This is a genomic window from Methylobacterium sp. TK26, from assembly GCF_055361565.1.
Map to the genome: position 1 here is coordinate 3,656,627 of NZ_CM143965.1, position 110,347 is coordinate 3,766,973.

At 70.2% G+C, this 110,347-nt stretch carries 107 protein-coding genes, 1 tRNA gene and 1 pseudogene (2 of these 109 cut by a window edge); 60 read left to right on the plus strand and 49 right to left on the minus strand.

Annotation, left to right across the window (positions count from 1 at the left end):
• Window positions 1–423 carry the 5' end (the start) of a PHA/PHB synthase family protein gene (locus ACXJ1Y_RS17785; protein ID WP_463850153.1) on the minus strand. Its footprint begins 1,314 nt before the window's first position, so only the first 423 of its 1,737 coding nucleotides appear in the window; its start codon is at window positions 421–423; its stop codon lies off the left edge, out of view.
• 256 nt (window positions 424–679) lie between these two features.
• Between ACXJ1Y_RS17785 and ACXJ1Y_RS17790 the strand changes: the two genes are divergently transcribed.
• From ACXJ1Y_RS17790 to ACXJ1Y_RS17805, 4 genes are all read left to right on the plus strand, one after another.
• Window positions 680–1,060, plus strand: a complete 381-nt coding sequence (locus tag ACXJ1Y_RS17790; RefSeq protein WP_463847475.1) for a hypothetical protein — start codon at window positions 680–682, stop codon at window positions 1,058–1,060.
• A 100-nt stretch (window positions 1,061–1,160) separates the two neighbouring features.
• On the plus strand, window positions 1,161–2,378 hold the full coding sequence (locus ACXJ1Y_RS17795) for an LL-diaminopimelate aminotransferase (RefSeq protein ID WP_463847476.1): 1,218 nt from the start codon (window positions 1,161–1,163) through the stop codon (window positions 2,376–2,378).
• 146 nt (window positions 2,379–2,524) lie between these two features.
• Window positions 2,525–2,737 carry a hypothetical protein gene (locus ACXJ1Y_RS17800; protein WP_463847477.1) on the plus strand — a complete coding sequence of 71 codons (213 nt, stop codon included), beginning with the start codon at window positions 2,525–2,527 and terminating at the stop codon, window positions 2,735–2,737.
• Between the two features lie 65 nt (window positions 2,738–2,802).
• Entirely contained in the window at window positions 2,803–3,165 is a 363-nt protein-coding gene (locus ACXJ1Y_RS17805) for a hypothetical protein (protein WP_463847478.1), read from the plus strand.
• Between the two features lie 20 nt (window positions 3,166–3,185).
• Here ACXJ1Y_RS17805 and ACXJ1Y_RS17810 read toward each other — a convergent pair whose 3' ends face one another.
• Window positions 3,186–3,521 carry a DUF3140 domain-containing protein gene (locus ACXJ1Y_RS17810; RefSeq protein WP_463847479.1) on the minus strand — a complete coding sequence of 112 codons (336 nt, stop codon included), beginning with the start codon at window positions 3,519–3,521 and terminating at the stop codon, window positions 3,186–3,188.
• Between the two features lie 84 nt (window positions 3,522–3,605).
• On the minus strand, window positions 3,606–4,703 hold the full coding sequence (gene mtnA, locus ACXJ1Y_RS17815; protein ID WP_463847480.1) for an S-methyl-5-thioribose-1-phosphate isomerase: 1,098 nt from the start codon (window positions 4,701–4,703) through the stop codon (window positions 3,606–3,608).
• A gap of 154 nt (window positions 4,704–4,857) precedes the next feature.
• Between mtnA and ACXJ1Y_RS17820 the strand changes: the two genes are divergently transcribed.
• Both ACXJ1Y_RS17820 and ACXJ1Y_RS17825 read left to right on the plus strand, forming a co-directional pair.
• Window positions 4,858–7,464, plus strand: a complete 2,607-nt coding sequence (locus ACXJ1Y_RS17820) for a DNA translocase FtsK (RefSeq protein ID WP_463847481.1) — start codon at window positions 4,858–4,860, stop codon at window positions 7,462–7,464.
• A 90-nt stretch (window positions 7,465–7,554) separates the two neighbouring features.
• Window positions 7,555–8,037: a hypothetical protein gene (locus ACXJ1Y_RS17825; RefSeq protein WP_463847482.1), complete on the plus strand. Its 483-nt coding sequence runs from the start codon at window positions 7,555–7,557 to the stop codon at window positions 8,035–8,037.
• 6 nt (window positions 8,038–8,043) lie between these two features.
• Here ACXJ1Y_RS17825 and ACXJ1Y_RS17830 read toward each other — a convergent pair whose 3' ends face one another.
• The 4 genes from ACXJ1Y_RS17830 to ACXJ1Y_RS17845 all read right to left on the minus strand — a co-directional run bounded on the left by ACXJ1Y_RS17830 (window position 8,044) and on the right by ACXJ1Y_RS17845 (window position 10,662).
• Window positions 8,044–9,240 (minus strand): pyridoxal phosphate-dependent aminotransferase, encoded by a 1,197-nt coding sequence (locus ACXJ1Y_RS17830; protein WP_463847483.1) that lies wholly within the window; start codon window positions 9,238–9,240, stop codon window positions 8,044–8,046.
• 19 nt (window positions 9,241–9,259) lie between these two features.
• Window positions 9,260–9,760 carry a hypothetical protein gene (locus ACXJ1Y_RS17835; RefSeq protein WP_463847484.1) on the minus strand — a complete coding sequence of 167 codons (501 nt, stop codon included), beginning with the start codon at window positions 9,758–9,760 and terminating at the stop codon, window positions 9,260–9,262.
• A 386-nt stretch (window positions 9,761–10,146) separates the two neighbouring features.
• Window positions 10,147–10,231 (minus strand) — tRNA-Leu (locus ACXJ1Y_RS17840).
• A 128-nt stretch (window positions 10,232–10,359) separates the two neighbouring features.
• On the minus strand, window positions 10,360–10,662 hold the full coding sequence (locus tag ACXJ1Y_RS17845; RefSeq protein ID WP_463850154.1) for a FliM/FliN family flagellar motor switch protein: 303 nt from the start codon (window positions 10,660–10,662) through the stop codon (window positions 10,360–10,362).
• Between the two features lie 68 nt (window positions 10,663–10,730).
• Between ACXJ1Y_RS17845 and lipB the strand changes: the two genes are divergently transcribed.
• From lipB to ACXJ1Y_RS17860, 3 genes are read left to right on the plus strand one after another with little or no spacing between them, the layout of a single operon-like run.
• Window positions 10,731–11,450, plus strand: a complete 720-nt coding sequence (gene lipB / locus ACXJ1Y_RS17850; protein WP_463847485.1) for a lipoyl(octanoyl) transferase LipB — start codon at window positions 10,731–10,733, stop codon at window positions 11,448–11,450.
• Window positions 11,447–11,959: a hypothetical protein gene (locus ACXJ1Y_RS17855; RefSeq protein WP_463847486.1), complete on the plus strand. Its 513-nt coding sequence runs from the start codon at window positions 11,447–11,449 to the stop codon at window positions 11,957–11,959. The genes lipB and ACXJ1Y_RS17855 overlap by 4 nt, the downstream gene beginning before the upstream one ends.
• Window positions 11,956–12,291: a DUF6883 domain-containing protein gene (locus ACXJ1Y_RS17860; protein ID WP_463847487.1), complete on the plus strand. Its 336-nt coding sequence runs from the start codon at window positions 11,956–11,958 to the stop codon at window positions 12,289–12,291. Before ACXJ1Y_RS17855 ends, ACXJ1Y_RS17860 begins: the two co-directional genes overlap by 4 nt.
• Window positions 12,292–12,298: 7 nt before the next feature.
• Here the strand turns inward: ACXJ1Y_RS17860 and ACXJ1Y_RS17865 are convergent, their stop codons facing one another.
• Window positions 12,299–14,404 carry a carbohydrate porin gene (locus ACXJ1Y_RS17865; RefSeq protein ID WP_463850155.1) on the minus strand — a complete coding sequence of 702 codons (2,106 nt, stop codon included), beginning with the start codon at window positions 14,402–14,404 and terminating at the stop codon, window positions 12,299–12,301.
• 354 nt (window positions 14,405–14,758) lie between these two features.
• Here ACXJ1Y_RS17865 and ACXJ1Y_RS17870 point away from each other — a divergent pair, with 354 nt between their 5' ends.
• From ACXJ1Y_RS17870 to ACXJ1Y_RS17885, 4 genes are read left to right on the plus strand one after another with little or no spacing between them, the layout of a single operon-like run.
• Window positions 14,759–15,316: an iron transporter gene (locus ACXJ1Y_RS17870; protein WP_463847488.1), complete on the plus strand. Its 558-nt coding sequence runs from the start codon at window positions 14,759–14,761 to the stop codon at window positions 15,314–15,316.
• Between the two features lie 5 nt (window positions 15,317–15,321).
• Window positions 15,322–15,663 carry a cupredoxin domain-containing protein gene (locus ACXJ1Y_RS17875; protein ID WP_463847489.1) on the plus strand — a complete coding sequence of 114 codons (342 nt, stop codon included), beginning with the start codon at window positions 15,322–15,324 and terminating at the stop codon, window positions 15,661–15,663.
• Window positions 15,660–17,063 carry a 4Fe-4S binding protein gene (locus ACXJ1Y_RS17880; RefSeq protein ID WP_463847490.1) on the plus strand — a complete coding sequence of 468 codons (1,404 nt, stop codon included), beginning with the start codon at window positions 15,660–15,662 and terminating at the stop codon, window positions 17,061–17,063. Before ACXJ1Y_RS17875 ends, ACXJ1Y_RS17880 begins: the two co-directional genes overlap by 4 nt.
• 34 nt (window positions 17,064–17,097) lie before the next feature.
• Window positions 17,098–17,922, plus strand: coding sequence for an FTR1 family iron permease (locus tag ACXJ1Y_RS17885; RefSeq protein WP_463847491.1), 825 nt, complete (start codon window positions 17,098–17,100; stop codon window positions 17,920–17,922).
• 4 nt (window positions 17,923–17,926) lie between these two features.
• Here ACXJ1Y_RS17885 and sseA read toward each other — a convergent pair whose 3' ends face one another.
• Window positions 17,927–18,769, minus strand: a complete 843-nt coding sequence (gene sseA, locus ACXJ1Y_RS17890; protein ID WP_463847492.1) for a 3-mercaptopyruvate sulfurtransferase — start codon at window positions 18,767–18,769, stop codon at window positions 17,927–17,929.
• A 198-nt stretch (window positions 18,770–18,967) separates the two neighbouring features.
• On the opposite strand from sseA, the gene ACXJ1Y_RS17895 reads away from it, so the two are divergent.
• The 3 genes from ACXJ1Y_RS17895 (at window position 18,968) to ACXJ1Y_RS17905 (ending at window position 20,821) form a co-directional block, all read left to right on the plus strand.
• Complete coding sequence (locus tag ACXJ1Y_RS17895) at window positions 18,968–19,354, plus strand: GcrA family cell cycle regulator (protein WP_463847493.1); 387 nt, start codon at window positions 18,968–18,970, stop codon at window positions 19,352–19,354.
• A 61-nt stretch (window positions 19,355–19,415) separates the two neighbouring features.
• A complete protein-coding gene (locus ACXJ1Y_RS17900) occupies window positions 19,416–20,018 on the plus strand; it encodes a nitroreductase family protein (protein WP_463847494.1) in 603 nt (200 codons plus the stop codon).
• A gap of 83 nt (window positions 20,019–20,101) precedes the next feature.
• Window positions 20,102–20,821 carry an SHOCT domain-containing protein gene (locus ACXJ1Y_RS17905; protein WP_463850156.1) on the plus strand — a complete coding sequence of 240 codons (720 nt, stop codon included), beginning with the start codon at window positions 20,102–20,104 and terminating at the stop codon, window positions 20,819–20,821.
• Between the two features lie 6 nt (window positions 20,822–20,827).
• Here the strand turns inward: ACXJ1Y_RS17905 and ACXJ1Y_RS17910 are convergent, their stop codons facing one another.
• Entirely contained in the window at window positions 20,828–21,856 is a 1,029-nt protein-coding gene (locus ACXJ1Y_RS17910; protein ID WP_463847495.1) for a KpsF/GutQ family sugar-phosphate isomerase, read from the minus strand.
• Window positions 21,857–22,000: 144 nt separating this feature from the next.
• Between ACXJ1Y_RS17910 and ACXJ1Y_RS17915 the strand changes: the two genes are divergently transcribed.
• Window positions 22,001–23,434 carry an FAD-linked oxidase C-terminal domain-containing protein gene (locus ACXJ1Y_RS17915; RefSeq protein ID WP_463847496.1) on the plus strand — a complete coding sequence of 478 codons (1,434 nt, stop codon included), beginning with the start codon at window positions 22,001–22,003 and terminating at the stop codon, window positions 23,432–23,434.
• A gap of 79 nt (window positions 23,435–23,513) precedes the next feature.
• Here the strand turns inward: ACXJ1Y_RS17915 and ACXJ1Y_RS17920 are convergent, their stop codons facing one another.
• The 4 genes from ACXJ1Y_RS17920 to ACXJ1Y_RS17935 all read right to left on the minus strand — a co-directional run bounded on the left by ACXJ1Y_RS17920 (window position 23,514) and on the right by ACXJ1Y_RS17935 (window position 27,322).
• Window positions 23,514–24,056 (minus strand): Ros/MucR family transcriptional regulator, encoded by a 543-nt coding sequence (locus ACXJ1Y_RS17920; protein WP_463847497.1) that lies wholly within the window; start codon window positions 24,054–24,056, stop codon window positions 23,514–23,516.
• A gap of 403 nt (window positions 24,057–24,459) precedes the next feature.
• Window positions 24,460–25,599 (minus strand): ABC transporter permease, encoded by a 1,140-nt coding sequence (locus tag ACXJ1Y_RS17925; protein ID WP_463847498.1) that lies wholly within the window; start codon window positions 25,597–25,599, stop codon window positions 24,460–24,462.
• A gap of 43 nt (window positions 25,600–25,642) precedes the next feature.
• Window positions 25,643–26,119 (minus strand): DUF4112 domain-containing protein, encoded by a 477-nt coding sequence (locus tag ACXJ1Y_RS17930; protein ID WP_463847499.1) that lies wholly within the window; start codon window positions 26,117–26,119, stop codon window positions 25,643–25,645.
• Window positions 26,120–26,167: 48 nt separating this feature from the next.
• A complete protein-coding gene (locus tag ACXJ1Y_RS17935) occupies window positions 26,168–27,322 on the minus strand; it encodes an aminotransferase (RefSeq protein WP_463847500.1) in 1,155 nt (384 codons plus the stop codon).
• A 295-nt stretch (window positions 27,323–27,617) separates the two neighbouring features.
• Between ACXJ1Y_RS17935 and ACXJ1Y_RS17940 the strand changes: the two genes are divergently transcribed.
• From ACXJ1Y_RS17940 to zwf, 6 genes are all read left to right on the plus strand, one after another.
• On the plus strand, window positions 27,618–27,782 hold the full coding sequence (locus ACXJ1Y_RS17940) for a hypothetical protein (protein ID WP_463847501.1): 165 nt from the start codon (window positions 27,618–27,620) through the stop codon (window positions 27,780–27,782).
• A gap of 133 nt (window positions 27,783–27,915) precedes the next feature.
• The gene (locus tag ACXJ1Y_RS17945) at window positions 27,916–29,289 is read left to right on the plus strand and encodes an MdtA/MuxA family multidrug efflux RND transporter periplasmic adaptor subunit (protein WP_463847502.1); all 1,374 of its coding nucleotides are present in this window, start codon (window positions 27,916–27,918) and stop codon (window positions 29,287–29,289) included.
• 12 nt (window positions 29,290–29,301) lie between these two features.
• Entirely contained in the window at window positions 29,302–32,424 is a 3,123-nt protein-coding gene (locus ACXJ1Y_RS17950; RefSeq protein ID WP_463847503.1) for an MdtB/MuxB family multidrug efflux RND transporter permease subunit, read from the plus strand.
• A gap of 10 nt (window positions 32,425–32,434) precedes the next feature.
• Window positions 32,435–35,857 carry an efflux RND transporter permease subunit gene (locus ACXJ1Y_RS17955; RefSeq protein ID WP_463847504.1) on the plus strand — a complete coding sequence of 1,141 codons (3,423 nt, stop codon included), beginning with the start codon at window positions 32,435–32,437 and terminating at the stop codon, window positions 35,855–35,857.
• 2 nt (window positions 35,858–35,859) lie between these two features.
• A complete protein-coding gene (locus tag ACXJ1Y_RS17960; RefSeq protein ID WP_463847505.1) occupies window positions 35,860–37,377 on the plus strand; it encodes an efflux transporter outer membrane subunit in 1,518 nt (505 codons plus the stop codon).
• 70 nt (window positions 37,378–37,447) lie between these two features.
• On the plus strand, window positions 37,448–38,971 hold the full coding sequence (gene zwf / locus ACXJ1Y_RS17965; protein WP_463847506.1) for a glucose-6-phosphate dehydrogenase: 1,524 nt from the start codon (window positions 37,448–37,450) through the stop codon (window positions 38,969–38,971).
• Here the strand turns inward: zwf and rnhA are convergent, their stop codons facing one another.
• The 3 genes from rnhA to ispH form a co-directional block, all read right to left on the minus strand.
• Window positions 38,972–39,421 (minus strand): ribonuclease HI, encoded by a 450-nt coding sequence (rnhA, locus tag ACXJ1Y_RS17970; protein ID WP_243959415.1) that lies wholly within the window; start codon window positions 39,419–39,421, stop codon window positions 38,972–38,974.
• Entirely contained in the window at window positions 39,418–40,383 is a 966-nt protein-coding gene (thrB, locus tag ACXJ1Y_RS17975) for a homoserine kinase (protein ID WP_463847507.1), read from the minus strand. Before thrB ends, rnhA begins: the two co-directional genes overlap by 4 nt.
• 204 nt (window positions 40,384–40,587) lie before the next feature.
• A complete protein-coding gene (gene ispH, locus ACXJ1Y_RS17980; RefSeq protein WP_243959410.1) occupies window positions 40,588–41,595 on the minus strand; it encodes a 4-hydroxy-3-methylbut-2-enyl diphosphate reductase in 1,008 nt (335 codons plus the stop codon).
• A 406-nt stretch (window positions 41,596–42,001) separates the two neighbouring features.
• Between ispH and ACXJ1Y_RS17985 the strand changes: the two genes are divergently transcribed.
• The 10 genes from ACXJ1Y_RS17985 (at window position 42,002) to ACXJ1Y_RS18030 (ending at window position 54,902) form a co-directional block, all read left to right on the plus strand.
• Window positions 42,002–43,561 carry a glucosamine inositolphosphorylceramide transferase family protein gene (locus ACXJ1Y_RS17985; protein ID WP_463850157.1) on the plus strand — a complete coding sequence of 520 codons (1,560 nt, stop codon included), beginning with the start codon at window positions 42,002–42,004 and terminating at the stop codon, window positions 43,559–43,561.
• Window positions 43,562–43,649: 88 nt separating this feature from the next.
• Window positions 43,650–45,992: an Orn/Lys/Arg family decarboxylase gene (locus ACXJ1Y_RS17990; RefSeq protein WP_463847508.1), complete on the plus strand. Its 2,343-nt coding sequence runs from the start codon at window positions 43,650–43,652 to the stop codon at window positions 45,990–45,992.
• Window positions 45,992–46,576, plus strand: coding sequence for a GNAT family N-acetyltransferase (locus ACXJ1Y_RS17995; protein WP_463847509.1), 585 nt, complete (start codon window positions 45,992–45,994; stop codon window positions 46,574–46,576). The genes ACXJ1Y_RS17990 and ACXJ1Y_RS17995 overlap by 1 nt, the downstream gene beginning before the upstream one ends.
• Window positions 46,577–46,729: 153 nt before the next feature.
• Entirely contained in the window at window positions 46,730–48,757 is a 2,028-nt protein-coding gene (locus ACXJ1Y_RS18000; RefSeq protein WP_463847510.1) for a monovalent cation:proton antiporter-2 (CPA2) family protein, read from the plus strand.
• Window positions 48,750–50,204: an MATE family efflux transporter gene (locus tag ACXJ1Y_RS18005; protein WP_463847511.1), complete on the plus strand. Its 1,455-nt coding sequence runs from the start codon at window positions 48,750–48,752 to the stop codon at window positions 50,202–50,204. The genes ACXJ1Y_RS18000 and ACXJ1Y_RS18005 overlap by 8 nt, the downstream gene beginning before the upstream one ends.
• Before the next feature lie 43 nt (window positions 50,205–50,247).
• Entirely contained in the window at window positions 50,248–51,030 is a 783-nt protein-coding gene (locus ACXJ1Y_RS18010) for a DUF937 domain-containing protein (RefSeq protein WP_463847512.1), read from the plus strand.
• Between the two features lie 138 nt (window positions 51,031–51,168).
• Window positions 51,169–52,473 (plus strand): serine hydroxymethyltransferase, encoded by a 1,305-nt coding sequence (gene glyA, locus ACXJ1Y_RS18015; RefSeq protein ID WP_463847513.1) that lies wholly within the window; start codon window positions 51,169–51,171, stop codon window positions 52,471–52,473.
• A 183-nt stretch (window positions 52,474–52,656) separates the two neighbouring features.
• Window positions 52,657–53,181: a transcriptional regulator NrdR gene (gene nrdR, locus ACXJ1Y_RS18020; RefSeq protein ID WP_463847514.1), complete on the plus strand. Its 525-nt coding sequence runs from the start codon at window positions 52,657–52,659 to the stop codon at window positions 53,179–53,181.
• Window positions 53,178–54,278 (plus strand): bifunctional diaminohydroxyphosphoribosylaminopyrimidine deaminase/5-amino-6-(5-phosphoribosylamino)uracil reductase RibD, encoded by a 1,101-nt coding sequence (gene ribD, locus ACXJ1Y_RS18025; protein ID WP_463847515.1) that lies wholly within the window; start codon window positions 53,178–53,180, stop codon window positions 54,276–54,278. The genes nrdR and ribD overlap by 4 nt, the downstream gene beginning before the upstream one ends.
• A gap of 3 nt (window positions 54,279–54,281) precedes the next feature.
• On the plus strand, window positions 54,282–54,902 hold the full coding sequence (locus ACXJ1Y_RS18030) for a riboflavin synthase (protein ID WP_463847516.1): 621 nt from the start codon (window positions 54,282–54,284) through the stop codon (window positions 54,900–54,902).
• A 108-nt stretch (window positions 54,903–55,010) separates the two neighbouring features.
• Here ACXJ1Y_RS18030 and ACXJ1Y_RS18035 read toward each other — a convergent pair whose 3' ends face one another.
• Window positions 55,011–55,439 carry a PaaI family thioesterase gene (locus ACXJ1Y_RS18035; RefSeq protein ID WP_463847517.1) on the minus strand — a complete coding sequence of 143 codons (429 nt, stop codon included), beginning with the start codon at window positions 55,437–55,439 and terminating at the stop codon, window positions 55,011–55,013.
• 228 nt (window positions 55,440–55,667) lie between these two features.
• Here ACXJ1Y_RS18035 and ACXJ1Y_RS18040 point away from each other — a divergent pair, with 228 nt between their 5' ends.
• On the plus strand, window positions 55,668–57,398 hold the full coding sequence (locus tag ACXJ1Y_RS18040) for a GGDEF domain-containing protein (protein WP_463847518.1): 1,731 nt from the start codon (window positions 55,668–55,670) through the stop codon (window positions 57,396–57,398).
• Between the two features lie 4 nt (window positions 57,399–57,402).
• On the opposite strand, the gene ACXJ1Y_RS18045 is transcribed toward ACXJ1Y_RS18040, so the two are convergent.
• From ACXJ1Y_RS18045 to ACXJ1Y_RS18095, 11 genes and pseudogenes are all read right to left on the minus strand, one after another.
• Window positions 57,403–58,971, minus strand: coding sequence for a SpoVR family protein (locus ACXJ1Y_RS18045; RefSeq protein ID WP_463850158.1), 1,569 nt, complete (start codon window positions 58,969–58,971; stop codon window positions 57,403–57,405).
• Between the two features lie 55 nt (window positions 58,972–59,026).
• On the minus strand, window positions 59,027–60,322 hold the full coding sequence (locus ACXJ1Y_RS18050) for a YeaH/YhbH family protein (protein WP_463847519.1): 1,296 nt from the start codon (window positions 60,320–60,322) through the stop codon (window positions 59,027–59,029).
• A 97-nt stretch (window positions 60,323–60,419) separates the two neighbouring features.
• Window positions 60,420–62,372: a PrkA family serine protein kinase gene (locus ACXJ1Y_RS18055; protein ID WP_463847520.1), complete on the minus strand. Its 1,953-nt coding sequence runs from the start codon at window positions 62,370–62,372 to the stop codon at window positions 60,420–60,422.
• Window positions 62,373–62,601: 229 nt separating this feature from the next.
• Entirely contained in the window at window positions 62,602–63,072 is a 471-nt protein-coding gene (locus ACXJ1Y_RS18060) for an Ig-like domain-containing protein (protein ID WP_463850159.1), read from the minus strand.
• A gap of 83 nt (window positions 63,073–63,155) precedes the next feature.
• Window positions 63,156–63,575 carry a hypothetical protein gene (locus ACXJ1Y_RS18065; RefSeq protein WP_463847521.1) on the minus strand — a complete coding sequence of 140 codons (420 nt, stop codon included), beginning with the start codon at window positions 63,573–63,575 and terminating at the stop codon, window positions 63,156–63,158.
• A 70-nt stretch (window positions 63,576–63,645) separates the two neighbouring features.
• Window positions 63,646–64,137, minus strand: a complete 492-nt coding sequence (locus ACXJ1Y_RS18070) for a MerR family transcriptional regulator (RefSeq protein ID WP_463847522.1) — start codon at window positions 64,135–64,137, stop codon at window positions 63,646–63,648.
• 83 nt (window positions 64,138–64,220) lie between these two features.
• A pseudogene (locus tag ACXJ1Y_RS18075) lies at window positions 64,221–64,547 on the minus strand (integration host factor subunit alpha); the annotation flags it as partial.
• 140 nt (window positions 64,548–64,687) lie between these two features.
• Window positions 64,688–65,653 (minus strand): beta-ketoacyl-ACP synthase III, encoded by a 966-nt coding sequence (locus tag ACXJ1Y_RS18080; RefSeq protein WP_463847523.1) that lies wholly within the window; start codon window positions 65,651–65,653, stop codon window positions 64,688–64,690.
• 57 nt (window positions 65,654–65,710) lie between these two features.
• Window positions 65,711–66,745, minus strand: a complete 1,035-nt coding sequence (gene plsX, locus ACXJ1Y_RS18085; RefSeq protein WP_342162415.1) for a phosphate acyltransferase PlsX — start codon at window positions 66,743–66,745, stop codon at window positions 65,711–65,713.
• Between the two features lie 120 nt (window positions 66,746–66,865).
• Window positions 66,866–67,384 carry a YceD family protein gene (locus ACXJ1Y_RS18090; RefSeq protein ID WP_463847524.1) on the minus strand — a complete coding sequence of 173 codons (519 nt, stop codon included), beginning with the start codon at window positions 67,382–67,384 and terminating at the stop codon, window positions 66,866–66,868.
• Window positions 67,381–67,944, minus strand: coding sequence for a ubiquinol-cytochrome C chaperone family protein (locus ACXJ1Y_RS18095; protein WP_463847525.1), 564 nt, complete (start codon window positions 67,942–67,944; stop codon window positions 67,381–67,383). The genes ACXJ1Y_RS18090 and ACXJ1Y_RS18095 overlap by 4 nt, the downstream gene beginning before the upstream one ends.
• Window positions 67,945–68,117: 173 nt before the next feature.
• On the opposite strand from ACXJ1Y_RS18095, the gene ACXJ1Y_RS18100 reads away from it, so the two are divergent.
• The gene (locus ACXJ1Y_RS18100) at window positions 68,118–68,615 is read left to right on the plus strand and encodes an outer membrane protein assembly factor BamE (RefSeq protein ID WP_342162418.1); all 498 of its coding nucleotides are present in this window, start codon (window positions 68,118–68,120) and stop codon (window positions 68,613–68,615) included.
• Here ACXJ1Y_RS18100 and ACXJ1Y_RS18105 read toward each other — a convergent pair.
• The 3 genes from ACXJ1Y_RS18105 to ACXJ1Y_RS18115 form a co-directional block, all read right to left on the minus strand.
• Entirely contained in the window at window positions 68,609–69,259 is a 651-nt protein-coding gene (locus ACXJ1Y_RS18105; RefSeq protein WP_463847526.1) for an HAD hydrolase-like protein, read from the minus strand. The genes ACXJ1Y_RS18100 and ACXJ1Y_RS18105 overlap by 7 nt on opposite strands.
• Window positions 69,256–71,166, minus strand: coding sequence for a PAS domain S-box protein (locus ACXJ1Y_RS18110; protein WP_463847527.1), 1,911 nt, complete (start codon window positions 71,164–71,166; stop codon window positions 69,256–69,258). Before ACXJ1Y_RS18110 ends, ACXJ1Y_RS18105 begins: the two co-directional genes overlap by 4 nt.
• 143 nt (window positions 71,167–71,309) lie before the next feature.
• Window positions 71,310–72,401 carry an alkene reductase gene (locus tag ACXJ1Y_RS18115; RefSeq protein WP_463847528.1) on the minus strand — a complete coding sequence of 364 codons (1,092 nt, stop codon included), beginning with the start codon at window positions 72,399–72,401 and terminating at the stop codon, window positions 71,310–71,312.
• 240 nt (window positions 72,402–72,641) lie between these two features.
• On the opposite strand from ACXJ1Y_RS18115, the gene ACXJ1Y_RS18120 reads away from it, so the two are divergent.
• Window positions 72,642–73,289, plus strand: coding sequence for a TetR/AcrR family transcriptional regulator (locus ACXJ1Y_RS18120; RefSeq protein ID WP_463847529.1), 648 nt, complete (start codon window positions 72,642–72,644; stop codon window positions 73,287–73,289).
• On the opposite strand, the gene ACXJ1Y_RS18125 is transcribed toward ACXJ1Y_RS18120, so the two are convergent.
• The 9 genes from ACXJ1Y_RS18125 to ACXJ1Y_RS18165 form a co-directional block, all read right to left on the minus strand.
• Entirely contained in the window at window positions 73,249–75,393 is a 2,145-nt protein-coding gene (locus tag ACXJ1Y_RS18125) for a sodium-translocating pyrophosphatase (RefSeq protein ID WP_463847530.1), read from the minus strand. The genes ACXJ1Y_RS18120 and ACXJ1Y_RS18125 overlap by 41 nt on opposite strands.
• A 246-nt stretch (window positions 75,394–75,639) precedes the next feature.
• Window positions 75,640–76,638: a thiamine-phosphate kinase gene (gene thiL, locus ACXJ1Y_RS18130; protein WP_463850160.1), complete on the minus strand. Its 999-nt coding sequence runs from the start codon at window positions 76,636–76,638 to the stop codon at window positions 75,640–75,642.
• Complete coding sequence (nusB, locus tag ACXJ1Y_RS18135) at window positions 76,635–77,159, minus strand: transcription antitermination factor NusB (RefSeq protein WP_463850161.1); 525 nt, start codon at window positions 77,157–77,159, stop codon at window positions 76,635–76,637. Before nusB ends, thiL begins: the two co-directional genes overlap by 4 nt.
• A gap of 11 nt (window positions 77,160–77,170) precedes the next feature.
• Window positions 77,171–77,653, minus strand: coding sequence for a 6,7-dimethyl-8-ribityllumazine synthase (ribH, locus tag ACXJ1Y_RS18140; protein ID WP_243959354.1), 483 nt, complete (start codon window positions 77,651–77,653; stop codon window positions 77,171–77,173).
• 72 nt (window positions 77,654–77,725) lie between these two features.
• Window positions 77,726–78,292 (minus strand): carboxymuconolactone decarboxylase family protein, encoded by a 567-nt coding sequence (locus ACXJ1Y_RS18145; RefSeq protein ID WP_463847531.1) that lies wholly within the window; start codon window positions 78,290–78,292, stop codon window positions 77,726–77,728.
• Window positions 78,293–78,308: 16 nt separating this feature from the next.
• Complete coding sequence (locus tag ACXJ1Y_RS18150) at window positions 78,309–78,605, minus strand: helix-turn-helix domain-containing protein (RefSeq protein ID WP_463847532.1); 297 nt, start codon at window positions 78,603–78,605, stop codon at window positions 78,309–78,311.
• Window positions 78,602–78,958 (minus strand): type II toxin-antitoxin system RelE/ParE family toxin, encoded by a 357-nt coding sequence (locus ACXJ1Y_RS18155; RefSeq protein WP_463847533.1) that lies wholly within the window; start codon window positions 78,956–78,958, stop codon window positions 78,602–78,604. Before ACXJ1Y_RS18155 ends, ACXJ1Y_RS18150 begins: the two co-directional genes overlap by 4 nt.
• Before the next feature lie 48 nt (window positions 78,959–79,006).
• Complete coding sequence (gene hisS / locus ACXJ1Y_RS18160; RefSeq protein ID WP_463847534.1) at window positions 79,007–80,542, minus strand: histidine--tRNA ligase; 1,536 nt, start codon at window positions 80,540–80,542, stop codon at window positions 79,007–79,009.
• A gap of 94 nt (window positions 80,543–80,636) precedes the next feature.
• Complete coding sequence (locus ACXJ1Y_RS18165; protein ID WP_463847535.1) at window positions 80,637–81,140, minus strand: DUF3429 domain-containing protein; 504 nt, start codon at window positions 81,138–81,140, stop codon at window positions 80,637–80,639.
• A 361-nt stretch (window positions 81,141–81,501) separates the two neighbouring features.
• Between ACXJ1Y_RS18165 and rho the strand changes: the two genes are divergently transcribed.
• From rho to ACXJ1Y_RS18220, 11 genes are all read left to right on the plus strand, one after another.
• A complete protein-coding gene (gene rho, locus ACXJ1Y_RS18170; RefSeq protein WP_342162432.1) occupies window positions 81,502–82,845 on the plus strand; it encodes a transcription termination factor Rho in 1,344 nt (447 codons plus the stop codon).
• Window positions 82,846–82,961: 116 nt separating this feature from the next.
• Window positions 82,962–83,573, plus strand: a complete 612-nt coding sequence (locus tag ACXJ1Y_RS18175; RefSeq protein ID WP_463847536.1) for a PAS domain-containing protein — start codon at window positions 82,962–82,964, stop codon at window positions 83,571–83,573.
• Window positions 83,574–83,732: 159 nt separating this feature from the next.
• Window positions 83,733–84,344, plus strand: coding sequence for a Maf family protein (locus tag ACXJ1Y_RS18180; RefSeq protein WP_463847537.1), 612 nt, complete (start codon window positions 83,733–83,735; stop codon window positions 84,342–84,344).
• Between the two features lie 19 nt (window positions 84,345–84,363).
• Window positions 84,364–85,323, plus strand: a complete 960-nt coding sequence (locus tag ACXJ1Y_RS18185) for a cation diffusion facilitator family transporter (protein WP_463847538.1) — start codon at window positions 84,364–84,366, stop codon at window positions 85,321–85,323.
• Window positions 85,320–86,150, plus strand: coding sequence for a shikimate dehydrogenase (locus ACXJ1Y_RS18190; RefSeq protein WP_463847539.1), 831 nt, complete (start codon window positions 85,320–85,322; stop codon window positions 86,148–86,150). The genes ACXJ1Y_RS18185 and ACXJ1Y_RS18190 overlap by 4 nt, the downstream gene beginning before the upstream one ends.
• Window positions 86,147–86,776 (plus strand): dephospho-CoA kinase, encoded by a 630-nt coding sequence (gene coaE / locus ACXJ1Y_RS18195; RefSeq protein WP_463847540.1) that lies wholly within the window; start codon window positions 86,147–86,149, stop codon window positions 86,774–86,776. The genes ACXJ1Y_RS18190 and coaE overlap by 4 nt, the downstream gene beginning before the upstream one ends.
• Before the next feature lie 31 nt (window positions 86,777–86,807).
• Window positions 86,808–87,527: a DNA polymerase III subunit epsilon gene (gene dnaQ / locus ACXJ1Y_RS18200; RefSeq protein WP_463847541.1), complete on the plus strand. Its 720-nt coding sequence runs from the start codon at window positions 86,808–86,810 to the stop codon at window positions 87,525–87,527.
• A gap of 92 nt (window positions 87,528–87,619) precedes the next feature.
• Window positions 87,620–88,039 carry a CopG family transcriptional regulator gene (locus ACXJ1Y_RS18205; protein WP_463847542.1) on the plus strand — a complete coding sequence of 140 codons (420 nt, stop codon included), beginning with the start codon at window positions 87,620–87,622 and terminating at the stop codon, window positions 88,037–88,039.
• 26 nt (window positions 88,040–88,065) lie between these two features.
• A complete protein-coding gene (locus ACXJ1Y_RS18210) occupies window positions 88,066–89,271 on the plus strand; it encodes an extracellular catalytic domain type 1 short-chain-length polyhydroxyalkanoate depolymerase (protein ID WP_463847543.1) in 1,206 nt (401 codons plus the stop codon).
• Between the two features lie 22 nt (window positions 89,272–89,293).
• Complete coding sequence (locus tag ACXJ1Y_RS18215) at window positions 89,294–90,178, plus strand: TIGR01459 family HAD-type hydrolase (RefSeq protein WP_463847544.1); 885 nt, start codon at window positions 89,294–89,296, stop codon at window positions 90,176–90,178.
• 161 nt (window positions 90,179–90,339) lie between these two features.
• Window positions 90,340–91,953 carry a putative bifunctional diguanylate cyclase/phosphodiesterase gene (locus ACXJ1Y_RS18220; protein WP_463847545.1) on the plus strand — a complete coding sequence of 538 codons (1,614 nt, stop codon included), beginning with the start codon at window positions 90,340–90,342 and terminating at the stop codon, window positions 91,951–91,953.
• A gap of 27 nt (window positions 91,954–91,980) precedes the next feature.
• On the opposite strand, the gene ACXJ1Y_RS18225 is transcribed toward ACXJ1Y_RS18220, so the two are convergent.
• The gene (locus ACXJ1Y_RS18225) at window positions 91,981–92,250 is read right to left on the minus strand and encodes a hypothetical protein (RefSeq protein ID WP_243959322.1); all 270 of its coding nucleotides are present in this window, start codon (window positions 92,248–92,250) and stop codon (window positions 91,981–91,983) included.
• A 262-nt stretch (window positions 92,251–92,512) separates the two neighbouring features.
• On the opposite strand from ACXJ1Y_RS18225, the gene ACXJ1Y_RS18230 reads away from it, so the two are divergent.
• From ACXJ1Y_RS18230 to prfB, 7 genes are all read left to right on the plus strand, one after another.
• Window positions 92,513–92,638, plus strand: a complete 126-nt coding sequence (locus tag ACXJ1Y_RS18230; RefSeq protein ID WP_279598080.1) for a hypothetical protein — start codon at window positions 92,513–92,515, stop codon at window positions 92,636–92,638.
• A gap of 118 nt (window positions 92,639–92,756) precedes the next feature.
• Window positions 92,757–93,365 (plus strand): aminoacyl-tRNA hydrolase, encoded by a 609-nt coding sequence (pth, locus tag ACXJ1Y_RS18235; RefSeq protein ID WP_463847546.1) that lies wholly within the window; start codon window positions 92,757–92,759, stop codon window positions 93,363–93,365.
• Between the two features lie 46 nt (window positions 93,366–93,411).
• Window positions 93,412–93,648 (plus strand): hypothetical protein, encoded by a 237-nt coding sequence (locus tag ACXJ1Y_RS18240; RefSeq protein WP_463847547.1) that lies wholly within the window; start codon window positions 93,412–93,414, stop codon window positions 93,646–93,648.
• On the plus strand, window positions 93,638–94,087 hold the full coding sequence (locus ACXJ1Y_RS18245; RefSeq protein ID WP_463847548.1) for a PIN domain-containing protein: 450 nt from the start codon (window positions 93,638–93,640) through the stop codon (window positions 94,085–94,087). Before ACXJ1Y_RS18240 ends, ACXJ1Y_RS18245 begins: the two co-directional genes overlap by 11 nt.
• A gap of 8 nt (window positions 94,088–94,095) precedes the next feature.
• Window positions 94,096–95,193, plus strand: coding sequence for a redox-regulated ATPase YchF (ychF, locus tag ACXJ1Y_RS18250; protein WP_463847549.1), 1,098 nt, complete (start codon window positions 94,096–94,098; stop codon window positions 95,191–95,193).
• Window positions 95,194–95,210: 17 nt separating this feature from the next.
• Entirely contained in the window at window positions 95,211–96,209 is a 999-nt protein-coding gene (locus ACXJ1Y_RS18255; protein ID WP_463847550.1) for a MaoC family dehydratase, read from the plus strand.
• 81 nt (window positions 96,210–96,290) lie between these two features.
• Window positions 96,291–97,419 (plus strand): peptide chain release factor 2 gene (prfB, locus tag ACXJ1Y_RS18260; RefSeq protein ID WP_463847551.1). Its coding sequence is split into 2 segments (ribosomal slippage): window positions 96,291–96,359 and window positions 96,361–97,419, totalling 1,128 coding nucleotides; the frame shifts between segments, so codons are not numbered across the junction.
• Between the two features lie 34 nt (window positions 97,420–97,453).
• Here the strand turns inward: prfB and ACXJ1Y_RS18265 are convergent.
• Entirely contained in the window at window positions 97,454–98,896 is a 1,443-nt protein-coding gene (locus ACXJ1Y_RS18265; RefSeq protein WP_463847552.1) for a lipopolysaccharide biosynthesis protein, read from the minus strand.
• 89 nt (window positions 98,897–98,985) lie between these two features.
• A complete protein-coding gene (locus tag ACXJ1Y_RS18270; protein WP_463850162.1) occupies window positions 98,986–99,450 on the minus strand; it encodes a GNAT family N-acetyltransferase in 465 nt (154 codons plus the stop codon).
• Between the two features lie 688 nt (window positions 99,451–100,138).
• Between ACXJ1Y_RS18270 and ACXJ1Y_RS18275 the strand changes: the two genes are divergently transcribed.
• From ACXJ1Y_RS18275 to moaB, 3 genes are all read left to right on the plus strand, one after another.
• Entirely contained in the window at window positions 100,139–101,305 is a 1,167-nt protein-coding gene (locus ACXJ1Y_RS18275) for a type III PLP-dependent enzyme (RefSeq protein ID WP_463847553.1), read from the plus strand.
• 88 nt (window positions 101,306–101,393) lie between these two features.
• Entirely contained in the window at window positions 101,394–101,942 is a 549-nt protein-coding gene (locus ACXJ1Y_RS18280) for a GNAT family N-acetyltransferase (RefSeq protein ID WP_463850163.1), read from the plus strand.
• A gap of 55 nt (window positions 101,943–101,997) precedes the next feature.
• On the plus strand, window positions 101,998–102,546 hold the full coding sequence (moaB, locus tag ACXJ1Y_RS18285; protein WP_463847554.1) for a molybdenum cofactor biosynthesis protein B: 549 nt from the start codon (window positions 101,998–102,000) through the stop codon (window positions 102,544–102,546).
• Here the strand turns inward: moaB and ACXJ1Y_RS18290 are convergent.
• Both ACXJ1Y_RS18290 and ACXJ1Y_RS18295 read right to left on the minus strand, forming a co-directional pair.
• On the minus strand, window positions 102,543–103,994 hold the full coding sequence (locus ACXJ1Y_RS18290; protein ID WP_463847555.1) for an amino acid permease: 1,452 nt from the start codon (window positions 103,992–103,994) through the stop codon (window positions 102,543–102,545). The genes moaB and ACXJ1Y_RS18290 overlap by 4 nt on opposite strands.
• Window positions 103,995–104,129: 135 nt before the next feature.
• Window positions 104,130–104,645, minus strand: a complete 516-nt coding sequence (locus ACXJ1Y_RS18295) for a hypothetical protein (protein ID WP_463847556.1) — start codon at window positions 104,643–104,645, stop codon at window positions 104,130–104,132.
• Between the two features lie 135 nt (window positions 104,646–104,780).
• Between ACXJ1Y_RS18295 and ACXJ1Y_RS18300 the strand changes: the two genes are divergently transcribed.
• The gene (locus tag ACXJ1Y_RS18300; RefSeq protein ID WP_463847557.1) at window positions 104,781–105,878 is read left to right on the plus strand and encodes a PA0069 family radical SAM protein; all 1,098 of its coding nucleotides are present in this window, start codon (window positions 104,781–104,783) and stop codon (window positions 105,876–105,878) included.
• Here the strand turns inward: ACXJ1Y_RS18300 and rnhB are convergent.
• Genes rnhB through ACXJ1Y_RS18315 form a run of 3 tightly spaced genes read right to left on the minus strand, consistent with a single transcriptional unit; the run spans window position 105,865 to window position 108,363 of the window.
• Window positions 105,865–106,461, minus strand: coding sequence for a ribonuclease HII (rnhB, locus tag ACXJ1Y_RS18305; RefSeq protein ID WP_463847558.1), 597 nt, complete (start codon window positions 106,459–106,461; stop codon window positions 105,865–105,867). The genes ACXJ1Y_RS18300 and rnhB overlap by 14 nt on opposite strands.
• Before the next feature lie 31 nt (window positions 106,462–106,492).
• The gene (locus ACXJ1Y_RS18310) at window positions 106,493–107,533 is read right to left on the minus strand and encodes a glycosyltransferase family 4 protein (RefSeq protein WP_463847559.1); all 1,041 of its coding nucleotides are present in this window, start codon (window positions 107,531–107,533) and stop codon (window positions 106,493–106,495) included.
• Entirely contained in the window at window positions 107,530–108,363 is an 834-nt protein-coding gene (locus tag ACXJ1Y_RS18315; RefSeq protein ID WP_463847560.1) for a UDP-2,3-diacylglucosamine diphosphatase, read from the minus strand. The genes ACXJ1Y_RS18310 and ACXJ1Y_RS18315 overlap by 4 nt, the downstream gene beginning before the upstream one ends.
• Before the next feature lie 510 nt (window positions 108,364–108,873).
• Between ACXJ1Y_RS18315 and ACXJ1Y_RS18320 the strand changes: the two genes are divergently transcribed.
• Together ACXJ1Y_RS18320 and ACXJ1Y_RS18325 are read left to right on the plus strand one after the other, a co-directional pair.
• Window positions 108,874–110,085: an aminotransferase class V-fold PLP-dependent enzyme gene (locus ACXJ1Y_RS18320; RefSeq protein ID WP_463847561.1), complete on the plus strand. Its 1,212-nt coding sequence runs from the start codon at window positions 108,874–108,876 to the stop codon at window positions 110,083–110,085.
• 105 nt (window positions 110,086–110,190) lie between these two features.
• On the plus strand, window positions 110,191–110,347 hold the beginning of the coding sequence (locus ACXJ1Y_RS18325) for a D-2-hydroxyacid dehydrogenase (RefSeq protein ID WP_463847562.1). 788 nt of this gene lie beyond the right edge of the window; 157 of the gene's 945 nt are visible here — the first part of the coding sequence; the start codon lies at window positions 110,191–110,193; its stop codon lies beyond the right edge, outside the window.

Here is a 110,347-nt window from a genome sequence, read left to right on the forward strand (position 1 = left end):
CCGCAGGTAGAACTGCGCCTTGTGCCGGGTGTGCTCGTCGATGCCCTCGGCATCCTCCACCAGATCCTCCGCCCAGCGGGTGGCGATCAGGTAGCCCTGCTTGATGAAGTCGAAATACGGGTTCTCCGACCAGTCGGGATGCGCGAACCGGGTGTCGCGCGGCTCCGGCGCGGCCACGGGCGGCGCCTGCTGGCCCTGCAGCTTCTGGTAGGTCGAGCCCCAGAGGGTCAGGAAGTCCTGCGACAGGCGCGTCTGCGCCTCGACGGTGCGGTTCGGGTCCGACAGCCAAGATTCCGCGACCTTGCCGAGGGTGCGCACCATCTCGCCGACCTCGGCGGAGGGGCCGCCCGGCGTCTCGGGCTTCAGGTAGCGGGCGGCGCTGCGGCCCAGCGCCTCGACCAGTTGGCCGGCATTGCGCGACATCGCCTCGAAATCGGGCAGGGCGGGAGAGGCCTCCGGGGCTGCCGGAGTGGGCGCGGCTTTCTCCGCCGCCTGCCTGTGCTGCGGGCTCGTCACGGCTTGCCTCCCTGGATCATCGCGGCCCGCCTGTGCCGGCGAGCCTCGTTTCCGACACATTAAGGAGCGAGCCGGACGTTTCGCCACCCCGGCGCGGGTTTCCCCGCGACAACCGACCCATGTTCTCATCGCGCAACCGCTAACCGGCGCGGGAGGATCCTTGATGACGCCCGCCCTGCGACGCTGCGTTGCCCTCGCCTTCCTCGTCACGCCCCTAGGCGCCTGCTCGGGCGACACGGTGCGCACCCTCGCGGCCGATGCCGGCTACGGGCCTCGCAAGGTCGATGCCCCGGACTTCGTGACGAACACCCGCCCGAAGGACACGCCGGATTTCATGGCGGTAGGGGTCGATGCCCCCAAGCGGACGGCACGCGCCAAGAGCGCCGAGAGCCAGAAGGCCCTCGAATCGGAGCTGGAGAACGCCCGCGGCCGCAACGTGGCGCGGGGCCGGGCGGCCGAGAGCGCGGCCAAGGGCGTCGCCAAGGGCATCGCGCCCCCGACCGATCCGGCGGCCCCGAAACCCGCCACGCCCCCGCCGCAGTGACCGATTTTTAAGGGTCGGCGGGCGAGGCCGGCTCTGCTATACGCAGCGGTTCGCGCCCCACAGGGACCTGAACGACACGGGCGCGCCCATGGAAACGCCGATGACCGACTTTCACCGCATCAAGCGACTCCCGCCCTACGTGTTCGAGCAGGTGAACCGGATCAAGGCGGCCGCCCGAGCTAACGGCGCCGACATCATCGATCTCGGCATGGGCAACCCGGACCTCGATGCGCCCCGGCACGTCATCGCCAAGCTGTGCGAGACCGCGGGCCGCCCGCGCACCGACCGCTATTCCGCCTCCAAGGGCATCGCCGGCCTGCGCCGCGCCCAGGCCGGCTATTACGCGCGCCGCTTCGGCGTGAAGCTGAACCCCGACACCCAGGTGGTGGCGACGCTCGGCTCGAAGGAAGGCTTCGCCAACATGGCCCAAGCGATCACCGCCCCGGGCGACGTGGTGCTGGTGCCGAATCCGAGCTACCCGATCCACGCCTTCGGCTTCCTCATGGCCGGCGGCGTGATCCGCTCCGTGCCGGCCGAGCCGACCCCGGCCATGTTCCCGGCGCTCGAACGGGCGATGCAGCACTCGATCCCGAAGCCGGTGGCGTTGGTCGTCTGCTATCCCTCGAACCCGACCGCCTATGTCGCCGGGCTCGATTTCTACCGGGACCTCGTGGCCTTCGCGAAGAAGCACGAGCTGATCCTGCTCTCCGACCTCGCCTATGCCGAGGTCTATTTCGACGGCGAGCCGCCGCCCTCGGTGCTGCAGGTGCCGGGCGCGATGGATTGCACCGTGGAGTTCACCTCCCTGTCGAAGACCTATTCCATGGCCGGCTGGCGCATGGGCTTCGCGGTGGGCAACGAGCGGCTGCTCGCGGCGCTGACGCGGGTGAAGTCCTACCTCGATTACGGCGCCTTCACGCCGATCCAGGTGGCGGCCACCGCCGCCCTGAACGGGCCGGACGATTGCATCCACGAGATGCGCACCATCTACAAGAAGCGCCGCGAGGCCCTGGTCGATTCCTTCGGGAAGGCCGGCTGGAAGATCCCGGCCCCGGCCGCCTCCATGTTCGCCTGGGTGCCGATCCCGGAGCGCTACCGCTCCATGGGCAGCCTCGAATTCTCGAAGCTGCTGCTGGAGAAGTCCGACGTGGCGGTGGCCCCCGGCATCGGCTTCGGCGAGCACGGCGACGATTACGTCCGCATCGCCATGGTCGAGAACGAGCAGCGCATCCGGCAGGCGGCGCGCAACCTGCGCCGGTTCTTCGACGCCGCCGACAAGTCCCTGCACAACGTCGTGCCGATGGCGCAGGCCGTCTGACGGGGCTCCCGCCCCGCTATCGCATGTTGCCGCCGGGCGACACGGCTCGCCAAAGGGTCGTGCAGCCCGGCGGCGGCGCTTGTCAGGCGCCGTCCGGCTGCGCAGGGTCGGCATGGGGGTGTCCCGTCCCGCGTCCCGAGAGCCGCATGCGCCGTCTGTCCACCATCGCCGCCCTGCTGCTCGCCGCCGCCGCCTCGGCCTGCGCGCCCAACCCGATCATCGCGCGCGATCCCGTGCCGGCCCCCGGCCCGACGGATACCTATGCCTGCGATTCGCGCCCGATGCCGCTGAACGCCTTCCGCTCGAATTGCCGCCCGGTGCCGGCGGCGCCGCCGGTGGTTCTCCAGTCGCGCGGCTGAGCCCGCGTTTGTCGGGGCCGGCGGATCTGCTACGGTCCCCGCCCAAGCCAGTGACGGAGCATCGCGTGAGTTCCTCGACCCTGCGCCGTGCGGTGAAAGCCGCTGCCTTCCTCGCTCCGGCCCTCTGCGCCGGGAGCGCCTGGGCCCAGGAAATCCCCGTGCCCGTGCGCCCGCAGGGCTTCGTGTTCACCGCGCCGGATGCGCCGAGCGTCCTCGACGGCACGATCCTCGGCCCGGTCGCCCCGGCGACCCGGCCCGACCTCGCCCAGCCCGCCGTGCCGGTGGCGCAGGTGATGAACGGCGGCGGCTTCGGCCTCACCGGCTTCGACTATTACAACGACCAGTATTCCGAGGGGCGCCTCGGCCAGCGCAAGCGGCCCAAGGAATACGTGATCGCCCCGTCCTGGATCGTGCCGCCGGCCTACTGAGCGCGGGCGCCGGGGCCGCCTTAATCCTTCTGCGGATCGTGGCCCCAGTTCATCAGGGACAGGCGCCACGCGGAATCCGGATCCTTGCGCGCCTCGCCGCCCTGCTTGAGATGGCGGTGGACGTAGCCGACCACCTTCTTCATCGCGGCGTAATCGTCGTCGGTCAGGTCGGCCTTCTTCTTGTCCTTGATCTCAAGGATGCGCCGGCCCATCGCGTGGCCGGTGGATTCACCGCCGCCCTTCTTCTGGCCGACGTCCTTGCTGTCCTCGCTGTCGAGGTGCTTGCGCAGGGCCGCCGGGGTCATGTTGACCGCGTCCTTGAACTCGTCCCAGGTCGCCGCGTGATCGTCCGACATTAGCCTGCCCTGTCCGCTGGAGAATGAAATCCAGCGGGCAACGCCCGACGCCCGGAGCGGTCCCTGCGATGCGCCGCCGCAGGCTCAGGCGGCCTTGCGGCGCTCCGGGTAGAGGCCGAGCAGCCCCTCCGCGCTTGCCTCGCAGACGCCGCGCTCGGTGATGATACCGGTCACGAGCCGGTTCGGCGTCACGTCGAAGGCCGGGTTGGCGACGGGGCTGCCGGGCGAGACCACCTGCACCGTGGCGAAGCCGCCGTCCTCCGTGCGCCCGGTGAGATGCGTGACCTCGCGGGCGTCGCGCTCCTCGATCGGGATCTCGGCGACGCCGTCGCGCAGCGTCCAGTCGATCGTGGAGAAGGGCAGGGCGGCATAGAAGGGCACGTTCGTGTCCCGCGCCGCCAGGGCCTTCAGGTAGGTGCCGATCTTGTTGCACACGTCGCCCTCGGCGGTGGTGCGGTCGGATCCGACGATGCAGAGATCGACCTTGCCGTGCTGCATCAGGTGCCCGCCGGCATTGTCGGCGATCACCGTATGCGGCACCCCGTGGCCGTGAAGCTCGAAGGCGGTGAGCGCCGCGCCCTGGTTGCGGGGGCGCGTCTCGTCCACCAGCACATGCACCGGAATGCCCCGGTCATGGGCGTCGTAGATCGGCGCCAGGGCGGTGCCCCAATCGACGGTGGCGAGCCAGCCCGCGTTGCAATGGGTCAGCACGGTGATCGGCCGGCCCTTGGCTTTATGCAGATCCTCGATCAGCCGGCCGCCATGGGCGCCGATGGCGCGGCAGCTCGCCACATCCTCCTCGGCGATCCGCCCGGCCTCGGCGAAGGCGCGGGCGAAGCGCTCGTGCGGCTCGATCTGGCGCAGGTTGGCGGACACCCGGTCCAGCGCCCAGCGCAGGTTGATGGCGGTGGGGCGGGTGGCGGCGAGGGTGGCGCAGGCCCGCTCGATTCCCTCCAGCGAAGGATCCTCGCGCAGGGCGAGCGCCAGCCCGTAGGCGGCGGTGACGCCGATGAGCGGCGCCCCGCGCACGATCATGGTGCGGATCGCCACCGCCGCGTCGTCCAGGGTGGCGAGGCGCTTTAGCTCGAAGGCGAAGGGCAGGCGCGTCTGGTCGATCACCTGGACGCCGAGGCCGTCCGGGTCGGCGAAGATGGTGCGATAGGGGCGGCCGTCGATCTTCATGCGGGGCATGTGCCACAACGGGACCGGCTTTGCACGCGCCCGAAGACGGGACCCCTGGTTGCGTGTCCGCTCAAGCCTTCCTCAACCTTAGCCGGTCGTTAAGCCCTCTCTGCCAGCGTCTGAAACGAGTCCTTCGTTCTGCGTCCGGTCCCGCATGCGCTCGCTTCGCCGCCCCGCGTCGCCCTACGAGACCTTCGTCGATGGCTTTCGCCCGTTCATGGGCAAGCGCCTGACGGAGCTCGGCGGCCTTGTGCTCTTCACGGCCGCCGTCGCCATGACGGTGGCGCTGGCCACATGGTCGGTGGACGACCCGAGCCTCAACCATGCCACCGAGCACGCGGCCCACAACGTCCTCGGGCAGGTGGGGGCGGTGGTCTCGGACCTCGCCATGCAATTGCTCGGGCTCGGCTCGCTGGCCTTCGTCCTGCCGCCGGCCCTGTGGGGCGTGCGGCTGATGCGGGAGCGCGACCTGCCCGGCGGCGGGGCGCGCATCGCCCTCTGGATCATCGGCTTCTGCGCCGCCAGCGCGGTGGCGAGCGCCCTGCCGCCCACCGCCCGCTGGCCCTTGCCTACCGGCCTCGGCGGCGTCGCCGGCGACGGGCTGCTCCACATGGTCCGCCGCATCCTCGGCAGCATGTTCTCCGGCCTCGCGCCGCTGTCCGGCTTCGGCTTCGCGGCGGTGGCGATCGTCTGCCTCACGGGCGCCTGCCGCTTCGTGCCGGCGGAGGAGGAGAGCCCCGACGAGCCCTATCCCGTCCGCCGCCTGCCCGACCGGAACCGCGACGGCCGCCACGGCGACACCGACGAGCCCGGCCTCGGCCTCGTGGGCATCGGCGCCCTGGCCCAGGGGCTGATGCGCGCCCGCGCCTCCGTGGCACACCGCGTCGAGGGGCTGCGCGCCGGCCGGGGCGACGAGATCGACAGCGCCTCCCCGGTGCTGGCGGCCAAGCGCGCCTTCTCGGATGCCGACGCCCCCTGGGCCGACCATATCCCCGAGGCCGAGCGCGGCGCGGCCAAGCGGCGCGAGCCTGTCTTCGATCCGGCCCCGCGCGCCGAGCCCATCCTCCACGACGAGATGGACGAGGACGAGCCCGAGCCGGTGCCGGCCGCCCCCGTGCCCGCGGCGGCGCCCTCGCGGGTCGCCGCGCCCGTGGCGAGCCCGGCCCCCGCCCGGCGCCCGGCGCCGCAGCGCGCGCCGCACGATTATGAATTGCCGGCTCTCGATCTCCTGGCCGAGGCGCGCGGCCCCTCGCAGGCGAGCCTCGTATCGGCCGATTCGCTCGAACAGAACGCGACCCTGCTGGAAGCCACGCTCGGCGATTTCGGGGTGCGCGGCGACATCCTGGCCGTGCGTCCGGGCCCGGTCGTGACCCTGTACGAGCTGGAGCCGGCGCCCGGCACCAAGTCGAGCCGCGTCATCGCGCTCGCCGACGACATCGCCCGCTCCATGTCGGCGGTCTCGGCCCGCGTGGCCGTGGTCCCCGGCCGCAACGCCATCGGCATCGAGTTGCCGAATGCCCGGCGGGAAATGGTCTTCCTGCGCGAACTCCTCGCCTCGGAAGACTTCGTGGACACCAAGCACAAGCTCGCTTTGTGCCTCGGCAAGAACATCGGCGGCGAGCCGATCATCGCCGACCTCGCCCGGATGCCTCACCTGCTGGTGGCCGGCACCACCGGCTCCGGCAAGTCGGTCGCCATCAACACCATGATCCTGAGCTTGCTCTACCGGCTGAAGCCGGAGGAGTGCCGCCTCATCATGGTCGATCCCAAGATGCTGGAACTGTCGGTCTACGACGGCATCCCGCATCTCCTCTCCCCTGTCGTGACGGACCCGAAGAAGGCGGTCATCGCCCTCAAGTGGGCCGTGCGCGAGATGGAGGAGCGCTACAAGAAGATGGCCAAGATCGCGGTGCGCAACATCGACGGCTACAACGCCCGCGTGGCCGAGGCCGCCGCCCGTGGCGAGGTCCTGACGCGCACCGTCCAGACGGGCTTCGACCGGCAGACCGGCGAGGCAGTCTACGAAGACGAGGAGATGGACCTGTCGGCCCTCCCCTACATCGTCATCGTGGTCGATGAGATGGCCGACCTGATGATGGTGGCGGGCAAGGACATCGAAGGCGCCATCCAGCGCCTCGCGCAGATGGCCCGCGCGGCCGGCATCCACCTGATCATGGCGACGCAGCGTCCGTCGGTCGATGTCATCACCGGCACGATCAAGGCGAACTTCCCGACCCGGATCTCCTTCCAGGTGACGAGCAAGATCGACTCGCGGACCATTCTCGGCGAGATGGGCGCGGAGCAGCTTTTGGGCCAGGGCGACATGCTGTTCATGGCCGGCGGCGGGCGCACGACCCGCGTCCACGGGCCGTTCTGCTCGGACAACGAGGTCGAGAGCGTCGTGGCGCACCTGAAGCGCCAGGGCCGCCCGAGCTACCTCGAAGCCGTCACGGCGGATGACGAGGAGCCGGCTTCCGAGAAGGGCGGCAAGGGCAAGGGCGGGGCGTCCGCCGACCTCGAGATCGACGGCGCGGTGTTCGATGCGGGCGCCTTCGGCGAGAGCGGGGGCGACCTCTACGACCAGGCGGTGCAGGTGGTGCTGCGCGACCAGAAGGCCTCGACCAGCTACATCCAGCGCCGGCTGCAGATCGGCTACAACCGCGCCGCCTCGCTCATGGAGCGCATGGAGATGGAAGGGCTCGTCGGCCCCGCCAACCATGCCGGCAAGCGCGAGATCCTCGTGGAGGGCGCGGCGGTCTGAAGGGCCGGGGCGCGTCGCCTCGGCCTCTTGCAGGGCGCCGCCCTGCACCCGCAAAAGGTCTCATGACCTTTTGAAACCGTGACGGGTCCGATGCGGCAGCTGCTCAAGTTCCTGCACACGATGGGATCCATCGGCCTCATGGGCGCCATGGCGGCGCTGCTCGTGATGTTCTCCGTCGCGCCGCCGCCCTCGCAATTGGCCGGCTATGCGCTGATCCGGGGTGCCATGGGCGCCGTCGCGACCTGGATCTTCCTGCCCTCCCTCGCCCTCGTGCTGATCGCCGGCCTGCTCGCCATGGCGATCCACCCCGTCTACCGGGGCGCGGGCTGGGCGTGGCTGAAGCTCGCCACGGGCGTGCTGATGTTCGAGGGCGGCTTCGTCTACATCCAGGGCCCGATGCAGCGCGAGGCCGGCATGAGCGCGGCGGCGCTCGCCGGAAAGCTCGATCCCATGCTCCTCGGCGCCACCATCGGGCCGGAGCGCAACAGCCTCTGGGTGCTGCTGGCCGTGGCGACCGCCAACGTGGCGCTTGGCATCTGGCGCCCGAAGGTGCTGCGGCTCCCCGTGACCTGACGGGCCTCAGCGCCCGAGCAGGCCGGTGATCCGGCGGACGGTCTCCTGCGCCAGCTCCGGACTGATCGCGTAGCAGAGCCGCACGAAGCCCTCCCCCTCGGGGCCGAAGGCGGTGCCCGGCGCGACGCCGACCTTCGCCTGCTCCAGCAGCCGGAGGGCGAAGGGCAGGCTCGGCTCGTCCTCCACGAGACGGGCCATGAGATAGAAGGCCCCCTCCGGCGGCGCGATGGACGCCCCCGGCAGGCGCGAGAGCCCGTCGATCAGGATGGCGCGGGCCTCGGCGCAGCGCCCCACCATGGTGCGGATGAACCCGTCGCCCTCGTCGAGCGCCATGACGGCCGCGTGCTGCACGAAGGTCGGGATCGAGGTCGTGTTGTATTGGCCGAGCTTGGCGAAGGTCTCGGCGAGTCCTTTCGGGAAGATCAGCCATCCGGCACGCCAGCCGGTCATCGCCCAGTTCTTCGAGAAGGTGTTGGCGACGATCAGCCGGTCGTGCTCCGTGCAGATCTGCAGGAAGGACGGCGCGATCGGCCCGTCATAGGTGAAATGCGCGTAGACCTCGTCCGCGAGGATCCACAATCCCCGCTCCCGGGCGAGGTCGCGCAGGGCCACCATCTCCCCGGCGGGCATGATCCAGCCGGTGGGGTTCGAGGGCGAGTTCACCATGATGACCCGCGTGCGCGGGGTCAGCGCCGCCTCGATGTCCGCGAGCGGCAGGGAGAACCGGCCCTCCGCATCCACCCGGTACGGCACCGACACGGGCACGCCGCCCGTGACCCGCACCGCCTCGCCGAGATTCGGCCACGCGGGGGAGGGGATGATGATCTCGTCGCCGGGCTCCAGCAGGGCCTGGGCGGCCTGCATCACGGCGTTCATGCCCCCCGCCGTCACGGCGAAGCGGTCGGGCGGGATCGCCACGGCCCAATGGCGCGCGTGGTAGGCGCCCAGCGCCTCGCGCAGGCGCGGCAGGCCGAGCGAGGTGGCGTAGCGCGTATGCCCCGCCTGCATCGCCCGGTGGGCGGCCTCCACGATGAAGGGCGGCGTCGGCAAATCGCCTTCGCCGATCCAGAGCTTCACCACGTCGGGATCGTCGCGCCCCCGGTCGGCCACGAGGCCGATCTGGCTCGTGCGGATGCCGCGCACGCGCGGGGACAGGAGACCGGAGACGTCCATCGCCTCCGGCCGAAGGGCCGGACGATCCATCTGTGGCGAATTCCCGGTGCTACCAGCAGGCGCGGGGCAGGCGGGCCTTCCAGCGCTGCCCGGCCGGCAGGGCGGCGCGCGCCGAACGCTCGTCGCGCGGCGACAGGCGCGGGGCGGCGGACAGGGGCTTCGGCGCGGCCACCGGAACGGGGGCGGGCGCGGCGGGCGCCTCGACCACCACCGGGGGGGCCGCCGGCCTCGGCGCGGCGGCGGCGCGGGGCTTCACCCGGCGCACGCGCGGCAGCGGCGCCTCGACGGCGATCTCCACCTCCGGCTCGGCGGGCACCGGCTCGGGGACTTCCATGATGTTCGGGAGGATGCGCCGCTCGGCCGTGGAATGGGCCGGAGCCGGCGTCGTCACGGCCGCCCAGGGATCGAAGAGGGGGCGCGACGCGGACTGGAGGGCCTGCTGCGATTGCGGGGCCGGCTGAACCCGCCTCGGGATCGCGACGGAACCGCCATCACGGGAAGAGCCACGGGATTCGACGATGAACGGACGCCGCACGCGAGGGTGGCGCATGGACAGGATAATCTCGATGAAAGAGGGTCAAGCCGCGCTTTCGCGGCGCGGAGCACCGCTCAAACGTCGTGGTGCCGAGACGAAGAGTGAAGAAGTGCTTTGATAAAATCAAGCCGTCCAACTCTCTCGGTCACACAATAAATCGATCTTCCGCTTTCGCCGCGGCCATACCAGCTATTCACCGTGTGCCAGCGTCTTCCTGCCTGGAGCGGCATGATGATCCGGCCTGCTACACGGCCCGGGACGCGCATGAGCGCACGGGAATGCTGTGCGTGCGAACGCGTGCTTCGATAAAGGAGAGACGATCAGGGAAGGTTCGGTGGCTCTCGGCGCTGTCGCGCGCCGGTCTTCGCCAGATACGAGCACCACTGTTTCGGAAGAACAGTTGGTGCGGCCAAGAGGACTCGAACCTCCACCCCTCGCGGGACTAGCACCTCAAGCTAGCGCGTCTACCAATTCCGCCATGGCCGCATCGGACAGGTGGTAAAGTCTGTCCGGAAACACCGTCGTCCTGCGCCCCGTGGGGCGCCGTTTCGTCCGGCGCGGCAGGCGATAACAGATCGCTTCCGCGCCGACAAGCGAATGTTGCCTGCTTCCCGTCAGCCGGCCATCGGGTCGTCGAGGAACGGGGCCGCCCCGTCGCCGATGGTGACGGTCGGGTCGATGATCGCGGCTTCCTTGCGGATCAGCTCCGTCACCTCCACGGAGATGCGGTCGCCGGTCACGACGATCTGGCCGCGCGCGACGGGATGGTCGTTGGCGAGGATCTCCACCATGTCGGAATCCGAGGCATCGAGGGCGATGACGGCGCCGCGCCCCATGCGCAGCAGCATGTGCAGCGGCATCCGCGCCCGGCCGAGCACGACGGTGAGATCGACCTTGAGGGTCTCGAACACGCCCACGCCCAAACCGACCTTGCCACCGTTCACCCGGAATGATTGTGAGACCATCCCTTCATGATGGTGAAGTCTTGGTAAACGCTGCCCGCCTCGCGGTTTCTCCGACCGCCTTTCTGCCCTCTCCCGGCTCGCCCCCCGTTGCGTGGCGGGTGAGCGAGGGGCTCGTCGGCTACGAGGAGGCGGTCGCCTGGATGGAGGCGCGGGCCGCCGCCATCGCGGCGGGGCGGGCGCCGGAATGCGTCTGGCTGCTGGAACACCCGCCGCTCTACACGGCGGGCACGTCGGCCCGCGCCGAGGATCTCGTCGCGCCGGAGCGCTTCCCCGTCTTCCCGAGCGGGCGGGGCGGGCAATACACCTATCACGGCCCCGGCCAGCGGGTGGCCTACGTGATGCTGGACCTCACCCGCCGCCGCGCCGACCTGCGGGCCTATGTGGCGAGCCTGGAGGCGTGGCTCATCGCGACCCTCGACGCCTTCAACATCCGCGCCGAGCGGCGGGAGGACCGGGTGGGCGTGTGGGTGCGCCGGCCGGAGAAGGGCGCGACCGTCGAGGACAAGATCGCCGCCATCGGCATCCGGGTGCGCCGCTGGGTGAGCTTCCACGGCATCAGCCTGAACGTGGAGCCGGACCTCACCCACTTCGCCGGCATCGTGCCCTGCGGCGTGCGCGAGCACGGCGTGACGAGCCTCGTGGACTTGGGCCATTTGGTGAGCATGGCGGAGGTCGACATGCAGCTCCGCTCGGCCTTCGAGGCGGTGTTCGGGGAGACGGTGGGGGAGGACGCGGTGTGAGACGCGATGCGCCCGCCGCCGGAACGGTTTATAAGGAGTTCGGGTCCGACCTGGGACGGCCGATGCGATCGACACCCTACGCAGATGAAATCGCGCATGCCGATGAAGGCGGCGCCCGCATCGAGCGCCTGAGAATCAAGGCGACCGGTGTCGATGAGATTCGCTTCTCCTTGTGGAAGGACGGTCGCTTTCAGACCCGGCCCCTCGATCTGCCCGAGGAGGAGTTGCTGAAGCTCATGCGCAAGGCCATCGACGGGGGCGTCTTTTCCCAAGGCTTCGTCGGTGGATTGCGCCGGATGCTGCGGGATGCCCGGATCCCCGAACACAGCATGGTCGACCTGTCCGTCAGTCACACCCTGAAGGACGGCAGGGTCCTGCCGCCTGGCGCGAGGGGCGCCGTCGTCTTCGTCCATGGCGGCGGCGAGGCGTACGAGGTCGAGTTCATCGAACCGTTCCATGTCGTGGAGACGGTGCCGGCCTTCCTTCTCACGCGGCGCTCCGACGCGTGAACCCGCCCGTTCCGCCGCGTATCGTTCCGCCGGCCAAGCTCACCGACTACCTGCTCAAGGCGGATCATCCGGCCGGCGGTCCGAAGGCCGCTTTCTTTCGAGCCTTCGGCTTCGGCCTCGACCGCCTCGATGCCATGGCGGACGCGCTGGCGGAGCATCCGGATCGCAACCCGACCGCTGCGGTCGAGGGCAGTCTCTGGGGCGTGAAATACACCGTCCAATGCCGGATCCGAACGCCGGACGGTCGTGATCCCTGCATCCTCACGGTCTGGATCGTGCCGCCGGGCGACGATGTCGCCCGCCTCGTCACGGCCTATCCGAACGAGGACTGAAAGCCCCTCAAAAATCCGCGTGCAGCCGCGAGGCGAAGAAGTGCGCCGGGCCCCGGTCGCGGTTGTAGGCGGGGTTGTCGATGAACTGGTAGTCGAAGGTCAGGGTCACGAACTTCGTGAGGTTCAGGGCGTAATAGGTCTCGATCGCCCGCTCGGTGCCGTAGCGGAGTTGTCCGTCGCCGATCAGCAGGCCGTAATAGCCGTTGGCGAAGGCGGCGCGGTGCGAGGGCGAGAGGCCGTTCATGGCGGCGCCGAGGCCCACCGTGTCGTCCGGCCGGTCCCAGGCCTTGCCCTTCAGCGAAAGGCCGCCGGAAAAGCTCTGGTCGATGTCGGTGAAGGAGATGTTCTCCGTGCGCCCGTCGCCGATGCTGGCGCGGGCGAAGAGGCCGAGTTCCGGCGTCAGCGCCTGTTCGAGGTTGATGTAGCCGCCGCTCTTGCGGCGCGGCCGGCGGGTGGCCGCGGCGGCATCGTTGATGTCGCCGAAGGCGCCGAGCTGGGTGAGGGTGACGATGTCGCGGTAGTTGGCCGAGTTGCCCTCGTTCGAGAACAGGCCGATGCGCACCTTGCCCGGCTGGTCGAGGATCGGCAGCACGTGGCGCTCCTCGAACTCGATGTTGAGCCCGGCGCGCTCGAACACCCGGGGGTCGAGGACGTCGCTGGAGGGTTGCTTGGGCACCTGGGTATAGGCGGCTCGCACCGCGAATTCCGGCCGGTTGTATTCGGCGTAGACGCCTTGCGTGAAGCCGGGGAGGTTGGCCGGGAAGTCCCAGGCCGAGGCGCCCCACAGGGACCAGTTGAAGAAATCCACGCGCGGATCGTGGGCGTAGACGTTGCCGTCGAAGAAGTCGCCCAGCGCGAACTTGCCGGCGATCAGGGTGATGCGCTCCGCATCGTAGCGGGTCGCCACCTGGTTCGGGCCGTCCGGCACCTCGACGGTCTCGCCGCCGAGCCCGATCGTCTGCTTGATGTAGTAGCGGTTGGAGCGCAGCTTCGGGAACGGCGCCCCGGCCTTCTGCGCCTCGCCGTTGACGAAGCCCGCGACGCCGAGCGTCCGCGACAGGCCGAAGCCCTGGCTGAATTCCGGGTTGTAATAGAGCTCCGTGCCCTCCGCGAGCTTCAGCCCGAGGAAGATCGTCGCCGTCGTGGTCTGGCGGGCCTGATGCGGGATCAGGCTCTGGTCGCCGAGATAGGGCGAGCGGAAGCCCGGCACCCCCTGCGCGATCAGCGTGGTCTGGCCGTGGAGCGAGAAGCGCCCGGTGTCGCCATTGTCGGGGTCGTGCGGGGCGGTCTCGTCCCGGTCCGGCGGCACCGTCAGGCCCCCCGGAAACCACATCAGCCGCAGGAACATCTGGTTCGAGGTGAAGCTCGCCCGGCTCGTCACCGGCCCGAGGCCCGGCACCGCGCCCAGGGAGAAGCGCCCGCTCTCGCCGAGGTCGACGTAGCGGTAGTCGAGGCCGAGCGCGAGGTTGTCGGAGATGGCGTATTGCACGCCCGCGCCGAGGGTGAAGCCGAGATAGCCGAGATTCGTCTTCGCGGTGCCGACCGCGCCCGTGCCGAGATCGGGATAGGTGGCGAGCACCCGCGCATTCGCCCCGGCGAGGCCGAAGGTGGCGTAGACCAGATAGCGGTCGAAGCTGTAGCCGAGCCGCGCCCGCAGGGTGCCGTACACATCCGTCTTGGCGCGGATCACGTCGAAGGCCGGGTCCACGCCCTGGTAGCCGAAACCGGCGATGGTCGAGGGCACGGGCCGCTTCAGGTTCGCCGCGTCGAGGGCGGCCTCGATGCCGTAGAGCCACGGCCCGTCCTGCCAGTTCCAGCCGGCATAGGCGCCGCCGACCGCCGTCGTGGCGTCGCGGCCCCGGTCGCTCCGCCCGGTGGTATCGCCACTCTTGAAGGCCGGCACGCCGCGCCCGCCCACCGTCGAGGGGCCGAAGGAATAGGCGCCGTAGGAGCCGCTGGCGCTGCCCTCGAGGCCGAGATACGGGCCGGACCAATCGGTGTAGGGCGCCGCCGGGGCGAGGGGCGCCGCGAGGTCGGCGGCCAGTGCGGCGGCGGTCGGGCCCAGGACGGCGAAACCAGCCAGGGCCACGGTCCGACGCAGCCGCCGGGGCATGGCGGCTGTCGCCTTGGTGGAGATCCGGGATGCGCTCGCCCCCTGCTGGCCCATCACCTGATTCCTTGAATATAGCAATTGCTATAATCGCTGTGCGTAGCCGCGTCGCCGAGGGTTGGCAAGGGGGTGCCGAATCTCTGCGACGCTGCCGTGACGGTCTTGGACCATCGGGCGACGGCATGCCACAGGGCAAACCGAGCGGCTATTTCCGTCTCAGGACCTTGTGAATATTCGAGGCATTCCAGCAAGCTCATCGGAACGTCTTTGTCCACGGTTCTTGTTTAGAACTGTTATGATTTGATTGTGGGTAGAAGCTCTTTGAACTTCGCCCCATTCGGCTTATGTGGCGCAGCCATGCGTGCCCCCGCCCCGATCCGACTCGCCCTCGCCCTTCCGGCCCTGCTGCTCGCCGTCGCGACGGCCTCCGCCAAGGAGGTGCCGATCGGCCCGCATCTCACCAAGAACGGGCTCGAGGTCGCCGCCGTCTATCTCCAGCCCATCGAGATGGACCCGCCGGACATGATGCGCCCGGCCGCGCAATCCGACATCCACCTCGAAACGGATATCCGCGCCGCCAAGGACAACCGCAACGGTTTCGCCGAGGGCGATTTCGTGCCCGCCCTGGAGGTGCGCTTCACCCTGGTGAAACTCGATGGGGACAAGCCCACGGACCAGAAGGTCGAGGGTGCGCTAATGCCGATGGTCGCCAACGATGGCCCCCATTACGGCGACAACGTCAAGCTGTTCGGGCCGGGCCGCTACCGGATCACCGTCACCGTCGCGCCGCCCGGCAAGCACAGCCATTTCGGCCGCCACGTCGACAAGGAGACCGGCGTCGGCCCGTGGTTCGAGGCCTTCGACATGACCCAGGACTTCACCTTCGCCGGCACCGGCAAGAAGGGGTCCTACTGACAAGGATGGGCGCTTCCGTGATCCGGCATCTCACCCTCGCGGCCCTTCTCCTGCTCTCGGCGGGGGCGTCGGCGCGCGCCGACGACATGCCGGTGATCAAGGTGGAGATGCGCGACGGGGTGATCCTGCCCGCCATCATCGAGGTGCCGGCCAACACCCGCTTCAAGCTGGAGATCTCGAACACCGGGCAGTCGCCCGTGGAGTTCGAGAGCCTGGAATTGAAGCGCGAGAAGGCGCTCGCCGCCGGTTCGACCTCCTCCATCGTGTTCCGCACCATCGAGGCGGGCAGCTACGACGTGTTCGACGATTTCCACCCGGACGCGAAGGCCAAGCTGGTGGCCAAGTGAGTGCGCGCGCGGGTGGATTCACAGCCGGCGACCTCGACGCCGGAATCGCCCGCTTCGGCGATTGGCTGCGCGCCCATGCCGGCGCGATCCGCGCGGTGCAATGGGCTGTGGTGGCGGTCTACGTGCTGCTCGTGGCGGTGCCGGCCTTCCTGCCCCTGCCCGACAGCACGCAGCACATCTGGACCAACCTGACGCTCGCCGCCCAGTTCGCCTTCTGGGGCATCTGGTGGCCCTTCGTGCTGGTGAGCATGGTGCTCGTCGGCCGGGTCTGGTGCGGCGTGTTCTGCCCCGAGGGCGCCCTGTCCGAGGCCGCGAGCCGGTGGAGCCGGGGCTACGCGGTGCCGCGCTGGATCACGTGGAGCGGCTGGCCGTTCATCGCCTTCGCCGGCACCACGGTCTACGGGCAGATGACGAGCGTCTACGGCTATCCGAAGCCAGCGCTGGCGGTGCTCGGCGGCTCGACCCTGGCGGCCATCGTGGTCGGCCTGCTCTACGGCCGCAACAAGCGGGTCTGGTGCCGCTATCTCTGCCCGGTGAACGGCGTGTTCGCGGTGCTGTCGAAGCTCGCCCCCCTGAGCTTCCAGGTCGATCGCGGCGCCTGGGCGGCCTCGCCGAAACCGGCCCAGGGCACGGCGAGCTTCAACTGCGCGCCGCTGGTGCCGGTGAAGGCCATGCGCGGGGCCGGGGCCTGCCACATGTGCGGGCGCTGCTCCGGCCACCGGGGCGCCGTGCGCCTCGCCCTGCGCTCGCCGAACGACGAGATCGTCCATGTGGCGGGCGACGAGCCCTCCTGGGAGCAGACGAGCCTGATCCTGTTCGGGATGCTGGGGCTGGCGGTCGGCGCGTTCCAATGGTCGTCGAGCCCGTATTTCCTCGACATGAAGCAGGCGGCGGCGACCTGGCTGATCGAGCACGGCACGACCTGGCCGCTCGAAGCCTCCGCGCCGTGGTTCGTGCTGACGAACTACCCCGACAAGAACGACGTCATGACGCTCCTCGATGGGGCGGTCCTGCTGGTCTACATCGGCGCGGCGACCCTGGTGCTCGGCCTCGGCCTGTCGGCCCTCGTGGCGCTCGCCGCGCGGATGCTCGGGCCGTTCTCCCTCCGGCGCTTCCACCATCTCACGCAGACGCTGATTCCCATCGCGGGCTGCGGCGTCTTCCTCGGTCTTTCGGCGCTCACGATCACCTTCCTGCGCGGGGACGGGATCGTCGTGCCCTACGTGGCCGAGATCCGGGCGGCGCTGCTGGCCGGGGCCGCCCTGTGGAGCGCGTGGCTCGCGTGGCGGGTCGCGGGCCTCTCGGCCGGGGGGCTTCGCCAAGCGCTCGCCTGCGCCTGCATCGCCGGGGCGGCGGCGGTCTCCGTCGCCAACTGGGTGCTGCTGTTCTGGGTCTGGTAGCGCGGGTCCCGCGCATCTTCAGGGATTACGCATCATGATCGGTGCCTTCGTCATCGCCTTCCGCGAGGTCATCGAGGCGGGCCTCATCATCTCGATCGTACTCGCGGCGACGCGGGGCATCCCCGGCCGGATGCGCTGGGTGCTGCTCGGCGTGGCGGGGGGGCTCGGGGGCGCGGCCCTGGTGGCGCTGTTCGCGGAGCGGATCTCCGACGCCTTCGAGGGCAGCGGGCAGGACATCCTCAACGCGGCGGTGCTGATCGTCGCGGTGCTGCTGCTGATCTGGCACAACACCTGGATGAGCAAGCACGGCCGCGAAATGGCGGGCGAGCTGCGCGCGGCGGGCGAGGCCGTCCGCAGCGGCCAGCGGGAGGCGGCGGCGCTCGCCATCGTCGTCGGCGCGGCGATCCTGCGCGAGGGCGCGGAGCTGGTGCTGTTCCTCTACGGCCTCGTGGCCTCGGGCACCTCGGGGGCGGACATCCAGTTCGGCGCGCTGGCCGGAATCGGCGCGGGCGTGCTCCTCTCGGCGGTGAGCTATCTCGGCCTCGCCTCGATCCCGGCGCGCTACGTCTTCTCGGTCACGAGCGTGCTCATCACCTTCCTGGCGGCGGGCCTCGCCTCGCAGGCGGCGCAGTTCCTCGCCAATGCCGGGGTGATCGACATCCTCGGCCACACGGTGTGGAACAGTTCCGCCATCATCGCCGAGAATTCGTGGACGGGCCGGGTGCTGCACGCCCTCGTCGGCTACACCGACCGCCCAACCGCCCTGCAACTCGCCGTCTACATCGCCACCATCGTGGTGATGGTGGTGCTGATGCAGTGGGTCGCCGCCGACAAGCGCCGGGCGGTCAGGACCGCCTGACCCCTCAGCCCTTCTCCACCGGGCGCTGCGGGTCGGCGCCCCATTCGGACCACGAGCCGTCGTAGAGGCTGCGGGCCGGGTGGCCCATCGTCTCCAGGGCGAGGCTGACGATCGCCGCCGTCACCCCCGAGCCGCAGGTGGTCATCACCGGCTGGCGCGGGTCCACGCCGGCGGCGGCGAAGACCTCCGCCAGATCCTCCGGGCTCTTCATCCGGCCGTCGCGCTGCAGGGCGGCGTAGTGCAGGTTCTTCGCCCCCGGCATGTGGCCGGGCCGCACGCCCGGGCGCGGCTCCTCCTCCTCGCCCCGGAAGCGCGTCCCGGAGCGGGCATCGACCACCTGGGCCGCGCCGCTCTCCAGGGCGCGGGCGATGTCCGATCCGTCGGCCACGGCGCCGTGGTCGAGGCGGGCGGTGAAGTGCCGCCGCTCGCGCGGCTGGCTCTCGCCCTCCTCGGTCGGGTAGCCGGCGGCAACCCAGGCGGGCAGGCCGCCGTCGAGTACCAGTGCGTCGCGCATCCCGAAGGTCTTGAGCATCCACCAGACGCGCGGGGCCGAGAACAGGCCCATCCCGTCATAGACCACCACCTGCTGGCCATCGCCGATGCCGAGCGCCCGCATCCGTGAGGCGAAGACCTCCGGCCGGGGCAGCATGTGCGGCAGGGGCGATTCGGTGTCGCTCATCGCGTCGAGGTCGAAGCGGATGGCGCCGGGGATGTGGGCGGCGCGGTATTCCGCCTCCGGGTCGCGGCCGGCGGCCGGGAGATACCAGGAGGCGTCGAGCACCACGATGTCCGGCGCCGACAATCGCTCGTGCAGCCAGGCCGGCGGGACGAGGGGCGGTTGCGTCATGGTCGCTCCGTCTGAATCAACGGGGCGAATGAACCACAGGGCGGCGGCGGATGCACGGGGGACCGTGCGGGCCGGCCTCGCGACGGTCGAAATCCGTCACGCCGAGGCAATCAGCTACGCATCCGTCACTATGGTCGATTGCGTGCGGTGCATCACACACTTGTTTTCAAGGCTCTGAACCCCAGCTACGACAATACCATGACAGCTCTGCGCCGGTCGCGAACCGGCTTTACGCGGGTTTTAGGGCGCCACGCTGCCGTCAGCGGGTGCCTCGCCCCGCGCGGCGGCAGGGCGTTTCAACTCCGCACTTCTAAGGAGGCGACCCGGGCGGTCGCCGTCAGGACACGACTGATGAACCAACTCGTCCGCATGTCGCAGATCGGGGACGCCGAGACCGTCAAGGAGCCGTCGGCGGACCTTCGCGTGCCCTTCGCCCAGTCGGGCGCCTTCGTGTGCAAGTACATCATCGGCGAGCCGAGCGATCAGGCGATCTGCTGCGGCGCGCCCGTGCAGGACGGCAAGAGCTGGTGCGCGTTCCACCGCCGCATCGTGTTCGAGCCGGCGCGCCCCGGCCGCATCCGCTGATTGCAGCGCCGCGATTGCCTCGCGGGGCGTCCCTCGGGCATGGTCGGCCATCACTTCGGAGATGCCGACCTTGACCGAGCCCCGCACGCCCGACCACGCGATCGACCCCCTCTTCATCGAGCGGCACTCGCCCCGGGCCTTCACCGGAGAGGCGGTGCCGGAAGCCGAGCTGATGCGGATGATCGAGGCGGCCCGCTGGTCGCCCTCGGGCTACAATTCCCAGCCCTGGCGCTTCCTCTACGCCCTGCGCGGCGACGCCCACTGGCAGACCTTCTTCGACCTCCTCGTGCCGGGCAACCAGAAATGGGTGGCCGATACGGGGGCGATCCTGTTCCTCGTCTCGAACGCCCGGATGCGGGTGGGGGACGAGCTGAAGCCGTCCTACAGCCATTCCTTCGATACCGGCGCGGCCTCGCTCGCCTTCCAGCTCCAGGCGGTTCGCCAGGGCTGGCACGCCCACGGCATGACCGGGTTCGACCATGCCCGCGCGCCGGAGGTGCTGCGCCTGCCGGAGCATCACCGGATCGAGGCCGCCTTCGCCGTGGGCCGCAAGACGGCGCCCGCCGACCTCACCGAGGAGCAGCGCCCCCGCGAGGCACCGAACGGGCGCCGGCCGATCACCGATTTCGTGATCGCCGGGGCCTTTCCCGCCGACGCCGGCTGAGCGAGGCTTCCCGGTCCTGCGGGGCCGGTCTCGTGTCTGTTCTGTCCTTCCTCAAGACCCTACTGGATGCGGCCATGGCGCGGATGGGCGAGACCGAATCGGCCTCGGAGACGGGCTTCATCGATGGGGGCGGGGTCGATCACGTCACCGGCCTGCAGACGATCGCGGACCGGCACGGGGTAAGCCTCGACGCGGTGCGCCATCTCGTGCGGGCGCTGGAGCGCGGCCACGGCCGGATGGCGCAGTTCGACCATCCTGATCTCGGCGGCATGGGCCAGTGGAGCGCGGGCGGCATGACCATGGTCGGCCGCATGTTCGACGATGGCCTGCGGGCGCGGGTGGCCGCGCTCTGCACCGAACTCGCCGCCACCCTGCCGGCCGAGGGCTTCGCGACGCAGGCGTCCCCCGAGACGTGGTGGCCGGGCGATCTTGGCAGCCCTTCGGCGACGGGCTCGCAGAACGGGATGCGCTACGCTTATTTCCCGACGAGCCGGCGGCTCGCGGTGGAGCAGGCCTCGGGCGTCGTCGTCTACGACACGGGGGAGCACGCCATCTCGGGCGTCTCGCAGGCGAACGGCCAGCTGCGCTTCACCGGGTCGGCGGGGCCCATCGCCCTCGACACGCTGACACGCATCGGAGCGGAGGCCCCGGAGCCGAAGCCCGCTTCACCTGAGCCGGGTGCCCCGCAGGGTTCCGGCGACATCCTCGGCACGATCGAGCGGCTGGCCGATCTCCACGCCCGCGGCGTCCTCACGGCGGAGGAGTTCCAGGCCAAGAAGGCGGAGCTGCTGGCGCGGCTCTGACGCCCCTCAGGCGATGCCGGCGCGGAGCAGGTCGTGGACGTGCAGGATGCCGACCGGTCGACCGTCCGACACGGCGAAGACCGCCGTGATGAGGCGGCGGTTCATCAGTTCGAGGGCCGCATGGGCGAGCTTGTGCGGCTCCAGGGTGATCGGGTCGCGGGTCATCACCCGGTGGACCGGCGTCGCGAGGATCGCCGGGCCCATGTGGCGGCGCAGGTCGCCGTCCGTCACGATGCCCACGAGCCGCCCGTCCGCGCCAGTGACGCCGACGCAGCCGTAGCGGCGGGCGGCCATCTCGATCAGCACCTCGGACATCAGCGCGTCCTCGTACACCAGGGGCATCTCGGAGCCCCCGTGCATCAGGTGCTGCACCGTCTTCAGGCGGGCGGCGAGGGTGCCGCCGGGATGGAGCGTGTGGAACCGCGCCGAGGTGAAGCCGCGCCGCTCCAGCAGCGTCACCGCCAGGGCGTCGCCCAGGGCCAGCTGGATCAGGCTCGATGAGGTCGGGGCGAGGTCGTGCGGGCAGGATTCGCGCACGCGCGGCAGTTCGAGCACCACGTCGGCCGCCTTGCCCAGCGTGCTCGCGGCGTTGCGCGTCACCGCGATCAGGGGGATCGAGTAGCGGCGGGAGAAGCCGACGAGGTCGGAGAGTTCCGCCGTCTCGCCCGACCACGACAGGGCGAGGATCACGTCGTCGCGGGCGATCATGCCGAGGTCGCCGTGGCTCGCCTCGGTCGGGTGGACGAAGAAGGCGTGCGTGCCGGTGGAGGCCAGCGTCGCCGCGAGCTTGCGCCCGACATGGCCGCTCTTGCCGATGCCGCTCACGATCACCCGGCCCCCGGTGCCGAGGATCAGGTCCACCGCGCGCTCGAAGGCCGCGCCGAGGGGGCCGTCGAAGGCGGCGGTCACTTCCTGAAGGGCGTTGATGCCCAGGGTGAGGCTGCGCAGCCCGAGTTCGCGCGCGCCCTCCGCGTCGCGGGCGACGGCGGGGTCGAAGGCTTCGTCGAAGAGGGCGGGCGCGGCCGAGGGCGTCATGGCGTTCCGGTTCGGTTCGGTCGCTGCGAGGCTTAAGGTCGCCCCATGGCCGGATTGTGACCCGGCTACCACCGTTGCCGGAGCCCCCGGCGGGGGTGCATGATGCGGCCCACGCCACACCACCTCGCGCACCGAGGGACCATCATGACCATTCGCTTCCCCGAGCCCGACCCCGCCATCCTCGCGCGGCGGGACGAGATCGTCGCCGGCCTCGCGCCCCTCGTCGCCCCCGAGGCGCTGATCACCTCCGAGGACGAGCGCCGCGCCTTCGAGACGGACGGGCTCACCGCCTATCGCCAGATGCCGCTCGCCGTCGTGCTGCCCTCGACCACCGAGGAGGTGTCGAAGGTGATGGCCTATTGCCACGCCAACGGCGTGCGGGTCGTGCCGCGCGGGGCGGGCACCTCCCTCGCGGGCGGGGCCATCGCGCAAGGGGACGCGATCATCCTCGGCACCGCCAAGATGACGAAGATCCTCGACATCGACTTCGCCGACCGGCTCGCCCGGGTGCAGAGCGGCATCACCAACCTCGCCATCTCGGGGGCGGTGTCGCACGAGGGGTTCTTCTACGCCCCCGACCCGTCGAGCCAGCTCGCCTGCACCATCGCCGGCAACATCGCCATGAATTCCGGCGGCGCCCATTGCCTGAAATACGGCGTGACGACCAACAACCTCATGGGCGTCACCCTGGTGATGAACGACGGCACCGTGGTCGAGCTCGGCGGCGACCATCTCGACGCGGCGGGCTACGACCTCCTCGGCCTCGTCTGCGGCTCGGAGGGGCAGCTCGGCATCGTCACCGAGGCGACCGTGCGCATCCTGCGCGCCGCCGAGGGCGCGCGGCCGGTCCTCGTCGGCTTCTCCAAGGTGGAGGATGCGGGGGATTGCGTCGCCGCGATCATCGCCGCCGGCATCATCCCCGTGGCCATCGAGTACATGGACCGCAACGCGATCCTCATCACCGAGGATTTCGCGCAGGCCGGCTATCCCCGCGACGCCGAGGCCATGCTCATCATCGAGGTCGAGGGCTCGCAGGCCGAGTGCGACGCGATGCTCGCGCGGATCGAGGCCATCGCCGCCGATTTCCGGCCGACCAGCATCCGCGTCTCCCGCTCCGAGGCGGAATCGGCCGCCATCTGGAAGGGGCGCAAGTCGGCCTTCGGCGCCACGGGCCGCATCTCCGACTACATCTGCATGGACGGCACCATCCCCACGGGGCAGCTCGGGCCGGTGCTGGAGCGGATCGAGGCGATCTGCGCGGGCCACGGCCTGCGCGTCGCCAACGTGTTCCATGCCGGCGACGGCAACCTGCACCCGCTGATCCTGTTCGACATCAACACGCCCGGCGAATTGCAGAAGGCCGAGGCGGCGGGCGACGAGATCCTGAAGCTCTGCGTCGAGGTCGGCGGCTGCCTCACGGGCGAGCATGGCGTCGGCATCGAGAAGCGCGACTTGATGCGCTTCCAGTACACGCAGGAGGATCTGGAGCAGCAGATGCGGGTGAAGGGGGTGTTCGATCCCGACTGGATGATGAACCCCGCCAAGGTGTTCCCCCTGGACGGGCGCATCGCCGCCTGAGATCGCCCGAGCCGACACCCGGCGGCGCAACCAGAGATTGTTGCGCCGCCGTGGGGCCGGCGAAGGTTTCCTTCAAGTATTACTCGGCGTCCGCCGTCTTGCGGCTGGACCGGCCCTTGGCGGCGGCGGTGGCGGCCTTGCGGCGCCCGCGCGGGGCCGGGGCGGCCTCTTCCTCGACCTCGTCGATGGCGTCGCCGCCCTGTCCGGACCGGCCGGGCTGGCCGAGGCCGAGGCTCTTCGCCAGGGCGGAGCGCTGGGCGGAATAGTTCGCGGAAGTCGTGGGGTAGTCGGCGGGCAGGCCGTAGCGCTCACGATAGGTGTGCGGATCGAGCCCGTGCTTGGTCAGGTGGCGCTTCAGGGTCTTGTAGGACTTGCCGTCGATGAAGCTGATCAGGCCATCGGGGCGGATCGACTTGCGAACCTGGGCGGGGGTCGGCTTCTCGACGGATTCCGACGCCTGGGCGACGGGGCCGGAGGCGACCCGGTTCAGCGCCTCGTGAACGCTGGCGATCAGGGCGGGCAGGTCCGTGGTGGGCACCGAGTTGTTCGAGACATAGGCCGCGACGACGTCGACGGTGCGTTCGATGTAGTCCAATTGCGATGTCGGCGCGGTTTCAGACATCCTCGATACCCTCATTGGTTTTTTGATGAAATGGCCCCTCGGCGTCGAGTTATGTGGATCGACGAAAAAAGCAAGGTGTTTTCCGAAGGTGAGCTGTGCTGGCTCGATAGTTTACGCACAGTTCCTTTGGTGGCCACGATGGAGGGGCGCTACCGAATGAAACATCGCGCGTTTTACCGCTCATGGGAACGACTTTATCCTCCGGCCGTAGCGAGAAGAATTTTCTTGTGAGAAAAGAGACCGTTACCCGTCGCTGAAACGAGCCGCGGACGGCCGGAACAAGCCAATTTAATCCACTAAAAGTTGTATTAACTGTGCGCAACCAATCGCGCGCAATCGGCCTGCCGGGGTAGGCATTCCGTCCCCTGCGACAATCTGGCTCATTCGCGGAACGGGAACGCGGTCAGGCGAAGGTTTTCCGGGGATCGAACGCATCGCGCACCGCCTCGCCCGCGAAGACGAGCAGGCTCAGCATCGCCGCGATGACCACGAATCCCGTCAGGCCGAGCCAGGGGGCGGTCAGATTGTCCTTCCCCTGCGCCAGGAGCTCGCCGAGGGAGGGCGAGCCGGGGGGCAGGCCGAAGCCGAGGAAGTCGAGGGAGGTCAGGGTGGTGATCGAGCCGTTCAGGATGAACGGCAGGAAGGTCAGCGTCGCCACCATGGCGTTGGGCAAAAGGTGGACGCGCATGATCCGCACATTCGACAGGCCGAGCGCCCGCGCGGCGCGAACATACTCAAAGTTGCGCGCCCGCAGGAATTCGGCGCGGACCACGCTCACCAGCGCCACCCACGAAAACAGCAGCATGATGCCGAGCAGCACGAAGAAGCCGGGGGCGATGAAGGCCGAGATGATGATGATGAGGTAAAGGGTCGGGATGCCGCCCCAGACCTCGATGAAGCGCTGGAAGGCGAGATCGACCCAGCCGCCGAAATAGCCCTGCACCGCCCCGGCCAGCACGCCGATGGCCGATGAGACGGCAGCCAGGATCAGCCCGAACAGCACCGAGATGCGGAAGCCGTAGATCACGCGCGCCAGCACGTCGCGGGTGGTGTTGTCGGTGCCGAGCCAGTGCCAGGGGATGTCGGCGCAGCCCGTGCCGCCGAGGCGCTCGGCCACCGGCTTGCACTGCGCGTCCGAGAGCATCCAGGTCGGCGGGGAGGGGGAGGGGGTCGGCAGGTTCTCGTTGATCGTGTCGTAGGAGAACGGGATCGGCGGCCAGACGGCCCAGCCGTTCCCAGCGATCTCCTTGCGGATCTCCGGCGAGCGGTAATCCGTGACGGCGAGGAAGCCGCCGAACTTCTCTTCCGGGTAATCGACCAGCACCGGCACCAGCCACTCGCCCTTGTAGGAAACGAGGAGCGGCTTGTCGTTGGCGATGAACTCCGCGAACAGGCTGAGGACGAACAGCAGGGCGAAGACCACGAACGACCAGTAGCCGAGGCGGTTCGCGCGGAAATTGGCGAGCCGCCGCCGGTTGAGGGGCGACAGTCCCCCACGGACGAGGGGCGCCTGGGCGCCGGGCATCGGGACGGCGTCGGTCATGCCCGCGGACTTGCCGTCACGGGCGCCGTTGTCAAGGCGGGGCTCAGCCGGAGAGCCGGGTCGCAGTGCCCTCGATCTCGTTAGGGCGCACGCCGCCGTGGCGCTCCATCCAGCGGCGGAGCAGCCGGACGTTGCGCCGGTTCGCCTTGAAGGCCGCGTCGAAGATGTCGCCCGCCAGCGGCACCGCGCCGACCACGCCGTCGAAGGCGACGTTCAGCGCCATCCGGCCGATCAGCCAGCGGGGGGCGCCGAGGCGGCGCGCCTCGTAGACGATGAAGGACGAGATCACCATGCCCGCCACGTCGCCCACGAGGGGCACGAGGCCGATCAGGGCATCGAACCCGACCCGCCGGTTGATGCCGGGGATGACGAAGGCGCTGTCCATCAGGTGCGCCAGGGTTTCGAGCCGGGCGAGGCTCGCCTCGCGGCCGAGGTCGAGGGCGCCGGGGAAAGGGCCGGCCTGATGCGGGATGTCGCGCCGGGGCGGGAAATCCTGCGGGGGAATGCGTGCGCTCGACATCGTCATGATCAACGATGTGGCGGTGCCTCCGGTTGCGCGCAAGGAGCCTCAGGCGGCGAGGCGCGCCAGATCGCCCATGCGGTCGAGAGCCGCATCGAGGGTCGCGTCGGCCTTGGCGAAGCACAGGCGGACCACATGGCGCACCGCCGCGTCGGGATAGAAGGCGCTGACGGGAATCGCCGCCACCCCGTGCCGGGTCACGAGGGCCTCGCAGAAGGCCACGTCGTCGTGGTGGCCGAGGGGCGCGATGTCGATGTTGAGGAACCACGTCGCCGCCGCCGGCAGCACGGTGAAGCCGCGCTCGGTGAGCCCCGCGGCGAGGCGGTCACGGGAGCGGGCATAGCCGGCGCGCATCGCCGCGAACCACGGCTCCTCCTTGCCGAGCCCGAGGGCCACGGCGGCCTGGAGGTTCGGCGGGGTGGTGAAGGTGAGGAACTGGTGCGCCTTGGCGAGCCCCCGCATCAGCCGCGCGTCGGCGGTGACGAAGCCGACCTTCCAGCCGGTCAGGGAGAAGATCTTGCCCGCCGAGCCGATCTTCACCGTCCGCTCGCGCATCCCCGGAAGGGCCATCAGCGGGAAGTGGCGGGCGCCGTCGAACACGACATGCTCCCACACCTCGTCGCACAGGGCGACGACGTCGTGGCGGCAGCAGAGCCTGGCGAGCAGGGCGAGGTCGTCCGGCCCGAACAGGGTCGCGGACGGGTTCAGGGGGTTGTTGAGGAGGACGAGCTTCGTCCGGTCGGAGAAGGCCTCGGCCAGGGCCGCCGCGTCGAGGCGGAAGGCGGGCGGGGTCAGGTTGACGATCCGCGCCACGCCGCCGGCCCGGCGGACCAGGGGAAGGTAGGCGTCGTACATCGGCGCGAAGAGGATCACCTCGTCCCCCGGCTCGATCAGCGCCAGCAGCGCCCCGGCCAGGGCCTCGGTGGCGCCCGACGTCACCATCACCTCCGTCTCGGGGTCGAGGGAAAGGCCCTGGTGCCGGGCGTAATGCGCGGCGACGGCCTCGCGGAGGGCGGGCAGGCCCATCATCGGCGGGTACTGGTTCGGGCCGTCGATCAGCGCGCGGGCGCCGGCCTCGCGGATGTCGGCCGGGCCGGGATCGTCCGGGAAGCCCTGCCCGAGATTCACCGCCCCATGCTCGCGGGCGAGCCGCGACATCGTCTCGAAGACGGTGGTGGGGAGCTCTGCGAAGACCCGATTCATGTGAAGAGCCGATTCATGGGCGAGCCCTTACCATGGTGCGCCGCCGCTTTCGAATGTGCGCTCGCGCACGGGGCGCCTATCCGAACGCGCCGGGACGGCTGACGATTGTTGACATTCATCACCCGGGGAATAGGTTGGCGTCACGGCCAGGGCGATGCCCGTTTCCGGCGGGGCTCTGCCCCCTCGCCCCGCTTTCCCGCGGTGCGTCGCCTGGGCCGCGTGTAGAGGGCCACCGGCTTGTCGGCCGGTGGCCCTTTCCGCGTTTGGGGGTTATCGGTCGGGGCTCGCAGCGGGCTTGGTCGTGATGACGCGGTGTCTGTTCTTCGCCCTGATGGTCACGGGCCTGGGGCTCGTCCTCCGGATGTCGCTCGCGCCGCTGCCCGTCGATGACGCCTTCCGCGATGTCCTGCGTTCCTATGGCGCCTCGGTCAGCAATACCGCCGAAACGTCGTCGCCCTAGTGCAGGCTCATTGGACGCCTAGTTCAGGGTCCGTCGCCGGTTTCATGCGATACCGATGGGAAGCGGCCCGGTCTTGGGGTCGCGCGGCGATCCTGCCGATGGGTGTCGCGACCGGAATGTGCTTGAGTCGGGAATGAACGAGAGTTCGCCGATCCGTACCGAGACCGCTCGTGCCTACGAGCCGGGGCCGATCCAGGCCCCTGTCCGCACGCGCCGTCGCTTCCGGCCGATTCGCTGGCTGGTGCTGCTCGTCGCCCTCGCGGCCATCGGCGCCGTCGCGCATCGCTGGTACGATTCCCGCACCCAGAAGGGCACGGAGCAAGCGGCCGGCGCGGCGGGCGGCCGCCACGGCGGCAAGCGCGGCGGGTCCGACCTGCCCCAGGCCGTGGGCATCGCCCCCATCACGACGGGCGACATGCCGGTGGTGCTGCAGGGCCTCGGCACGGTGACGCCGCTCGCCACGGTGACGGTGAAATCGCAGATCAGCGGCTACCTCATGGAGGTTAAGTTCCGCGAGGGCCAGATGGTGAAGGCGGGCGATCCCCTCGCCCAGATCGATTCTCGCCCCTACGAGGCGCTGCTCGCGCAGTATCAGGGACAGCTCGCCCGCGATCAGGCGCTGCTCCAGAATTCGAAGCTCGATTTCCAGCGCTTCCAGACCTTGAACCGCCAGGATTCGATCTCGAAGCAGAACGTCGACACCCAGGCCGCGCAGGTGAAGCAGAACGAGGGCACCGTCGCCGCCGACCAGGCGCTGGTGGACCAGCAGAAGCTCAACATCGCCTACACCCGCATCACCTCCCCGGTGGATGGGCGGGTCGGCCTGCGGCAGGTGGACCAGGGCAACTACATCTCCGCCGCCTCGACGGCGATCGTGGTGGTGACGCAGCTGCACCCGATCTCTGTGGTGTTCACCCTGCCGGAGGACGACGTCGCCCGCGTCATGCGCCGGGTGCGGGCGGGGGCGAGCCTCGCGGTGAAGGCCTACGACCGAGGCGATTCCCACGAGATCGCCACCGGCAAGCTCGACACGGTGGACAACCAGATCGACACGACCACCGGCACGGTGAAGCTGCGCGCCCTGTTCGACAACGCCGACGAGGAGCTGTTCCCGAACCAGTTCGTGAATGCCCGCCTCACCGTCGAGACGCTGCACGACGCGGCCCTGGTGCCGAACGGCGGCATCCTCCAGGGCAGCCCCGGCGCCTACGTCTACCTGCTGGACGGCGACGACAAGGTCGTGGTCCGGCCGATCAAGACCGGCGAGACGGACGGCATCCACACGGTGGTGCTCTCCGGCCTCAAGCCCGGTGACCGGGTCGTGACCGACGGCACCGACCGCCTCAAGGACGGGGCGAAGGTGCGGATCACGGAGGGGGCCCAGGCCGCCAGCGCCACCCCCTCCGCCGGCCCGCAGGCGCCCGCCGCCGACGCGGCCAAGGAGGCGACCGCCGAGGGCGCCCCGCAACAGGGTGGCCGCAGGCGGCACCGGCAGCAGGGGCAGTAAGGGCACGCGCCCATGAACCCCTCCCGCCTCTTCATCCTTCGCCCGGTCGCCACCACGCTGCTGATGCTGGCGATCCTGATCGTCGGCGGGGTGTCGTACCTGAATCTGCCGGTCTCGGCCCTGCCGTCGGTCGATTACCCGACGATCCAGGTCCAGACCTTCTATCCCGGCGCCAGCCCGGAGGTGATGACCTCCTCCGTCACCGCGCCCCTGGAGCGGCAGTTCGGGCAGCTCGCCAACCTCAACCAGATGACCTCGCAATCCTCGTCGGGGGCGTCGGTCATCACGCTCCAGTTCAACCTCGATCTCGCCCTCGACATCGCCGAGCAGCAGGTCCAGGCGGCGATCAACGCGGCGGGCAACCTCCTGCCCTCGGACCTGCCGGCGCCGCCGGTCTACGCGAAGGTCAACCCCGCCGACGCGCCGATCCTGACGCTCGCGCTCACCTCGAAGACCCTGCCGCTGACGCAGGTGCGCGACCTCTCCGAGACCCGCCTCGCGCAGAAGATCAGTCAGGTGGCCGGCGTCGGCCTCGTGAGCATCTCCGGCGGCCAGCGCCCGGCGGTACGGGTGCGGTTCAACGCCCGGCAACTCGCCGCCTACGGGCTGAACATCGACGACCTGCGCACGACGATCACCAACCTGAACGTCAACACGCCGAAGGGCACGATCGACGGCCCCCGGCAATCCTACGCCATCAACGCCAACGACCAGATCCGCGACCCGAAGGCCTACGATTCGGCGATCATCGCCTATCGCAACGGCGCGCCGGTGCGCCTGTCGGACGTCGCGGACGTGGTGGACGCCCCCGAGAACACCAAGCTCGGCGCCTGGGCCGACGAGACGCCGGCCGTCATCCTCAACATCCAGCGCCAGCCCGGCGCCAACGTCATCGCCACCGTCGACAAGATCAAGCAGCTACTGCCCCAGTTGCAGGCGAGCCTGCCGCAGGCGGTGAGCGTCGCCCCGCTCACCGACCGCACCAGCACGATCCGCGCCTCGGTGGACGACGTGCAGTTCGAACTCGGGCTGGCCATCGCCCTCGTGGTGCTGGTGATCTTCCTGTTCCTGCGCAGCCTCTCGGCGACGCTGATCCCGAGCCTGTCGGTGCCGCTCTCGCTGATCGGCGCCCTCTCGGTGATGGACCTCTACGGCTTCTCCCTCGACAACCTGTCGCTGATGGCGCTCACCATCGCCACGGGCTTCGTGGTGGACGACGCCATCGTGGTGATCGAGAACATCGCCCGCCACGTCGAGGACGGCGATTCGCCCCTGGAGGCGTCCCTGAAGGGCTCGCGCGAGATCGGCTTCACCATCATCTCGCTCACCGTCTCGCTCATCGCGGTGCTGATCCCGCTGCTCTTCATGGGCGACGTGGTGGGTCGCCTGTTCCACGAATTCGCGATCACGCTCGCGGCCACCATCGTCATCTCGGCGGTGGTCTCGCTCACCCTGGTGCCGATGCTCTGCGCCCGGCTGCTGAAACACGTCCCCGCGGGGGTGGCCGTCCGGCGGGAGGGGCCCCTGGCGCGGATGGGCCGGCGGGCGACGGAGGGCACCATCGCCGCCTACGGCCGGGCGCTGCGGGTGGTGCTCGACCACCAGGGCCTGACGCTCCTCGTCACCCTCGGGACGGTGGCGCTCACCGCCTACCTGTTCGTGGTGATCCCGAAGGGCTTCTTCCCCGTGCAGGACACGGGGGTGATCCAGGGCATCACCCAAGCCGACCAATCGGTCTCCTACGCGGCCATGGCCGAGCGCCAGCAGCGGCTCGCCGCGATCATCCTGAAGGACCCGGACGTCGCCAACCTGTCCTCGTTCATCGGCGTCGACGGCCAGAACGTCACGCTGAATTCCGGGCGGATGCTCATCAATCTCAAGCCCCGCGAGGAGCGCACCGCCACCGCGAGCGAGATCATCCGGCGGATCGGCGCGGCGACGAATTCCGAGCCCGGCATCCGGCTCTACATGCAGCCGGTCCAGGACCTGACCATCGACACCGCCGTGTCGGCGACGCAGTATCAGGTGATCCTGGAGAGCCCGAACCTCGAGGATTTCGAGACCTGGGTGCCCCGCTTCACCGAGGCGCTGGCCGCCTCGCCCGTCGTCGCGGACGTGACCAGCGACCACCAGGGCAAGGGGCTCGCGGCCTACGTCACCATCGACCGGCCGACGGCGGGCCGCTACGGCATCACCCCCGCGACCATCGACAACGCCCTCTACGACGCCTTCGGCCAGCGCATCATCTCGACGATCTTCACCCAGTCGAACCAGTACCGGGTGATCCTCGAAGCCGACCCGGACCTGCACAAGACGCTGGAGAGCCTGAACGGCATCTACCTGCCGTCCTCGACGGCGACGAACGGGCAGGTGCCGCTCTCCTCCGTGGCGCGTGTCACCGAGAAGCGGGCGCCGCTGCTGATTTCGCATCTCGGCCAGTTCCCGGCCACCACCGTCTCGTTCAACCTCGCGCCGGGCGCGGCCCTGGGGCAGGCGGTGGAGGCGATCGACGCGGCGAAAGCCAAGATCGACCTGCCGCCCTCCTTCAGGGTGGTGCCGCAGGGCTCGGTCTTCGCCTTCCAGGCGGCGCTCGGGAACGAGTTGTTCCTCGTGCTGGCGGCCATCGTGACCGTCTACATCGTGCTCGGCGTGCTCTACGAGAGCTTCATCCACCCGATCACGATCCTCTCGACCCTGCCGTCGGCCGGGATCGGGGCGCTCCTCGGGCTGATGCTGTTCGGGCTGTCCCTCGACATCATCGCGATCATCGGCATCGTGCTGTTGATCGGCATCGTGAAGAAGAACGCGATCATGATGATCGACTTCGCGCTGCAGGCCGAGCGCGAGGACGGCATGGCGCCCCGCGACGCGATCTTCCAGGCCTGCCTGCTGCGCTTCCGTCCGATCCTGATGACGACGCTGGCGGCGCTGTTCGCGGCGGTGCCGCTGATCCTCGGCACGGGTGTCGGCTCGGAACTGCGCCAGCCGCTCGGCATCTGCATCGCGGGCGGCCTCATCGTCAGCCAGATGCTGACGCTGTTCACGACCCCGGTGATCTACCTCGCCTTCGACCGCCTGGAACGCCGCATCGCCGGCCGCGGGCCCGGCCTGGAGGGCGGGGAGGCGGTGCCGTGAGGCCGGCCCCGTGAACATCTCCGCCCCGTTCATCCGGCGGCCGATCGCCACGACGCTGCTCACCATCGGCGTGCTGCTGGCGGGCGTGTTCGCGTTCCTGAAGCTGCCCGTGGCGCCGCTGCCGCAGATCGACTTCCCCGTCATCCTCGTCCAGGCGCAGATGGCCGGCGCCAGCCCCGAGACCATGGCGACCACCGTCGCCGCGCCGCTGGAACGGCGGCTCGGGGTCATCGCCGACGTCAACGAGATGACGTCCACGAGTTCGCTCGGCACGGTGCGCATCGTGCTGCTGTTCGGCCTGAACCGGGACATCGACGGCGCCGCCCGCGACGTGCAGGCCGCCATCAACGCGGCCCGCGCCGACCTGCCAACCTCGCTCCGGCAGAACCCGACCTACCGCAAGTTCAACCCCGCCGAGACGCCGATCATCATCCTCGGCATGACCTCGGACACGCTCACCCGGGGCCAAGTCTACGATTCCGCCGCCACGGTCGTGCAACAGAAGCTCTCGCAACTGCCCGGCGTCGGCAATGTCGATGTCGGCGGCTCGTCCCTGCCGGCGGTGCGGGTGGAGCTCGATCCCACCGCCCTGTTCCACTACGGCATCGGCCTGGAGGGCATCCGCGCGGCGCTGGCCTCGGCCAACGCCAACTCGCCCAAGGGCGACATCGACGTCGGCAACCGGCGCTACCAGCTCTACGCCAACGACCAGGGCCGCAAGGCCGCCGACTACAGGGACATCGTCGTCGCCTACCGCAACGGCGCGGCGGTGAAGCTCACCGATGTCGGCCAGGTGCTCGACGGGGTCGAGGACAAGCGCAACCTCGGCATCGTCAACGGCAAGCCCGGCGTGCTGCTCTTCGTCTACAAGCAGCCCGGCGCCAACGTCATCGACACGATCGACGGCGTGAAGAAGGCCCTGCCGCAGATCACGGCGGCCCTGCCCGGCGGCATCGACATCAAGCTCACCGGCGACCGCAGCCTCACCATCCGCGCCTCCCTGGAGGCGACGGAGGAGACGCTCCTCGTCGCGGTCGGCCTCGTGATCCTCGTGGTCTACGTCTTCCTGCGCTCCGGCCGGGCGACGCTCATCCCCGCCGTGGCGGTGCCGATCTCCATCGTCGGCACCTTCTCGGCGATGTACCTGCTGAATTATTCCCTCAACATCCTATCGCTGATGGCGCTCATCATCGGCACGGGCTTCGTCGTGGACGACGCCATCGTCGTCCTGGAGAACATCCAGCGGCACATCGAGGAGGGGAAGCCCCGGTTCCAGGCGGCACTGATCGGCGCGCAGGAGGTCGGCTTCACCGTCATCTCCATGAGCCTGTCGCTCATCGCCGTGTTCCTGCCGATCCTGCTGATGGGCGGTCTCGTCGGGCGCATCTTCCAGGAATTCGCCGTCACCCTGTCCCTGGCGATCCTGATCTCCCTCGTCCTGTCGCTCACCACCACGCCGATGATGTGCTCGCGGTTGCTCAAGCGCGAGGGGCAGGGGCCGCAGGGCAAGAAGCGCCGCAACCTCCTCGTCCGGGCTCTCGAAGGCGGGTTCGACGCGATGCTCGCGGGCTATGCCCGCACCCTGGAGATCGCCCTGCGCCATCCCCGCCTCGTGCTGCTGACGCTGCTCGCGACGGTGGGGCTCAACGTCTACCTCTACATCATCGTGCCGAAGGGCTTCTTCCCCGAGCAGGACACGGGGCAGATGATGGGCGGCATCCAGGCCGACCAGCGCATCTCCTTCCAGTCCATGGAGAAGAAGCTCACCGAGGCGACGCGGATCGTCGGGGCGGACCCGGCGGTGGAGAGCGTCGTCGGCTTCACGGGCGGGCGCGGCACCAACTCGGCCAACGTGTTCGTGGGGCTGAAGCCCCTCTCCGAGCGTGAGTCGATGGGCGCCGTGACCGCGCGCCTGCGCCCGAAGCTCGCGCAGGTGGCGGGGGCGCGGCTCTACGTCTTCCCCCGGCAGGACCTGCAGATGGGCGGGCGCCAGAGCTTCGCGCAGTACCAGTACACGCTGCAGGGCGACACGCCGGAGGAGCTCTACTCCGCCGCGCCGAAGCTCCTGGCCGCGCTCCAGAAGGATCCGACCTTCGCCGACGTCACCTCCGACCAGCAGGAGGGCGGCCTGGAAAGCCGGGTGGTGATCGACCGGGCCACCGCCTTCCGCTACGGCATCACCCCCGACAAGATCGACCAGACCCTCTACGACGCCTTCGGCCAGCGGCAGGTCTCGACCATCTACAACCCGCTGAACCAGTACCACGTCGTGATGGAGATCGCGCCGCGCTACCTGGAGACGCCGGAGACCATCAAGCGGATCTTCGTCTCGACCTCCGGCGGCAACGCCAAGGGCTCGGCCACCACCAACGCCGTCGCGGGCACCGTCGCGGCGGGGGGCACGGTGAACACCAACGCCGCCACCGGCACGAGCAGCCCCACCTCGGGCGCGGCCTCGGGGACGGGGGCGGTCGGCAGCGGCACGGCCGGCGCCCTCGCCGCCGCCACGGCCGCGACCTCCACCGCCAGCACCGATGCCAGCACCAACGCGGCGGCCATCGCCTCCGATTCGGCCCGCAACGCCTCGTCCAACGCGCTGGCCGCCAGCAAGGGCGGCGCCTCGTCGAGCGCGCCGGTCTCGGCGGCGAAGGAGACGATGGTGCCGCTCTCGGCCTTCGCCCGGTTCGAGACGGGCAACGCCTCCGTGCAGATCAGCCACCAGGGCCTGTTCGTCGCCACGACGATCTCGTTCAACCTCGCCCCGGGCAAGAGCCTGTCGGACGCGACCGAGGCGATCGACCGGGCCATGGCAGACCTTCGCTTGCCCGCGAGCATCCACGGCGAGTATGCCGGCGCGGCCAAGAACTACGTGTCGTCCGCGTCGCGCCAGCCCCTCCTGATCCTCGCCGCGATCCTCGCCGTCTACGCGGTGCTCGGGATCCTCTACGAGAGCTTCGTGCACCCGCTCACCATCCTCTCGACCCTTCCCTCGGCCGGCGTCGGCGCGGTGCTGGCCCTGCTGGTGACGGGCACGGAGTTCACCATCATCGCCCTCATCGCCGTGTTCCTGTTGATCGGCATCGTGAAGAAGAACGCGATCATGATGGTCGACGTCGCCCTCGACGCGCAGCGCACCCGCGCCGCGAATCCGGTGGACGCGATCCGCGAGGCCTGTCTCCTGCGCTTCCGGCCGATCATGATGACGACGCTGGCCGCCCTGCTCGGCGCCGTGCCCCTGATCGCCTCGATGGGGGAGGGCGCGGAGTTGCGCCGGCCCCTGGGCATCGCCATCGTCGGCGGCTTGATCGTGAGCCAGATCCTGACCCTCTACACCACGCCCGTCGTCTACCTCTCCCTCGACCGCCTCCGGCAGCGCTGGCAGAACCGCCGCGGCCGGGCCGGCGGGGCGCTCCCCGTTCCGGCGGGCGAATGAGGATGCCCGTGGTGTCGGCCGGTCCGCTGCGCCCCCTGTCGGGTGCCCTTCTCCTCGCGACGGCGCTCGCCGGCTGCGTGGTCGGGCCCGACTATTCCCGGCCCTCGGTGGAGACGCCGCTCGCCTACAAGCAGGGCGGCGTGCACGAGGACAGCCCCGGCTACGTCGCCGCCCGCAGGAAGGGCTGGCGCGAGGCGCGCCCCGCCGACGCCGTCGAGCGCGGCGACTGGTGGCGGGTGTTCCGCGATTCCACCCTCGACCGGCTGATCCGCCTCGTGGACGTGGACAACCAGTCCCTCCGGCAGTCGGTGGCCAATTACCGGCAGGCCCGCGCGCTGGTCGCCTCGGCGCAGGCGGCGCTCTACCCCACGGTGATCGGCGCGCCCTCCCTCACCCGCTCGCGCACGTCGGGATTGGAGCGGACCAGCGTCTCGCTCCAGGGGCAGGCGAGCTGGGAGCTCGACCTGTTCGGCGGCACCCGCCGCAACATCGAGAGCGAGACGGCGCTGGCCCAGGCGGACGCCGCCACCATCGCGCTCACCCGCCTGTCGATCCAGGCCGAGGTCGCCGTGGACTACTTCTCGGTGCGCTATGCCGACGCCCTGCAGAAGGTGCTCGACGAGAACGTCGAGAACTTCCGCAAGACCCTGAAGATCACCGAGAACCAGTACGCGGCGGGCGTCGCCGCGCGCTCGGACGTCATCACCGCGCAGACGCAGGTGCAGACGATCGAGGCGCAGTCCATCGCGGTGCGCCTCACCCGCGTGCAGTTCGTGAACGCCATCGCCACGCTAATCGGGCGCCCGCCCTCCGAGGTGGCGGTCGCCGTCGCGAGCCTGCCGCGCACTCCCCCGGAGGTGCCCGCCGGCATCCCCGCCGACCTGCTGGAGCGCCGCCCCGACGTCGCCCAAGCCGAGCGCCTCGTGCAGGCGCAGAGCGAGCGGATCGGCGTGGCGGTGGCGGCCTTCTTCCCCACCGTGACCATTTCCGCCTCGGGGGGCATCTCGGGGCTGACGAGCAACGGCATCCTGTCGCCGGTCAACCAGGTCTGGGCGGTGACGGCGGCGGGCAGCGAGACCCTGTTCGAGGGCGGCGCCCGCATCGCGGCCGTGCGCGCGGCCCAGGCCGGCTACGACGCGGCGGTGGCCAATTACCGGCAGGTGGTGCTCGCCGCCTTCGCCGAGGTCGAGACCCAGATGGCGGCCCAGCGCATCCTGCGCCAGCAGCAGCGCGCCCAGGACGCGGCGGTGGACTCCTCCCGCAAGGCGGTGGAGATCACCCTCAACGAGTACCGGGCCGGCACGCAGAACTTCACCACGGTGGTGACGGCGCAGGGGCTCCTCGTGAACAACGAGATCACCGCCCTGCAGGTGCTGCTGAACCGCTACACGGCGGCCGTGACGCTGATCCGCGGCCTCGGTGGCGGCTGGGACGCCCGCGCCCTGCCGAGCGATTCAGAGTTGAAGGGGCCGAGCCTGCCCATCGATTACGGCGGGCAGGCGGTGCGCCCCGACGAGTGAGGAACGCCCTTCGGCACGAAGGGTTGTCCCGCCGATTTTGTTGCGGTGCCGCAACCGAAAGGGATCGCCGATGCCCGAGACCACGCCCCTGAAGGACAAGGCCGCCTGCGGGACGAAGCCCGCGCCGCCCTGCACCCTCGTGATCTTCGGGGCGGGCGGCGACCTAACCAAGCGCCTGCTGATGCCCTCCCTCTACAACCTCGCGGGGGCGGGGCTGCTGCCGGAGGGCTTCTCGATCATCGGCGTGGACCATGGCGACGGCGACGACCAGTCCCTCCGCGACGGCCTGACGAAGACGATGGAGGAGTTCAGCAAGGACCCGTCCTCCGAGTTCCACGCCGCCAGCATCGACGCGAAGAGCTGGGGCTTCATCCGCGACCGGCTGCATTACCTGAAGGGCGATTTCGAGAAGCCCGAGACCTTCCAGGCCGTGAAGGCGAAGGTGAAGGGCAGCGCCGTGTTCTATTGCGCCGTGGCGGCGCGGTTCTTCGGCACCATCGTCGACGGCCTCGGGCAGGCGGGCCTGCTGAAGCAGGAGGGCGACAGCTTCCGCCGGGTGGTGATCGAGAAGCCGTTCGGCTCCGATCTCGCCTCGGCGCAGGAGCTCAACGCCCGCATCCTCAAGCAGGGTGACGAGAGCCAGTTCTACCGGATCGACCACTTCCTGGGGAAGGACACGGTGCAGTCGATCATGGCGTTCCGTTTCGCCAACGGGCTTTTGGAGCCGGTCTGGCGGCGGGAATACATCGACAGCGTGCAGATCACGGCGGCCGAGACGGTGGGCGTGGAGGAGCGCGGCGGCTTCTACGAGCCGACCGGCGCGCTGCGGGACATGGTGCCCAACCACATGTTCCAGTTGCTCTGCATGGTCGGCATGGAGCCGCCGAACTCGTTCGACGCGGAAGCGGTGCGCACGGAGAAGGCCAAGCTCGCCGAGGCCGTGCAGCCGATCCCGCCGGAGGACGCGGTGCGGGGCCAGTACACGGCGGGGACCAGCGAGGGCCGTCAGGTGCCGGGCTACCGGGACGAGCCGCATGTCGCCAAGGATTCGGCCACCGAGACCTACATCGCCCTGAAGCTCCACATCGAGAACTGGCGGTGGGCGGGGGTGCCGTTCTACATCCGCACCGGCAAGCGGATGACCGGGCGGCGGACGGAGATCGCGGTGCTGTTCAAGCCCGCGCCGTTCAAGATGTTCGAGGACACCCCGACCGACGATCTGCGCCCGACGGTGATGCGCATCACCATCGACCCGGATCATGGGATCAGCACGGAATACAACGTGAAGGTGCCGGGCCCGGAGATGAGGATCGGTCGGGTGCGCACGGCGTTCAAGTACGACGACTTCTTCGCGAACACGCCGAACGTGGGCTACGAGACCCTGCTCTACGATTGCATGATCGGCGACGCGACGCTGTTCCAGCGGGCCGACAACATCGAGGCGGGCTGGGCGGCGGTGGACCCGCTGCTCAAGGGCTGGCCGCAGGCGAACCCGGCCCCCTACGCCGCCGGCAGCGCCGGCCCGAAGGAGGCCGACGACCTGCTGGCCCGCGACGGTCGCCACTGGCTTGGCATCGACGGGACGACGGATTGATTACCGCCGCTTGAACGGCGCCATGGCCGCCACGGCCAGGGCGTCGACCCGGTTGTTCAGGGGGTCGCTGGCGTGGCCCTTCACCCAGTGCCACTCCACCTCGTGGCGCTCGCGGGCGGCATCGACCCGGCGCCAGAGGTCCTCGTTCTTTACCGGCTTCTTGTCGGCGGTGCGCCAGCCGCGCGCCTTCCAATTGTGGATCCAGGCGGTCACGCCCTGGCGCAGGTACTGGGAGTCGGTGAACAGGTCGACCCGGCAGGGCCGCTTCAACGCCTCAAGGGCCTCGATGGCCGCGAGCAGTTCCATCCGGTTGTTGGTGGTGTGCGCCTCCCCGCCGGAGATCTCCTTGCGGGTCTCGCCGAAGATCAGGATCGCGCCCCAGCCCCCCGGCCCCGGATTCCCGGAGCAGGCGCCGTCCGTGTAGATCTTGACCTTGCCGTCCTCGCTCATGCCGCGCGCCCGTAATCGGCCGCGCTCGTGGCCTGCCGGTGGAAGGTGAGCCGGCGGTCGTATTCGCGCGGGTCCTTCGGCTTCACGAGTGCGCCCGGCGGCACGTTCAGCCAGTCCACCAGCCGGGTCAGCATGAAGCGCAAGGCCGCGCCCCGGCACAGGATCGGCAGCGCCTCGACCTCTTCCGGCTCAAGGGGACGCTCGGATTCGTAGCCGGCAATCATCGCGGTCGCCATATCCCGGTGGAAGTGGCCTTGGGCATCGAAGCACCACGCGTTCAGGCAGACCGCGAGGTCGTAGGCGAAGGCGTCGGTGCAGGCGAAGTAGAAGTCGATCAGTCCCGACAGGTCGTCGCCGATGAAGAACACGTTGTCGGTGAACAGGTCGGCATGGATCACCCCGCGCGGCAGGTCCTTCGGCCAGGCGGCTTCCAGCACGGCGAGGTCGTCGCGGGTGCGCGCGGCGAGGCCGGGGGAGACGGAATCGGCCTGATCGCCGGCCTGCGCGAAGAGCGGGCGCCAGGAGGCGACGGAGAGGCTGTTCTCCCGCACCATCGGGAAATCGCGGCCGGCCGCGTGCAGGCGGGCGAGCGCCACGCCGACTTCGCGGCAATGCTCCGGCCCCGGCGAGGACAGGGAGACGCCTTCGAGGAAGCTGACCAGGGCGGCGGGCCGTCCGCACAGGCGCCCGAGGGCGGTGCCGCTCCGGTCCCGCACCGGCTGCGGGCAGGCGAGGCCCCGGCTCGCCAGATGCTCCATCAGCCCGACGAAGAACGGCAAATCCTCTTCCCGCACCCGCTTCTCGTAGAGGGTGAGGATGAACGACCCGCCAGTCGTGTGCAGAAAGTAGTTCGAGTTCTCGACCCCCTCGGCGATGCCCTTGCAGGAAAGCAGGGTGCCGATGTCGTAGGCCCCCAGGAACGCGCTGAGCGCCGCGTCGGATACCTCGGTGTAGACGGCCACGTCGTGCGCTCGGGTTCGGGATCGGTCAGGGAGTCGGGGTCTCCCGACACACACCTCATCCTGAGGCGCCGCGCAAGCGGCCTCGAAGGAGGGCTCCAGGGATCGCGGCGGATCCTGGAGCGCTCCTTCGAGGTCCGCGGAGCGCGGGCACTCAGGATGAGGGCGAGGATGGGAAAGGGCCGCCGGAGGCGGCCCGGAGACCGCCTACTCGGCAGCCTCGCTGCGCAATTCGCGCGGCAGGGGGAACACCATGTCCTCGACCACCGTCGAGACCGTATCCACCGTCACGTCGTAGCGGGCGGCGAAGGCGTCGATGATCTCTTCCACCAGCACCTCGGGGGCCGAGGCGCCGGCCGTGAGGCCGAGCTTGGTGATGCCCTCGAAGGCCGGCCAGTCGATCTCCTCGGCCCGGTTCAGGAGCCGGGTGATCGGGCAGCCGACGCGCTCGGCAACCTCGCGCAGGCGCTGCGAGTTCGAGGAGTTCGAGGAGCCGACGACGATCAGCGCGTCCACCAGCGGCGCCACGTGCTTCACCGCTTCCTGGCGGTTGGTCGTGGCGTAGCAGATGTCGTCCTTGTGCGGCCCGGTGATGGTCGGGAACTTCCGCTTCAGGGCCTCGACCACGTGGCGGGTGTCGTCCACCGAGAGGGTGGTCTGCGTCACCCAGGCGAGGTTGTCGGGATCGACCGGCGTCAGGGCCTCGATCTGATCGACGTCCTCGACGAGCGTGATCGAGCCCTTGGGCAACTGGCCCATCGTGCCCACCACCTCCGGGTGTCCGGAATGGCCGACGAGCAGCACGTGGCGCCCGCGCTTGTGGTGGATCTCCGCCTCGCGGTGGACCTTCGTCACCAGCGGGCAGGTGGCGTCGATGGTGGTGAGCCCGCGCGAATCGGCGTTGGCCGGCACCGTCTTGGCGACGCCGTGGGCGGAGAAGATCACCGGGGCGTCTCCGTCCGGCACCTCGTCGAGCTCGCGCACGAACACGGCGCCCTTCCGCTTCAGGCTCTCGACCACATACTTGTTGTGGACGATCTCGTGGCGGACGTAGACGGGCGGGCCATGGATGGCGAGCGCACGCTCGACCACGTCGATGGCGCGCACCACGCCGGCGCAGAAACCGCGCGGGGCGCAGAGGAGGATGTCGAGCGGGGGCTTGGCCGCCTGGGTGGCGGCCTGGCCGGACGCGGGAGTTGTAGGTTCGGCGTTCATAGGATGGATGTGGCGAGGGCAGGGCTATCCTGTCAACGGTCATGACTCGCGAACCGGGCAGGAACGAGGCCGGAGACGCATCCTGTTACTGGTTTGCCGCGGCCTGTTCTGTCGCGCCGTGCTTGGACGAACTTTCCGAAATGTCTTCGGGCCGGACCAGTATCCCCATTATCCCGGCAGTCTGCACCCCCGGCGCCGTCCGAGTCGGGTGGACCGCGGCCAAAGAATACACAATAGTGTCATCGGACAGGACCGATGCGGCCGCAAAAGGTCTTGGCGTGCGCAAGTCTAGGCGGCCGGGACCGGTTGCGATGATTGGGAGTAGGCGTCCGGTTTCTCGCCGGTACGTGCAAAAGAAATGGGCGGACCGCGCGTCCAGCCGCATCGCGTGTCGGTGACGGCCGCCATGCCGCATGTCCTGGTCGCGGGGCCGCGTCCCGCGATCCCGGCACGGCCGGCCCGCGCCGTGCGCGTGCGGCTCGACCGGGCCGCCCTGCGCGGCTGGCACCTGCGCTTGCTCGAACGTCTCGCCCGGCGGGAGGATTGCCGGCTCAGCGTCGAGGCCGTCGAGGGCACGACTCCCGCCCTGCCCGCCAATGCCGAATTGCTGTTCCGCCTGGAGGCGACGATCCACGGCCTGCCCCGGCCGGGGCTCTCCACCCCCGCCGCCGCCGGGGCGCTCGCGGCCTATGCGGCGGCGGAGGCGGGCGCGCCCGACCTCGTCATCGACCTCAGCGGCGACGGCCCGGCGGGCGAGGACGGGGCGGTCTGGCGCCTCGACGTCGATGGCGTACCGGGCGAGGCGGGGCTGCTCGCCTCGCTGTTCACGGGGCGCATCCCCGTGGCGGCCCTGCGCGACGGGCAGGGCGCGGCGGTGGCCGCCGGGCGGCTCGGCGCCGAATCCCAGACGGTGATGCTCGTCGCCTTCGAGGATTACCTCGCCCGCACCATCACCCTCATCGAGGCGGCCCTTTCGGGGGGGGCCTCCGGCGACCTGCCGGAGGGGGCGCTGGCGCCCCTCGTCCCGGCGGGCGCCTTCGACATCGACGGGTGGACCGTCCGGCGCCGGGCGGCAGAGAATCTCGGCCGGCGGATCGCCCGGCGGCTCTACGGCCTGTGCTTCCACGGGGAGCGCTGGCGGGTCGGCTGGCGCCGGACACAGGGGGCGGACCTGATCGACCTGCGCCGCCACCCGCCCGGCGGCTGGACCGACCTGCCCGACGACGGGCGTCGCTTCTATGCCGACCCCATCGCCATCGCCCGCAACGGGTCGGTGACGCTCTTCATGGAGGAGTTCGACTACAGCCGCGCCAAGGGGGTGATCTCGGCGGTGCGCTTCGGCCCGCGCGGGCCGGTCGGGCGGCCGGAGCCGGTTCTGGAGCGCGACACGCACCTCTCCTACCCCTTCGTGTTCGAGGCGGGGGGCGAGGTCTGGATGATCCCCGAATCGAGCCGCTCGGCGACGATCGACCTGTACCGGGCGACGCAGTTTCCCGGCGGCTGGGTGCACGAGGCGGTGCTGGTCGAGGGCGTGGTCGCGAGCGACGCGACGCTCGTGCGGCATGGCGGGCGCTGGTGGCTGTTCGCCACCGTGCGCGAGGGGGGCGGCTCGTTCTCCGATTCGCTGCATCTCTGGCACGCGGCCGACTTCCGGGGGCCCTGGACCGCCCATCCCCGCAACCCCGTCCTCATCGACGTGGCCTCGGCGCGGCCCGCCGGGCCCATCGTCCTGCGCGACGGGGCGCTGATCCGCCCGGTGCAGGATTGCCGGGGCGGCTACGGCATGGCCCTGGGCCTCGCGCGGATCCTGCGACTCGACGAGGACGGCTATGCCCAGCGCGTCGAGACGCGGCTCGCCGCCGGCCCCGATTGGCCGGGCTCGCGCCTGCACATGTACAGCGCCGCCGGGGGATTGGAGTTCATCGATGGCTCCCGCCGCCCGCCGATGCGGCTTCGGAGGGGCTGAACGCCGCGTCGGACCGGTTTCGTCATCGAACGGTCACAGAGCGTCCGACAAGGCACGGGGCGAACTCTTCGCCAATAGGGGCCCCGGCATGGATTTCCACCGCCGCTTTACCGTTCTGATGTGCACCCCGGCCTTCGACCCGGACGATCTTGAGGGCGCGCGCGTCAACCAGATCGTGGCGGCGGTCGAGCAGCGGGGCTTCGAGGTGGTGCGCGCCCGGCGCGTCGAGGACGCGGCCATCGCCGTGCAGACCGACGCGGCGGTGGGCTGCCTCGTGGTCGATTGGGGCAAGCGCGGCCTCGACGGCAAGGCCGCCGCCCTCATCGACATGATGCGCCGACGCGGGCTCGAAATGCCCATCGTCATCATGGTCCGCCGCAAGCGCCTGGAAGACATCCCCGTCGAGCTTCTGGACTTCATCGACGGCTACATCTTCCTCGCGGAGGAGACGCCGGAATTCATCGCGCGGGGCCTCGTCAGCCGGGTGACGCAATATGCCGAGACCCTGAAGACCCCCTTCTTCGGCGCGCTGGTCGACTATGCCGAGAAGGGCAACCAGCTCTGGACCTGCCCCGGCCATAACGGCGGCATCTTCTACAACCGCTCGCCCATCGGCCGCATCTTCGTGGAGCATCTGGGCGAGGCGATTTTCCGCGACGACCTCGACAACTCGGTCCTCGACCTCGGCGACCTGCTGACCCACGAGGGCCCGGCCCTCAGGGCGCAGAAGGAGGCCGCCGCGATCTTCGGGGCGGAGAAGACCTACTTCGTCCTCAACGGCACCTCGGCCTCCAACAAGATCGTGCTCTCGTCCCTGGTGGCGGAGGACGACCTCGTCCTGTTCGACCGCAACAACCACAAGGCCGCCCATCACGGCGCCCTGTTCCTCGGCGGCGGCATCCCGATCTTTTTGGAGACCGACCGCAATGCCTTCGGGCTGATCGGCCCGATCTGCCACGAGGCGCTGGACGAGCAGCGCATCCGCGAGAAGATCCGCACCAACCCCCTGGTCACAGACCGCGAGGCATGGCGCCGGGAGCGGCCGTTCCGCGTCGCGGTGATCGAGCAATGCACCTACGACGGCACGATCTACGACGCGCGGATGATCGTGCAGAAGATCGGCCACCTCTGCGACTACATCCTGTTCGACGAGGCCTGGGCGGGCTTCATGAAGTTCCACCCGCTGTTCCAGGGCCGCTACGCCATGGGTCTGACCGGGCTCGACGAGACCTCGCCGGGGATCGTCGCCACGCAATCGACCCACAAGCAGCTCGCGAGCTTCAGCCAAGCCTCGCAGATCCACACCAAGGACAGCCACATCCGCGGCCAGACCCGCCGGGTGGAGCACAAGCGGCTCAACGAGAGCTTCCTCGTCCACGCCTCGACCTCGCCCTTCTACCCGCTCTTCGCCTCGCTCGATGTCGGCGCGCAGATGATGAAGGGCCGCTCGGGCATGATCCTGTGGGACGACACGATCCGGCTCGGCATCGAGTGGCGCAAGAAGGTCCGCGCCATCCGCCGCGAGTTCGAGGAGAACGAGGCCGACCCCGCCCGCCGCTGGTTCTTCGACCCCTTCGTCCCCGACCGGGTGAACGGACCGGACGGCGAGCAGACCTGGGAGAGCGTGCCGACCGACCAGCTCGCCTCCGATGCGCGCTTCTGGGAGCTGGCGCCCGGCGCCGCGTGGCACGGCTTCACCCATGTCGCGCCGGGCTACGCCATCACCGACCCGAACAAGCTGACGGTGCTGACCCCCGGCTTCGACCGGAAGACCGGCGCCTATGCCGAGCACGGCGTGCCCGCGCCCATCGTGGCGCAATACCTGCGTGAGAACCGGATCGTCGCCGAGAAGAACGATCTGAACTCGCTGCTCTTCCTGCTGACCCCGGGCGTCGAATCGTCCAAGGCCGGCACGCTGATCTCGGGGCTCGTCGCCTTCAAGCGGCTGCACGACGACAACGTGGTGCTGGAGGAGGCCATGCCGGAATTCGTGAAGCGCCGGCCGAACCGCTACCGGGGCGTGCGCCTGCGCGACCTCTGCGCGGACTTCCACACCTTCCACCGGGAGCACGGCACCTCCGCGCTCCAGCGCAAGCAGTTCATGCCGGAGCACCTGCCGGAGATGGTGATGCCGCCGAAGAAGGCCGCGCAGATGCTGACCCGCAACAAGGTCGATTACGTGCCCATCGCCGAGGCCGAGGGGCGGATCGCCACGACGCTGATGCTGGTCTACCCGCCGGGCATCGGCACGGTGCTGCCGGGCGAGCGCCTGGACGAGCGGGCCAAGCCCATGCTCGACTATTTCAAGATGTTCGAGGCCTCCGCCAACCTGTTCCCCGGCTTCGAGGCCGAGATCCAGGGCGTCTACCGGGAGGTCGATCCGGACGGGCGCATCCGCTTCCACACCTACGTCCTGCGCGAGGGCGCCTGATGGGGCCGGGCGAGCCCTGCCCGGAGATCGTGATCCGGCCGTCCTCCGATGCGGACGTGGCGGCGATGATCGCGATCTACGAGCACCACATCGCCAAGGGGGTCGGGGATGCGGGCGACTTCGAGGAGGAGCGCCTGCTGCCCGACGACCTGAAGCGCCGCCGCAAGACCATGCGCAAGAAGCGCCTGCCGCATCTCGTGGCCGAGCGGAACGGGGAGGTGGCGGGCTATGCCTACGCCGTCCCGTTCCGCAAGCGCCCCGCCTATCGCTACACGCTGAAGCACTCGATCTACGTGCATCACGCGCACCTGAACGCGGGCATCGGCCGGCGCCTGCTGCCCGCGCTGATCGAGGCCTGCGCGGCGGGGGGCTACCGGCAGATGATCGGCTACATCGACGCCGCCAACGAGGCGTCGCTGCGGCTGCATGAGACCTGCGGCTTCCGCCGCGTCGGCTACCTGCCCTTCGTCGGCTACAAGTACGGCCGGTGGACCGACAGCGTGATGGTGCAATGCGCGCTCGGCACCGGCGCGGAGGACCAGCCGCAGCCGCGGGTGGTGCCCCCGGAGCCGGTGGGGTTGTAGGCGACAGGGCCCTTCTCCCCGCAGGCGGGGAGAGGGGGGACGCGCGCAGACCGACACCCCCCGCGTGCCGCGTGGCACGCGGCCACCCTCGCATCGGCGGCGCCCACGGGGTAAGCGGAACACTCACCGCGGAGAAGGCCCGAGCGGAACGGCATGGCGAGCCCCGGCGAACACGCGAGCTTTCTGCCCCCGGTCCTGACCTTCCTGGCCGCGGCCGTCGTCGGCGTGCCGGTGTTCCGCTGGCTCGGGCAGAGCGCCGTGCTCGGCTATCTCGTGGCCGGGGTGCTGATCGGGCCGTCCGGCCTGTCGCTCATCGCCGAGCCGGAGACCGCCGCCAGCGTCGCCGAGATCGGCGTGGTGCTGCTGCTCTTCATCGTCGGCCTCGAACTGCACCTGTCGCAACTCGTCTCCATGCGGCGGGACATCTTCGGCCTCGGCGCGGCGCAGCTCGTGCTGTGCTCCCTCGTGCTCGGCGGCGCGGGCGTCCTCGCCGGCCAGCCCCTCGGGGCGGCGGCGGTGGTGGGCATCGCGCTGGCCCTTTCCGCCACGGCGGTGGCGCTGCAACTCCTGGAGGAGCGGGGCGACCTCGGCAGCCCCTATGGCTCGCGGGCCTTCGCGGTACTGCTGTTCCAGGATCTCAGCGTCGTCGGCATCCTCGCCCTGATGCCCCTGGCCGCCTCGGCCGGGCACGGGACGGGCGGGCCGTGGCTCGGCGAGGCGGCCCTCTCCACCGGCCGGGTGCTCGCGGCCATCGCCGCCGCCGTGCTCGTGGGGCGCTACGGCCTGAACCCGTTCTTCCGCCTGCTCGCGGCGAGCGGCGCCCGCGAGGTGATGACCGCCGCCGCCCTCCTCGTGGTGCTCGGCACGGCGATGCTGATGGAGAAGGTCGGCCTCTCCATGGCCATGGGCGCGTTCCTCGCCGGCATCCTGCTCGCCGAGTCGAACTTCCGCCACCAGCTCGAAGCGGACATCGAGCCGTTCCGCGGCATGCTGCTCGGCCTGTTCTTCATGAGCGTCGGCATGTCCATCGACGGCGGCCTCGTGAAGACCGTCTGGCCCGCCCTGTTCGGCGCGACCTTCGCGGCGATCCTCGTGAAGGTCGCCCTCGTCGCGGGCCTGTTCCGGCTGTTCGGCTCGGACACGCTGAGCGCCCTGCGCGGCGCGGCGGTGCTGGCGCCGGCCGGGGAATTCGCCTTCGTGCTCCTGCCGCAGGCGGCCGATCTCGGCCTCACCGGCCCCACCGCGACGCGCTTCGCCGTGGCGCTCGCGGCGCTGACCATGCTGGTCGGGCCGATCATGGCCAAGGGCCTCGACCGGCTGATCGACGCCCGCCTTACGCGGGAGGCGCAGGCGGCGGCGGAGGAATCCCCCACCGAACTCGCCGAGGGCGCCGCCGACGCGCGGGTGCTGGTGATCGGCTTCGGCCGGTTCGGGCAGATTCTGACGCAGGTGCTGCTCGCCGAGGGCGTGCCCGTCACCGTCATCGACAAGGACGTGGCGCAGCTGCGCGCGGCGACGCGCTTCGGCTTCCGCATCTATTACGGCGATGGCACCCGCCTCGACGTGCTGCGCGCGGCCGGCATCGGCAAGGCCGAACTCGTCTGCATCTGCGTGGACGACCGCGATGCGGCGCTGAAGATCGTCGATATCGTCCACGAGGAGTTCGTCGCGGTGCGGACCTTCGTGCGCGCCTACGACCGACTGCACGCGGTCGAGCTGATGAACCGCGACGTGGATTTCCAGATCCGCGAGACCGCCGAATCGGCGCTGGCCTTCGGCCGGGCGGCCCTCGAAGGGCTCGGCCTGTCCGCCGAGGCCGCCGCCGCGCGGGCCGAGGACGTGCGCAAGCGCGACATCGCCCGTCTCGTGCTGCAGCAGGCCGGCGCCCTGCCGGAGGGCGCGACCTGGCTCGGCGGCACGGAGGCCGGCGAGGTCCGGCCCGAGCCGCTGACCCAGCCCGTGCGCCCCGCCCGCGCCCTTAACGCGCAAACCCGCGATCTCCTCGGCCAGGACCGGCGGGACGCGGCCGAGCGCGTGCTCGCCAAGCCCGTCGCCGAACCAAACGACGCCGACGAGGTTCAGGACGAAGCCCAGGACGACCGCCACGACGATGACGGCCACGACGACGACGGCCTCGGCGAACCTGAACTTGAGACGGAAGGCGGCAGGCGCGATGGCTGACGGACTGCCCGTGCCCCCTGGCGCGGGCCATTCGGAGCAGGGGCGCTTCGTCGCCGGCTCGATCATGCGCCACGTCCTCGTCATGAGCGCCACCGGCTCGGTGGGGCTGATGGCGATCTTCGTCGTGGACCTGATGTCCCTGCTCTACGTCTCGCGCCTGGGGGACCCGGCCCTGACGGCGGCGGTGGGCCTCGCCTCCGTGGTGCAGTTCTTCGCCACCGCCGTGAATATCGGCCTGATGATCGCCGCAGGCGCCCAGGTCGGGCGGGCGCTCGGCGCGGGCGACCGGGTCCTCGCGCGGCGGCTCGCGGCCTCCTCCATGGCCCTCGGCGTGCTGGTCTCGGGGCTGCTCGCCGCCCTCATGCTGCCCTTCGCGGGCCGGCTCCTCGGCCTCGTCGGCGCGGAAGGCGAGACGCTGCGCGTCGCCGACCTGTTCCTCACGATCACCCTGCCGTCGAACGTGCTCCTTGGCCTCGGCATGCTGTTCACCGGCCTGCTGCGGGCGCAGGGCGACGCGCTGCGGGCCATGTGGGTGACGCTCGGCGGGGCCATCGTCACCGCCTTCCTCGATCCGCTGCTGATCTTCGGGGCCGGGCTCGGCGTCGAGGGCGCGGCGATCACCGTCTGCGTCGCCCGCGCGACCTTCGTCGTCATCGGCTGGCGGGCGCTCGCCCGCCACGGCCTGCTGCGGCGGCCTCGCGTGGCGGAAATCGTCGCCGACGCCCCCGGCATGGCGACCATCGCCGGGCCGGCGGTGCTCACCAACCTCGCCCCCTCGGTGGCGAGCGCCTTCCTGACGCATCTCTTCGCCGGCTACGGGCCGGATGCCATCGCGGCGGCGGCGGTGATCGACCGGCTGACCCCCGTGGCCTTCGGCGGGCTCTTCGCCCTGTCGGGGGCCATCGGGCCGATCCTGGCGCAGAACTGGGGGGCGTCCCGCTTCGACCGGATGGGCGAGACCCTGCACTCCTGCGTGAAGGCGACGCTGGTCTACGCCGCCACCGTGTGGCTGCTGCTCATCGCCCTGCGCTGGCCGCTGGCCGGGCTGTTCGGGCTGAAGGGCGACGCGGCGGAGCTGTTCGCGTTCTTCTGCCTCGTCGGCGGGGCGATCTGGTTCTTCAACGGGCTGCTCTTCCTGGGCAACGCGGCCTTCAACAATCTCGGCTTCCCGCTGCGCTCGTCGCTGCTCAACTGGGGCCGGGCGACGCTCGGCACCGTGCCGCCGGCCTATCTCGGCAGCGCCCTGTTCGGCACCCGCGGCATCGTGGCGGGGATGGGCATCGGCTCCCTCGTGTTCGGCGTGGCCGGGCTCCTCCTCGCCCGCCGCACGGTCGTCCGCCTCGCCGAACGGTCGAATACCGCCGGCTCCGGCCCGGGATCGACAGGGATTGTCACCGGGGAACTGGCGTTTCCACCCGGAGCGGGTCACGATACCCCGCACAGATGAGCGGACCCGCCGGGCCGCAGGGCCGTGCGGACACCGAGGCATCATGTTCAATCCCCTCGACATGGTCCAGGCCGCCGGCGGACCCGAGATGCAGGCGATGGCCCGGCAATTCGGCCTGACGGTCGAACAGACCCAGCGTGCCTTCGAGGCGCTGATGCCGGCGCTGACCCTCGGCCTTCAGCGCGGCGCCGGCCTCGACCCCACGGGCTTCGCGCGGATGTTCTCCGCGCCGGAGACGGCCCGCACCGCGATGCCGCTGGGCCTCGACGCCCTGGGCCAGATGTTCGGCAGCGCGCAATTGATGCAGGCGGTGCTGCAGCAGGCCTCCACCGCGAGCGGCGTGGGGTCGCAGGTGCTGCGGCAGATGCTCCCGATGATGGCCGGCGCGGTGGTCGCGAGCATCGTCCACGTCATGCTCAACCCGCCCCAGGGGGAGGCGTCCCGCAAGCCGGCGCCCGCGGCCGCGCCGCCCGCGCCCATGCCTTTCGTTGCCCTGTGGACCGACATGGCCCGCGCCTTCATGACGCCGCCGTCTGCCGCCCCCGCGCCGACGCCCGCCCCGCCGCCGAGGCCCGCCCCGCAGATGGAGGCGCCCCGCCCGCCGCAGGGCGAGAATGCGGGCGCCGACGTCATCAGCCAGATGCTCCGCACCGGCGCGGAGGTTCAGGAGCAGAATCTCAAGGCGATGCAGCAGCTGTTCGAGGCGTTCTGGCCCGCCTCGGGTCAGGCACCGAAGGAGGCCGCCCCCGGCCCGAACCCTGGTGCGAGCTCCCGCGAAAGGCCGGCGTCGCGGCCCCGCCGGGGACGGCTGGGCGAGGGCAGCTGAAGCCCCGTTTTCAATTTTTCTCAGCCGTTCCGAAAAATGCCTGCGCTTGGCCTCACCCGGCCCGGCGTGTAGGACTCCGGTGAGAAACGCCGCCTGGCCGCGCCACGGCCGGGCACCCAATCTGAACAGAGGCACGCCATGAGCGCCGGGACCGCCACCGACAAGCACTTCTCGAACAGCTTCTTCGCCGCTCCGCTGACGGAGACCGATCCCGAGATCGCCCGCGCCGTCGAGCAGGAGCTCGGCCGGCAGCAGCACGAGATCGAGCTGATCGCGTCCGAGAACATCGTGTCCCGCGCGGTGCTGGAAGCCCAGGGCTCGGTGCTCACCAACAAGTACGCCGAGGGCTATCCGGGCCGTCGCTACTACGGCGGCTGCCAGTTCGTGGACATCGCCGAGGACCTCGCCATCGAGCGCGCCAAGCGCCTGTTCGATTGCGGCTTCGCCAACGTGCAGCCGAACTCGGGCTCCCAGGCCAACCAGGGCGTGTTCCTCGCCCTCATGCAGCCGGGCGACACCTTCCTCGGCCTCGACCTCGCGGCCGGCGGTCACCTGACGCACGGCGCCCCGCCGAACGTCTCCGGCAAGTGGTTCAAGCCGGTCTCCTACACCGTGCGCCGGGAGGACCAGCGCATCGACATGGAACAGGTCGCCCAGCTCGCGCAGGAGCACAAGCCGAAGGTGATCATCGCCGGCGGCTCGGGCTACCCGCGCCACTGGGACTTCGCCAAGTTCCGTGAGATCGCCGATTCCGTCGGCGCCTACTTCATGGTCGACATGGCCCACTTCGCGGGCCTCGTGGCGGCCGGCGTCCACCCGTCGCCGTTCCCGCATGCCCACGTCGCCACCACGACGACCCACAAGACCCTGCGCGGCCCGCGTGGCGGCATGATCCTCACGAACGACGAGGCGCTGGCCAAGAAGTTCAACTCGGCGATCTTCCCCGGCCTCCAGGGCGGTCCGCTGATGCACGTCATCGCCGGCAAGGCCGTGGCCTTCGGCGAGGCGCTGAAGCCCGAGTTCAAGATCTACGCCCGTCAGGTGGTGGAGAACGCCAAGGCGCTCGCCGACACGCTGATGTCCGGCGGCTACGACATCACCTCCGGCGGCACCGACAACCACCTGATGCTGGTCGATCTGCAGCGGAAGGGCCTCACCGGCAAGGCGGCGGAAGCCGCGCTGTCGCGGGCGCACATCACCTGCAACAAGAACGGCGTGCCCTTCGACACGCAGAAGCCGACGATCACGTCGGGCATCCGCCTCGGCACCCCGGCCGGCACCTCGCGCGGCTTCGGCGTCGCCGAGTTCAAGCAGATCGGCGGCCTCATCGTGGAAGTGCTGGACGGGCTCGCCGCCAAGGGCGAGGGCGGCGACAGCGCCGTCGAGGAGAGCGTGAAGCAGAAGGTTCACGCCCTCACCGACCGCTTCCCGATCTACGGCTAAATCCGGGATCCCCAAGGACAAGTCCTTGGGTGGGGTCCAGGGGCAAGGCCCCTGGGAATGGCAGGGCCCCGCCCTGCTCCCCGCCAAAGGGCTCGCCCTTTGGAAACCCCTTTGTTACGAGACGGCCGCGGATCACCCCGATCCGCGGCCGTCTTCGTTCTTGCCCCTGAGAGAACCCGCCCGATGCGGTGCCCCTATTGCGGCGGGTCCGACACGCAGGTGAAGGACTCGCGCCCCTCCGAGGATGGCGCCGCCATCCGCCGCCGCCGGGTCTGCCCGGATTGCGGGGGGCGCTTCACCACCTTCGAGCGGGTGCAGCTGCGCGAACTCACCGTGATGAAGCGCTCCGGCAAGCGGGTGCCCTTCGATCGGGACAAGCTCCAGCGCTCCATCGACGTGGCCCTGCGCAAGCGCGCGGTGGAGCCGGAGCGGATCGAACGCCTCGTCAGCGGCATCACCCGCCAATTGGAGAGCGCGGGCGAGGCGGAGGTCGCCTCCGAGGCGATCGGCGAACTGGTGATGGCCGGGCTCAAGGGCCTCGACGACGTCGCCTACGTGCGCTTCGCCTCGGTCTACAAGAACTTCCGCGAAGCCAAGGATTTCGAGGACCTGCTCGGCACCCTCGGCGGCACCCTGGTGCCCGCCCTCGAGCCGGAGCCCGAACCGGAGCCGAAGCCCGCCCCCCGCCGCCGGGGTCCGAAGCCGTGAGCCGCGACGCCAATTTCATGCGCCTCGCCTTGGCGCTGGGGCGCCGCAACCTTGGGCGGACATGGCCGAACCCCTCCGTGGGGGCGGTCGTGGTCGCGCCGGAGACCGGCACGATCTTGTCCGCCGCCGTCACGGCGCCGGGCGGGCGGCCCCATGCCGAGACGCAGGCCCTCGCCCTGGCCGGCGAGGCGGCGCGGGGCGCCACCCTCTACGTCACCCTGGAGCCCTGCTCCCATCACGGCCGCACGCCGCCCTGCTCGGAGGCGATCATCGCCGCGGGGATCGGGCGGGTGGTGAGCGCCCTCGAAGACCCGGATCCCCGGGTCGCCGGGCGCGGCCACGGCCTCCTGCGCGCGGCGGGGCTCACCGTCGAGACCGGCCTGTGCCGGGAGGAGGCGGCCCGCGACCATCGCGGCCACGTCACCCGCGTCACCCTCGGGCGGCCGATGCTGCACCTGAAGCTCGCCCGCACCCGCGACGGGTTCGCCGCCGGGGCCGGCACCGAGCGGCTGCGCATCACCGGCCCGGTGGCGGACGGGGCGGTGCATCTGTGGCGCGCCCATGCCGACGCCATCCTCGTCGGGATCGGCACGGCGCGGGCGGACGACCCCTCGCTCACCGTGCGCCTGCCGGGGCTCGCCGCGCGCTCGCCCCTGCGGATCGTGCTCGATTCGGACCTGCGCCTCTCCCCCGCGAGCGTGCTGGCCCGCACCGCACGGGACGTGCCGGTGCTCGTCCTCACCACCCGCTCCGCGCCGGTCCATGCCCGTCGTACCCTCGAATCGCTCGGCGTCGAGGTCGTGCCCGTCGCCACGGGCGTGGAGGGGCGGATCGACCTCCCGGCGGCTCTGGCGGTTCTCGGCGAGCGCGGCCTCACCCGTCTGTGCAGCGAGGGCGGCCCCCGCCTTGCGGAGGCGCTGGCGCAGGCCGATCTCATCGATGCGGTGACGCTGCTCACCGGCCCGACCACGGCGGGGCCGGCGGGCGGGCTGCCCGCCATCGGCCCCGTCCTGGCCAACCGGATCGCCGCCTTCGCCACGGCCGAGGATCTCGTCCTCGGGCAGGACCGGGCCGTCACCTACGAACGGAGCGTCTGAGACATGTTCACGGGTCTCGTCAGCGATGTCGGCACGATCCTCTCGGTGTCGGGGGAGGGCGACCTGCGCCGCATCGCCATCCGCTGCGCCTACGATCCGGCGGGGATCGCGCTCGGCGCCTCCGTCGCCTGCTCCGGCCCCTGCCTCACGGCGGTCTCGATCACCCCGGCCGAGGGCGGCGCGGTGTTCGAGGTCGATGCGGCGGCCGAGACCCTGGCGCGCACCAATGTCGGGGCCTGGGCGCCGGGCCGGCGGATCAACCTCGAACGCTCCCTCAAGATCGGCGACGAACTCGGCGGCCATCTCGTCACCGGCCATGTGGACGGGCTCGCGGAGATCGTCGCCCGCGACACGGTGACGGACGGGGCCTGGGGCCCGAGCGAGCGCTTCACCCTGCGCGCGCCCCCGGCGCTCGCGAGGTTCATCGCCGAGAAGGGCTCGGTCTGCCTCGACGGCACGTCGCTCACCGTGAACAACGTCGATGGCGATCTGTTTTCGGTGCTTCTGATTCCCCACACCCTTCAGGTCACGACCTGGGGCGAGCGGACGGCCGGCGACGCCGTGAACCTCGAAGTGGATCTCATCGCCCGTTACGCCGCCCGCCTCTCGGAGGCGCGGGGCTGAGGCCTTAGTGCATCGATCCAGACGAAGGCGTCAGCCGTGTCTGGAAGAATTGATGTAAAGACAGAAGCTAGGGCAGAGGCGCATGAACGGAGTGAGTGCGTCACTGCACTAGCGCGGCGGGATCGAGTAGGTGCCCGTGGCGTGGCAGACCACGTCCGGGTCGCCGACGGCTGTGATCGCGACCTCGCCCATGGCGAGGCGCCGCCCGAGCTTCATGAGCCGGCACTCCGCGAGAAGGTCGCCGGAGGCGGGCTTGCGCAGGAAGTTGAACGTGAGGTTGGTCGTCACCGCCAGGGCGACTGGGCCGATATTGGCGAGGATCGCCGCGTAGAGGGCGTAATCGGCCAGCGCCATCATCGCCGGGCCCGAGACCGTCGCGCCGGGCCGGAGGAAGCGCTCATGCGCTTCGAGCCGCATCCGCGCCGTGAGCAGCCCCACCGCTTCCAGATGATAGGCCCGTCCCCCCGCCTGCATCTGCGGGAATTCGCTGTCGAGGAAGGCCTGCGTTTCCGCGAGGCTCATGATCGTGCCGCTCATGCCCGTCTTGCAGCATGAGCCGCCGCGCGACGCAATCCTGGCCGGCTCACTCCTTATCGCATGACATCGGCGCGGAAATGACAGCCTTCGATTGTTTTCAGCCTCGCCTCGCGAGCATTCGCCGGCCGGACTTCATCTATCGTTGTGTTGTGTGCGCTAAAACCGCTCGGTGAGCCCCGGATGCTCCCGCCCTGTCCGGGCGGTCGGTCCGGGCCCTCCCGGACCGGCATGGCGGCGACGATCAGAATCCAGCATCTGCAGTGGGTCGTGGGGGCGGTGGCGGCGTTCGGCTGCACGACCCTCGGCGGCACCCTGGTCGCGTCCAACCTCACCGAGTTGAGTCGGGCGGGGCGGGCGGTGGAGGATGCGTCGCGCTTCGGCCTCGTCATGGCCGCCACCGACATGATTTCCGCCGAGCGCGGCCCCGCCAACGCGGCGATGGACCCGCTCGGGCCATCGACCGAAGACAGCCTGCGCCGCCTCGCCGCCATCCGCGCCGCCACCGACGCGCGCCTCGCGGCGGCCCGGGCCGCCGCCGGGCCGGACGCGGCGGCGTTCGAGCCGGTCGCGCGCCTCCTCGCCGAGGGGCGGGCCAAGGTCGATGCCATCTGCGCCAGGGCGCCGGAGGAGCGCTCCGGCCCCACGATCTCGGCGGCGATCCGGGCCATGTTCGCCGTCGCGGACGAGGCGGCGACGCTCCGCAGCGAGTTCGGCCGGCGGCTCCTGCGCCACGCGCCGGAGGTCGGTGCCGAGGTGCTGCTGCAGGCGGAGGCCAGCACCCTGCGCGAGCAGGCCGGGCGTCTGGGCTCCTACGCGGTGATGATGCTGACCGGGGGCCTGCCCAGCGACGAGGCCCGCCTCGAAGTCACGCGCACCCGCAGCACGCTCCGCCACCTGTGGCTGAACCTCGCCACGTTCGGGAAGAACCACGCCGACGATCCCGCCATCGCCGAGGCGCTGGAGCGGGTGAGGACGGAGTATTTCGCCGGCAGCCTGCCCATGGCGATGGAGGTGTTCGCGGAGCCGACCCTGAGGGGCGGCGCCGCCGAGTTCACCCGCCGCTACGTGCCGGGCCTCGCCGCCCCCACCGAGTTGAAGAACCGCCTCGGCGCGCTCACCCTGCGCCGGATCGAGAAGGCCCGCGAATCGGCCATCGAGGCGACCCTCGCCTCGGCCGGCATCACCGCCTCGGTGGTGCTGGCCCTTCTCTGGCTCGGCCTCACCTTCCGCAATCGCCTGTTCCGGCCGCTCGCCGCCATGCGCGAGGAGATCCTGGCCCTGTCGATCGGGCGGCTGGAGGAGCCCGCGCCGAGGGCGCCCTGCGGCCCGGAGGTGGACGGCATGTTCGCCGGGCTCGCCGTGCTGCGCGGGGAGTTGCGGTGCAAGGTCGTGCTCGAACGGGCGCGGCGGCGCATGAACCGCAACCTCAAGGTCCTCGCCCAGACCGACTCGCTGACGAGCCTCCTCAACCGGCGCGCGGTGTCCGATCAGGCCCCGGCGATGATCGAGCAGGCCGCGCGGTCGGGGCTGCCCGTCACGGCGATCCTCGTGGACATCGACCATTTCAAGATGGTCAACGACCGCTACGGTCATGCCGGCGGTGATGCCGTGCTGCGGCGGGTGGCGACGGCGCTGAGAGCCGTCGTGCGGCCCGGCGACCTCCTCGCACGCTACGGCGGCGAGGAGTTCCTGATCCTCGCCCCCGGTCTCGACGAGGCGGCGGGGGTGGAGATGGCGGAGCGGATGCGGGCCCGCCTCGCCGCGCCGGATGCGCGGCCGGGCGGCCCCCCCGTCACCGGCAGCTTCGGCGTCGCCTGCCGCGAACCGGATTCGGCCCGCGACTGGGAGGCCCTGGTCGCCCGCGCCGACACGGCGTTGTACCGGGCCAAGCGCCTCGGCCGGAACCGCGTCTGCACCGAGTCGCCCGCAACCGCGCTCGTCCACGCCCAGCGGGCGTGAGGTTTCAGAAGAAGATCGGCCGGGCGCTCGCGCTCATCTCGCTGAGGACGGTGCCGTTGGCCTCCACCTCCTTCAGCACCACGTCATAGCCCCAGAGGTCGGCGAGGTGCTGCAGAACCCGGCGGGCGTCGTCCTTCTGCAGGGTGATCTTGTTCAGCACCTTGTGGTGCAGGACGAGGCGGCGGTCCCCTTCGAGGTCGACATCGACCACCTCGATGTCGGGATCGAGCCACGCCACGTCGTATTGCCGGGCGAAGGACCGGCGCAGGCGGCGATAGCCGCGCTCGTCGTGGATCGCCTCGACCCGCAGGGCCTGCTCGTCGGGATCGTCCACCACGTGGAACAGGCGCAGGTCGCGCATCAGCTTGGGCGAGAGGAACTGCGCGATGAAGCTCTCGTCGCGGTAGTTCTCCCAGCAGTCGCGCAGCACCTCCATCCCGTCGCCCCGCCCGGCGATGTCGGGGAACCACTCCCGGTCTTCGTCCGTCGGCGTCTCCGCGATCCGGGCGATGTCCTGCATCATCGCGAAGCCGATCGCGTAGGGGTTGTGCCCGCCATAGGACCGGTCGTCGTAGTTCGGCTGGCGGATGACGTTGGTGTGGGATTGCAGGAATTCGAGATAGGCGGCCTCGGTGATCTGGCCGGTCTCGGAGAGGGCGTTCATGATCCGGTAGTGGACGTAGGTGGCGCAGCCCTCGTTCATCACCTTGGTCTGGCGCTGCGGGTAGAAGTACTGCGCCACGAGGCGCACGATCCGCAGGATTTCCCGCTGCCAGGGGCGCAGGCGCGGGGCGACCTTCTCCAGGAAGTAGAGGATGTTCTCCTGCGGCAGTTCCAGCAGGGCGCGGCGGCGCTCGGCGGCCATGTCGGAGGGGGCGGCGCCCGGCTTGTTCGGCAGGGTGCGCCACAGGTCGTTGTAGATCTGCTCGCCATGCTCCACCCGTTCGCGCTCCCGGCGCTGCTCGGAGGCGAGGTCGGGCCGCTTCTTGCGCGGGTAGCGGTGGACGCCCTGGCTCATCAGGGCGTGGGCGGCGTCTAGCATCTGCTCCACCGCCTGGTGGCCGTAGCGCTCCTCGCAGCGGGCGATGAAGCCCTTGGCGAAGTCGAGATAGTCGAGGATGCCCTCGGCGTCGGTCCACTGCCGGAACAGATAGTTGTTCTTGAAGAAGTGGTTATGCCCGAAGGCGGCGTGGGCGATGACCAGCGTCTGCATCGTCGCCGTGTTCTCCTCCATCACGTAGGAGATGCACGGGTCGGAGTTGATGACGATCTCGTAGGCGAGCCCCATCAGGCCGCGCCGGTAGCCCGATTCGTGCTGGGCGAAGTGCTTGCCGAACGACCAGTGCTTGTAGAACAGCGGCATGCCGATGGAGGCATAGGCGTCCAGCATCTGCTCGGCGGTGATGATCTCGATCTGGTTCGGATACCAGGACAGGCCGAGGCGGTGCGCCTCGACCTCGCAGGCGTCGTGGATCCGCCGGATCGTGTCGAAATCCCAATCGTTGCCGGTGAACAGGGGTTTGTCGGCGCGGATGATCGACTTCGTCTTCGTCCCGCTCAAGGTGGCGACCATGGCACCCTCTTCCTCGACACTCATCGCCCTTCCCTGAAGCGGGGAGGGCACGCGCTCACGCCTCTGCCTTGTCCTTGCGGCCGAACAGCTCGCGGAACACGGGGTAGATCTCCCGGCGGTGGTTCACCTTGCGCATCGCGATGGGGCCGCCCGCCTTGGCGATGGCCTCGTAGGTCCGCCACAGGGTGGTGCGGTGCTCCACGAAGCCGGCGCGGGGGCCGTTCTCGTCGCCCACCTCGAGATAGGCGAAGTGCTGGCAGGCCGGCAGGATGTCGGCCCGCAGCAGGTCCGTCGCGGTCGGCCCGTCGCTCGACACGTTGTCGCCGTCGGAGGCCTGGGCGGCGTAGATGTTCCAGTCGTTCGGGTCGTAGCGCTCGGCGATGACCCGCTTCATCTCGATCAGCGCCGAGGAGACCAGCGTGCCGCCGGTCTCGCGGGAGCCGAAGAAGGTCTCCTCGTCCACCTCCGTCGCCCGGTCGGTGTGGCGGATGAAGACGATCTCCACGTGGCGGTAGCGCCGCGTGAGGAAGATGTGGAGCAGGATGTAGAACCGCTTGGCGAGGTCCTTCATGTGCTCGGTCATCGAGCCGGACACGTCCATCAGGCAGAACATCACGGCCTGCGCGATGGGGCGCGGATAGGGCTCGAAGCGCCGGAAGCGCAGGTCGATGGGATCGACGTAAGGGATCCGCCTCGCCCGCTCCCGCAGCAGGGTGAGCGAGGCTTCGAGGTCGGCCCGCGCGGGGTCGCCCTCGTGCAACGCCGCGATGCGCTTCTCCAGGGCCTCGACCTCGTCGGGCTTCGGCCGCTTCAGGGCGATGCGGCGCGACATCGAGTTGCGCAGCGTCCGCGTCAGGGCGAGGTTGGCGGGCGAGCCCGTCACCGTGTAGCCCGCCCGGCGCAACCCTTCCGTCTCCACGATCGACAGGCGGCGCTTGGCGAGGTCCGGCAGTTCGAGGTCTTCGAGGAACAGTTCCAGGAACTCGTCCCGGGTGAGGACGAACTGGAAGGCGTCCTCGCTGTTCTCGCCGCCGTCGCCGCCCTCGCCGGAGCCGCCGCCGCTCCCGCCGCCGCCCGGCGGGCGGTCGATCGTGTCGCCTTCGACGTAGGTCTTGTTGCCGGGCAGGATGTGGTCGTGCCGTCCGCTGCCGGGCTGGCGGCTGAAGCGCGGCTCGCGCACTCCGTCCGCCGGCACGGTGACGCGGCCGTCCTTGCCGAGGTTCTTGATGTCGTTCTCTCGGGCCGATTCACGCACCGCCCGCTGGGCCACGTCCTTCACGCGGCGCAGGAAGCGCTGACGGTTCGGGAGGCTCTTGCCCCCCGGATTGAGGCGTCGGTCGACGATGTGCATCAGGTGCTCAAGCCCTCGCCCGCGTGTCCGGCCGGCTGGAAGTGTCGCCGGCCGATCGTCCGAAACTGTGGCGGCTGAGGGTGTTCGAACCCGCCCGTCAGCCCGCCTGCTTCACCCGCATGTACCATTCCACCAGACGGCGGACCTGCCGCTCGGTGTAGCCCCGCGACACCATCCGCTCGACGAACTCGCCGTGCTTCTTCTCGGTGTCGCCATCCTTCTTGGAGCCGAAGGAGATGACCGGCAGAAGCTCCTCGACCTGGGAGAACATCCGCCGCTCGATCACCTCGCGCAGCTTCTCGTAGCTGGTCCAGCTCGGGTTGCGCCCGCCATGCTGCGCCCGCGAGCGCAGGGCGAACTTCACCACCTCGTTGCGGAAATCCTTCGGGTTGGCGATGCCGGCCGGCTTCTCGATCTTGGTCAGCTCCTGGTTCAGGAGCTCCCGGTTCATCAGCTGGCCGGTCTCGGAATCCTTGAAGTCCTGATCCTCGATCCAGGCATCGGCGTAGTCGATGTAGCGGTCGAACAGGTTCTGGCCGTAATCGTGGTACGATTCGAGATAGGCCTTCTGGATCTCGTGGCCGATGAACTCGGCGTAACGGGGCGCCAGTTCCGTCTTGATGAATTCGAGGTACTTCTTCTCGGTCTCCGGCGGGAGCTGCTCGCGGCGGAGCGACTGCTCCAGCACGTACATGAGGTGCACGGGGTCGGCGGACACCTCGGTCGTGTCGTGGTTGAAGGTCGCAGCCAGCACCTTGAAGGCGAAGCGGGTCGAGATCCCGTCCATGCCCTCGTCGACGCCGGCCGAATCCTTGTACTCCTGCATCGAGCGGGCGCGGGGATCGACCTCGCGCAGGCTCTCGCCGTCATAGACCCGCATCTTGGAGAACAGGTTCGAATTCGCGTGGTCGCGCAGGCGCGAGAGCACCGAGAACCGCGCCAGCATCTCCAGCGTGCCCGGCGCGCAGGCCGCGTCCGAGAGTTCGGAGCCGGAGATCAGCTTGTCGTAGATCTTCTGCTCCTCCGTCACCCGGAGGCAGTAGGGCACCTTGATGACGTAGATGCGGTCGATGAAGGCTTCGTTGTTCTTGTTGGTCTTGAAGGTCTGCCACTCGGCCTCGTTCGAGTGGGCCAGGATCACGCCCGTGAAGGGGATCGCGCCGATGTTCTCCGTGCCGACATAGTTGCCCTCCTGCGTCGCGGTGAGCAGCGGGTGGAGCATCTTGATCGGCGCCTTGAACATCTCGACGAATTCGAGGACGCCCTGGTTCGCGCGGTTCAGGCCGCCGGAATAGGAGTAGGCGTCCGGGTCCGCCTGGGAGAGGGTTTCCAGCCGGCGGATATCCACCTTGCCGACGAGGGACGAGATGTCCTGGTTGTTCTCGTCGCCCGGCTCGGTCTTGGCGATGCCGATCTGCCGCAGGCGCGACGGGCGCACCTTGATGACCTTGAACTGGGAGATGTCGCCGCCGAACTCGTCGAGGCGCTTCAGCGCCCAGGGGCTCATCAGGCCGGTGAGGCGGCGGCGCGGGACGCCGTAGCGGCGCTGGATCTCCTCGCCCATCACGTCCGGGTCGAACAGGCCGAGCGGGCTCTCGAAGACGGGGGAGACCTCGTTGCCGGCCTTCAGCACGTAGATCGGGTGGAACTCCATGAGCAGCTTCAGCCGCTCGGCGAGGGAGGACTTGCCGCCGCCCACCGGGCCCAGCAGGTAGAGGATCTGCTTGCGCTCCTCCAACCCCTGAGCCGCGTGCCGGAAGAACGAGACGATCCGCTCGATCGTCTCCTCCATGCCGTAGAATTCGCGGAAGGCGGGGTAGGTGCGGATCGTCCGGTTCATGAAGATCCGGCCGAGGCGGGAATCCTTGGCCGTATCCACGAATTCCGGCTCGCCGATCGCCGCCAGGATGCGCTCCGCCGCGGAGGCGTACATCAGCGGTTCGTCGCGGCAGGCTTCGAGATACTCGGAGAGGCTCATCTCCGTGTCGCGGCGTGCTTCGTAGCCGCGGGCGAAGCTCTGGAAGAGGTCGTTCGTCGCTTGCATAGGCATTCGCGTCACCCTCTCAAACCGGGACAGCTTCATCCTGTCCCGGCTCGGATGCAACCGACAGGCCCGCCATTTGTCGCAGTGCGGCGACGACGCCGCAATCATGGTGATTGCGTGCAACACTCGCGGAAACGAATTCCACACTCGTCAGACTACGGAGCGGTATTCTTCCAAGAGCCTTTGCTGTCGTCGCCGAAAAACGATGCATTGAGCGAATTCGACTGCCTGCGGCTTAGAGGTCGGTGCCTTCTTTCTTGGCATCGGTCGATGGCTTGGCGGCGGCGCCGCCGACGGTGATCTTGATCGTCTGGGTCTGGATCTGCCCATCCGAAGACTTCACCTCGAAGGTCACTTCGTCCTGGCCGCTATAACCTGCGTTGGCTTGATAGAAGAGCGCCTGGACGGCGGCTTCCTTGTTCGGGCAGCGGTAGCTCGCGGGGGTCTTCAGCTTGCCGACCTTGGTGATCACCGAACCGTTCTTCGGCGCGCCGGACACCTTGAATTCCGGCATCGGGCCGGGGCTGCAATCCTTCTTGAGGTTCGGCGCGATCTCCAGCCGCACCGTCTGGCCCGGCGCCACCGTCTTGGAGCGCGTCACCGTCGTCTGCGCGGCGGCGGGGGCCGCCAGCAACAGGACGCCGAACAGGGCCGGGAAGCAGCGGCCGGGGAGGGCGGTGGCGATCGTCACGGGGCAGGTCTCCATCGCGGGCAGTGGACCAGCCCGCCTGATGGGCATGTGGGAACGTCCACGGCGCGCGTCGAGGGGCTGGCCCCGACGAACCCGCCTCAGTCCTGAAGCGCCGCCGCGACGATGCCGGTGACGCGGGCGATCTGGGCGGGGGTGAACTCGCCGCTGAGGGTCGAGGCCAGCCGTTCCTCCACCCGCGCCCGCTCGCCGGCATCGGCGATAGGGGAGGCGGGGATCTCGTCTTCCTTCAGGCGGCACACCTTGCGGATCGTCTCGGCGGCGGCGAGCAGCTTCTGGCGGTCGGCGGGGCCCATCTCCCACAGGGGCGCGCGCAGGCGAGCGATCACCCGCCGCGCGTCGCGGTATTTCGGATCGACGGCGGTCGCCGCCTCGACCTGACTGACCAGGGTGATCAGTTCGAGAATTTCGGAGGCCGCGTCCGGGCAGGCGCGGACAATCCGCAGGATGCGGGCCATCAACTCCTGACTGGGCGACAACTTCTGGTTGGGAGCGGCCATGCGGGCGACAACGCAAGTCCCCCGGTAAAGTTCGGCCCCTGCGACAAAGCCCTGTCGGGCCTCGCCCTCGCTAGTCCGGCGGCTGGCGCAACCCGTCGAGGATCGCCCGGCAGGTCCGCATCTCGTGGAGGGCGTCCTCCAGGGCGGCCTGATCGACGGAGGGGAGGGCGGCGCTCGCCGAATCGTAGGCGGCTTGGCCCTCGGCGCCGGATTCCAGGTCCTGCAGCGGCGGCGGCGCGGCCATGGCCTCGCCCCGGCCGACCGCCTGGACGAAGCGGATGCCGTTCTCCTTGATGATCCGCTGCGCGCCCTTGATCGTGTAGCGGCGGACATGGAGCAGGTTCTTGATGCCGGCGACGAGGTCGACATCCTCCGGCCGGTAGTAGCGCCGGCCGCCGGCCCGCTTCAGCGGACGGATCTGGCCGAAGCGCGTCTCCCAGAAGCGCAGGACGTGCTGCGGCACGTCCAGTTCCTGCGCCACCTCACTGATCGTGCGGAAGGCGCCCGCGCTCTTCTCCCGCGCCTCGTTCGTGTCGTCGGTGGCGGCCAGCACTGGGGGCATCGTGATTCGACTGAGGCTATCGGGTAAGGGCGATCTTGCAGCCCGCGCGGGCAACGCTCAAGCCTCGATCGGAGGCCGCGTCCTCACTCGTCGTCGTCCTCGCCCTCGCCGGTGAGGCCGTTGATGCGCGCCTTGAGGACGTTCGAGGGCTTGAACACCATGACCTGACGGGGCTCGATCGCCACCTCGACGCCGGTCTTCGGGTTGCGGCCGACCCGGCGGCCCTTGCTGCGCACCACGAAGGAGCCGAAGGAGGAGAGCTTCACCGTTTCGCCGTTGGCAAGGCAGGTGCAGATCTCGGAGAGGACGGTTTCGACCAAGGCGGCGGATTCGGTCCGCGACAGCCCGACCTGATGGTAGACGGCCTCGCTCAGGTCGGCACGCGTCACCGTCTTCCCCGCCATTCCTCGTCCCCTCGCCGGCTGGCCCCTGTCCCGACGCGGGCCTCCGGGCGGTCCTGCCGCCGGGCCCTGTGGGACGTATCTCTATGATCCGCCACGCTAATCCGCCGCAGCGGCCCGGTCAACCACGGGTTTTGCGCCCGCCTCTCCTACCAGCGGAGGAGTGCCGCGCCCCAGCTGAAGCCGCCACCGATCGCCTCGATCATCACGAGGTCGCCCGGCTTGATGCGGCCGTCCCGGACGGCCACGTCGAGGGCCAGCGGGATCGAGGCGGCGGAGGTGTTGCCGTGCCGGTCCACGGTCATCACGATCTTCTCGCGGGCGATGCCGAGCTTGTCGGCGGAGGCCTCGATGATCCGGCGGTTGGCTTGGTGCGGCACGAACCAGTCGAGGTCGTCGGCGGTCACGCCCGCCTTCGCGAAGGCGTCCACGATCACGTCCGTCACCTGCCCCACGGCGAAGCGGAACACGTCCTTGCCCTCCATGCGGAGATGGCCGACCGCGCCGGTCGAGCCGGGGCCGCCATCGACGTAGAGCTTGTCCCGGTGGCGCCCGTCCGAGCGCAGGGCGGAGGAGAGCACCCCGCGCTCGCCGCCCTCGCGGGCTTCGAGCACCACGGCCCCAGCGCCGTCGCCGAACAGGACGCAGGTGGTGCGGTCCTCCCAATCCACGATCCGCGAGAAGGTCTCGGCGCCGATCACCAGGGCGCGTTGGGCCGCCCCGGTGACGAGGAACTTGTCGGCGGTGGTGACGCCGAACACGAAGCCGGCGCAGACCGCCTGCAGGTCGAAGGCCGCGCCCTGGCCGATGCCCAGGGCCGCCTGGATCTCGGTGGCCGTGGCGGGGAAGGTGTGGTCCGGCGTCGAGGTCGCGCAGATCACGAGGTCGATGGATTCGGGGCCGAGCCCGGCCGCGTCGAGGGCGGCCTGGGCGGCGCGGGTGCCCAGCGTCACGGTGGTCTCGTGCGGGGCGGCGATGTGGCGCTGACGGATGCCGGTCCGCTGGACGATCCACTCGTCGGAGGTCTCGACCCGCTCGGCGAGCATGGCGTTTGTGACCGCCCGCTCGGGCAGGCAGGAGCCTGTGCCGAGGACGACGGAACGCAGGGCTGACATCGTGTGGTCCTTTCCGGCAGGCCCGTCGTGCGGCCCGCCCGTCTCCTCAAGTGGCGCTCAGGCCGGGGCCAGGGCCGGCGTCTGGTCGAGCATCTCGCGGATGGTGCGGATCATGTCGTGGCGGGCCATGTCGTGGGCGAGGTCCACGGCCGAGGCGAAGCCGGCGGCGTTCTCGGAGCCGTGGCTCTTCACGACGATGCCTTCGAGCCCGAGGAACACGCCGCCGTTGGCGCGGCTCGGGTTCATCTTGTCCCTCAGCGCCCGGAAGGCGTGGCGGGCGAAGAAGGCGCCGATCTTGGCCGAGAGGGTGCGGGTCATGGCCGAGCGGAGATAGGAGCCGATCTGCTTGGCCGTGCCCTCGGCGGTCTTCAGGGCGATGTTGCCGGTGAAGCCCTCGGTGACGACCACGTCCACCGTGCCCTTGCCGAGGTCCGTGCCCTCCACGAAGCCGTGGTAGGTCAGGCCCGCCGCCTCCATCTCGCGGAGCATCCGGGCGGCTTCCTTCACCGCCTCGTTGCCCTTCATCTCCTCGGTGCCGACGTTGAGCAGGCCGACCGTCGGCCGGTCGAGGTCGAACACGATCCGGGCCATGGCCGAGCCCATCACCGCCATCTCCACGAGGTGTTCGGCATCGGTGCCGATGGTGGCGCCGACATCGAGCACGACGCTCTCGCCGCGCACCGTCGGCCACAGGCAGGCGATGGCCGGGCGCTCGATGCCCGACATCGTCTTCAGGCAGATCTTCGACATCGCCATCAGCGCGCCGGTGTTGCCGGCCGAGACGCAGGCGTCGGCCTGCCCGTCGCGCACCGCCTGCACCGCCTGCCACATGGAGGACTTGCCGCGCCCCTGGCGCACGGCCTGGCTCGGCTTGTCGTCCATGGCGATGGAGACGGTGGTGTGGCGGATCTCGACGCAATCCTTCAGCCGTGGCTCGGCGGCCACCAGCGGCGCGAGGATCGCCTCGTCGCCGAACATCAGGAAGGTCATGCCGGGGTGGCGCTCGCGGGCGAGGGCGGCACCGGGCACCACCGTCGCGGGGCCGTGGTCGCCACCCATGGCGTCGAGCGAGATGCGGACGCGGTCGGACATTGGATCTAGGTTCGCGGCCTCGGCGGGGAGGGATCCGGCGGGGCACCGCCGGGCGCGGCGGACCATAGCGATGCCTGCCGCATGGGCAAACGAATTCGGCGCCGGGTCGGGTTCCGCCGCTCAGGTCCCTTCTTCGCGAAGCCGGCGAAGGACATCGAACGGGCCGCTCTCCGGCCCGCTCGCCACCGGCTCGAAATCCACGCCGGGCTTGCGCGGATAGGGATCGAGGCCGAGCGCCAGGAATTCGGCGGTGAGCGCGCCGAGGTCGATGCGGCCGTTCACGATCGGGTCCGGCGGCTCGGGGGCGCCCTCGGGCGGGCCCTCCTCCGGCTCCTCCGGCGGCGGGGCGTCGCTGTACACCACCTCCACCGGCTCGCGCACGGCCGTCTCGAAGGGCTCCAGCGTCACGGTGCAGACCTGCGTCACCACCGCCTCCACCGTGCCGGTGACGGTGAGCCGGCTCACCGTTCCGGTCATTGCGAAGCGGCCGACGAGGTCGCGCACCGCCGGGATGCGGAAGTCGCGGGCCAGCGCGACGCATTCCTCCTCGGTGGCCTCGACGGAGATCTCGGCCCGGCCGCGCGGCAGGCGGCCGACCTCGATGGGGCGGGAGAGGGGCTGGCGGGGCGTGGCACTCATACCGGGTTGTCCGTGGAGGTCGCGGGCCGCGCGAAGGCGGCCGGTTCGGGGAAGGGCGGCCCTGCCTGGAGCAGGGAATCGAAATCGACGGCCGCGAGCGAGGTCTCGGCGGCGCGGACATAGGCGGCGAGCCCCGCGGGATCGGATTCGGGGCCGAGGATGTTGCGGGCGAGCGCCGCGCGGAGGCCCGCCTCGTCCGGGGCCGCGAGGGCGGCATCGTAGCGGCGCGCCCGTCCGTAGAAGGCGGAGGCGATCTTCTTCATGCGCTTGCCCACGCCCACGTCGCTGACGCCGAGTTCGCGGACATTGGCATCGAGGTTCGCGAAGACCGTGTCCACAAGCTCCTGCGCGAAATCGGCGGCGGGGGGCGGCAGCCGGTCGAGCCGGCGCAGCACGAGGTAGACGTGCAGGCACAGGGCCTCGAACCGCCCCTCCACCGTGTCCGGCACGGCGAGGTCGGTATAGAGGCCGGGCTGCCGGGCGGCGGCCACGATGGCCCCGTGCAGGGCCTCCACGGGGCGCCTGCGCGCGGCACCGCGCCGGAAGAACCGGGCGATCACCGGAGCGCGCCCGGCGGCGGGGGAACGAGAAGGCCACGGCGGTGTGGCCAAGCTTGCCTTGTCAAAGCCATGACCACGCGGTAGGCCAACCGACGCCCGGGGCGCAAGCGCCGCCGCACATCGTGCGGCCGGTCCGCTGCGTCCTGGCGGTCAATGGAATGCTTGGGGGGCCGATGCGGCGCCGTCTCGTCTCGTCTTTCGCGCGCCTTGCCCTGCTCGGCCTCGTCGGCGCAGGTCTGTCCGGCTGTATCGGCGAGGAATTGCGCCACGGCTATCAAGTCGATCAGGCCGCCCTCGCCACGGTGAAGCCGGGCATGGGGCCGGAGCAGGTGCTCCAGATCCTAGGCACGCCCTCCACCGTGTCCACGGTCGGCAACAAGTCCTGGTACTACATCTCCCAGAACACCAGCCGCACGGTGATGTTCCTGGGCGAGCAGGTGCAGGACCAGAAGGTCATCGCCGTCTACTTCACGCCGGGCTTCAAGGTGGAGCGCGTGTCGCTCTACGGGCTGCAGGACGGGAAGGTGTTCGACTTCATCGACCGCACGACGCCGACCAGCGGCCAGGATAGGGCCTTCATCAGCCAGCTCTTCCGCGGCCTCACCCGCTACGAGCCCTTCGGCTCGGGCTCCGGCGCCAGCATCGTGCCGGGCGCCAACCGGGGTCAGTAGGCCCCGCGCAGGGCCGCGACCACCTCGCCCGGTTCCCGGAACAGGTGGTCCGGCGCGAGCGCCGCGAGCGCCTGCGGGTCGGTGTAGCCCCAGGCCACCGCCCCGAAGGCGCAGCCCATCGCCCGCGCGGCCTCCGCGTCGCGGACCTCGTCCCCGACGCAGAGCACCCGCCCCGGCGGCAGCCGCGCGGCCTTCACCAGACGGCGCAGGCGCCTTGCCTTGCCGAAGATCGAGGCGCCGCAGGACCACGCGCCGATCCGCGCCGCATCCTCCGGCCCCAGCACCCGCCGCACCACGTCCTCGCGATTCGAGGAGAGGATCGCGAGCCCCGCGCTTGTCTCGGAGAGCCCCGCCAGCATGGACGGGATGCCGGGGAACGGGCGCAGGTGCGCGGCGTCCCGGGCGGCGAGCCCGTGCATGTGCCGGGCGATGAGGGGCACCTTCCAGCGCGGGATGCCGAGATGGCGCAGGATCTCCCGCGCGCCGAGGCGGCGCAGGGCCTCGACCTCGTGCGCCTCCACCCGGCGGAAGCGGTAGCGGTCGGCGACGCCGTTCAAGACCCCGCAGAACCAGCCGAAACTGTCGATGAGCGTCCCATCGACGTCGAGCACCACGAGGCCGTAGGGGCCGGCCTGGGCCGTCAATGGCGCAGGTTCGCCACCGGCACGTCGAGGCGCATCACCAGCCCGCCCGGCGCCCAATCGTGTTCGAGCAACCCGTCGAGCTGCCCGGCGATGCTGCGCTCGGCCAGCACCGTGCCGAAGCCCTTTCGCGTGGGCGGCGCGGCGACCGTGGGGCCGCCGCTCTCGGCCCAGGTGAGGGTGTAGCGCCCGTCCGCGCTGCAGCCGGTGAGGGCGACCTGCCCCCCGGCCCGCGAGAGGCCGCCATACTTCACCGCGTTGGTGGCCTGCTCGTGCATGATGAGGGCGAGCGCCGTGGCGGTGCGCTCGCCGATCTCCACGTCGTCGCCGCCGATCGCCACCCGTTCGCGGCCCCCCTCGACATAGGCCGCCATCAGCAGCCGCATCAGGCCGAGCACCGTCTGGCCCGCCACGGCGGGGGCGCTGTCGGGGGAATGCGGGCGGACGTATTCGTGGGCGCGGGCCAGCGCCCCCAGCCGCTCGCGGAACGCCGCCGCGAAGGGCTTCGAGGCCGGATCGCTGCGCGCGGTGAGGGCGGCGAGGCCCCCGACCACGGCGAAGATGTTCTTGATCCGGTGGGACAATTCCCGGATCAGCAGGTCGCGCGCCTCCTCGGAGCGCTTCGCCTCGCGCAGGTCGCGGGTGACGGTGGCGAAGCCCGCCACCGCGCCCGAGGCGTCGCGCACGGTGAAGATCGTGGAGCGCACGGCGATGCTCTCGCCGGTCGTGAAATGCCGGAAGGCGAGCTCGCCCTCCCACCAGCCTTGGCGGTGCACCGCCGGCATCACCGTGTCGGCCAGCGCCAGCCGGCTCTCGGCGGTGAAGAAATCGGGGATCGTCAGGGTGCGGGCGGCGGCGAGGCCGGGCAGGCCCACCAGCGCCAGGGCCGCCTCGTTGAGGTGATCAACCCGGCCGTCCTCGCCCGCGAGGCCGATGAAGTCCTTCGAGGCCGCGACGATGGCCGCGAGCCGGCCCGCCTCGCCCTCGGCCCGCTTCAGGTCGTCGATGTCCGTGCAGGTGCCGAACCAGCGCTCGATCCGGCCCTCCGCGTCGCGGATCGGCATGGCGCGGCCGAGGGTCCAGCGATAGACGCCGCTGTGGTGGCGCAGGCGGTACTCGATCTCGTAGGGCTCGCCGGTCTCCAGGGAGTGGCGCCAGCGCGTCCAGGCCTTCTGCTGGTCGTCGGGGTGGAACATGTCGTTCCAGCCCTCGCCATCCGTCGAGCCGTAGGGCACGCCGGTGAACTCGTACCAGCGGTCGTTGTAATAATCGTGGAACCCGTCCGGCAGGGTGGTCCAGACCATCTGCGGCATGGACGCGGTCATCACCCGGAAGCGGCGCTCGGTGGCGGCCAGTTCCGCCTCGCGCTTGGCGACGAGGGCGAGGGCGCGGCGATGTTCGAACAGGGTCGAGACCTGCCGGGCCAGGGCGGCGAGCGTCGCGGTCTGGCCGGGGGTGAGGCCCTCGGGGCGCGTCTTGTAATCCAGCACGCAGAGGGCGCCGAGGAACACGCCGTTCCGGCCGGGGATGCCCGCGCCGGCATAGAAGCGGTACCCGTCCTCGGTGACGAGGGGGCTGGCGGCGGTCCTCGGGTCGGCGGTGAGGTCGGGAATCGTCAGTTCGCCGCCCGCCGCCAGGGTGTGGACGCAGATCGTCCGGTCGAGGCCGAGTTCGCGCAGGCCGAGGCCGATCTCGGCCTTGAACCATTGCCGGTCCGAATCGAGCAGGCTCACCAGCGCGACGGGCGCGCCGCAGACATGGGCCGCAACGGAGGCGAGGTCGTCGTAGGCGCGCTCGGAGGGGGTGTCGAGGATGCCGAGTTCGTCAAGCTCCGCCGCCCGGTCCGCGGCGTCCCGGCGGAATTCGGACATGTCGGGGAGGGCGCATGCGCCGGGCATCGGCTTGGTCATGGTGTGCCCGACACTTAGTCGCCCGTAACGGCCATGCCTAGGGCACGTCACGGAAAAGTGGAAATAGCCGGCTCCGAATCATCGTGCGGCTGCAAGGGCCTGGGCATGCCGGCCCGGTTCGGGGCCGGCATGCGGAAGAGTGCTCAGGCGGCCTTCTGCTCGGCCAACGTCGGGTAATCGGTGTAGCCCTCCGGCCCCTGCGAGTACCACGTCTGGGCGTCGTCCTTGGTGAGCGGGGCGCCCTTGGCGAATCGCTCCGGCAGGTCCGGGTTGGCGATGAAGGTGCGGCCGTAGGCGATGGCGTCGGCCTCGTTCCGGTCCAGGGTCTCCTGGCCGCTCTTGGCGTCGTAATCCGCGTTCAGGATCAGCGGCGCGCGGAACACCTTGCGCATCGCCGGGGCGATCGGCGGGTGGTCGGCCTTGCCGAAGGTGCCCTCGTAGCCGGGCTCGCGCATTTCGAGGAAGGCGATGCCGATCTCGTCCAGCGCCTTGGCGGCGGAGACGAAGAGCGGCTCGGGGTTCGAATCGTTCGTCCCCTGGATCGCGCCGTTCGGCGAGAGGCGCACGCCCGTGCGCTCGGCGCCCGCGACCTTCACCACGGCCTGCGTCACCTCGCGGAGCAGGCGGACGCGGTTCTCGATGGAGCCGCCGTATTCGTCGGTGCGCAGGTTGGTGCCGTCACGGAGGAATTCGTCGATCAGGTAGCCGTTGGCGGCGTGGATCTGCACGCCGTCGAACCCGGCGGCCAGGGCGTTGGCGGTGGCCTTCTCATAATCCGCGAGGAGACGCGGGATCTCGCCGACTTCCAGGGCACGGGCCTGGGAATAGGGCTTCTTGCCCTCGTAGGTGTGGGCCTGATCTGGCGCGGTGGTGGCTGAGGACGAGACCGGGGGCTTGCCGCCGAGGAAGTCCGAATGGACCATCCGGCCCATGTGCCAGATCTGGCAGACGATCTTGCCGCCGTGGTCGTGGACGGCCTTCACCACGGGACGCCACGCATCGACCTGCGCATCGGACCAGATGCCGGGCGCGAAGGGCCAGCCGAGACCTTCCTGCGAGATGCCGGTGGCCTCCGTGAGGATCAGGCCGGCGCCCGCGCGCTGCGTGTAGTACTGCGCCATGAGGGGCGTCGGCACGTGCTCGCGGGTGGAGCGGCCACGGGTGAGGGGGGCCATGAAGATCCGGTTCTTGGCCTCGATGGCGCCGATACGGATCGGATCGAACAAGGACGGCATGCTGACTCGTTTCTTCGGGTTGGACGGGGTTCGGAGGGCGAGATGGCGCGCCACCCCGGACGTGCCAGGGCAAAGGGCAATGAAACGCACCCCCCTCGCAGGGGATGGCTCGCCGTCCCACCGGGAAACGATTATTGTAGCGGCTGCTACGGATGCTATATCTGTAATGACCGCTACAGGCCGTCAAGGCGGTGGGGCGGTTCCGGCCGCAGGATGTGCGGCACGGCACCTGGTGAGGGGATGAACGCGATCACGTCGGCCCGGGGGAAGGGGCGTCCCCGCAGCTTCGACCGGGACAAGGCCCTGCAGAAGGCCCTGGAGGTCTTCTGGACCCGTGGCTACGGCCCGGCGACGGTGGCGGAACTGTGCGCGGCGATCGGGATCAACCCCCCGAGCCTCTACGCGGCGTTCGGCAACAAGGACGCGCTCTTCCTCGAAGCGCTCCAGCATTACGAGACGACGTACTGGGCCTCGCCCTGGAAGGCGCTTGCGGACGAGGCGGACCTGCGCCGGGGGATGGAGCGCTTCCTGTTCGCGGCGGCGGCGATCCTGTCCTCGCGCGACGTGCCGTGCGGCTGCCTCGTGGTGCAGACGTCCGGCAGCGTCTCGACGGATTCGGAAGAGGTGCGCGACGCCCTCCGGCTGCTTCGCGAAGCGAGCAAGGCGGGGTTCCACCGACGGCTCGACCGCGCCCGTGCCGAGGGCGACCTGCCGCCCGACGCGGATGTCGAGGCCCTGGCGGCGACCTTCGCCGCCGTGCTCCAGGGCATGTCGGCCCAGGCGCGGGACGGCGCCCCGCGCGAGGATTTGGAGCGCATCGCCAGGGCGTCCCTGGCGATGCTTCCGGTCACGCGTGCGCCAGCACCGCCAGCAGCAGCAGGGCGATGATGTTGGTGATCTTGATCGCCGGGTTCACGGCCGGGCCGGCGGTGTCCTTGTAGGGGTCGCCGACCGTGTCGCCGGTCACGGCGGCCTTGTGGGCCTCGGAGCCCTTGCCGCCGTGGTGGCCGTCCTCGATGTACTTCTTGGCGTTGTCCCAGGCGCCGCCGCCCGAGGTCATCGAGATTGCGACGTACAGCCCGGTGATGATCACGCCGAGCAGCATCGCGCCGACCGTGGCGAAGGCCTGGGACTTTCCGGCGATCGGCTGGATCACGAAGAACAGCACGATCGGCGACAGCACCGGCAGGAGCGAGGGGACGATCATCTCCTTGATCGCCGCCCGGGTCAGCATGTCGACCGCCCGGCCGTAATCCGGCCGGTCGATGCCCTGCATGATGCCGGGCTTCTCCCGGAACTGGCGGCGGACCTCCTCCACCACCGCCGAGGCGGCGCGGCCGACCGCGGTCATGGCGATGCCCGCGAACAGGAACGGGATCAGCCCGCCGAGCAGCAGTCCGACCACGACGTAGGGGTTCGAGAGGGAGAAATCGACGCTCACCCCCTGGAAGAAGCGGTACTGCGTCGGGCTCGCGTTGGCGATGAAGTAGTTCAGGTCCGAGGTGTAGGCCGCGAACAGCACCAGGGCGCCGAGGCCCGCCGAGCCGATGGCGTAGCCCTTCGTCACCGCCTTCGTGGTGTTACCGACCGCGTCGAGGGCATCGGTGGACTTGCGCACGTCCGAGGGCAGGCCCGCCATCTCGGCGATACCGCCCGCGTTGTCCGTCACCGGCCCGAAGGCGTCGAGGGCCACGATGAACCCGGCGAGCGCCAGCATGGCCGTGACCGCGATGGCGATGCCGAACAGGCCGGCCAGCGAATAGGTGCCGATGATGCCGGCCACGATCACGATGGCCGGGAGCGCCGTCGATTCCAGCGAGATCGCCAGACCCTGGATCACGTTGGTGCCGTGGCCGGTGACGGACGCGTCGGCGATGGACTTCACCGGCCGGAAGTTCGTGCCGGTGTAGTATTCGGTGATCACCACGATCAGCGCCGTGATGGCGAGCCCGATCACCGCGCAGCCGAGCAGGCCGCCCGCCGTGAAGGTCACGCCGGTCGAGGTGGTGAACGCGGTCGAGAAGCCGCCGAACATGGCATAGGTCACGGCGGCGATGGCGACGATGGAGAGCGCGCCGGCCGTGATGAGGCCCTTGTACAGGGCGCCCATGATCGACTGGTTGGCACCGAGCCGCACCGCATAGGTGCCGGCGATGGAGGTGACGATGCAGGCCGCGCCGATGGCGAGGGGATAGAGCATCATCGGCTCCAGTACCGCCCGGCCGCTGCCGGTGGGGCCGGAGAAGAAGATCGCCGCCAGCACCATCGTGGCGACCACCGTCACCGCGTAGGTCTCGAACAGGTCGGCGGCCATGCCGGCGCAGTCACCCACGTTGTCGCCGACGTTGTCGGCGATGGTGGCGGGGTTGCGCGGATCGTCCTCCGGGATACCCGCCTCGACCTTGCCGACGAGATCGCCGCCGACATCGGCGCCCTTGGTGAAGATGCCGCCGCCGAGGCGGGCGAAGATCGAGATCAGCGAGGCGCCGAAGCCCAGCGCCACCAACGCGTCGATCACCTCTCGGCTCGACGGATCGAGCCCGGCGCCGCGGGTCAGCACGAGGTAGTAGAGGGCGACGCCCAGCAGCGCGAGGCCCGCCACCAGCATCCCCGTCACCGCGCCCGACTTGAACGCCACATCGAGGCCGGCGCCCAGCGAGAAGGACGAGGCCTGCGCCGTGCGCACGTTCGCCCGCACCGAGACGTTCATGCCGATGAAGCCCGCCGCGCCCGAGAGGACGGCGCCGATCAGGAAGCCGATGGCGACCTTGAGCCCGAGGAACGCGGCGAGCGCCACGAACAGCACGATCCCGACGACGCCGATGGTGAGGTATTGCCGCTTGAGATAGGCCTGCGCGCCCTCGGCGATCGCCCCCGCGATCTCCTGCATGCGCTGCGTGCCCGCGTCGCGTTTCATCACGTCGGTGATCGTGACGATGCCGTAGGCGATGGCACAGAGCCCGCCTACGATGATCAGAATCAGGGGAAGCATTCGACCGTCCTTGGGTTTCTGGTGCCTGGCTGGGGCTTGTCGTTGACGAGCTCGGCCGTTGAGGCCGCGGGACGAGACGCTCGGATTCGGGGCTTTCCTTCCCAGATCCATGCATTGATTGCCAAACTTCGCCGCAGAGCGCAAACGAGACCCGTGTCTCGTCGCAGCTTTTGGTGCATTGCGAAATAAAACGCGCGTTGCCGGCACCTGATTCTCGCAGGTGCGTCGCCGTTCGACTTGGCGGCGTCAGAAGTGGCTGAAGGATCCGGCCGCGAAGACGTGCCGCGTGCCATCGGGCATGGCGAAGGCGGGCGGTCCCTCTCCCGCGATCACGCTCCCCATGGCCCGCATCGGGATGCCGGTGGCGGCGGCCTCGGCCAGGAAGGCGTCGAGGCCTTCGGGCGGGACGGCGCAGAGGATCTCGTAATCGTCGCCGCCGGTCAGGATCGGCGCGATCAGGTCGGGTTCGGCCGCCAGCGCCGCCCGCGCGGCGGGCGAGAGGGGCAGGGCCTGCGCCTCGATGAGGGCCCCGCGCCCGTCCCCCAGCATCTTGGCCAGGTCGCCAGCGAACCCGTCCGAGACATCCATCGACGCGCTGGCGTGGCGGCGCAGGACCGGTGCCAGGGCGAGGCGGGCGCGCGGATGCCAGTACCGGTCGGCGAGGTGGTCGCGCATCGCGCCGTCGAGGGCGGAGGCCCAGGCGGGTTGGCGCCGGAGGAGGAGGCCGAGGGCGCCGTCGCCCAGGGTGCCGCTGACGCAGAGCCGGTCGCCGATCCGCGCGGTCGTGCGCCGCACGATCCCGCCATGGGGCACCTCGCCGAAGACGGTCACGCCGATCAGCGCCGGGCCGCCGGAGCGCACCGTGTCGCCGCCCAGCAGGAGGCAGCCGGCTTCACGCGCCGCCTCGCCGAGCCCCGCCGTGAAGGCCGCGAGCCACGCCTCCGTCCAGTCGTCGGGCAGGGCCAGCGTCAGGAGGAAGCCGCGCGGCACGGCGCCCTTGGCGGCGATGTCGGACAGGTTCACCCCGAGCGCCTTGCGGGCGATGGAGGCGGGGGGATCGTCGGGGAAGTAGTGGACGCCCGCGACGATGGCATCGGTGGTGAGGACGAGGTCGCAGCCGGGGGAGGGCGTGAGGGTGGCGGCGTCGTCGCGCATCCCGTCGGCGCCGGGGCCGGCGAGGGGGGCGAAGTAGCGGGCGATCAGCCCGTCCTCGCTCGGGCGCGGCGCCCCCCCGGACACACTCAGCCCCGCTTCGCGCCGGGCCTGTCGGCAACCTCGTCGGGGCGCACCTGCCGGGCGAGGCGGTCGAGGACGGCGTTCACGAGGCCGGGCTCGTCGGCGTTGTAGAAGCTGTGCGTGACGTCGACGTATTGCGAGATCGCCGCGCGGGCCGGCACGTCGGGGCGGAACATCAGCTCGTAGGCGCCTGCGCGCAGGATGGCCCGCAGCACGGTCTCGATCCGGCGAAGCGGCCAGCCCTGGCTCAGGGCGGCGTCGAGCTGCGGGTCGATGGCGCGCTGCTCGTCCACCACGCCGCGCAGGAGGTCGCGGAAGAAGGCGGGCTCGGCGGGGGGATGGACGATGCCGTCGATCTCCCGGCCGATCCAATGGGCCTCGAACTCGGCCAGCGCGTCGAGGACGCCCTTGCCGGAGATGTCCATGTCGTAGAGCGCCTGCACCACGGCGAGGCGGGCGCCGCTGCGCGGGTTGATCGGGGGGGACTTGCCCTCCTGGGCGCCCGCCTGGGCGGGCTGGCCGTCGGCCATGCGGTCCTCCGTCATCGCGCCGCCGCCCGCTTGATCGCCAGCACCGCCAGCGCCGCCTCGGCCGCGCCGCCGCCCTTGTCCTGCTCGGAGACGCGGGCGCGGGCCCAGGCCTGTTCCTCGTTCTCGACGGTGAGGATGCCGTTGCCCAGCGGAATGTGCCGCTCGACCGACAGGTCCATGAGGGCGCGGGCGCTCTCCCCGGCGACGATGTCGTAATGGCCGGTCTCGCCGCGGATCACGCAGCCCAGCGTCACCACGGCGTCGTAGGCGCCGGTCTCGTGGAGGATGGCGACGGCGGCGGGGATCTCCAGGGCACCGGGCACGGTGACGACATGGGCTTGCGCGCCGGCGGCCTCGATGGCGGCGCGGGCGCCGGCCAGGAGTTCGTCGGCGAGGCCGTCGTAATAACGGGCTTCGACGACGAGGATGCGGGCTCCGGCGACGCTGGGGTCGGCGGGGCGGCGCGCCGCGTCGGCGCGGGTATGGGCGACCATGGCTCTCGTCCGGCCGGAGGAAGAAGGATGGCGGGGGTTAGACCGAAGCGGCCGCCGCTACAAGCGGGGGCGTCACGGCACCAGCGGCGGCAGCGGGCGCGGGGCGCCCTCCGGCAGGGCCGTGCGGGCGACGTTCATCGTCATGGCGAGGAGCGCGTAATAGCCGTTGATGCCCGTCAGATCGATCGCGCCCTGCTCGCCGAACCGGGCGACGAGGGCCGCGTAGGTCGGGTCGCTCACCGCCCGGTTGCGCTGCAGTTCAAGGGAGAAGTCGTAGGCCAGGGCCTCGTCCTCGCTCATCGTGGTCGGGCGGCGCCCCTCCGCGATGGCTGCCGCCGTCTCAGGGGCGACGCCGGCCTTGAGGGCGATGGGGTGGTGGATGTGCCACTCCACCTGCTGGCTCCATTCCCGCGCGACGATCAGGATCGCGAACTCGCTGATCCGCAGGGGCAGGATGCTGTTGTAGCGCAGGTAGAGCCCCATCCGGCTCGCGCATTGCATCATCTCGGGGCTGCGCAGCAGCGGCTTGAACGGCCCGAAGACCGGCACCCCGCGCTCGGCCTGGAAGGTCGCGGCGGCCTCCCGCTGGGCGTCGGTGAGGGCCTCGGCCGGGAGGTCCGGCATGCGGTCGGTGAACATCGATTCGCTGCTCCGTTCAGACCGCCCGCAGGGCCTGCTGGACCGCCTGCGAGTCGCGATCGATAACGATCAGATAGGCGCGCGTCGGTCCTTCCGGCTGACGCGAGCCCTGCTCCCAGTGGCGCAATGTGTTCACCGAGAAGCCGAAGCGACCCGCGAACTCCTCCTGCGTCATGGACAGCTTGGCGCGAATCGCCTTGACGTCCACTCGCTCGGGAATGTGCACCCTGTAGTCGCGTGTATCCGCCTGCCCATCCGCATAGGCTAGGGCCTGTTCGAGGCCACGGCGGATGCTCTCGGCAACCGTGCTCATGGGTTTGTCCTCTTGAAGCTTTGCACCAGCCACGCCGTCAACTGTCTGAAATCGTTGCGATCCTGCTGGCTGAGATCGGCTTTTTCATTCTTTGCATAGGCCGTCAGCGCAAAGAGTGGCATCCCAGGTCCGTGATAGAAGTGGATCACCCGGGCTCCGCCGCTCTTCCCTCGTACGTCGAGGCCCCACCGGACCTTCCGCAGACCGCCGGTTCCCTGGATCAGGTCTCCAGCGGTGGGATTGTAGGCGAGGTAATCCACCAGCAACTCACGTTCCTCATCGCTCATGAGTTTGCGCGTCGCGGACAGAAATTCCGGCGTCTCCACCACGCAGACGGGGACGGCCTTCGGCATCAATAGCTAGTCCAATGGGTCAGTCACTGCAAGGCTGGAAGAAGCGCCTCACCCCTGCACAGCCGAAAAATGCCGCGCCAGCACGGCGCGGACCTCGGCCACCATGTCCATCTCCGGGCAGGAGAACTGGGCTGGGCGGGCGGCCTTCCATTCGGCGTTGCTGGCGATGTTCTCGGCGGCGCGGGCGCCCTCGATCAGGTCCTTGATCTGGACCTCGCCGGCCAGGCGCTCGTTGGAGCCCTGGATGATCGCCACCGGCGCCTTGCGGCGGTCGGCGTATTTCATCTGCGCCTTCATGCCGGCGGTGCCGAGGTAGAGCTCGGCCTTGATGCCGTCCGCCCGCAGGGCCGCCACGAGGCGCTGGTAGTCGGCCATGTTCTCGCGGTCGAGGACGAGCACCACCACCGGGCCGGGGGCCTCGGTGCCGGCCAGCAGCGGGCTCTTCACCAGTTGCAGGGCCGAGAACAGGCGCGAGACGCCGATGGAGAAGCCCGTCGCCGGCACGGGCTCGGCCCGGAAGCGGCCGACGAGCCCGTCGTAGCGCCCGCCGCCGGCCACCGAGCCGAAGCGCACCACCTGCCCGTCCTCGTTGGTGACGGGGAAGGTCAGCTCGGCCTCGTAGACCGGGCCGGTGTAATATTCGAGGCCGCGCACCACGCTCGGGTCGGCGCGGATCACGTCGTGGCCGTAGCCCGCCGCGCCGCAGAGGCGCATCATCGCGTGCAGCTCGGCGATGCCCTCGCGGCCGGTCTCGGACTCGCCCACCGCCTCGTGCCAGCCCTCGAAGAACTTTTCCCAGAAGGCGACCCGGTCCGCGCCCTCGCCGGGATCCGCCTGCAGGGCGACGTAGGCGAGGATGCGCTCGGCCGCCGCCTCGTCGAGGCCGGCGCCCTTGGTGAAGTCGCCGCTCTCGTCCTTGCGGCCGCGCCCGAGGAGGTCGCGCACGCCGTCGACGCCGAGGCGGTCGAGCTTGTCGATGGCCCGCAGGACGGTGAGGCGCTGTCCGGCCTTGTCGGCGCCCGCGAGGCCGGCCGCCTCCATCACCCCGTCGAGGACCTTTCGGTTGTTGACCTTCACCACGAACTGCCCGGCGAGGCCGAGGCGGTTCAGGGTGTCGGCCATCAGCATGCAGATCTCGGCATCGCCCGCCACGGTCGGCGCGCCGACGATGTCCGCATCGAACTGCATGAACTGGCGGAAGCGGCCCGGCCCCGGCTTCTCGTTGCGGAAGACGTAGCCGTTGCGGAAGCTGCGATAGGGCTTGGGCAGGGAATCGAAGTTCTCGGCCACGAACCGGGCGAGCGGCGCGGTGAGATCGTAGCGCAGCGACAGCCACGCCTCGTCGTCGTCCTGGAAGGAGAACACGCCGGCATTCGGCCGATCGAGGTCGGGCAGGAACTTGCCCAGCGCCTCGGTGTATTCGACGAAGGGCGTCTCCAGCGCCTCGAACCCGTAGAGTTCGAAGCTTGCCCGGATCGTCTCCAGCATCCGCGCCTGTGCGGCGATCTCGCCCGCGCGGCGGTCCACGAAGCCGCGGGGCAGGCGGGGCTTCAGGGTATCGGCCCGGTTTTCGCCCTTCGACATGGCTGTGTTTCGTTTCGCTTTTCGCCGCGCCCCGAGGGGGGCTTCTCCCGGCCGGCTCTAGCGCAGGCGGTCGGGAAGCGGCAAGCGCGGCCCGTCAGTAGGGGGCGTTGAGCTTGATCCAGAGCAGCACCGCGAGGCTCACCACGGCGATCGGCATCTGGATGGGGCGCAGGCGGGCATGGGCCAGGGGCACACTGCCGCTGCGGGCCTCCAGCGGGTCGAGGATGGCCACCAGCGCATAGCCGAGGATCAGCATGGACAGGCCGAGGACGACCTTGCCCGTCACCACGGTGATGAGGCTCCCGAGGCCGAGCCCGTAGAGGACGAGCATCGTCACCATCTGCGATAGGCGCGGGCCGCCCTCGGTGCGGAAGCTGACGCCCCGGTGCACGCCGGCCAGGAAGCACAGGATCGAGGCCGCGTAGAGCAGGGTCACGAGGATCGCGAGGTAGTCGAGCGGCTCGCCCTGCAGCCACCACGCGGCGGCGGCGCCCGCCGCGATCGGCACCATCGGCCCGAAGCCGAACACGATGTCGAGCCACGGGATCCGGCGCGATTCATGGGTGACGATGGTGCGGCCGGTGGCGTCATCGAGCATGGAAAAGGTCTTTCGCAATCCTGTCGCGGGTCGGGGCGAAGGCCGCCGCACGGCCTTCGCTGCGGCGCGGTGAACGGCAGGGGGAACGGGCGCGCGGGGGAGGGGTTCCCGGCGCCGCGGAGGCCGACGGGTGGGAGGCCCTTGAGCCCGCGGCGAAAACACGGTAAGGAAGCCTTGCCCTCCTCACAAGGTCAGCGCCGTAGCGCGCCGGTAAGCCTTCAGGGTCCTGCCAAGACGGTTCGCCATAGTCGATGTACGGGCTTCACGCCGCGGTGCGGCCCGCCCTCCGGCGCCTCTCCCCGGGGCGTTTGGCGCGAAACCGACCTCCCTGTCCCGTCCCTTCGTCGGTCTTATACACTCCATGACGCCAGACTCCGACGCCCTCGCCGATCTTGAGACCGTTGAGCCGGCCGAGACTCCCATCGCCGCCCTCGAGGGCATGCGCGAGGTGAAGCTCTCCGAACTCAAGGCCAAGACGCCGACCGAGCTCACCGCCTTCGCCGAGGAGGTCGAGGTCGAGAACGCCTCGACCATGCGCAAGCAGGAGCTGATGTTCGCCATCCTGAAGCAGCTCGCTTCCAAGGATGTCGAGATCATCGGCGCCGGCACCGTCGAGGTGCTGCAGGATGGCTTCGGCTTCCTGCGCTCCAGCGATTCGAACTACCTGCCGGGGCCGGACGACATCTACATCTCGCCGACCCAGATCCGCCGCTTCGGCCTGCGGACCGGCGATACCGTCGAGGGGCCGATTCGCGGACCCAAGGACGGCGAGCGCTATTTCGCGCTCCTCAAGGTCAACACGATCAATTTCGAGAACCCCGAGAAGATCAAGCACAAGGTCCATTTCGACAACCTGACCCCGCTCTTCCCCACGAAGCGGTTCAAGCTCGAACTGGACAACCCGACCAAGAAGGACTTCTCGCCCCGCATCATCGACATCGTGGCCCCGATCGGGAAGGGCCAGCGCGCCCTGATCGTGGCACCGCCGCGCACGGGTAAGACCGTGCTGATGCAGAACATCGCGCAGTCGATCACCCTCAACCACCCCGAGTGCTACCTCATCGTGCTGCTCATCGACGAGCGCCCGGAGGAAGTCACCGACATGCAGCGCTCGGTGAAGGGCGAGGTCATCGCCTCCACCTTCGACGAGCCGGCCACCCGCCACGTGCAGGTCGCCGAGATGGTGATCGAGAAGGCCAAGCGCCTCGTGGAGCATGGCCGCGACGTGGTCATCCTGCTCGATTCGATCACCCGCCTCGGCCGCGCCTACAACACGGTGGTGCCGTCCTCCGGCAAGGTGCTGACCGGCGGTGTCGATGCCAACGCCCTGCAGCGGCCGAAGCGCTTCTTCGGCGCCGCCCGCAACATCGAGGAGGGCGGCTCGCTCTCCATCATCGCCACGGCGCTGATCGACACCGGCTCGCGCATGGACGAGGTGATCTTCGAAGAGTTCAAGGGCACTGGTAACTCTGAAATCATTCTCGACCGGAAGGTTTCCGACAAAAGAATCTTCCCCGCTATCGACATCACCCGGTCGGGCACCCGCAAGGAAGAGCTCCTCGTTCCGCCGGATTCTCTCAAGAAAACCTACGTGCTGCGCCGCATCCTCAATCCGATGGGCGTCACCGATGCGATCGAATTCTTGCTCGACAAGCTCCGTCAGACGAAAACGAACACTGACTTCTTCGATTCGATGAACACCTGAGTTTGATGTGAACTTTGGTGCGGATGGCTTGTCTAACAGTGAAGACTCATTAGATCCTCGCCTTCGGCCACGGTTTGTGGGGGGAACGATTGATGGGGGCACAGTTAAGCCATCAGATGGAAGCGCCGACAGCCAGCGGTGCTGTCGGGCTGTGGCAGGTCGATGCGAGCACGAACTTCGCCTCGCTCGACGCGCAAGCCGCCGCAATGCTGAAGGTCGAGGGCTATAGCCCCGGTCAACACGTCCACGTGGAGGAGGTGATGAGCCGCTTCCAGGAAGAGGACCGCGACCTGATGCGCGAGATCCATCTGGACGTGACGCGCAACGGCGGTCCCTTCCTGACCGAATTCCGGGTCATCGACGCGGCGGGCGACATCCGCTGGATCCAGTGCCGCGGCCAGTACGCGCTCGGCGAGGGCGGCGTGATGACCGGCCGGGGCGTGCTGGTCGATGTCACCGACCTGCATGCCTGGTCGGGGCCGATCCCGGGGCATAGTGCCGTGCTGATGGTGCGGCAACCGCCGACGGCGGCGCCCACGGCCCCGTCGGATCCCCTGGCGGAGGCGGCCGACCTGGCCGTGCAGCTTCGCACGTCCCTGGGCCGGACGGGCCACGGCGCCTTGCGCCTCGCCTCCGACCTGCTCCTGTGGGAGATCAACACCGCCATCGCCGAACGGCACGTGATCAGCGACAAGCAGGTTCCCGGCCTTTCGCGCTGGTCGCGTTGACATTCGGCTAACCGATTCCTGCCAAGGTCTGCGCAGGGGTCAGGTGGCGTAACGACCCCAGCGACAGCCCCGCCGCCCGGTTCGAATCCGGGGGTGGGGCGCGTCGCACAACGCGGCCCATCCCCTTGCGGCTGCGAAGCGTTCCGTGACACTGGGGCGATGACCTCCCCCTGGCTCGGCCCGGCGCCGCTCCTCCTCGCCTCGACCAGCGCGACCCGGCGCCTGCTCCTCGAAAGCGCGGCTCTGCCCGTCGAGACGGAGTCGCCCGGCGTCGATGAACGCGCTGTGGAGGCAGCCTCCGCCGGACTCTCGCCCGTGGATCTCGCGGAGGCCCTGGCCCGCGCCAAGGCCGAGGCGGTCGCAAACCGCCATCCCGGCCGGGTGGTGATCGGCGCCGATCAGGTGCTCGCCCTCGACGATGCGGTGTTTCACAAGCCCGCGACCCTTGCGGCCGCGCGGGAGCATCTGGCCCGGCTCGCGGGGCGCACCCATGCGCTGCATTCCGCCGTCGCCCTGGTGCGGGACGGACGCACCGATGTCTTCGTCGAGACGGCACGGATGACGATGCGCCCCCTCGCACCGGAGGGGATCGAGGCCTACCTCGCCTGCGCGGGCGAGGCGCGGGTCCGTGCGAGCGTCGGCGGCTACCAGCTCGAAGGGCCGGGCATCCACCTGTTCGCGCGGGTGGAGGGCGACCACAGCACGGTCCTCGGCCTGCCGCTGATGCCGCTGCTCGCCCGGCTGCGGGCCGCCGGGCTGCTGCACTTCTAGGAACGAGGGGGAACGATCCTTGGCAGGACACGACCATTCGCATGGGAGCCACGGCCATGACGGCCATTCCCATGGGTCCCATGGCGGCGGCCATGCCCACGCGCCGAAGCATTTCGGCACGGCCTTCGCTCTCGGCATCGCCCTGAACACGGTCTTCGTGGTTGTGGAGGCCGGCTACGGCTACGCCGCCAACGCGATGTCCCTCGTGGCCGATGCGGGCCACAACCTGTCCGACGTGCTCGGCCTCGTCGCGGCCTGGGTCGCCTCGGTGCTGGTGCGCCGCCAGCGGACGGCCCGCTTCACCTACGGGCTGCGCGGTTCCTCGATCCTGGCGGCCCTGTTCAACGCCGTGTTCCTGCTGATCGCCATGGGGGCGGTGATGTGGGAGGCGGTGCTGCGCCTCCTCCACCCGGAGCCGGTGGCGGGGGGGACGGTGATGGTGGTGGCCGCCATCGGCATCCTCGTGAACGGGATCACGGCGTGGCTGTTCGTCAGCGGCGCCAAGGACGACATCAACATCAGGGGCGCCTTCCTGCACATGGCGGCGGACGCGGCGGTCTCGGCCGGCGTGGTGGTGGCGGGCCTCGTCATCTGGATGACCGGCCTCGCCTGGATCGATCCGGCGGTGAGCCTCGTCGTGGCGGGCCTCGTGGTCTGGGCGACCTGGGGGCTGCTGCGCGACAGCGTCGCCATGTCCCTGAACGCCGTGCCGCCGCAGATCTCCCCCGCCGCCGTCGAGGATTTCCTGCGCGAGCGCCCCGGCGTGGCGGACCTGCATGACCTCCACATCTGGTCGATGAGCACGACGAGCGTCGCGCTCACCGCCCATCTGGTGATGGCGCAGGGGCATCCCGGCAACGGCTTCCTCGTGGAGACCTGCGAGGGCCTGCGCTCGCATTTCGGCATCGCGCATGCCACCCTCCAGATCGAGGAAGCGGGCGGGCCCGGTTGCCGCCTCGCGGGAGCCTGCGCGGCATGATCAAGGCCTTCGTCGCCGGGCATCCCATCGCCCATTCGCGCTCGCCGCTGATCCACGGGCATTGGCTCGCGGAGCACGGCATCAGTGGTTCCTATGAGCGGATCGACGTCCCGCCGGCCGACTTCCCCGCCTTCCTGCGCGGCCTGCCCGGATCGGGCTTCGCGGGGGGCAACGTCACCATCCCGCACAAGGAGGCGGCCTTCGCGCTCGCCGACACGCTGACGGAGCGGGCCCAGCGCATCGGCGCGGTGAACACCCTCGTCGTCGGTGGCGACGGGCAGGTCCACGGCGACAACACCGACGCGCCGGGCTTCTGCGCCCATCTCGACCAGAGCCTCGGCACCGCATGGCCGCAGCGGGGCGAGGCGGTGATCCTCGGCGCGGGTGGTGCCGCACGGGCCATCGTCGTCGGCCTCGCGGAGCGGGGCGTCTCCCGCATCCGCGTCGCGAACCGCACGCCGGCGCGGGCCGAGGCGGTCGCCGCCCTCGCGCCGGGCATCGCCCAGCCGCTCGCCTGGGACGACCTGCCCGCCGCCCTGGAAGGGGCGGGGCTCCTCGTGAACACCACGTCGCTGGGCATGAAGGGCCAGCCGCCGCTGGCGATCGACCTCGCGCCCCTCCCGGACGGGGCGGCGGTGGCGGATATCGTCTATGCCCCCCTGGAGACCGACCTCCTCGCCGCCGCGCGGCGGCGGGGGCTCGCGGCGGTCGACGGGCTCGGGATGCTGCTGCATCAGGCGGTGCCGGGCTTCGCGGCATGGTTCGGCACCCGCCCGCAGGTGACGGCGGCCTTGCGCGACCTCATCGTCGCGGATCTCCGGCCGTGAGGGGCAAGCCCTTCGTCCTGGGGCTCACCGGCTCCATCGGCATGGGCAAGTCGGCCACCGCCGCCCTGTTCGCCCAGCGCGGCGTGCCGGTCCACGATGCCGACGCGGCGGTCCACGCCCTCTACGGGCCGGGGGGCGCAGCGGCCGAGGCCATCGGGCGCGAGTTTCCCGGAACGCTCGACGCGCAAGGCGGCGTCGACCGAGCGGCCCTGCGCGAGGCGGTGCTCGGCGATCCCGCGCGGCTGAAGCGGCTCGAAGCCCTCGTCCACCCCCTGGTGCGGCGGGAATCCGAGGCGTTCCTCGCCCGGAACGCGGAGGCGCCGCTGGTCGTCCTCGACATCCCGCTCCTCTACGAGACCGGCGGGGAGGGACGCTGCGACGCCGTCGCGGTGGTGAGCGCCCCGGCCGCGATCCAGCGCGAACGCGTCCTCGCCCGCCCCGGCATGACCGAGGCGGCCTTCGCGGCGATCCTCGCCAAGCAGATGCCGGACGCCGAGAAGCGGGCGCGGGCCGATTACGTCATCGACACGGGGAGCGGCTTTCCGGCAGCGGAAGCGGCCGTGGCGCGGATCGTGGCGGACCTGACCGCCTCACCGCCGGTGGCCCCCATTCCCGGAAAGGCGTAGGGTCGCCGCCCGACCGGCAGGGCCAGACAGAATGCTGCGCGAGATCGTCCTCGACACCGAGACCACCGGCACCGAGGCCCAGAACGGTGACCGCCTCATCGAGATCGGCGCCGTGGAGCTGTTCAACCACATCCCCACGGGCCGCACCTTCCACTGCTACGTCAACCCGCAGCGGGCGGTCTCCGAAGGCGCCTTCGCGGTGCACGGCTTGTCGGACACGTTCCTCGCGGACAAGCCGGTCTTCGCCAAGATCGTGGCCGATCTCCGCGACTTCCTGGGCGACGCCCGCCTCGTCATCCACAACGCGCCCTTCGACGTCGGCTTCCTCAACATGGAATATGCCCGGCTCGGCGCCGAGGCTCCGCCGCCGATCCGGCTGGAGGACGTGGTCGACACCCTCCCCATGGCCCGGCGCAAGCATCCCGGCGCGGCCAACAACCTCGATGCCCTCTGCTCCCGCTACGGTATCGACAATTCCCGCCGCACCAAGCACGGGGCGCTCCTCGACGCGCAGATCCTCGCCGAGGTCTATGTCGAGCTGCTCGGCGGCAAGCAGACGAGCCTCGGCCTCCTCGTCGCGGAGGCCGCCGCGCCCGCGTCCGCCGACCTGCCCGGCCTTGGCGGAGCCGCCCCGCGCACCTTCCGTAGCCGCCTCACCGATGCCGAACGCGGGCGCCACGATGCCTTCCGCGCCGGCCTCGGCGCCAACGCGATCTGGTCGGATTACATCGGCAGCGCCGATCCGGCCTGAGCCGCGCCTGCATGCTGCAATGCGGCGGGTTTCTATTGCAATGCGAAATCGACCCTCTATATGCCATCCATACGGATGGTAGAGAGTCAGCGATGGCACAGGGCCAAGGGCTGGCCGGCACGCGGGTGCCGGACAGCGAGAAGATCACGATCAACCTCGGCCATGTCGATCTGGGCTATGTGGACCTGCTCGTGGCGGAGGGCGTCTATGCCAACCGCAGCGATTTCATCCGCACGGCGATCCGCAACCAGATCGGGCGCCATTCCGACATCACCAAGCAATCGGTGGAGCGCCGCAGCGTCGAGCTGGGCCTCTGCCGGATCGGGCGGGCCGACCTCGAAGCGGCCCGCGCCGAGGGGCGGATGCTCGACATCCGCGTCCTCGGGCTCGCCACGATCGGGCCCGACGTCACCCCCGAACTCGCCCGCGAGACCATCGGCACGTTGACCGTGCTGGGCAGCCTTCAGGCCAGCCCTGCCGTTCGTGCGGCGCTGGCCGACCGCCTGCGCTGACCGCAACCCGAGACGAGGCGACCCCCATGTCCGACATCTTCGGCAAGTTCGACCACAAGTCCGGGAAGCGTTCCTCCGGCGATCCCCTCTCCGATCTCGCGGAGGCGACCCGGCTCACCGGCCTCGGCCGGCTGGAGGAGGCGACCGCCATCATCCAGCGCACCCTCACCGGGCGCGGCGGATCGCACACCCCGACGCCCCATCGCCACGGCGCCGCCGAGCCGTCGCCCGCCCTGCGCGTCCGCGAGGTGGTGGAGAATGTGGTGCGCGGCATCGCGCCGGTGCTGAAGGGCCTCGGCCACCGCCAGCCCGCTCCCGCCCCGGAGCGGAGCGGCGGCGGCAATGCCGGCGGGCCCGGCGCCTTCCTGCCCCGCAGCCACGCGGTCGCCGCCGGCGCGCGGGATTACAAGCTCTTCGTGCCAAGCAGCCCCCAGAGCCCGGCACCCCTCGTGGTGATGCTGCACGGCTGCACCCAGAACCCGGACGATTTCGCCGCCGGCACCGGCATGAACGTGCTGGCCGAGCGCCTGGGTCTGTTCGTGGCCTATCCGGCGCAGAGCCGGTCGGCCCATCCGCAGAAATGCTGGAAGTGGTACGATCCGGGCGATCAGGGCCGCGAGACCGGCGAGCCGGCGATCATCGCGGGCATCACCCGCGCGATCATGGACGCCTATCCGATCGATCCGGCGAAGGTCTACATCGCGGGCATGTCGGCGGGGGGCGCGGCGGCGCTCAACATCGCTCATGCCTATCCGGACCTCTACGCCGCCGTGGGCGTCCATTCGGGGCTCGCGGCCGGCTGTGCCCGCGACCTCGGCTCGGCGCTGATGGCGATGCAGGTCGGCGCCCCCGGCCTCGGCACCGGGCCGAGCTTCGGCGCCCCGGTCGCGAACAAGCGCATCCCCACCATCGTCTTCCACGGCATGGAGGACAACACGGTGAGCGTGCGCAACGCCGACCAGATCCTCGCCCAGGCCGAGGCCGCCGGCCTCACCGCCAGCGCGGAGCGGTTCGAGGGGGCGAGCGACCGCTTCGGCAGCCATCCCTTCACCCGCACCCGCTTCACCGACCGCGAAGGCAACGTCGTCGTGGAGGATTGGCGCATCCGGGGCGCCGGCCATGCGTGGTCGGGCGGAAAGCCGGAAGGCTCCTACACCGACCCGGAGGGGCCGGATGCCTCGCGGGCGATGCTCGACTTTTTCGCCGAGCACACGCTGGCGAAGTCCCATTGATGCCAACGACCAGGATTGTTCGATGACCGCGCGGATCCCCACCCTTGCCGGCCTGTCCGGGATCGCGGAGGAGCGCGACCTGATCCTCTGCGACGTCTGGGGCGTGCTCCATGACGGCCAGAAGGCCCATGTCGCGGCGGGCGAGGCGCTGATCCGCTTCCGCGCCCTGCCGGGCCCGCGGCGGCGGCGGGTGGTGCTGGTCTCGAACGCCCCCCGTCCGGGGGACGGCGTCGGGCGCATCCTCGACCGGTTCGGCGTCCCGCGCGAGGCCTACGACGCGATCCTCACCTCCGGGGACCTCACCCGCGAGCTGATCGCGGCCCGGCCGGGCGCGCGGATCCGCCATCTCGGGCCCGAGCGCGACCTCGGCGTGTTCAAGGACCTCGATATCACCCTCGTGCCGGAGGCGGAGGCCGACCTCGTGGTCTGCACCGGCCTGTTCGACGACCGCGCCGAGACGCCCGACGATTACCGGGACGAACTCACCCGCCTCGCGACGCGCGGCCTGACGATGATCTGCGCCAACCCCGACCTTGTGGTCGAGAGCGGCAACCGGCTGATCCCCTGCGCCGGCCTGCTCGCCGCCGCCTATGTCGATCTCGGCGGCGCGGTGGTCTACGCGGGCAAGCCGCACCGGCCGGTCTACGAGGCGGCGCTCGCCGTCGCCGCCTCCCTCGACGGCGGCCCGCCCGACGACAAGGGCCGCGTCATCGCCATCGGCGACGCCATCCGCACCGACATCGCCGGAGCGAGCGCCTTCGGCATCGCGAGCCTCCTCGTCGCCCGGGGCATCCACGCGGAGGAACTGGGCGTCACGGCCGACCACCACACCCTCGGCGACATCGCCGAATGGCTCGGCCGGCAGACGGTGCATCCCGACGGGGTGATCGAGCGGCTGGTTTGGTAGGCGCTACCCCAGCCCCGCCCGCGGCCGGTTTTCGCTGCAATGCAAACGATCGCTTCAATTTCAATGAGCGAACCCCTGTGCCTGAATATGATCTTTCCGGCATCGGCTTCACGCCGTTTTAGGTGATCCGTGGTGTCATGCGGCCGCGAGAGGTGGCCGGAATGACCAAGGCGACGATCAAACAGTGGCGGAAGGGCGAACTCTACGAGACGTTATGCCTGCTCCTGATCGGGGCGGGGATCTGGTTCGTCGGGATCACCCTCGGCTCCTTTGACGTGCTCCATGAGGCCGTCCAGGCCTACCGGCTCGGGGATTTCATGATCCTCGGCGCCTGCATGGGCGTGGCGATCTGCGGCGCCAGCATCCGCAAGTCGATCCTGATGCGCCGCCTCATGCTGGAGCGCGACGCCGCCGCCGCGAATGCCGAGGCCATCGCCCGGCACGACGGCCTCACCGGCCTCGCCAACCGCCGCCGCTTCCTCGAAGAAGTCGAGCGGGTGCGCCAGAACGCCTCGGGCGAACTTCTCGCGGTGCTGCTGATCGATCTCGACCGGTTCAAGCCGGTCAACGACCTGTACGGCCACGCCGCCGGCAACGCGGTGCTCTGCGCCGTCGCGGAGCGGCTGACGAGCCTGCTGCCCCAGGGCGGCGTCGCGGCCCGGCTCGGGGGCGACGAGTTCGCCCTCCTCGTCCCGCTCACCCATGGCAGCGAGGGGCTGACCCGCCTCGCCCAGAGCGTGATCGCCGCCATCGCCACGCCGATCAACTGGAGCCAGAACGAACTCAAGGTCGGCGCCACGGTGGGCGTCGCGGCGGTCTCGGCCGAGTATGCCGATTCCGACGCGATCCTGCACGCCGCCGACCTCGCCATGTACCAGGGCAAGAAGGAGGGGCGGGGCACCTACCGCTTCTTCCGCAGCGCCATGGACGAGGAATTGCGCGCCCGCGCCCGTCTCGAAGCGGAGCTGCGCACGGCGATCGAGCAGGGGGCGATCGAGCCGTTCTACCAGCCGGTCGTGGCCCTGCCGCACAAGGAGATCGTCGGCCTGGAGGTGCTGGCCCGCTGGCGCCACGCGGAGCGGGGGCTGATCAGCCCCAACGAGTTCATCCCCGTCGCCGAGGAGACGGGCATGATCGCGGAACTGAGCTACAACCTGATCCGCCGCGCCTGCCTCGACGCGCGGGATTGGCCCGCGCATCTGGTCCTGGCGGTCAACATCGCTCCGCACCAGTTCCAGGACGTGTGGCTGGCCGAGCGGATCCTCGCCATCCTCACCGAGACGGGCTTCCCGCCGGGCCGGCTCGAGGTCGAGATCACCGAAAGCGCCCTGATCCAGGATCTCGAGGCGACGCGGGCGACGCTCACCTCCCTGCAGCGCCTCGGCGTGCGCATCGCGCTGGACGATTTCGGCACCGGCTATTCCAGCCTGTACCACCTGCGCGAGCTGAAGTTCGACAAGCTCAAGATCGACCGCAGCTACGTCGACGCCATCACCATGAGCGACGAGCGGGCGAAGCTGGTGGACGCCATCATTAAGCTCGGGTCCAGCCTGGGGCTCGCCACCACCGCCGAGGGCATCGAGACCGACGCCAGCGTCGATTGGCTCTCCGACCAGGGCTGCGACTTCGGACAGGGCTACCTGTTCGGCCGGGCGATGCCGAAAGCCGAGATGGACGACATCCTGCGCGGGCCGGCGGGGGACCGGGCCCCCGTCGTGATCCTGCCCGAGGCCGTGCCGCGAGAGGCGATCATCACCCTGGCGCGGGCGTCCTGACCGCGTCCCGGCCGGGAGCGGAGTGCCTTAGCGGGCCTCGCTCACCCGCCGGGTGGCCTTCTGCTCCTTCTTGTAGGCGGTGATCGCCGAGGAGCAGTCGGGCGAGAGCTTCTTCATGTTGGCGCGAAAGCAGGCCTCGACCTCCGGGCCGCCGGGGGCGAACTCGCTGCACAATTCCATGTAGTCGCCGGTGCAGGACCGCTTCAGCGCATCCCGCGCGGGCGAGGACTCGGCGAGGGACACGGCGGGGGCCGCGCCGAGGGCGAGGGCCAGCAGAGCCGCCAGGGTCTTGGACATCGGACTTCCTTCCACTCAACAACCGCAGGGCCGCGCCTGTGGGGCGCAACCCGGCGAAGGCGAGCGGATGCCCTCCGACCATGGCATGAACGTGACGCAATCCTGACGGGGTTTTGCGCCTCCCGCCATGCTCGGGCTGCACTGGGGTCCCGTGCGATCTGCCGCAGGACCGGTGTTTCCGTGTCCACACTGTTGCCCGCTTTGAGGCGCTCACTGCGATTTCGCGGCGCGTTGTGGCCGCAGTGCCACGGAGTTCTCCGCCGTGTTCAAGACCGTCCTCGCGCTCCTGACCGTCCTCGTCGTCGTCGCCCTGGGCGGGCTGATCAAGCTTCCTCTCCTGCCCTTCCGCATGGTCCGAGACCTCCTGCGCCGGCACGCCGCCGCCTGAGGATCGGGTTGGGGGCCTCCTGACGATCTGCTATGCGCGGGCCTTTCCCGCCGCGCGCTCGCTTCCCGTGAGCGCATCATAGGAGGACGGGGCGGCCCGTGGGCCGCTCCGGCACAGGATGCGCCTGATCGTCGGCCTCGGGAATCCGGGCCCCCGCTACGCCGCCAACCGGCACAATATCGGCTTCCTCGCCATCGACGAGATCGCCCGCGTCCACCGGGCGGCGCCGTTCAGGCGGCGCTTTCAAGGGGAGGCGGCGGAGGTCGTGCTCGGCTCCGAGCGCGCGATCCTCCTGAAGCCCCAGACCTTCATGAACGAATCGGGCCGCTCGGTCGCGGAGGCGCAGCGCTTCTACAAGATCGCCCTGTCCGACGTGATCGTGCTCCACGACGAGCTCGACCTGCCCCCGGCCAAGCTCCGGGTGAAGCAGGGCGGCGGCAATGCGGGGCATAACGGCCTGCGCTCCATCACCGCCCAATGCGGGAACGAGTACCGCCGGGTCCGCCTCGGCATCGGGCACCCCGGCGACAAGGCGCTGGTGCATGCCTACGTCCTCAACGATTTCGGCAAGGCCGAGACGCCCTGGGTCGAGGACCTGTGCCGGGCGGTGGCCGACCACGCCGCCGTGCTCGCCGCGGGCGAGGATGCGAGCTTCCAGAACAAGGTCCACCTCGCCATGGCCGGGCGCGGCTGGGACGAGGTGAAGCCGCTGGGCAGCAAAAATTGACACGAAAACACGGGGACACGATATCGAGGGCGACGGAGCGGGACCGATGCAGACCATCACCGTGAGCCTGGACGACGTGGTTCTCCAGCGGGCGCAGGAAGATGCGGCCCGCGAGGGGACGAGCCTGTCCGAATTCATCGCCAAGACGGTCGAGCAGCGTGTCGGGCGTCCGGCGATGTCGCAGCGCGAGGCGATGAAGCGATTCCTCGCCGGGCCGCCGCTGCACGTCCTGGACGAGAACGGGAAGGCGCCGGCCCGCGATCAGATGTACGATGACGACTGAATCGGTCTTCGTCGATACGAACGTCTTCCTGTACGCCCGTGACGACCGTGAACCTTCGAAGCAAGCCGCCGCGGCGCGCTGGCTGTCCGTGCTGGCGGACCGGGGTGTCCTCGTGGTGAGCCCTCAGGTGCTCGGCGAGTTTCTCCATGTCACGCTCAGGGGAAAGCTGCCGATCACGGCCGACGCAGCCCGGCAAGCGACCGTCGAACTCGAAGCCTATTCCCAAGGAGCCGTCGATCTTGAATTGATCCGGATCGCGTGGTCACTCCGGCAGGAGACCGCGTTCCAATGGTGGGATTGTGCCATCCTCGGCGCAGCCGTTCGCGCGGGCTGCCGGTATCTGCTGACCGAGGACTTTCAACACGGTCGCACGCTCCACGGCGTCACGATCCTCAACCCTTTCACTGTCGGCCCTGAAGCCGTCGGCGCAGAACACTAGGACACGTCATGGGCTTCAAATGCGGCATCGTCGGCCTGCCGAACGTCGGCAAGTCGACCCTCTTCAACGCGCTGACGCAGACGGCGGCGGCGCAGGCGGCGAACTATCCGTTCTGCACCATCGAGCCCAATGTCGGCGAGGTGGCGGTGCCGGATCCGCGCCTGGATGACCTCGCCCGGATCGCCGGCTCCAAGGAGATCATCCCCACCCGGCTGACCTTCGTAGACATCGCCGGCCTCGTGCGCGGCGCCTCGAAGGGCGAGGGCCTCGGCAACCAGTTCCTCGCCAACATCCGCGAGGTCGATGCCATCGCCCACGTGGTGCGCTGCTTCGAGGATGGGGACGTCACCCACGTCGAGGGCAAGGTCGACCCGGCCGCCGACATCGAGACCATCGAGACCGAGCTGATGCTCGCCGACCTCGACAGCCTGGAGCGCCGCGCCGTCGCCCTGGAGAAGAAGGCCAAGGGCTCCGACAAGGAGGCCAAGGAGTTCCTCGACCTCGTGAACCGCGCCCTGCCGCTGCTGCGCGACGGCAAGCCCGCCCGCCTCGTGGAGCGCAAGCCCGAGGAAGAGAAGCTGTTCCAGCAACTCGGCCTGATGACCGCCAAGCCCGTCCTCTACGTCTGCAACGTGGACGAGGGCGATGCCGACCAGGGCAACGCCCATTCGGCGACCGTCTTCGCCCGCGCCAAGGCCGAGGGCGCCGTGGCCGTCGTGGTCTCGGCCAAGATCGAGAGCGAGATCGCGGTGATGCCGCAGGCCGATCAGGCCGACTTCCTCGAAGCCGTGGGCCTCGCCGAGCCCGGCCTGAACCGGGTGATCCGCGCCGGCTACGACCTCCTCGGCCTCGTGACCTACTTCACCGTCGGCCCGAAGGAGGCCCGCGCCTGGACGATCACCAAGGGCACCCGCGCGCCGGGCGCGGCGGGCGTGATCCACTCGGATTTCGAGAAGGGCTTCATCCGCGCCGAGACCATCGCGTTCAAGGACTACACCAGCCTCAACGGCGAGTCCGGCGCGCGCGATGCCGGCAAGCTCAGGCTTGAAGGCAAGGAATACGTCGTGCAGGACGGCGACGTGCTGCATTTCCGCTTCGCCAACTGATCAACGTCCGGGGTCGAATGCCCGAACTGGCCTTCGAGGATTATTCCGTCGGCGATGTGCTGACCGGCGAACCGATGACGGTGAGCCGCGAGGACATCGTCGCCTTCGCCAGGGCCTTCGACTTCCAGCCCTTCCACCTGGATGAGGCGGCGGCGGAGACGACCTTCGCCGGCCGGCTCATCGCCTCGGGCTGGCACACGGCGGCCCTCGGGATGCGGCTCCTGCAGCAAGGGCCGTTCAACGGCGGCTCGTCCCTCGGGGCGCCGGGCATCGATGAACTGCGCTGGCTCGCCCCGGTCCTGCCGGGCGACACGCTGCGGGTGAGCCTGACGATCACCGGCCTGCGCGACAGCGCCACCAAGCCCGGCCTCGGCTTCGTCAGCGCCCTGCTCGCCCTCGCGAACGGCCGGGGCGAGACGGTGATGACGCAGCGCTTCACCTTCATGCTCGCGCGGCGTGGCACGCAGCCCCTGCCGCCGCGCCCGGTCACGACTGGCACGCCGACACGAATCGCGGAGCCCGACGACGCCGAGCCCGTCCCCTACCTGCGCGACCTCGCCATCGGTGCGACGCGGGACCTCGGGGCCGCCAGCTTCGACGCGGACGCGATCATCGCCTTCGCGCGGGCCTACGATCCGCAGGCCTTCCACCTCGACGACGCGGCGGCGCGGCGGACGCATTTCGGCGGGCTCTGCGCCTCGGGCTGGCACACGGCGGCGGCCTACATGAACCGCCTGCTCACCACCCGCGCCCGCGACGTCGCCTACACGGCCGAGCGCGGGCCCGTGCCGGAATCGGGGCCGTCCCCCGGCTTCCGCAACATGCGCTGGATCCGGCCGGTCTACGCGGGCGACACGATCCGCTTCGCCACGAAGGTCACGGACAAGCGCGCCTCGGCCTCGCGCCCCGGCTGGGGGCTGATCTTCGCCCGCAACACCGGGATGAACCAGCGCGACGAGCCGGTCTTCGCCTTCGACAGCACGGTGTTCCACCAATGGGCGCCGCCGGGGGAGTGACCCCGCGCTGGCCTCGCCCATTTACACCGCCGGATGCGGCCGGTATCACCCCGGCCCTGACACCTCACTTCGAAACACCAGATGCGCGCCGAGATCGAGCAAGCCTCGGATGCCGCCAAGCAGTCTATAGGACTGCTGAGGAGGCATCTTTGACTGGGATACAGTCGACAAACGCCTCGCGGAGCTGAACGCCCGCTCCGAGGACCCGGACCTGTGGAACGACGCCGAGGCCGCCCAGGCGGTGATGCGCGAGCGCCAGCAGCTCGATGAATCCGTCCAGGCCATCCGCAAGCTCGAACGCGACCTCGAAGACGCGGCGACGCTGATCGAACTCGGCGAGATGGAGGGCGATTCCGCCTCCATCACCGAGGGCGAGCAGCAGATCCTCGCCGTCGAGAAGGAAGCCGCGAGCCGGCAGGTCGAGACCCTGCTCTCCGGCGAGGCGGACGGGTTCGACACCTATGTCGAAGTCCATGCCGGCGCGGGCGGCACCGAGAGCCAGGATTGGGCGAACATGCTTCAACGCATGTACGCCCGCTGGGCCGAGCGGCGGAAGTTCAAGGTCGACGTGGTCGAGATGACCGACGGCGAAGAGGCCGGGATCAAGGGCGCGACGCTCCTGATCAAGGGCCACAACGCCTATGGCTGGCTCAAGACCGAGTCCGGTGTCCACCGTCTGGTGCGGATCTCGCCCTACGATTCCAATGCCCGGCGGCATACCAGCTTCGCCAGCGTCTGGGTCTATCCGGTGATCGACGACCGGATCGAGATCGAGATCAAGGAATCCGATTGCCGGATCGACACCTACCGCTCCTCCGGCGCCGGCGGCCAGCACGTGAACACCACGGACTCGGCGGTGCGCATCACCCACAACCCGACTGGGATCGTGGTGGCGTGCCAGCAGGAGCGCTCGCAGCACAAGAACCGGGCCACCGCCTGGAACATGCTCCGCGCCCGCCTCTACGAGGCCGAGCTGAAGAAGCGCGAGGAGAAGGCCAGCGCGGAGGCGGCGGCCAAGACCGATATCGGTTGGGGCCACCAGATCCGCTCCTACGTGCTGCAGCCCTACCAGCTGGTGAAGGACCTGCGCACGGGCACCCAGTCCACCGACCCGGACGAGGTGCTCGACGGCGATCTCGACCCGTTCATGGAATCGTCGCTGGCCCAGCGCGTCTATGGCGGCGCCGAGGGGGTCGAGGACATCGAGTAACGGATTCGGACGGGGCGCCGCGGGCGCCCCTTTCTCATTCCGCCGCCATGGCCCGCGCGGGGCGCAGGCGCGCGAGGACCTGCCCGCGCAGGCCGGCGATGTCGAAGGCCCACACGAGCGCGCCGTAGAGCCCCATGCCCGCCGGCACCAGCACGGCGAGGGCCATGGCCGGCGGCAGGTGGCGGAAGGGGGCCAGGGCGAGGCCCATGGCGAGGCAGGCGAGCGCCGCCCCGCCGATCTGCCCCCAGGGAAAGGTCAGCCGATCGGGGCCCGTGAGCACCCGCCAGCCGAGCCACAGGCCGGCGCCCGTCAGGCCGAGCGATTGCGCCAGGGCGACGCCGAGCCCCCCGAAGGCCCCGGGCAGGACGAGGAGCCCGATCCCGTTCAGCACGAGGGCCAGGACGGCGGCGACGATCACCGGCAGCGTCCGGCGGCGGATCTGGACGCCGGGGCTCACCGCGTAGAGCATCATCGAAAAAGCGAACAGGCCGGGGAGGAGCGCGAGGCTGTAGGTCTCGAACGGCCCCCGGTACGCCTCCGGCACGACGAGGGCCTGCAACGCCGGCAGCACCGCCCAGAAGCCCACGGCGCAGGGGGCCAGCACGGCGAAGACCATCGCGGCGTTGCGCGCCACCTGCGCCTCCGCCGCCGCCCGACCGTGATGCTCCTCCGCGTGGACGGCGATCTGGAACAGCAGCAGGTCGAGGGCCATGCCGAGGGTCGTCAACACCCGCGAGGTCACGTCGGCGGCAAGAGCGAAATAGCCGGCCTCCTCGAAGCCCGCATGGCTCGCCACGGCGCCCCGGTTCACGAAGGACAGGAGCTGGTAGGCGGCGTTGGCCGCGATCAGCGGCAGGCCGTAGCGGGCGAACACGCCCCAGGTCGTCGAAAGCCGCGCCCGCTCGAAGGTCGCCGCCGGATCGCGCAGCCAGCCCCGCAACAGGACGACGGCCAGAAACTGGCTGATCCCCGCCGCCGCGAGCACCCAGGCGGGCTGCGGCAGGAACCACGCGGCGCCGGCCATCGTCACGAAGGCCAAGCCGTTCTTCACGGCGACGAGGCCGAGATAGAGCTTGCCGTCGAACCGGGCGCGGGCGAGCGCGGCATGATAATCGAACACGCCGATGCCGAGGGCCGCGAGGCCGGTGCCGCAGAGAACCGCCTCGCGGGCCTCCGCGCCCTCGCCGTAGCCGAAGGCGCCGCAGAGGGCGGCGGCGGCCGCGAGGAGAATCCCGAGCCGGAGATAGGCTCGGTCGAGCCCGTGGCGGATCCACGGCTCGTCCACCCGCACGCGGCCGGAATAGAAGCGCGTGGCCGAGAGGCGCAGCCACTCGAACAGCACGGTGTTGAGGACGATGGCCCCCGTCGTCGCCAGGGCGAAGCGGCCGAAATCGGCCGGGCCGAGGAGCCGTGCGATCAGCAGGCCGAGGACGAAGTTCAGCCCCGCATTGATGATGAAGGCGGCGATGACGGCCAAGGCGTTCGGGTCCGTGCGGAGCGGCGGCGCCCAGGATCTAGCGCCGCCGCCCGTAAGAATCCTCTAATCGGGCGTCTTCGGGGCGGGCCTCAGAGCGGGCGCTCGTAGCGCCACGCCTCCATCCCGTCCTCGTAATAGTCCGGCCGCACGGCGAACCGCGTGTAGCCCCGCCGCTCGTAGAGGCGGATGCCGGCGCCGTTGTCGGCGCGGACCTCCAGGCGCAGGCGGTCGCAGCCACGGGCGCGGGCGGTCTCCTCCGCCGCGTCGAGGAGGCGCCCGCCGAGGCCGAGGCCGCCCCGGTTCGGGGCCACGGCGATGGAGGCGAGGCGGGCGATGCGGCTCGCCCGGCGGCGCTCCAGCACCGCCGCGCCGACGAGCACGTCCCCGTCGAGGAGCGCCACCAGAACGTCCATGGTGGGCGAGCGGATCGCGTGGCGGATCGCCCGCCGCTCCGCCCGGTCGGTGGCGAAAGCGGCGTGTTCCAGGGCGACCAGTGCGTCGAGGTCGCCGAGGGTGGCCGGGCGCAGATCGGGTTCCGGCCGGGCCGGCGGCATCTCGCGGAGGGGGGCGTTCACGCGGCGGCCCGCGTTGCGGTCGATTGCGTCACTCTCGGCCCTGCCATCGCCCGTCCGTCGGATCCCTGTGCCGGTGGGAGATGCCCCGGATGCGGCGCCGCTGCAACACCATCGGCCCGGCGGGTTGCATTTTGCGGACGGCACACAATTCGGTCTTGCCGTGGGGGGCATCAGCCCTTATGTCCGCCCTGCCCAATTTCGCACGTGCCTGTGGCCGCGTGTCGGTTGGTGGGTATCCGGTCAACTGCCGGACAGCCGCCAGGGGTCTTAGGATCGATGGTCGTGGGGGTGGATCCCCTGCTTCCGGCAATCCAGGTGGCAACACCGGACCCCGACAACAACCGGCAGCCGGAGGCGAAACCGGCGAACCCCGCTCTCCACGGGGGACGCAGCTTAAAGCAACGACGAACGGGCTTTTTTGGTCTCGCCGACCCTCCAAAGGTCGGCACCGAAGAGGCTTGTTTCTCTTTGCCCGGCGTGCGGTTGGGGTCTCCCCATCCAATCCACGGCAGCTTCCGGGTGCTCTGCGCCCGCTCGGATCGACGTGTCTCCAAAGCACGCCGCGCCGCGCGACGCATCGCCCCCTGACGCCGGCGGTCGCGAGGTCGCCTGATTTCGACAACGCGCCCCGGCAGAGGGCGCTTTCGAGCCGTGGTGGGAGCCAACCATGACCGACCGGATCCGCGACTTCCTGCGCGCGCGCCGCGACCTCGGCCGCGACGAGGGCCCCGTGATGGTGCTCGACCGCGATGTCGTGCGCGAGAACTACACCGCCTTCGCCCGCTCCCTCCCGGACACGCGGGTGTTCTACGCCGTGAAGGCGAATCCGGCGCCGGAGGTGCTGCGCCTGCTCGCCGAGATGGGCTCCTGCTTCGACACCGCTTCGGTCGCCGAGATCGAGATGGTGCTCGCCGCCGGCGCCACGCCGGAGCGCATCTCGTTCGGCAACACCATCAAGAAGGAGCGCTGCATCGGCCGCGCCCTGGCGCACGGCATCCGCCTCTTCGCGGTGGATTGCGAGGCCGAGGTCGAGAAGATCGCCCGTGCCGCCACCGCCGCCGGCCTCGAAGCGGGCGCCGTGCAGGTGTTCTGCCGCATCCTGTGCGACGGCGCGGGCGCCGACTGGCCGCTCTCGCGCAAGTTCGGCTGCGTGCCGGAGATGGCGACCGACGTGCTGGAGCACGCCCACCGCCAGGGCCTGTCCGCCTACGGCGTGTCGTTCCATGTCGGCTCGCAGCAGGGCAACACCGAGGCGTGGGACGGGGCCCTGGCCTCGGCTGCCGCGATCTTCCGCGAGTGCGCCGAGCGGGGCATCTTCCTGTCGATGGTCAACCTGGGCGGCGGCTTCCCGACCCAGTACCTGAAGGCCGTCCCGGGCGTGGAGAGCTACGGCGACGCGATCTTCCGCGCGCTCACCAAGCATTTCGGCAACCGCATCCCGGAGACGATCATCGAGCCGGGTCGCGGCATGGTCGGCAATGCCGGGATGATCGAGGCCGAGGTCGTGCTCGTCTCGAAGAAGTCCACGGACGAGGACGAGGTCCGATGGGTCTACCTCGACATCGGCAAGTTCGGCGGCCTCGCCGAAACGATGGACGAGGCGATCCGCTACCCGATCCGCACCCGCCATGACGGCGAGCGGACCGAGCCCTGCGTGATTGCCGGCCCGACCTGCGATTCGGTGGACGTGCTCTACGAGCGGCAGCACTACCCGCTGCCGGTCTCCCTCTCGATCGGTGACAAGGTGTTGATCGAGGGAACGGGCGCCTACACCACGACTTATGCGGCCGTCGCCTTCAACGGCTTCCCGCCGTTGCAGCAGATCGTGATCTAGCAGGGCGCCCTCGCCCTGCACGCGCGGAAGGACTCGTCCGTCCGCACTCCTGTTCTGTCACCTGGGTCCACCCTGGGAGGGCATGCCTGTGATCGAGATCCGCACGGAATTCCCCCACGACGTCCCGGCGCGCGAGCGCCTGCTCGACGTCTGCTTTCCTGGCAACCGCCGTGCCAAGACCTCTGAGCGCCTGCGCGAGGGGCGTCTGCCCGCGCGCGGCCTCGCCTTCGCGGCGATGCGCCGGGGCCAACTCGTCGGCACCCTGCGCCTGTGGCACGTCGAGGCCGGGCAGGACCGGGCGGCGCTGCTGCTCGGGCCGCTCGCCGTCGATCCGGCGGTGCAGGGCCAGGGGCTCGGCTCGGTGATGATGCAGGCGGCCATCGGCCGGGCCGAGGCCCTGGGCCACGGGGCGATCCTGCTCATGGGCGATGCGCCCTATTACGCCCGGTTCGGCTTCCGCGGCGATCTCGCCACCGGGCTGGCCATGCCCGGCCCGTTCGAGCGCGACCGCTTCCTCGGGCTGGAACTGCGGGAGGGCGCCCTGGTGGGGGCAGAGGGCATCCTGCGGGCGACGGGCCTGCCCGAGCCGGTGGCGGTGTCGGCCGCCGGAGCGGCCGCGCGACGACGCGCGGCCTAACCCTTCGTTCGGGTCCGTCCCATATCTCCCGTCACGACCGGGAGAGCCCTGACCGATGGCCGATGTTTCCGAAGCCCGCCGCTTCATCCCCCTGGGGATCGCGGTGCTCACCGTCTCCGACACGCGCAAGCCCGAGGACGACCGCTCGGGCGACACCCTGGTCGGGCGGTTGACCGAGGCGGGGCACCGCCTCGCCGGCCGCGCCATCGTCCCCGACGAGGTGGCGCGGATCCGGGCGCAGGTGGAGCAGTGGCTCGCCGACCCGGCCGTCGACGTGGTGCTGACCACGGGGGGCACCGGCTTCACCGGCCGCGACGTGACGCCGGAGGCCCTGGAGCCCCTGTTCGAGAAGCGGATGGACGGCTTCTCGGCGGTGTTCCACCGCATCTCCTACGACAAGATCGGCACCTCGACCCTGCAGTCGCGGGCGACCGCCGGGGTGGCGAAATTGACCTACGTCTTCGTGCTGCCGGGCTCCCCCGGCGCCTGTCGGGACGCCTGGGACGGCATCCTCGGCCAGCAGCTCGATTACCGCCATCGCCCCTGCAACTTCGTCGAGATCATGCCCCGCCTCGATGAGCACCTGCGGCGGGGGGCGGGCTAGGTCGTCGTCCCGTTGCGCTTGCGCAGCACGGAGTGGCGGCGGCCGTAGAAGAAGTAGATCACGAGGCCGATCGCCATCCAGATGACGAGGCGCAGCCACGTATCGAGGGGCAGGCCCGCCATCAGCAGCAGGCAGAACAGGATGCCGAGGATCGGCACCAGCGGCACGGCGGGGACGCGGAACGGGCGCTTCATCCGCTTTTCGGTGCGGCGCAGGTGGATCACCGCCCCGCAGACGAGGCAGAAGGCGGCCAGCGTCCCGATGCTCACCATCTCGCCGAGGATGTTGATCGGCACCAGGGCCGCCACCAGCGCGACGCAGGCGCCGATCAGCGCTTGGCTGCGGTAGGGTGTCTGGTAGGTCGGGTGGACGTGGGAGAAGAGCTTCGGCAGCAGCCCGTCCGAGGCCATCGTGTAGAAGATCCGGCTCTGGCCGTAGAGCAGCACGAGGATCACCGTGGTGAGCCCGGTGAGCGCGCCGAGCTTGATGAGCGCCCCGAACCAGCCGATGCCGATGACGTCGACGCCCTTGGCGATCGGGTCCGGCACGTTCAGGTCCTTGTAGGGGACAAGGCCGGTGAGCACCGCCGCCACCAGCACGTAGAGGATCGTGCACACCGCCAGGGAGCCGAGGATGCCGATGGGCATGTCCTTCTGCGGGCGCTTGGCCTCCTGCGCCGCCGTCGAGACCGCATCGAAGCCGATGAAGGCGAAGAACACCACGCCCGCGCCGCGCAGGATGCCGCTGTAGCCATACTGCCCGAAGGTGCCGTCGTTCTCCGGGATCAGCGGGCTCCAGTTGGCCGAGTTGGTGTAGCGCCAGCCCAGCCCGATGAAGGCGAGGACGACCGCGAGCTTCACCGCCACCATGATGTTGTTGAGCCGCGCGGATTCCTTGGTGCCGCGCATCAGCAGCAGGGTCAGCATCGCCACGATCAGCATTGCGGGCAGGTTGAACAGGGCGGTGCCGCCGCCCTCGATGGCGGTGCCCGGGGCGTGGGCGAACTGGGGTGGGATGACGAGGCCGACATCCTTGAGGATGCTCGTGACGTAGCCCGACCAGCCGACCGCCACCGTCGCCGCGCCCATCGCGTATTCGAGGATCAGGTCCCAGCCGATCAGCCACGCGAAGAACTCGCCCAGCGTCGCGTAGGTGTAGGTGTAGCTCGACCCCGCCACGGGGATCAGGGCGGCCATCTCGGAGTAGCAGAGGCCGACGAAGGCGCAGGCGATACCGCCGAGCACGAAGGAGAGCATGATGCCCGGGCCCGCATATTGTGCGGCGGCGGTGCCGGTGAGCACGAAGATGCCCGCGCCGATGATGGCGCCGATGCCCATGGCCATGATGGAGAACGGCCCGAGGGAGCGCGACAGGCTCTGCGCCTCCGCTTCCCCACCCGAGACGATGTCCTCGACGGACTTGCGCGCCATCAGGCCGGAGCTATCCATCCAAGTCTTCCCGTCTCGGCTCCGCCAGGAGGGCGGTTTTATCGTTGCTGGCAACTGAGCAAGTTTCCGGCCGTTCCGCCAGGGATCGACCTGAAGATTACATGGGATCAGCTTTCGCGCGGCCGATGCTGTTGCTCAGGACCGGTCGATCCGCCCGTTGAGGGCGCGGATGCGCAGCCGCCCGCTACGTCCGGAGCGGCCGAGAAGGTCCTCCTTCCGCACCACGTCCCCGGCCCGGACGCTGCGCGCGCCGACCACGCTCTCGACGCGGGCGAGGAGGCGGGTGCGCAGCGGCGCGGAGCGGTGAAGGCGGCCGATGCCGATGTCGGCCTTGGCCATGCCGACGAAACGGTCGAGGGTGCGGATCCAGCCCTCGGCCGGCACGTCGCCGGCCTCCAGGCACAGGATCCAGTCGCGCCGGGCGTGCGCCGCGCCGGCCGCGAAGGGCCCCCCGCCGTCATGGATGACGAGCACCGCGCCGGTCGCCTCCGCGACGGTCGCCACCCCCGGCGCCTCGCGGGGCACGACGATGATCGCATCGCCCACGAGGCCGCCCGCCACGCCCGACACGAGCGCGCTGAGCGTGTCGGCCAGCCGGTCGATCGCATCCGGATCGGCCGGATCGTCGAGGAGGGTCACGGCGGAGAGCATGCGGCGCGCATACCCGATTCTTCACGCGGGACAACGCCCCTCCCGGTCTCGACGGCTCAAGTCTTTCGGTTTGCCCGCATTTTCGGCAGACCAATCGGTATGTTCGTGTTACGTTCCTCACGAGGAGCGAGCCCCATGCGCCACGACCCGTCGCCCGCCCTGCGCCTGCCGGGGAGCGCCCCGCCGCCGGAGGGCCGGCGGGGGCGCGGCGCCACGGCAAATCCCTCCGGCCGCTTCGAGCCCGCCCGGCGGGAGGCGTTCGATGATGGCTGGGAGCCGGAGGCGCCTACGCCCCTGCGGACGGAGGTCCGGCCCGAGCGGTCGTCGTCGGTCATCGCCCGCAACACCTCGCCGGACATCCCCTTCGACCGCTCGATCAACCCGTACCGCGGCTGCGAGCACGGCTGCATCTACTGCTACGCGCGGCCGACCCACGCCTATCTCGGGCTCTCGCCGGGGCTCGATTTCGAATCGCGGCTGTTCACCAAGCCCGACGCGGCGCGGCTGCTGCGGCGGGAACTGGCGGCGCCGGGCTACCGGCCGGAGACCATCGCCCTCGGTACCGCCACGGACCCCTACCAGCCCATCGAGCGGGAGCAGCGCCTGACCCGCGCCGTGCTGGAGGTGCTGGACGAGGCCCGCCATCCGGTGGGCGTCACGACGAAATCGGACCTGATCCTGCGCGACCTCGACCTCCTGGCGCGGATGGCGTCGCGGAATCTCGCCCTCGTCGCGATCTCGCTGCCGACCCTCGACCCCGCCCTGTCCCGGCGCCTCGACCCCCGCGCGCCGCGCCCGGAAAAGCGGCTCGCGGCCATGCGGGCCCTGTCGGAGGCGGGGGTGCCGGTGATGGTCAACGTCTCGCCGATCATCCCCGGCCTCACCGACCATGAGATCGAAACGGTGCTGGAGGCCGCCCGCGCCCATGGGGCCAGCCGGATCGGCCACGCGCTGCTGCGCCTGCCAGGGGAGGTGAGGGATCTCGTGGCCGATTGGTTCGCCGCGCATTACCCCGAGCGGCAGGAGCGGGCCTTTGCCCTTCTGCGCCAGGCACGTGGCGGCCAGGAGAACGATTCGCGCTTCGGCCACCGCTTCCGGGGGGAGGGGCCCTATGCCGAGATGGTGGGCCAGCGGGTGCGGCTCGCGGGACGGCGGCTCGGGTTCGCGTTCGGGCGCATGGCCCTGAACCGCGAGGATTTCCGGGCGCCGGGGGCGCAGCTCAGTCTGTTCTGAACCCGCGGGTGAAGCTCATCCGGTGGTGCGCGCTGCGGCCGAGGGTGGCGAGTCCGGCGCGGTGGAGGGCGGTGCCGTAGCCGACGTTGCGCTCCCAGCCATAGCCGGGATGCGTCCGGGCGAGGCGCCGCATGAAGGCGTCGCGCATCACCTTCGCCACGATGGAGGCGGCGGCGATCTGCGGCACCAGCCGCTCGCCCCCCACCAGGGCCTTCCCCGCGAAACCCGGCAGCGCATCCCGCCCATCGACATAGACCGGTGCGTCGATCCCGAGCTTCGTCACCGCCCGCGCCATCGCGTCGAGGGTGGCGGCGCGGATGTTGATCCGGTCGATGAGCGCGGGCGAGCCCGCCGCCAGGGCGACGCGCCCGTGCCGGCGGATCAGCGGCGCCAGCCGGTTCCGCACCGGCTCCGGGAGCTTCTTGCTGTCGTCCAAGGCGGAGAGAAGATCCGGCGGCAGGGCGGCCGGCTCGAACCATACGGCGGCGACCACCACCGGGCCGCTCAGCGCTCCCCGTCCGACCTCGTCGCAGCCGATGACGATGGGGTAGCGGGCGGCGAGAGCGGGGTCGAAGGGCGGCATGGCGCCCTCCTGGCATCTCCGGCGATCCGCGTCACGCCGCCTGCGGTTCGGCGAGGCGCCGGGCGAGGAGGATGTTCCCGTAGAATTGCCGGGCGCTCTCGTCCCAACCCCGGCGCAGGGCCTCGTCGCGGCAGGCGGCGCGGGAGAGCGTGAGCGCCCGCAGGCAGGCCGCCCGCAGATCGTGGTCCAGCACGCCGACCGCGCTCGTGCCGATCACGTCGAGGGGGCCGGGCACCGGGAAGGCGGCCACCGGCAGGCCGCAGGCCAGGGCTTCGAGGAGCACGATGCCGAACGTGTCGGTGAGGCTCGGGAAGACGAAGGCGTCGCAGGCAGCGTAGAGCGCCGCGAGGTCGGCCCCCGTCCGGGTGCCGAGGAAGCGCGCCTCCGGGGCGAGACCCTGCAGCCGCGCCCGGTCCGGCCCGTCGCCCACCACCACCTTGGTGCCCGGCAGGTCGAGGGCGAGCAAGGCGGCGACGTTCTTCTCGATGGCGAGCCGCCCGACGAACAGGAAGAACGGCCTCGGCAGGCCGGCGAGGCCGGCGGGCTCCGGGGCGCCCGGCGCGGCGGGGCGGAACAGGTCGGTGTCCACGCCCCGCGTCCAGCGCATGATCCGCCCGAAGCCCCGCGATTCCAGCTCGGTCTGCAGGCTTCCCGTGCTCACCATCGTGCCGTTCGCGGCCCCGTGGAAGCGGCGCAGATAGGCGTAGGACCACGCCTCCGGCACGGGGGCGCGGGCGGCGAGGTATTCGGGGAAGCGGGTGTGATAGCTGGTGGTGAAGGGCAACCGCTGCGCGAGGCAGCGGCGGCGCACCGCGAAGCCCACCGGCCCCTCGGTGGCGATGTGGACATGGGTCGGCGCCGCCTCGTCCCAGCGGGCAGCGAGGCGGCCCGGCACCGGGCAGGCGAGGCGGATCTCGGAATAGCCCGGCAGCGGCATCGAGGGGAATTCGGACGGGCTCAGCACCGAGGCCTGGAAGCCGTGGGCGGGGGCGCGCCGCACCATCTGCTCCAGGGAGCGCACCACGCCGTTCACCTGCGGGTGCCATGCGTCGCTGGCGATCAGCAGCCTCAAGCGACCGCTCTCCGTCCCGGCGGCAGCGCCTGCTGCGGCTCGGCCTGGGCCTGCTCCTCGGCCTCCTTGGCGCGCAGGATCGAAGGGTAGTGGATCACCTCGATACGGCCATCGTAATGCTCGACGATGCCGGTGCAGGATTCGACCCAATCCCCCGTGTTGAGGTAGCGCAGGTCGCCGATGGTGCGGTCGGCGGCGTGGTGGATGTGGCCGCAGATCACCCCCTGGGCGCCCCGGCGGCGGGCCTCCTCGGCCAGGATCTCCTCGAACTTGCCGATGAAGCTGACGGCGTTCTTCACCTTCAGCTTGGCCCAGGCCGAGAGCGACCAGTAGGACAGGCCGAGCCGGCGGCGGAAGCGGTTGAGGAGCGTGTTCAACCACAGGGCGAGCGTGTAGGCGCCGTCGCCGAGATGGGCGAGCCAGCGCTGGTGGCGCATCACCATGTCGAACTGGTCGCCGTGGATGACGAGGTAGCGGCGCCCGTCGGGCGAATCGTGGAGCGCCGTGTCGGCGATCTCGATGCCACCGAAGGTTGTGCCGACATAGTCGCGCAGGAACTCGTCGTGGTTGCCCGGCAGGTAGACGACATGCGTCCCCTTGCGGACCTTGCGCAGGAGCTTCTGCACCACGTCGTTGTGGGCCTGGGGCCAGTACCACCCGGAGCGCAATTGCCAGCCGTCGACGATGTCGCCGACGAGGTAGATGGTGTCCGCGTCGTAGTCCCTCAGGAAGCCGAGCAGCATCCCCGCCTGGCACCCCCGGGTGCCGAGGTGCAGATCGGACAGGAACAGGGTGCGGACGCGGATCGGCCTGTCGTCGTCCTCTGCCACTCTTCGGTCTCCCCGCGACAAGTGCTGGGATCCAGAGCGCGATTACGTCTCGTTTTGATGACGATGCCGGTTGGTCGGGCCGAAGCAACTGTCGAGAGAAGGTGCATTCAACCTTCGTGGCGAGAGGTTGCACTGCACGCCAAATTTTTTTGGCGCCCCTCCGAAGATTTATCGGTTTTGCTTTGGGGCCCCACCATCCCATAATACATGCGATCCGACGGCCCCGGCCGGGCCGCCGGTGGGGCCAGCGCGGAAGGGAATGCGGCGCGAGATCCGGCGCCGCGAGGATAGGACGGCACATCGGAGGCGACCGGCGCGGGATTACGGCGCGCCGCGACGCGAGCGGCACGAGCCGCCTGCCGCTCCGCAGCGCCCAGGGTCCAGGGTGGGCGCCGGCCGCGAGAGCGGGCGGACCCGCCCGGCATTCCCCGAAGCCCGACACCCCGACGAGCGCGACACATCCCGCGCCGGGCCCGATCCCGTGCGCGAAACCAATTCGGAGGAGACATCATGGCCGCAACCCGGCGCCCCGGTCGCAACCACCTCTTCATCCCCGGTCCGACCACGATCCCCGACCGGGTGATCCGGGCGATGTCGGTGCAGTCCGAGGATCACCGCTCGCCGAGCTTCCCCGAGCTCGCCAAGCCGCTCTTCCAGGACGCCAAGATGGTCTACGGCACGACCGAGGGCACCATCCTGCTGTACCCGTCCTCGGGCACCGGCATCTGGGAATCGGCGCTGACCAACACCCTCTGCCGGGGTGACAAGGTGATCGCGGCCCGCTTCGGCCAGTTCAGCCACCTCTGGGTCGACATGGCCCAGCGCCTCGGCCTCGACGTCATCGTCCAGGACGAGGAGTGGGGCACCGGCGCCGATCCGGAGAAGATCGGCGAGGCCCTGCGCGCCGACAAGGACCATGCCATCAAGGCGGTGATGATCGTCCACAACGAGACGGCCACGGGCGTCACGAGCGACGTTGGCGCGGTGCGCAAGGCGATGGACGCCGCCGGCCACCCGGCCCTGCTCTTCGTGGACGGCATCTCCTCCATCGGCTCGCTGCCGTTCAAGATGGACGAGTGGAAGGTCGATTGCGCGGTGGCGGGCTCGCAGAAGGGCTTCATGCTGCCGGCGGGCCTCGGCCTGCTCTGCGTGAGCCAGAAGGCGCTCAAGATCGCCGAGGGCGGCCAGGGCGGCGCCAACGACCGTCTCGGCCATGTCTACTTCGCGTGGTCCGACCAGTTGAACGCCAACAAGGGCGGCTACTTCCCCTACACCCCGGCCCTGCCGCTCCTCTACGGCCTGCGCGAGGCGCTGGCCACGATGAAGGAGGAGGGGATGGAGAACATCTACCACCGCCACGCGGTGCTGGGTGAGGCGACCCGCCAGGCGGTGGCGGCTTGGGGCCTGAAGCCCTGCGCCAAGGAGCCGAAGTGGAACTCCAACACCGTCACGGCCATCGTCGTGCCGGAGGGTGTGGACGCCGCCAAGATCATCATCCACGCCTACGACCGCTACAACCTCTCCCTCGGGGCCGGGCTGTCGAAAGTGGCGGGCAAGGTGTTCCGCATCGGCCACCTCGGCGACCTCAACGAGCTGTCGCTGCTCGGCGCCATCGCGGGCGCGGAGATGGCGATGATCGATTGCGGCATGAAGCTCACCCCCGGCTCGGGCGTGGCCGCCGCGTCGAGCTACCTGCGCGAGAATCCACTGCACAAGGCGTGATCCGTGGCCGGCGGAGGGCTCGCTCCCTCCGCCGGACGCCAATAAGAATGAAAATCCAGCTAGAGCCGGCCGCCGCCCGGCCGCCGGAGAGGGAGCCGACGACCCATGGCGAAGAAAATCGTGTTCCTCGACCGGGAATCGCTCGATGCGACGCTGAAGCCGTTCAGCTTCGAGCATGAGTATGTCGAGCACGAATCGACCTGGACGCCGGAGGAGATTGTCGCGCGCCTGAAGGGCGCCGAGATCGCCCTCATCAACAAGG

Bases quoted from the DNA above. Each gene is read 5' to 3' on its own strand.
- ACXJ1Y_RS17990 (WP_463847508.1), top strand. From the start codon at position 43,650: ATGGATTTCCACCGCCGCTTTACCGTTCTGATGTGCACCCCGGCCTTC.
- ACXJ1Y_RS18030 (WP_463847516.1), top strand. From the start codon at position 54,282: ATGTTCACGGGTCTCGTCAGCGATGTCGGCACGATCCTCTCGGTGTCG.
- ACXJ1Y_RS17945 (WP_463847502.1), top strand. From the start codon at position 27,916: ATGAACGAGAGTTCGCCGATCCGTACCGAGACCGCTCGTGCCTACGAG.
- hisS (WP_463847534.1), bottom strand. From the start codon at position 80,542: ATGTCGAAGGGCGAAAACCGGGCCGATACCCTGAAGCCCCGCCTGCCC.
- rnhB (WP_463847558.1), bottom strand. From the start codon at position 106,461: ATGCCGCCCTTCGACCCCGCTCTCGCCGCCCGCTACCCCATCGTCATC.
- ACXJ1Y_RS17950 (WP_463847503.1), top strand. From the start codon at position 29,302: ATGAACCCCTCCCGCCTCTTCATCCTTCGCCCGGTCGCCACCACGCTG.
- rnhA (WP_243959415.1), bottom strand. From the start codon at position 39,421: ATGAGCGAGGACGGCAAGGTCAAGATCTACACGGACGGCGCCTGCTCC.
- ACXJ1Y_RS17825 (WP_463847482.1), top strand. From the start codon at position 7,555: ATGCGGCAGCTGCTCAAGTTCCTGCACACGATGGGATCCATCGGCCTC.
- mtnA (WP_463847480.1), bottom strand. From the start codon at position 4,703: ATGAAGATCGACGGCCGCCCCTATCGCACCATCTTCGCCGACCCGGAC.
- nusB (WP_463850161.1), bottom strand. From the start codon at position 77,159: ATGGCCGACGGCCAGCCCGCCCAGGCGGGCGCCCAGGAGGGCAAGTCC.
- ACXJ1Y_RS17830 (WP_463847483.1), bottom strand. From the start codon at position 9,240: ATGGATCGTCCGGCCCTTCGGCCGGAGGCGATGGACGTCTCCGGTCTC.
- ACXJ1Y_RS17985 (WP_463850157.1), top strand. From the start codon at position 42,002: ATGCCGCATGTCCTGGTCGCGGGGCCGCGTCCCGCGATCCCGGCACGG.
- ACXJ1Y_RS18070 (WP_463847522.1), bottom strand. From the start codon at position 64,137: ATGCCCCCAGTGCTGGCCGCCACCGACGACACGAACGAGGCGCGGGAG.
- ACXJ1Y_RS18000 (WP_463847510.1), top strand. From the start codon at position 46,730: ATGGCGAGCCCCGGCGAACACGCGAGCTTTCTGCCCCCGGTCCTGACC.
- ychF (WP_463847549.1), top strand. From the start codon at position 94,096: ATGGGCTTCAAATGCGGCATCGTCGGCCTGCCGAACGTCGGCAAGTCG.
- pth (WP_463847546.1), top strand. From the start codon at position 92,757: ATGCGCCTGATCGTCGGCCTCGGGAATCCGGGCCCCCGCTACGCCGCC.
- ACXJ1Y_RS18005 (WP_463847511.1), top strand. From the start codon at position 48,750: ATGGCTGACGGACTGCCCGTGCCCCCTGGCGCGGGCCATTCGGAGCAG.
- ACXJ1Y_RS18035 (WP_463847517.1), bottom strand. From the start codon at position 55,439: ATGAGCGGCACGATCATGAGCCTCGCGGAAACGCAGGCCTTCCTCGAC.
- ACXJ1Y_RS18045 (WP_463850158.1), bottom strand. From the start codon at position 58,971: ATGGTCGCCACCTTGAGCGGGACGAAGACGAAGTCGATCATCCGCGCC.
- ACXJ1Y_RS17935 (WP_463847500.1), bottom strand. From the start codon at position 27,322: ATGAATCGGGTCTTCGCAGAGCTCCCCACCACCGTCTTCGAGACGATG.
- ACXJ1Y_RS18290 (WP_463847555.1), bottom strand. From the start codon at position 103,994: ATGGATAGCTCCGGCCTGATGGCGCGCAAGTCCGTCGAGGACATCGTC.
- ACXJ1Y_RS17905 (WP_463850156.1), top strand. From the start codon at position 20,102: ATGGGCGAGACCGAATCGGCCTCGGAGACGGGCTTCATCGATGGGGGC.
- ACXJ1Y_RS18300 (WP_463847557.1), top strand. From the start codon at position 104,781: ATGCGCCACGACCCGTCGCCCGCCCTGCGCCTGCCGGGGAGCGCCCCG.
- ACXJ1Y_RS17865 (WP_463850155.1), bottom strand. From the start codon at position 14,404: ATGCCCCGGCGGCTGCGTCGGACCGTGGCCCTGGCTGGTTTCGCCGTC.
- ACXJ1Y_RS17810 (WP_463847479.1), bottom strand. From the start codon at position 3,521: ATGTCGGACGATCACGCGGCGACCTGGGACGAGTTCAAGGACGCGGTC.
- ACXJ1Y_RS18295 (WP_463847556.1), bottom strand. From the start codon at position 104,645: ATGCTCTCCGCCGTGACCCTCCTCGACGATCCGGCCGATCCGGATGCG.
- ACXJ1Y_RS18320 (WP_463847561.1), top strand. From the start codon at position 108,874: ATGGCCGCAACCCGGCGCCCCGGTCGCAACCACCTCTTCATCCCCGGT.
- ACXJ1Y_RS17870 (WP_463847488.1), top strand. From the start codon at position 14,759: ATGCGTGCCCCCGCCCCGATCCGACTCGCCCTCGCCCTTCCGGCCCTG.
- ribH (WP_243959354.1), bottom strand. From the start codon at position 77,653: ATGGTCGCCCATACCCGCGCCGACGCGGCGCGCCGCCCCGCCGACCCC.
- ACXJ1Y_RS18060 (WP_463850159.1), bottom strand. From the start codon at position 63,072: ATGGAGACCTGCCCCGTGACGATCGCCACCGCCCTCCCCGGCCGCTGC.
- ACXJ1Y_RS18175 (WP_463847536.1), top strand. From the start codon at position 82,962: ATGGAAGCGCCGACAGCCAGCGGTGCTGTCGGGCTGTGGCAGGTCGAT.
- ACXJ1Y_RS17995 (WP_463847509.1), top strand. From the start codon at position 45,992: ATGGGGCCGGGCGAGCCCTGCCCGGAGATCGTGATCCGGCCGTCCTCC.
- ACXJ1Y_RS18180 (WP_463847537.1), top strand. From the start codon at position 83,733: ATGACCTCCCCCTGGCTCGGCCCGGCGCCGCTCCTCCTCGCCTCGACC.
- ACXJ1Y_RS17795 (WP_463847476.1), top strand. From the start codon at position 1,161: ATGACCGACTTTCACCGCATCAAGCGACTCCCGCCCTACGTGTTCGAG.
- ACXJ1Y_RS18010 (WP_463847512.1), top strand. From the start codon at position 50,248: ATGTTCAATCCCCTCGACATGGTCCAGGCCGCCGGCGGACCCGAGATG.
- ACXJ1Y_RS18090 (WP_463847524.1), bottom strand. From the start codon at position 67,384: ATGAGTGCCACGCCCCGCCAGCCCCTCTCCCGCCCCATCGAGGTCGGC.
- ACXJ1Y_RS17790 (WP_463847475.1), top strand. From the start codon at position 680: ATGACGCCCGCCCTGCGACGCTGCGTTGCCCTCGCCTTCCTCGTCACG.
- ACXJ1Y_RS18040 (WP_463847518.1), top strand. From the start codon at position 55,668: ATGGCGGCGACGATCAGAATCCAGCATCTGCAGTGGGTCGTGGGGGCG.
- ACXJ1Y_RS18110 (WP_463847527.1), bottom strand. From the start codon at position 71,166: ATGACCAAGCCGATGCCCGGCGCATGCGCCCTCCCCGACATGTCCGAA.
- ACXJ1Y_RS17820 (WP_463847481.1), top strand. From the start codon at position 4,858: ATGCGCTCGCTTCGCCGCCCCGCGTCGCCCTACGAGACCTTCGTCGAT.
- ACXJ1Y_RS17835 (WP_463847484.1), bottom strand. From the start codon at position 9,760: ATGCGCCACCCTCGCGTGCGGCGTCCGTTCATCGTCGAATCCCGTGGC.
- ACXJ1Y_RS17800 (WP_463847477.1), top strand. From the start codon at position 2,525: ATGCGCCGTCTGTCCACCATCGCCGCCCTGCTGCTCGCCGCCGCCGCC.
- ACXJ1Y_RS18155 (WP_463847533.1), bottom strand. From the start codon at position 78,958: ATGCCGAAGGCCGTCCCCGTCTGCGTGGTGGAGACGCCGGAATTTCTG.
- ACXJ1Y_RS18190 (WP_463847539.1), top strand. From the start codon at position 85,320: ATGATCAAGGCCTTCGTCGCCGGGCATCCCATCGCCCATTCGCGCTCG.
- sseA (WP_463847492.1), bottom strand. From the start codon at position 18,769: ATGACGCAACCGCCCCTCGTCCCGCCGGCCTGGCTGCACGAGCGATTG.
- ACXJ1Y_RS17930 (WP_463847499.1), bottom strand. From the start codon at position 26,119: ATGTCGAGCGCACGCATTCCCCCGCAGGATTTCCCGCCCCGGCGCGAC.
- moaB (WP_463847554.1), top strand. From the start codon at position 101,998: ATGGCCGATGTTTCCGAAGCCCGCCGCTTCATCCCCCTGGGGATCGCG.
- ACXJ1Y_RS17885 (WP_463847491.1), top strand. From the start codon at position 17,098: ATGATCGGTGCCTTCGTCATCGCCTTCCGCGAGGTCATCGAGGCGGGC.
- ACXJ1Y_RS18100 (WP_342162418.1), top strand. From the start codon at position 68,118: ATGCGGCGCCGTCTCGTCTCGTCTTTCGCGCGCCTTGCCCTGCTCGGC.
- ACXJ1Y_RS17920 (WP_463847497.1), bottom strand. From the start codon at position 24,056: ATGTCTGAAACCGCGCCGACATCGCAATTGGACTACATCGAACGCACC.
- ACXJ1Y_RS18270 (WP_463850162.1), bottom strand. From the start codon at position 99,450: ATGCCGCCGGCCCGGCCGGAACCCGATCTGCGCCCGGCCACCCTCGGC.
- ACXJ1Y_RS18210 (WP_463847543.1), top strand. From the start codon at position 88,066: ATGTCCGACATCTTCGGCAAGTTCGACCACAAGTCCGGGAAGCGTTCC.
- ACXJ1Y_RS18120 (WP_463847529.1), top strand. From the start codon at position 72,642: ATGAACGCGATCACGTCGGCCCGGGGGAAGGGGCGTCCCCGCAGCTTC.
- ACXJ1Y_RS18275 (WP_463847553.1), top strand. From the start codon at position 100,139: ATGACCGACCGGATCCGCGACTTCCTGCGCGCGCGCCGCGACCTCGGC.
- ACXJ1Y_RS18150 (WP_463847532.1), bottom strand. From the start codon at position 78,605: ATGAGCACGGTTGCCGAGAGCATCCGCCGTGGCCTCGAACAGGCCCTA.
- ACXJ1Y_RS18225 (WP_243959322.1), bottom strand. From the start codon at position 92,250: ATGTCCAAGACCCTGGCGGCTCTGCTGGCCCTCGCCCTCGGCGCGGCC.
- nrdR (WP_463847514.1), top strand. From the start codon at position 52,657: ATGCGGTGCCCCTATTGCGGCGGGTCCGACACGCAGGTGAAGGACTCG.
- ACXJ1Y_RS18215 (WP_463847544.1), top strand. From the start codon at position 89,294: ATGACCGCGCGGATCCCCACCCTTGCCGGCCTGTCCGGGATCGCGGAG.
- ACXJ1Y_RS18205 (WP_463847542.1), top strand. From the start codon at position 87,620: ATGGCACAGGGCCAAGGGCTGGCCGGCACGCGGGTGCCGGACAGCGAG.
- ACXJ1Y_RS18125 (WP_463847530.1), bottom strand. From the start codon at position 75,393: ATGCTTCCCCTGATTCTGATCATCGTAGGCGGGCTCTGTGCCATCGCC.
- ACXJ1Y_RS18245 (WP_463847548.1), top strand. From the start codon at position 93,638: ATGACGACTGAATCGGTCTTCGTCGATACGAACGTCTTCCTGTACGCC.
- glyA (WP_463847513.1), top strand. From the start codon at position 51,169: ATGAGCGCCGGGACCGCCACCGACAAGCACTTCTCGAACAGCTTCTTC.
- ACXJ1Y_RS18240 (WP_463847547.1), top strand. From the start codon at position 93,412: ATGCAGACCATCACCGTGAGCCTGGACGACGTGGTTCTCCAGCGGGCG.
- ACXJ1Y_RS18065 (WP_463847521.1), bottom strand. From the start codon at position 63,575: ATGGCCGCTCCCAACCAGAAGTTGTCGCCCAGTCAGGAGTTGATGGCC.
- ispH (WP_243959410.1), bottom strand. From the start codon at position 41,595: ATGAACGCCGAACCTACAACTCCCGCGTCCGGCCAGGCCGCCACCCAG.
- ACXJ1Y_RS18145 (WP_463847531.1), bottom strand. From the start codon at position 78,292: ATGTTCACCGACCGCATGCCGGACCTCCCGGCCGAGGCCCTCACCGAC.
- ACXJ1Y_RS18220 (WP_463847545.1), top strand. From the start codon at position 90,340: ATGACCAAGGCGACGATCAAACAGTGGCGGAAGGGCGAACTCTACGAG.
- ACXJ1Y_RS18255 (WP_463847550.1), top strand. From the start codon at position 95,211: ATGCCCGAACTGGCCTTCGAGGATTATTCCGTCGGCGATGTGCTGACC.
- ACXJ1Y_RS17910 (WP_463847495.1), bottom strand. From the start codon at position 21,856: ATGACGCCCTCGGCCGCGCCCGCCCTCTTCGACGAAGCCTTCGACCCC.
- ACXJ1Y_RS17895 (WP_463847493.1), top strand. From the start codon at position 18,968: ATGACAGCTCTGCGCCGGTCGCGAACCGGCTTTACGCGGGTTTTAGGG.
- ACXJ1Y_RS17960 (WP_463847505.1), top strand. From the start codon at position 35,860: ATGCCCGTGGTGTCGGCCGGTCCGCTGCGCCCCCTGTCGGGTGCCCTT.
- dnaQ (WP_463847541.1), top strand. From the start codon at position 86,808: ATGCTGCGCGAGATCGTCCTCGACACCGAGACCACCGGCACCGAGGCC.
- ACXJ1Y_RS17900 (WP_463847494.1), top strand. From the start codon at position 19,416: ATGCCGACCTTGACCGAGCCCCGCACGCCCGACCACGCGATCGACCCC.
- zwf (WP_463847506.1), top strand. From the start codon at position 37,448: ATGCCCGAGACCACGCCCCTGAAGGACAAGGCCGCCTGCGGGACGAAG.
- ACXJ1Y_RS17915 (WP_463847496.1), top strand. From the start codon at position 22,001: ATGACCATTCGCTTCCCCGAGCCCGACCCCGCCATCCTCGCGCGGCGG.
- ACXJ1Y_RS17925 (WP_463847498.1), bottom strand. From the start codon at position 25,599: ATGACCGACGCCGTCCCGATGCCCGGCGCCCAGGCGCCCCTCGTCCGT.
- ACXJ1Y_RS18050 (WP_463847519.1), bottom strand. From the start codon at position 60,322: ATGCACATCGTCGACCGACGCCTCAATCCGGGGGGCAAGAGCCTCCCG.
- ACXJ1Y_RS18115 (WP_463847528.1), bottom strand. From the start codon at position 72,401: ATGCCGTCCTTGTTCGATCCGATCCGTATCGGCGCCATCGAGGCCAAG.
- ACXJ1Y_RS18165 (WP_463847535.1), bottom strand. From the start codon at position 81,140: ATGCTCGATGACGCCACCGGCCGCACCATCGTCACCCATGAATCGCGC.
- plsX (WP_342162415.1), bottom strand. From the start codon at position 66,745: ATGTCCGACCGCGTCCGCATCTCGCTCGACGCCATGGGTGGCGACCAC.
- ACXJ1Y_RS18080 (WP_463847523.1), bottom strand. From the start codon at position 65,653: ATGTCAGCCCTGCGTTCCGTCGTCCTCGGCACAGGCTCCTGCCTGCCC.
- rho (WP_342162432.1), top strand. From the start codon at position 81,502: ATGACGCCAGACTCCGACGCCCTCGCCGATCTTGAGACCGTTGAGCCG.
- ACXJ1Y_RS18055 (WP_463847520.1), bottom strand. From the start codon at position 62,372: ATGCCTATGCAAGCGACGAACGACCTCTTCCAGAGCTTCGCCCGCGGC.
- ACXJ1Y_RS17875 (WP_463847489.1), top strand. From the start codon at position 15,322: ATGGGCGCTTCCGTGATCCGGCATCTCACCCTCGCGGCCCTTCTCCTG.